We start from the raw sequence: 115,343 nt of genomic DNA on the forward strand, positions 1-115,343 counted from the left end.
ATTCCTTGTCAGGTAAATTCTGACCCGCACGAATGGCGTAACGACTTGGGCGCTGTCTCAACGAGAGATCCGGTGAAATTTTAATACCTGTGAAGATGCAGGTTACCCGCGACAAGACGGAAAGACCCCATGGAGCTTTACTGCAGCTTGATATTGAATTTGGGTACGATCTGTACAGGATAGGTGGGAGCCGTTGAACCTTGAGCGCCAGCTTGAGGGGAGGCATCCTTGGGATACCACCCTGATCGTATCTAGGTTCTAACTTGGTACCGTGATCCGGTACGAGGACAGTGTCAGGTGGGCAGTTTGACTGGGGCGGTCGCCTCCTAAAGAGTAACGGAGGCGCCCCAAGGTTCCCTCAGAATGGTTGGAAATCATTCGAAGAGTGCAAAGGCAGAAGGGAGCTTGACTGCGAGACCTACAAGTCGAGCAGGGACGAAAGTCGGGCTTAGTGATCCGGTGGTACCGCATGGAAGGGCCATCGCTCAACGGATAAAAGCTACCCTGGGGATAACAGGCTTATCTCCCCCAAGAGTCCACATCGACGGGGAGGTTTGGCACCTCGATGTCGGCTCATCGCATCCTGGGGCTGAAGTAGGTCCCAAGGGTTGGGCTGTTCGCCCATTAAAGCGGTACGCGAGCTGGGTTCAGAACGTCGTGAGACAGTTCGGTCCCTATCTGTCGTGGGCGTAGGAAATTTGAGAGGAGCTGTCCTTAGTACGAGAGGACCGGGATGGACGTACCGCTGGTGTACCAGTTGTTCCGCCAGGAGCACCGCTGGGTAGCTATGTACGGAAGGGATAAGCGCTGAAAGCATCTAAGCGTGAAGCCCCCCTCAAGATGAGATTTCCCAATTAGTAAGACCCCTTGAAGACGACGAGGTAGATAGGTTGGGGGTGGAAGTGCAGTAATGCATGGAGCTGACCAATACTAATCGGTCGAGGGCTTATCCTAAAAATAAGACGCAATGAAGTTTCGGATCCAGTTTTCAGGGTGTAAGCATTGCATCGTATAAGTTCGAGTAGCTTATATGAGGCAAGCGAACACACAGCATTTGGCGATGCTGATTCCTGAAAAAGAATTTGCGAGGCAAATTCATGTTTGGTGGCGATAGCGGAGGGGTTCCACACGTACCCATCCCGAACACGACCGTTAAGCCCTCCAGCGCCGATGGTACTTGGACCGCAGGGTCCTGGGAGAGTAGGACGTTGCCAAGCAACGAGTAAAAAGGACCATGATCTTTTTGAGATCATGGTCCTTTTTTGTGTTAAATATCAGTAGAATTTTTAATTAGTTTAAGTTAGTTATAAGTTCGACTGAATCTGTGGATATTAGCTAGTAAATAGATAGACATTTTTTAAAGAAAATTAGTACCAGGTATTAGTATCTGATGTTATAATATGAATAAGGATTATAAAGGAGAGTGATCGGATTGTTGAATTCAAAAGCAAAGTTAACGGCCCTTGGCACTTATGTACCTGAACGGATTTTGACGAACGCCGACTTGGAGAAGCTTGTGGAGACTAGTGACGAGTGGATTGTACAACGAACGGGTATGCGGGAACGACGAATCGCGGCCGAAGATCAGTATGTATCTGATTTATGTATACAAGCTATTAAACGTATGGTTAACCTTTATAACGTAAATGTGGACGATGTTGACATGATCATTGTAGCGACGAGTACACCTGATTACTATTTTCCAAGTACGGCTTCCCGTATTCAGGCTTATTTTAATATTCCCAATACAGGGTCAATGGATGTTAGTGCTGCATGCGCAGGCTTTGCCTATGGACTTCATTTGGCAAATGGTCTGATTACGGGTGGTCTACATCGCAAGGTTCTAGTGATTGGAGCCGAAACATTATCCAAAATTACAGATTATACGGACCGGACGACATGTGTTCTTTTTGGAGATGGAGCAGGGGTTGCACTTGTTGAATATGACGAGGATGAAGGGTCGTTTTTGACTTCAGATATAGGAACCTTTGGGCAAGGAGGAGCACATCTTTATCGCGCAGGATTATCTAACTATTTGGATGGAGAGAAGCTGCAAGATAATGGTTTTATCGCTCAAAATGGACGTGAGGTTTATAAATGGGCTGTACGTTCTGTCCCAGCAGGAATCGAGCGATTAATGGATAAGGCAAATATGGGGAAAGAGGATCTTGACTGGTTTGTACCTCATAGCGCTAATCTGAGAATGATTGAGTCCATATGTGAAAAGAGTGCAGTACCTTTAGAAAAGACGCTGACGAGTGTAGAGTTTTATGGCAACACTTCGGCGGCGTCCATTCCGTTGGCTTTACAGTGTGGATTGGATGATGGGCGTTTAAGATATGGACAACATGTGGTGTTATATGGATTCGGGGGAGGCCTGACGTATGCGGGTCTGTTATTAAAATGGAGTGTGCCTGATTTGTAAGCTGCTAACTAATGCATGAGCAATAGTAATAGTGTGTAAAGATCGTGTTAATAAAGAGACGTTGGTTGGCATTAGATTTATCGTAAGATGGCAGGATGGTATAATTAACATTATGAGAGAAAGGAGCGTAACATGAAGGTATTGGTATTGGCAGAAAAACCATCCGTGGCCAGAGAGATTGCACGTGTGATGGGCAGCCGTGAGAAGCATAAAAGTTATATAGAAGGACCTAAGTATGTAGTGACATGGGCTTTGGGTCATTTGGTCGGATTAGCAGAGCCTGAGGATTACGATTCTAAGTATGCGAATTGGAACTTGGAGGACTTGCCCATTCTTCCGAAGAACTCCAAGTTAAAGGTATTGCGGGAGAGCAATCATCAGTTCAAAGCTGTACAGCAGCTGATGAAACGACAGGACATTGGAGAACTTATCGTGGCAACAGATGCTGCTCGTGAAGGAGAATTGTTGGCGCGTTGGATTATACAAATGGCAAACTGGAGAAAGCCTTTCCGGCGTTTATGGATTTCCTCGCAGACGGATAAGGCAATTAAGGCAGGTTTCGCGAAATTATTGCCTGGCCAGCAGTTTGATCGTTTATATGAATCGGCTCGCTGTAGGGCTGAAGCAGACTGGATGATTGGTCTCAATGTAACCCGCGCGTTAACGGTTCGTTATAACGCCCAGCTTTCGGCTGGAAGAGTACAGACACCGACACTGGGGATGATTATGGAACGTGAGAAAGAGATCACCCAGTTTCGTTCTCAAGAATATGATACGTTGACGGCGGATTTTGGTCATTTTCAGGCAACATGGCGTGCAGAAAATGGGGATTCACGTATGTTTGACCGTACTCAGGCAGAGACTTTGCGCCGCAGGCTTGAGGGGGCCAAAGGTACAGTTGTGAGTGTTAAAAAAAGTGAAAAAAGCGAGCCTCACCCGCTCGCGTATGACCTAACTGAGCTGCAAAGAGATGCTAACCAGCGCTACGGCTTCTCGGCCAAGCAGACGTCTAATGTTCTTCAGCGTCTATATGAGCAGCATAAGCTGGTGACTTATCCACGTACAGACAGTCGTTATCTTACCTCCGATATGGTGGATTCCCTTAAGGAAAGGCTCAGTAGCGTAGCCGTGGGTCCGTATGCTTCTTTAGCACGTCCGCTATTGCGTAACAAATTGCCAATCACAAAACGAGTTGTAGATGACAGTAAAGTCACAGATCACCATGCGATTATTCCTACTGAGCAGACGTTATTGCTTAATCAGTTAAGCCCAGAGGAGCGTAAGCTGTATGATCTGATTGCACGCCGTTTTATCAGTCTGTTCTACCCACCTGCACGTTATGATGCTGTAGCTGTATCGGTCATGGTGGGGCAGGAAACATTTCAGGTAAAAGGTACAACCATAAAAGATAGCGGTTGGCGTGCTGTGTATGACGAAAGTCATTATGAATTGGACGAGGAAGAGACAGATGATCGTGAAAGTAATGGACGGGGCGTTATTTTGCCTGAAATGAGAAAAGGAGACTCCGTCCAATTGCAGCGTTGTATTGTACGTGCTGGAAGAACGATGCCACCGAAGCGCTATACAGAAGCAGCCCTGCTGGCTCAGATGGAAAAGCATGGCCTGGGTACTCCAGCCACCCGTGCAGATCTGATCGAGAAACTCGTCAGCTCGGATACGATAGAGCGCCAGGGGAACGTGATGCATCCAACTGGCAAAGGCAAGCAACTGATCGAGCTGGCGGCTCCACAGCTGCGAACGCCCGAATTGACGGCACAATGGGAAGCGGAGTTAGAACGGATCGCCCGTGGTCAAGGACAACCTGAGCCATTTTTGAATTCTATCCGTGCTATGGCGAAAGAATTGGTTTCTACTGTGAAAAATAGCAGCGCGGAGTACAAGCCACATAACATAACAAATAGCCATTGTCCGGATTGTGGTACAAAGTTGTTGGATAAAAAAGGTAAGAAAGGGAAGTTTCTTGTATGTCCAAGTGCGGATTGCGGTTACCGTCGTTCAGGCGAAAAACGCTTGTCCAATCGACGTTGTCCGCAGTGTCATAAGAAAATGGAAATGAAAGAGGGCAAGGCAGGTTTGTATGTAAGATGCTTATCCTGTGGCATTACGGAGACGCTGGATAAGGACAAGCAACGGGTAAACAAGCGGGAACAACAAAAGCTGGTAAAACAGTTTGAAAAGAAGGAATCTTTTGGCTCCAGCTTGGGTGATTTGCTAAAAGCAGCAATGGAGCAAAAGCAGGGCGAATAAAGATTGCCAGAGCGTGCTTCAAGCTACACAATTAACGGGCATATGATGGGTATAAAAAGGCTTTCTCCTTGGCATGGTAAACCGAGGAGGTGAGTACTTATGCCCAAACATAAGCCGCTTAAAATCAATAATCAGCAAAATAAATCAAGTATACTGGAGGAAGAAATTGCTGCTCATCCAGAGAAGCAAGCTAAATATCCTCCAAGCTTGAATGGGATTCCCAAACAGCAGTCTTGATGCCTGTATATAAGGGAAACAATTGGCCGTATACGACCAAGACGTTTGGATACCAGATGTAATCGTTATGGGTGCTCAGACATTGTCTTGCATAAAAGAAGCAGCAGTACGGCGATCAACCGTAACTGCTGCTTCTTTTTCATAATAAGGATGTTGTATTTGTATGATTTGGGATGACTGCGCTTAGTATTCATTAAAGAAAGATTGAATTTGGTTCACATCGTGCGTCTGGGTCAAAGCGAGCATGAGCAGAATCCGTGCTTTTTGCGGATTGAGCGAATCGGTGGACACAAAGTTCGATGCTGCGTCTTTTGTCGATGGGGACACAACTCCACTTCCTACGCGGCTAGAGCGGGCAATAATAACTCCTTTTTTGCCTGCGGCCTCTGCGCCTTCTGAGGAGGTCTTGGATAAGGAACCATTACCGGAACCAGCGACCACTATGCCCTTGGCGCCAGCTGCTACGGCAGCATCATACAGGTAGCGACCGTTGTTTTGATACTCGTATAGAATATCTACTTGCGGCAGCTGGGTGAGATTAGAGACGTCGAATACAGAAGAAGTCGTATGCTTATGAGTGGATTTGTTGTAGTAGTATACTTGATCGCCCACTACAGCTCCAAGGTAGCCCTGCTCCACAGACTTGAACGTATCGACTGCAGTTGTGTTCGTTTTTGTGATGTATCTTGCTGCACCGATGCGATCGTTCAGCAATACGAGTACACCTTGGCCTTTGGAGGCCGAAGCTCCGGCAACTTTTACAGCATTATAAAGGTTGAATGGACCATCGGCACTGATGGCAGTAGCTGGGCGCATAGAGCCAACAACAACTACAGGCTTATCGCTCTTAACGACAAGGTTAAGGAAGTATGCCGTTTCTTCCAATGTATCTGTACCATGAGTAATGACAATACCGTCTACATCGTCTCTGGCAAGCAGCTCGTTGGTGCGTTTGGCAAGTTTTAAGAGGATTTCATTATTAACATCGGGGCTACCCACGTTAACCACTTGCTCACCACTGACATTTGCAATACTTTTCATCTCAGGAACGGCATTGATTAAGGTTTCAACACCTAATGCGCCTGCTTTGTAGCCAGTTGTATCCGTGTTGACGGAAGATGACCCTGCAATGGTTCCTCCTGTGGCTAGTATTTTAATATTGGGTAAATGATTAGTTTGTGGATTTTCAGATTTGTCTGAAGTTGTAGTGTTAGAAGTAGATACCGTTGTGCTGGTTGTAGCTGCTGCCGCAGCGTTAGCAGTAAATCCACCACTCCATAAGGTACTTCCGAGAATAAAGCTGGCCAACAGGGGAATCATTGTCATTTTTTTCATGTTAGTCATATAAAGCTCCTCTCCAATCTAAAAACTCAAAGTATTGATGATAGATTAACTGACAAATATTTTGTCGAATTACGTTAATATCACGCATTATAGAGTGAAAAATCGCTTTTAGTCAATATATATGTTAGAAAATATAACTTTAAAACTCGTTTTTTATATATGTAATCGCTTTGAATGCAGCTAAATGGAAAATATTTATAAAAGAAAACAACAAGCAGAAATCTCATAAAGAGTCTGCTTGTTGCTTTTGATAAAAGGTGAACAACTGAGTGTACCTTTAATTTTATTTAATGAGAGTGACAAGGTGAAGTTGATGTTTTACGGTATTTACATGGTTCTACAGTTGAATACAGATTCCATGATCAGGGGTTTTTGCTATGCTGTTTTGTTGGCAAGCTAGCGCTGGGAGTTCCTTTTCCTTGTTTACGGTTACGTTCTGCCTTTTTTGCATTTTCTCGTAGCTTTTCAACGTATTCATGGGTGCTTTCCATCGTAGTTCCTCCTTTAAGACAAAATAAATGCACTCGGGAATTGCCCTCATACACCGTTACTATTTCCGCAAAAACGTTTTCCCAGTCAGAGAAGGCGTTGTTTCTATAAAAGGGGTGAGGTTATAATGAAGAAGAGAGCCCTATATAAGTCCTAATACCTGAAACTGGTACGGTGTGCAAAAGGAGGAGAGACATTGCAGACAGGCTTGTTGGTATGGCTACTGTTCATTAATGCAGTAGGCTATCTGGTAATGTCGGAAGATAAAAAGAGAGCACGTAAACACCGTGATCGTGTACCTGAACGGACGTTGTTTTTGCTGGCCCTGATCGGGGGCGCATTGGGTGTACTCATTGCGATGTACCGCAAACGCCATAAAACACGGCATATGACCTTCAGATTAGGTATTCCTGCGTTGCTATTCATTAACGCATTGCTCTATGGGTATTTTTTACGCTAAGGCTGGGAGTTTAGCTTCTCATAGGGAAGTTTAATGATGATTGAGAAGGCTATTCTCAGCCATTACATGATGTATGAAGTGAACAACCACAGGAATACATAATTTCAGGCTTTGATTTAACAAACTGAATTCGGAAGAGGTGCGTATTATGCTATTTTCAAAAGTATTGCTTGCTTATGACGGTTCGGATGCTTCCAACAAAGCTTTATTGAAGGCGGCTGAATTGGTGAAGGCATCACCCTCCTCGAAGCTTGAGGTAGTGACAGCATTCGATTTCCCGCGGATTTTTATGGGCGAAGGTTTGGCTCCAATTCCAGCTTCGGTGAATAAAGAGTATTATGATTTGGCTGAGCAAACTACGGATGAAGTTAAAAAGCGGCTTGCTGAGCAAGGTGTAGACGCCAAGGTAGAGCTGATTCAAGGCTCGCCGGCCGAAGTGATTTTGGATTATGCCAATGAGAATGGCTTCGATGTGATTGTGATTGGCAGTCGCGGATTGGGTGGTATTCGTGAATTTGTATTAGGTAGCGTAAGTCACAATGTGGTGCAGCATGCACGTATCCCCGTGCTGGTCGTAAAATAACGAAGTAAAAAAGCAAAAGTCGGATCACTACCTGTACAGGAAGTGCCGGCTTTTTATTTTTGTTGGAAAGATGTATTGCTGGCCGTTACCAGTGTAGGTAGAGTGATAGCTAAATGTAATACAATAGTCCTGAGGTATGCATATAAAGGGCTTGGTTTTTGTTAAACACGAACATTAAATTGTATCATTATGACAATGTTCGTTTTCAAGTTGACACAGGGTGTAGGGAATTGTTAAACTATGAAGTGTATTGTCGATAAAAAATGAACTTTAGGTACAATTTAATTAGGTACACATGTTGGAGCCGAAATCCATCACGATTATGCTGGGAAAGTATATCGTTGGGTATGGAGTAAGCACAATCCTGACTCGTATAATGCCGGGGATATGGCCCGGAAGTTTCTACCTGGAAACCTTAAATTTCCGGACTACGGGAGACATACGGCTGAAGCCGCATTGGATGCGGTGGAACAGGCTTGCTTTTGGCATGCCTTTAAGAGGCTCTGTCGTTTGTTTTTTCGTAGTCCGGTGTCTTGAAAATAACGTTATTTTCGAGTGCCGGATTTTTGGCGCTTATTGATAAACAGGGAGTGAAGGACATGTCAGTGCAGGTCGCTGTCATTATGGGCAGCACATCAGACTGGGACACCATGCAACATGCATGTGCTGTGCTGGACGAGCTTGAAATCGGATATGAGAAAAAAGTAGTATCAGCCCATCGTACACCGGATTTAATGTTTCGTTATGCAGAAGAGGCCGCCGGGCGCGGACTAAAGGTCATTATTGCTGGAGCGGGTGGGGCTGCACATCTGCCGGGAATGGTAGCTGCGAAGACCTCCTTGCCAGTGATTGGTGTGCCTGTCCAGTCGAAGGCTCTGAATGGTCTGGACTCCCTGCTCTCCATTGTGCAGATGCCGGGTGGTATTCCAGTCGCCACTGTGGCAATCGGTAAGGCAGGCTCTACCAACGCAGGGTTGCTGGCTGCACAAATATTAGGTGCTTTTGACGAAAAGATAAGTCAGCGGGTTGTGGCAAGACGCGACCGTATCCGTGACGAGGTACTGGAAGGCAGTGACTCGCTATGAATGAAGCATGTGAATCCGCAGGCCGTATTCGCCCTCCTGGCACAGTGATTGGAATTTTGGGAGGCGGACAATTAGGCAGAATGCTTGTACTAGCAGGAACAAACCTAGGCTATCGCTTCGTGACACTGGACCCTGCACCGGATAGTCCGTGTGGACAGGTGTCAGAACAAATCCGTGCTGCCTATGATGATGAGCACGCGGCCAGAGAACTGGCTGAACGGTGTGACGTGATCACGTATGAGTTTGAAAATGTGGATGCGGGTGTAGCCGCGCTTTTGGAACAGGAATCCAGTGTACCGCAGGGCAGCAGTCTTTTGTACACGACACAGCATCGTCTGCGGGAAAAACGTTCTATTGAAGCAGCTGGTGTTCCTGTCGCTCCATATCGTGAAATTAGCAGTCCTACTGATATGGTTCAATCGGTAGCCGAACTGGGTGTGCCGTGTGTGCTCAAAACAGCAGTCGGAGGTTATGATGGCAAGGGCCAAGTGGTCATTCGCCAATCGGAGGAAGCCACGAATGCCTACGAGCAACTGGCTGGAAGCGGTGCGGAACTGGTGTTGGAACAGTTCATCCGTTTTCGCTGCGAAATCTCGGTGATTGTAGCTCGCAGCACGAACGGTGAAGCCAAAGCCTTTCCGCCTGCGGAAAACATCCACGTGAACAACATTTTGCACACGTCGATTGTACCCGCACGCGTACCTGAAGCTGTCCAGGAGGAAGCACGCAAATTGGCGCTGGCTGTGGCGGAGTCATTGGATGCGGTGGGACTGCTAGCTGTGGAGATGTTTGTCACCGAAGACGGACAATTATACGTTAATGAGTTGGCACCACGACCCCATAACTCCGGCCATTACACGATGGAGGGTTGCGCCACCTCGCAATTTGAGCAACATATACGTGCGATTTGTGGTTTGCCACTGGGCAACACGAAGCTGCTGACTCCGGTGGTGATGGTCAATGTACTAGGTGAGCATTTGGAGGACGTAATTCGAAGATTCGGACAATCAGATGCTGAAGCTGAAGGATTGAGTGTTGTACCAAAGCTGCATTTGTATGGAAAAAGTGAAGCCAAGCCAGGCCGAAAGATGGGACATATTAATCTGTTGTGCCAGGATACGGAACAAGCGCTGGAATGGATTGATCAAACCAATATTTGGGGGAATAAATAGCCATGATCGAACGCTATAGCAGACCGGAAATGAGAGCGATTTGGACGGAAGAAAATAAATTTAAAGCTTGGCTGGAAGTAGAACTGTGTGCCTGTGAAGCATGGGCTGAGTTAGGGGTTATCCCAAAAGAAGATACCGTGGCTCTGCGTAAAAATGCAAGCTTTGATATTGAACGGATCTATGAGATTGAGCAGGAGACAAGACATGATGTCATTGCTTTTACCCGCACGGTATCCGAAAGTCTTGGCGACGAGCGCAAATGGGTACATTATGGCCTAACCTCTACAGACGTGGTTGATACGGCTCTGGGCTATCTGTTAAAGCAGGCGAATGAAATTCTGGAACGAGATATTCTGAATTTTATTGAAATTTTGAAGGAAAAAGCATTGGCTTACAAGCACACACCGATGATGGGACGTACACATGGAGTGCATGCTGAGCCGACCACATTTGGACTGAAAATGGGCCTGTGGTACGAGGAAATGAAGCGCAATCTGGAACGTTTCCGCTATGCTGCTGACCAAGTACAATACGGTAAAATGTCCGGTGCGGTCGGAACATACGCCAACATCGACCCGGCTGTGGAAGAATTCGTATGCCGCAAGCTCGGCACCAAGCCTGCCCCGATTTCTACACAAACGCTCCAGCGCGACCGTCATGCTGAATACATGGCCACGTTGGCGTTGATCGCCACATCGTTGGACAAGTTTGCTACAGAAGTCCGTGCATTGCAAAAGAGTGAATTCCGTGAGGTGGAAGAAGCTTTTGCCAAAGGTCAAAAAGGATCTTCCGCGATGCCACATAAACGCAATCCGATCGGAAGTGAAAACATCTCCGGTCTGGCACGTGTGATTCGTGGGCATATGGTATCGGCGTATGAGAACGTAACGTTGTGGCATGAACGCGACATTTCGCATTCTTCTGTAGAACGTATCATTCTGCCAGATGCAACGATGCTGTTGAACTATATGCTGAACCGTTTTGGCAATATCGTGAAAAATCTGACGGTCTTCCCTGAAAATATGAAGCGCAATATGGCGCGTACGTATGGTGTACCATTCTCCGGCCGCATTATGACGAAGCTGATCGACAAGGGCTTTAGTCGTGAAAAAGCTTACGATACCGTACAACCGCGTGCGATGCAGGCATGGGAAGAGCAACGCCAGTTCCGCGAAATCGTCGAGGCGACTCCGGAAATTACTGCCGTGCTCAGTCCGGATGAAATCGAGGATGCGTTCAACCCGGCTTGGCATTTGAAGAACGTGGATACGATCTTTAAAAAGCTGGGATTAGGGGAGTAGAGGGAAGGTTGGCGCTTGGAGAGGCCGCTGCGCGAACGGATCATTCTTACGATTGCTGTTGCCCCTGGTTTCCTGGAAAATCTGCAAAGGTTGGAATCCAGGGGCAAAGGCAAGCGCTAACGCTTCTCCAGAACGATTCCGTCCGCTCCGCTGCTTCCAGCACCAACCACGTATGGGAGCAGAACTAGGGAAGATGCGGCACATAAGATGCCGCACCTTCCCAAGAGCGATGGAAAAGCGTGTTCCACTGCTTTTCTATCACAGACCACTTGCTCGTGAGGGCTGCCGAATTTGCGCAGCAAACAGCCCGCAGTCCTCACGAGCACGCACAGGCTCAAGAAGCGAAGCCTTGAGCCAGCCGTTCGCACCAACGTAAAAGTGTTGCTGGATGAGGGCTTGTGCGAACAAGCCTTCATCCAGCGAAACGCGCTCACTTCACCATAGCTACAAAATACACGCCCTCACCTTGCCCATTAGCCAACCCTTGCGGGAGTCCCGAGGGCAGCAGCCCTGGGGGTCCTCCCTGAGGGGAGGATTTAGGAGGGGCAAAGGTTCGATTTAGGAGGGGCCATACTCTTTTGAAAGAGGTGTAATGAAATGTCATTGTCTACCGCCGAAGGTCTGATTCATGCGCCGCTTTTGTACAAAGGCAAAGTGCGTGAGTTGTATGATCTCGGAGAACATTTTCTGATTGTCGTAACGGACCGGATTTCAGCTTTTGATTATGTGCTGGAGCCGCCCGTGCCGGAAAAAGGAAATGTATTGAATAAGCTCAGTGCTTTCTGGTTTGAGCAGACGAAAGATCTGCTGGAAAACCATGTCGTGCATACCGATATAGACAAGCTCGGACATGTCATCGACGAACAGAATAAAGAGCTGCTAAAGGATCGGATCATGGTCACGCTGAAGGCTGAACGCATCGACATCGAGTGTGTGGTGCGCGGATATATTACCGGAGGCGGCTGGCGTCAATATGAACAGACCGGTGAGGTAAACGGTATTCCATTGCCTAAGGGGCTACGTAAGAATGAACGCTTTCCCAAGCCTTTATTTACACCGGCTGCCAAAAACGACGTCGGTCACGACGAGGACATTTCCCTTCATCAAATGAAGGAACTGGTCGGGGCCCAGCTAACAGGTGAACTTGAGGAAAAAAGCTTGGCATTGTACGAATTTGCGCGTGCTTTCTGCGAAAAGCGAGGAATCATTTTAGCGGATTGCAAGTTTGAGTTTGGTCTTGTTGATGGCAAAGTGATTTTGATTGATGAAATTTTCACCCCGGATTCATCCCGTTTTTGGGCGCAGGAAAAGTATGAACTAGATGTTGAGATTGACAGCATGGACAAGGAGCCGGTACGAAGCTATTTGGCATCCTCCGGTTGGGACAAGAATAGCAAGCCCGATCCGTTGCCTGCTGAGGTCGTAGAAGAAACAACTGCAAGATATACGGATATTTGGCGGCGTCTGACGGCACAGTAAATAGTAATCATAATTCAACCAATAGGATTCACTCATTCGGAGGAGGAACTGAAGGAACATGATGAAAGCAACAGTCTATGTCACGATAAAGCAAAGCGTTTTGGACCCGCAGGGGGTCGCGGTGCAAGGCGCACTGCATTCTATGGGTTTCGGAGAAGTGGACAGCGTCAGAATTGGTAAGTATATGGAACTGAATCTGGATACAACAGACCGCGAGAGTGCAGAGAAACGCGTCATCGAGATGTGTGAAAAGCTGTTGGCCAACACGGTCATTGAAGACTACCGCTACGAACTGGAGGGCTGATTCCATGAAATTTGCAGTTCTGGTTTTTCCGGGCTCCAACTGTGATATTGACTGCTATAAGGCGATAGAGGACACGGTCGGTGAACCTGTCGATTATGTTTGGCATACGGCAACGGATCTGTCACCTTACGATTGTATTCTTGTTCCGGGAGGCTTCTCCTACGGGGATTATCTGCGGTGTGGTGCGATTTCCAGGTTTGCTCCGGTGATGAAGGAAGTAGCCAAAGCGGCTGCCGAGGGCAAATATATTTTGGGGATTTGCAACGGTTTTCAAATTTTGACCGAAGCCGGGCTGTTGCCAGGAGCTTTGCGCCGTAATCTGTCGATGAAATTCCTTTGCCGTGATACGGTGTTGCAGGTTGCGAATAACCAAACGCCTTTTACAAGAGATTATGCTGCTGGTGAAGAGATCATTATTCCGATCGCACATGGTGAAGGCAACTATTACTGTGATGATGAGACGCTGGCTCGTTTGCAGGCGAACAATCAGATCGTATTTACGTATAAAGATAATCCCAATGGTTCCATGACGGATATTGCAGGGATTTGTAATGAACAAGGTAACGTGCTGGGCATGATGCCCCACCCGGAACGCGCAGTGGACGCATTGCTTGGAACGGATGACGGCAAACGTATGTTTACATCTATTTTGAATGCTTGGAGGGATCGTCATGGCGCAGCAAGTGTCCGCTAAGGAACCGACGGCAGAGCAGATTGCCGAACATAAACTGTATCAGCAGATGGGTGTGTCGGACAGTGAATATGCGCTGATCTGCGAATTCATGGGGCGTCAGCCGAATTATACGGAGATTGGCGTGTTCAGTGTTATGTGGTCAGAGCATTGTGCTTACAAAAACTCCAAGCCGTTGCTGAGACGTTTCCCGACGAGCGGACCGCGAGTTCTGATGGGACCCGGTGAAGGAGCAGGGATTGTTGATATTGGAGACAACCAAGCGGTTGTATTTAAAATCGAAAGTCATAACCATCCATCCGCTGTAGAGCCTTTCCAAGGGGCAGCAACTGGGGTAGGCGGCATCATCCGTGATATTTTTTCCATGGGCGCAAGACCTGTTGCCGTTTTGAACTCGCTGCGTTTTGGCAAGCTGGAGAGCGACCGTGTGAAATATTTGTTCGAGCATGTGGTATCGGGTATTGCGGGCTACGGGAACTGTATCGGTATTCCGACCGTGGGTGGAGAGGTTGTATTTGACGAAAGCTACGAAGGCAATCCGCTGGTTAATGCAATGTGTGTTGGACTGATTGACCATGATAAAATCCAACGTGGTGTGGCAAAAGGGGTTGGTAACCCGGTGTTCTACGTAGGCCCACCAACAGGACGTGACGGGATTCATGGAGCAACTTTCGCATCCGTTGAGCTGACAGAGGAATCCGAAGCGAATCGGACTGCGGTTCAAGTAGGCGACCCATTCATGGAAAAGCTGGTTATGGAATCATGTCTGGAACTGATCGACAGCGGTATTGTACTGGGTATTCAGGATATGGGCGCAGCGGGACTTACCTGCTCCAGTGCTGAAATGGCAAGCAAGGCGGGCAACGGGCTTGAGCTGTACCTGGATCAGGTACCGCAGCGTGAAGAGGGCATGACACCTTATGAAATGATGCTGTCAGAATCACAGGAGCGTATGTTGTTCGTTGTTGAGCCTAAGGATGAAGCACAGGCGCTTGAAATTTTCGAGCGTTGGGGCGTCATTTGTGCCAAGGTCGGTAAAGTGACGGATGACGGTCGTTTGCGTTTGTTCCATCACGGTGAAGTGGTGGGTGATATGCCAGTGACGGCGCTGGTTGACGAGTGTCCGATCTATGACAAACCTTCCGAAGTCCCTGCTTATTATGAGCAAAATGCTGCGATTGACACACTTCGGTATGCAGAAGTAACAGACTTGAACGGCGCGCTGAAAAAGGTGCTATCTTCACCAAGTGTAGCTAGCAAGAAATGGGTATACGAGCAATATGATTACATGGTTCGCACCAGTACGGCCGTTCGTCCGGGTTCGGATGCAGCTGTAGTGACCGTACGTGGCACCCGCAAGGGACTTGCAATGACTACGGACTGTAACGGACGTTATGTATATCTGGACCCTGAGGTAGGTGGACGGATTGCAGTCAGCGAAGCAGCTCGAAACATTGTATGCTCCGGCGGAGAGCCTTTAGCGATTACGGACAATCTGAACTTTGGTAACCCTGAAAAACCGGATATTTTCTGGCAAATGGAAAAAGCCGTAGATGGTATGGCAGAAGCTTGCCGTGTACTGGATACACCTGTTATCGGGGGCAACGTTAGCTTGTACAACGAAAATGCCAAAGGTTCGATCTATCCGACGCCTGTAGTCGGAATGGTCGGTCTGGTACATGATACAGATCATATTACGACACAAGGCTTCAAAGCCGAAGGCGATGTCATTTTCCTAGTGGGAGAGACGAAGGCTGAGCTAGGAGGCAGTGAGTTCCAGGCTATCGTGCACGGTGTATCCGAGGGACGTCCGCCTGAGCTCGATTTGAATGTAGAGAAAAAACTGCTGACTGCGGTACTAGGAGCGATTCAGGCCGGATGGGTACAATCCGCACATGATCTGGCAGAGGGCGGTTTGGCTGTAGCACTTGCCGAATCTGGAATTAGCGGCGGATTGGGAGCGCAGGTTAACGTAGAAACGTCTTTGCGCCCTGACCATGCTTTATTCAGCGAAAGTCAATCCCGCATTTTGTTATCTGCATCACCGGATAAAGCGTCTGCGCTGGAAGCACATCTGCGTGGACTGGAAGTACCAGTTACCGTATTGGGAAAAGTTGAAGGATCACAATTGACAGTTGAGGTGAACGGACAACCCGCTTTGAACGAGGCAGTCGCCAGTTTGAAGCAAATCTGGGAGGATGTCATTCCATGTCTGATGAAATAACAGCACGGACGTTGTGGACTGGAGATTATTATAATGAAGGCTCGGGTAAAGAGGGGCTGTTTGATAAATTAAAAGAGGAATGCGGCGTATTCGGGGTGTACAGACACTCCGATGCCGCTTCCCTAGCCTATTACGGCTTGCACGCGCTTCAGCATCGTGGTGAAGAAAGTGCAGGGATCTGTGTGAGCAGTGGAGACGAATTCCATTATCATCGTGGAATGGGACTTGTCAAAGAAGTATTTAATAAAGACTTAATGGCTTCGTTGACAGGCGATATTGCCATAGGACATGTGCGCTATTCGACAAGTGGAGACAGTAAGCTGACGAATGCACAGCCTTTGGTGTTCAAGTATCGTGATGGTGATTTGGCGGTAGCGACGAACGGAAATATCGTAAATGCTTTGCAAATTCGGCATGAACTGGAGCAGGGTGGGTCTATTTTTCAAACAACCAGCGATACCGAAGTAGTAGCACATTTGATCGCTCGGTCGTCCAAGGATTTAGTGGAGGCTGCCAAGGATGCATTAAAGCGTATTGTCGGTGGGTTTGCTTTCCTTATTATGACCAATGACAAGCTGCTTGTGGCTTCTGATCCCAATGGCTTGCGTCCATTGACGATGGGCAGATTGGGCGATGCTTATTTGTTTGCATCCGAGTCTTGTGCCTTGGAAACCATTGGTGCAGAACTGTTGCGCGATATCGAGCCAGGTGAACTGCTAGTTCTGGATAAAAACGGACTGCACGAAGACCGTTATACGGAAGATAAGCAGCGTAAAGCGCTGTGTGCGATGGAGTATATTTATTTTGCTCGTCCTGACAGTGACTTGAATGGTTCTAATCTTCATGCAGCACGCAAACGAATGGGCAGCCAGATGGCGCTAGAGGCTTTTGTCGATGCAGATTTGGTTACCGGTGTACCGGATTCCAGCATATCGGCTGCAATTGGTTATGCAGAGCAAACAGGTATTCCCTATGAGCTGGGCATGATTAAAAATAAATACACTGGACGTACCTTTATTCAACCGAGTCAAGAGCTGCGCGAGCAGGGTGTGAAAATGAAGCTGAGCGCTGTACGCCGTGTTGTTGAAGGTAAACGGGTCATTATGATCGACGACTCTATCGTTCGGGGCACCACATCTCGTCGAATCGTAAATATGCTGCGGGATGCGGGCGCGTTGGAAGTACATGTACGAATTACCTCACCGCCTTTCAAAAACCCGTGCTTCTACGGTATCGACACGCCGGACCGTCGGGAACTGATCGCTTCGTCCAAAACCGTGGAGGAAATTCGGCAAGAGATTAACGCCGATTCGCTCTATTTTATGAGCGCCGAGGGATTGATTGCCGCGGTAGGCGGACATAACGAACAGGATTACAAGGGCGGTTTGTGCCTGGCTTGTTTCGATAATGATTATCCGACACAGGTAGATTTTAAAGGCGAAGAAAAGTTCGGGTGTAGTTGTTAATATAGGGAACAAAAGAGGTACAGAGGTGCATGGAGGCATGGGATGGCGGTTCTGAGGGGACCACTCCGCGTGTGTAAGGTTCTTACGATCGCTGTTGCCGCTGGATTCTTGGAGTGGAATAACCCCTTACAGGGTTAGAATCCAGCAGCAAAGGCGAACGCTTTCGCTTCTCCAGAATCCTTCCACCCGCTGCGTTCCTCAGGTGTGCAGCATTTTGCAGTAGTGCCTGTACCTCTTCTGTTCCCACCGGGAAGAGGTTAGGTAAGGCCGTTAAAAACTCATGGCATAACTATTTCATGCCATGAGTTTTTAACAGGCGGCTTGTAAAGCCGCCTGTTAGCCAGCGAAGCGAGGCTCAGGCAGCAGGCAGGGCGGAAGCTGCCTGCCTCAAGGGCCAAAGAAGTAAGCCGCCCGTTGGCGCTGCTCACTTCTTTGGCCCGGCACGTCCCCGCCTTTGCGAAGCAAACAGTCCGGGACGTGCCCCCGCCGCCGTCACTACCAAAGGCGGCCACGCATCAAAGCGTGTCATTGTGAATTGCGGAAGACCCGCAATTCACAATGGAAAACACGCGACGCTCATTACGAACCACCACCAAGCAGCACCCAATCCTACGCATCTGACCGACTCTTGAGGGGTCCAGGGGGAGCATCCCCATGGAATCCTCCCTGCTAGGGAGGACTTAGGAGGGTCAATCATTTGAAGGAGTGTTCATGAATGTCCGAAGCATACAAAAACGCAGGGGTAGATATCGCTGCTGGTAATGAAGCAGTAGAACGGATGAAAAAGCACGTAAAACGTACCTTCCGTCCGGAAGTGCTCACGGACTTGGGCGGATTCGGTGCGTTGTTCGGCCTGAATAAAGATAAGTATGAAGAGCCTGTACTCGTTTCCGGTACCGATGGTGTCGGCACGAAGCTGAAGCTTGCCTTTGCAATGGATCGTCATGACACCATTGGCATTGATGCAGTTGCGATGTGCGTAAACGATATTGTCGTCGGAGGTGCAGAACCTCTCTTTTTTCTAGATTACCTTGCTTGTGACAAGGTTGTGCCCGAGAAGATTGAAGCTATAGTCGCTGGAATCGCAGAGGGCTGCCATCAGTCAGGGTGTGCGTTGGTCGGCGGCGAAACCGCAGAAATGCCGGGGATGTACAGTGAGGGCGAATATGATATTGCTGGATTCACCGTAGGGATTGTAGATAAGAGCAAAATCATTAACGGTAGTTCTATTGCTCCTGGAGATACCGTAATCGGGCTGGCTTCCAGCGGTGTTCACAGTAATGGCTTTTCACTGGTTCGCAAGCTGTTATTGGAACAGCAAGGCTATGATTTGCATGATGAAATTGAAGGCTTGAACGGCAAGCTGGGTGATGTACTGCTGGAGCCTACGAAAATTTATGTGAAATCTGTGCTGGCGTTGCTGGACAAGGTAAAAGTTAAAGGCATGGCGCATATCACGGGTGGCGGTTTTATTGAAAATATCCCTAGAGTATTACCGGATCACGTCAATGTAGATATACAATACGGCACATGGCCAATTCTGCCGATCTTCCAGCTCATGCAGGAAAAGGGCGAAATCTCTAACAAAGACATGTTCACTACCTTCAATATGGGGATTGGAATGGTGATCGTTGTTGAGGCAGAGCACGCACAGACTGCATTGGAAGTTCTGAAGGAACAGGGTGAAGCTGCGTATGTGATCGGAAAAGTAACGGAAGGCAGCTCGATCGTGACCTTTACGGGAGCCGAGGTATAATGGGCAATTACCGGATTGCTGTTTTTGCATCAGGCGAAGGGACGAACTTTCAGGCTTTGGTGGATGCGGCCGCACGGGGTGAACTGGGCGGCGCCTCGGTAGAACTACTTATCTGTGACAAGCCTGCGGCTCCGGCTGTAGCTAGAGCACAGAAAGCTGGAATTGCTTGTCATACTTTTCGCCCTAAGGAATATCCTGCCCGAGAAGACTATGAGCGTGAATTGGTGGCTTTGCTGGAGCAGAAATCGATTGACCTCATCGTGTTAGCAGGCTATATGCGTTTGCTATCCAGTGTCATGGTTGATGCCTACGCTGGGAAAATCATCAATATTCATCCGTCACTGCTTCCGGCATTTCCAGGGAAAGATGCTGTTGGACAGGCATTGGCCTATGGAGTCAAGGTAAGTGGAGTCACCGTCCATTTTGTGGACGGCGGGATGGACACTGGTGCGATTATTGCCCAACGTGTCGTAGAAGTTCACGATCATGATACAGCGGAATCCTTATCCGCAGCCATTCAATCCGTGGAACGTCAGCTATATCCAGAGGTAGTTGGTAGACTGGCTCAAGGCAAAATCCAATTGAATGGCCGCAAGGTGAGCTCACTTCTCTAAAGATAACTGTAATTTGTCATATCATTGTCATAACAAGGATACTGTACAGGCATTTTCCGATATTTCTCGGGAAATAAATTGATAGAAGAGAAATTTGCAAAATTCTGAAAGAGCTAAAGGAGGAGACAGGGTGAGTATTAAAAGAGCGCTCGTCAGCGTATCAGATAAACGGGGAATCGTGGAGTTTTGTCGCGAGTTGTCCAAATTGGGTGTGGAGATCGTTTCGACAGGGGGAACGAGCAGCTTGCTGTCGAAGGAGGGCATTCCTGTCATCGGTATTTCAGAGGTAACGGGATTTCCAGAAATTATGGATGGACGTGTTAAAACACTCCACCCTGCAGTACACAGCGGTTTGCTGGCTGTTCGGGATAATGAAGAGCATCAGCGCCAGATGAAGGAGCTTGGATTGGATTATATCGATCTGGTCGTTGTGAACCTGTATCCTTTTGCGGAAACGATCGCCAAACCCGGTGTAACCTATGAAGACGCGATTGAAAATATTGACATCGGCGGACCAACAATGCTTCGTTCTGCGGCAAAAAACCATGCTTTTGTCAGTGTAGTGGTCGATGCGGATGACTATAGCACTGTACTGGAGGAAATACGTAAGGATGGCGACACGGAGCTAAATACTCGTAAGCGTTTGGCTGCAAAAGTGTTCCGTCATACGGCGTCATACGACGCTTTGATTTCCGATTACTTGTCGAATGTGACAGGTGATCCTCTGCCTGAGCGTTACACTGTAACCTATGAAAAAATTCAGGATTTGCGTTATGGCGAAAACCCTCATCAACAGGCGGCATTTTATCGTGAGCCTTTGGCGGCCAAGGGTACACTAACAACAGCGAAGCAACTTCATGGTAAAGAGTTGTCTTATAATAATATCAATGATGCGAATGCAGCCCTGCAAATCGTCAAAGAATTCAGCGAGCCGACAGTAGTTGCAGTTAAGCATATGAATCCTTGCGGTGTGGGAATTGGCGGCAGTATTTATGAAGCGTACAGCAAAGCTTACGCAGCAGATCCAACCTCGATTTTTGGCGGCATTGTCGCGGCTAACCGGATTATTGACGGCGATACAGCAAATAAGCTGAGTGAAATCTTTTTGGAAATTGTATTGGCACCGGGCTTCACGAAAGAAGCATTGGAGATTTTAACGAAAAAGAAAAATATCCGTTTGCTTGATCTGGGTGAGCTTTCCCCATCTGAGGCGAAGAGCCGTTTCGTCGTGACTTCCATAGAAGGCGGCATGGTTGTTCAGCAAAATGACGTTCATGCTGTGGACCCGGATGCACTTACAGTTGTAACAGAGCGTACGCCATCCGAGGAGGAACTGAAACAACTTTTGTTTAGCTGGAAAGTGGTTAAACATGTGAAATCCAACGCTATCGTACTGGCGGCAGATAATATGACTATTGGCGTAGGCGCAGGACAAATGAACCGTGTCGGAGCAGCCAAGATTGCGATCGAGCAGGCCGGTGACAAAGCAAAAGGTGCCGTATTGGCATCGGATGCATTTTTCCCGATGGGCGATACGCTGGAGTTGGCAGCTAAAGCAGGCATTACAGCAGTCATTCAGCCGGGCGGTTCCATTAAAGATGAGGAATCTATCAAGGTTGCTAACGAATATGGCATTGCTATGGTCTTTACAGGCGTGCGTCATTTCAAGCACTAAGTTGTGTGAGTTGTGGATGCAGCACACCTGAACGATCATAATGGGGCGGGAGGAATCACCTGAATGGATATTTTGGTTATCGGAGGGGGCGGCCGCGAACATGCAATTGTGTGGGCGCTGAAGAAAAGCCCCAAGGCCGGACAAATCTATTGTGCGCCAGGTAATGCTGGCATCGGACAATTAGCGGAGTGTGTGCCGATTCCGGTGAGTGAGTTTGACGCGCTGACAGAACTGGCGGAATCCAAAAAAGTCGGACTTGTCGTAGTGGGCCCCGATGATCCACTGGCAGACGGCATTGTGGATGCATTTGAAGCGAAGGGCATTCCAGTATTCGGACCGCGTAAAAATGCAGCGGAAATTGAAGGCAGTAAAATCTTCATGAAGGATTTGCTGCACAAATATCAAATTCCGACAGCAACTTACCGCAAGTTTTATACCTATGAGGAAGCACATGCCTACTTGAAGGAACAGCCTATTCCGGTGGTCATTAAGGCCGACGGATTGGCAGCAGGCAAAGGCGTGACAGTTGCTTACTCGATGGAGGAAGCGGAAAAGGCGCTGTCCGATATTATGGTAGCGAAGGTTTTTGGAGAAGCGGGTGCACAGGTCGTGATTGAGGAGTTCCTTGCTGGACAGGAAATGTCGATTCTCTCCTTTGTGGATGGTGAAACGGTTCGTCCAATGGCAGCGGCCCAAGATCACAAGCCGGTTTTTGACGGTGACAAAGGACCGAACACAGGTGGCATGGGAACGTATTCCCCGTTGCCTCACATAGCCAATTCCATTATTGAGGAAGCCATTGAGACGATTATTAAGCCGACGGCCAAGGCTATGGTTGCTGAAGGACGCCCGTTCCGTGGTGTTTTATTTGCTGGACTGATGATTTCGCCGGACGGCAAGCCGAAGACCATTGAGTTTAATGCACGTTTTGGTGATCCAGAAACACAAGTCGTATTGCCTCGCCTAAAATCCGACTTGCTCGATATTTTTCTCGCTGCTGTGAACGGCACACTGGATCAGGTGGAGATCGAGTGGAAGGATGAAGCTGCGGTGTGTGTGGTGCTGGCATCCGGAGGTTATCCTGCAGCCTACGCCAAAGGGATACCTATCCAAGGATTGGATCAGGCAGATGAAGCCATCGTATTCCATGCCGGCACAGATATCAACGAACAGGGTGAGTGGGTAACGAACGGCGGACGCGTATTAGGCGTGGTTGGTTTGGGACGTGACATTGCCGAGGCACGGGACAAAGCTTACGAGCAGGCGGCTCGTATTACCTTTGAAGGCAAGCAAAACCGTACAGACATTGCGGCAAAAGCATTGCTATAACAGCAATATATAGGATAAGAGGACCTCTGCGGAGGTTCTCTTTTTTCGTTTGACAAAAGTATACTTATCCTATAGGATTAAAAATAAAAAACTGACTGACTGATCAATCGGGAGGAGGAAACCCATGCAGCCACGCAAGGCGAAGCAATCCAAAACCCTTTCGAATGACTCACCTGTTGATCACGGGGGAGAAGAAACAGACCGCAGGACTCAGCTTCTTCACATTGCGTTAAAGCGGTTTGCTGAGCAGGGTTACCACCAAACGAAGATTTCAGATATTGTGGTGGAGGCAGGAGTAGCTCAAGGCACATTTTATTGGCATTTTAAAAGTAAAGAGGCTCTGGCACTGGAGATTATCGCAACAGGCCGTGAACAACTTTTGTCAGCGATCGGGCAGGGGTATCGCCGTGATGCAGGAACGCTGGCTGATATGGTCAAGGCATCGGAAGCGCTGTTTGTTCGGCTATTTCATTTTGCATTGGAGAACCGTTATCTGATGGGTTTGCTGCTGATCGGCAGTGGTGTCGATGAACCCGTGCGGCAGAGTATCCGTGAGACCAGAACTGCGATGGAGCTTGCATTCCGGCGCAATATGGAGAGAGCAATCGAGCTGAACATGTTGCCTGCCGAATTAGATGTCGAATTAAGGGCAGCACTACTCATGAGCATGATCGAAGGGATCATTATACGCTGGTTATTCGGTTCAGAGGGAACACATGACCACATCAAGCAGGTATCCGCTACAAGATTGGCAGAAGAGGCTGCTAATTTTGAATTTTACGGACTATTAGGTCAAAGCTAGACGGTCAACATCGCATGAATGAGTAGTGGGCAACAAATAATATAGCCAAATTACACATACAAACTTAAACATTTACATCTAGACAGGAGAGAACGATACATGAAAACACGTAAAAAAGGATTCTTGGTGACCACACTCATGGCCCTGGCATTGTTCAGCCTTGTGCTGAGCGCTTGCGGTACCAAACAGGAAGCTTCCAATGCCGGAACTGGAACGGGCAGCAATAATGAAGCAGCCGCCAATCAGCTCGAAGCCATCAAGAAGGCCGGTGTAATGAAGGTAGGCATGATGGGCACTTACCCGCCGTACAATTTCTTGAACGACAACAAGGAGTTGGACGGGTTTGATGTGGATATTGCCAAAGAGTTGGCGAAACGGATTGGAGTAAAAGCGGAATTCACGGCCCAAGAATTTTCGGGATTGATTCCAAGTCTGCAAAAGAAAAAATTCGATGCAGTGGTTAGCCAGGTTGCGATTACAGAGGATCGCAAGAAGGCCATTGACTTCACAGATCCCTATATCACCAATAATGTGAATATTATCGTGAATAGCAAAACAAATGACATTACGAAGTTGGAAGACTTTAAAGGCAAAACCATTGGTGTCGGCTTGGGGACAAATGATGAATCTTATCTGCGCAACGAAGTGCTGCCAAAGGTAGGCGATTTTGAGATCAAAACCTATGATGATGTCATTACTTCATTGAAGGATCTAAACTCTGGTCGTATTGATGCAACCATTAACAATCTATATGCTCTTAAGCCCATTATCGACAAAAACGGGTTCCAAATTAAAGCCGTAGGCGAGCCGATTAAATCAGACCTAGCAGCTGTAGCCATTAACCAGAAAACTCCTGAGCTCAAGGAAGCCTTGAACAAGGCTCTGAAGGAAATGAAGGAAGACGGCACTTACAAAACAATTTTCAAAAAATGGTTTGGCGAGGAGCCAAAAGAATAACGTAAGCCTGTTACAGGCGTCTGGCTCCAGTCTTGGCTTTTATGCTGACATGGGGCCACTCGTCTGAAAGAAGGGAATATATAAACGATGCTAGAATTAATGTGGGAGAACGTCCCTTTTTTATTGAAGGGTGCTTACTATACGCTGTATATAACGATTGTTTCTATGTTGTTTGGTCTAATTATTGGTTTGATTGTTGCAGTAGCGCGCTTGAAGGGGAATCGACCTATTCGTTGGCTGGCTCGCATGTATGTATCGATCATCCGGGGAACGCCGGTTTTGGTGCAGATTGCGGTCATTTATTATGGTTTGGATGATTACGGAATATCTTTCGGATCGTTAACGGCTGCTTGTCTCGCGCTTAGTATTAATACAGGGGCGTACTTATCGGAGACGTTCCGTGGAGCTATTTTAGCCGTGCCACAGGGACAGACCGAGGCTGCTTATGCGACGGGAATGTCGCCTGGTCAAACGATGTGGCGTATCATTCTTCCACAGGCGTTGCGCATTGCAATTGCACCGATGGGGAACACGTTCGTGGGTATGCTTAAAGAAACGTCGCTTGTATCGGTTATCGGGGTTAGTGAATTGATGCGACAGGCACAGCTTTTACAGGCGCAATATTTGCGCTACATGCCGTTTCTGCTCGAAATTGCCCTGATGTACTGGATTATGAGCATTGGATTCTCCGCTATACTGGAGCGGGTGGAAAAGCGTCTGGCTCGAGCTTATTAAGGTGGAGATGATAGATGATGATAACAACAAACGGATTAGGTAAACGATTCGGACAGGTAGAGGTTCTGAAAAGCATTGATTTTCAGGTTGCCGCTCGTGAAATCGTCGTATTGCTCGGTCCCAGCGGCTCAGGTAAAAGTACCCTGCTGCGTTGCCTGAACGGACTGGAAGAGTTGTCTTCTGGCAAGTTTGAGGTGAACGGGATTGAGGTTAATGCTATGGCTCCTGTTCGTGCCCGCCAAGCAGCCATTCGTGATATTCGCAAGCAGACGGGGATGGTGTTCCAGCAATTCAATCTGTATCCGCACAAAACAGCTATCGGCAATGTCATTGAAGGACTGCTGACAGTTAAGAAAATGCCGCGCGACAAGGCTATGTCTATCGGACAACAGCTACTGAAGCGGGTGGGGTTACTGGATAAGCAGGATGTACATCCATCTCGTCTGTCTGGTGGACAGCAGCAACGGGTAGCTATTGCACGTGCACTGGCGATGGACCCGGCGATTATGCTGTTCGATGAGCCGACATCGGCGCTTGATCCCGAACTCGTGGGTGAGGTGCTGGGGGTTATGCGGGAGTTGGCTCAAGATGGAATGACGATGGTCGTCGTGACGCATGAGATGAAATTTGCCCGCGAGGTGGCAGACAAGGTTGTATTTATGGCGGACGGTATCATTGTAGAAGAGGCTGCACCACAGGCATTTTTTGATGCTCCCCAGCATGAGAGGACACAAAAGTTTTTGCGTCAAATTAGCGAGTTTTAAGTTAGAGGATGAATCATAGATTATTAAGATGGAAAGAAGGCAATTGATTATGAAAGTATCTACAACTTGGCACGGCAAACGCGCATTTACATCGGAAGGACCATCCGGTTATTCCGTAGGGATGGATGCTACGGCGGCTTATGGCGGCGATGGTAAAGGGATGACACCGATGGAACTGCTGCTTGCAGGTCTGGCGGGATGTATCGGTATTGATATTACGATGATTTTGGATCGTTTTTTGTCGGACATTACTCGAATTGATATTGATGCAGAAGGTACGCGCAAGGAGCAAATGCCAACAGGATTTACAGCGATTGATCTGACGTTCCACGTAGATGGAGATATTCCAGATTACCGCGTATGGAAAGCGATTCAGATGGGGAAGGAAAAATATTGTGCAGTATCCGATTCCTTAAAAGCGGAAATTCGGATGCACCTCATTTTGAATGGAACAGAAGTACCCTATCCAGCGTAAGCGTTGAGGGGTGAGGAGAGTCAGCCTGTGTTATATACAGGAGGGCTCTCTTTTTTTATGTTGTCTGACAATATGACGCATAATGAAATCTTGTGTGTGGAATGCATATCGAAGTTACTGTACGATGAATCGTTTAGAAAAGAAACCAATCAGCGGATCGGTCTACAGGTGGGGAGATAATGCAGCTAAACGCTACGTTATCGTGCAGCGTTTAGCTGTAATGGAGAACTTGTCCTTTATCCGCTGCTTTTTTGTTTGCGTTCCCGCAGCAAGAGATACAGGAAATAGGGCGCGCCAATTACGGCTGTCACGATGCCGGCGGGGATTTCGAGCGGCGGCTTCAGCCCCCGTCCGAGCGCATCGGCAAGGACGAGGATCAGGGCACCGATCATGGCTGCGCCGGGCAATAGATAGCGGTGGCGATTACCAAACAACCGCCGTGCCAGATGTGGTGCCAGCAGCCCTATAAAGCCGATGGAGCCGATGGCAGCGACACAGGAAGCAGCTAAGGCCACAGATACGGCCAGCAGTCCTGTGCGCATACGCTTCACGCTAAGTCCCAAACCAGCGGAGCTTTCCTCATCCAGACTCATAATATCCAGCTTGTGCTGTAGTGTATAGGCGAGAGGCAGCAATACAATTAACCATGGCAAAAGCCCATATACTTCATCCCAGCCTTTGCCCCACAAGCTTCCAGCTAGCCAAGTCAGCGTATCGCTGGCTTCGAGTGGATATTTGACCAGAATATAATCGGTCGCAGCCTGGAAGATAGCACCTACCGCCAGCCCGGTTAAGGCTAGCATATTAGGACGCATGCCTCCCCTCATCGAAAGCTGTACGAGCAGTAGTGCAGCTAACCCGGCACCGACAAAGGCAGCGACAGGCAGTAGCGCCACCGGGGATGAGGGGAGCAGCACGATGACGAGAACCGCAGCAAAGCCGGCTCCCTTGGATACACCCACCACATCCGGCGAAGCCAGTGGGTTGCGAATCATGCCTTGCAGTAGCACGCCGGCTACAGCAAGACCAGCACCGGCCATGATGGCCAGCAGGTCACGAGGCAGTCGATAATGGTGAACGATGAACCAGGAAGAGGCATTTCGGTTAGTCAGCGCCGTGATCAGCTCAGCGGGCGTAATGTAGGTGCTGCCCACGCCGATAGCTATAAAGGAAACACCCATCATTATCACGAGTAAAATCCACAGTTTTTTCATCGTGAAGCCCTCCCGTTCTTGTGCGCCAGGTATAAAAAGAAGGGCGCGCCCACCAGCGCAGTTACGATACCAACGGGCGATTCATAAGGAAAGGCAATAAATCGTCCAAGCACGTCCGCATATGTCAGCAGCAGAGCTCCGCAGATTGCAGACAGGGGGATGACCCGTTTGTAATTGTCGCCTGTAAATACCTTAATGATATTCGGCACCATCAGACCCACAAAGCCGATGGCCCCGGCTACCGCTACAGCAGAGCCTGCCAGCATAATAACTGAAACTGAGGCCAGCAAGCGGACAAGACGTACGTTTTGCCCCAGTCCCTGTGCGACCTCTGTACCGAGGCTAAGCACAGATAGCGAGGGGGCCAGCGCCAGTGCAAGGATCATACCGACGGCGAACCATGGCAGCACCAGACGCGTGTCGGCCCAAGTAGACCCGTCGATGGCTCCGGCGAGCCAATACAGTACATCGGATATTTGCTCGTTGAACACGAGCAGTCCCTGAGTGACAGAGGCCAGCAGCAGATGCACAGCCATCCCGGCAAGAGCCAGCTTGACTGGCGTCATGCCCGCCGTTCCGGCCAGCGCATATACGAAGGAGCCACCTGCGATCGCTCCGGCAAAAGCAAAATAAATGCTGCCGGACGACCCGATATTGGGCAGCAGCACGACCGACAGGACGACAGCCAGCGAAGCGCCAGAGCTGACCCCAAATACCTGTGGCGAAGCCAGCGGGTTGCGTGTGATGGCCTGCATCAGCGCTCCGGCCACGGCAAGCCCGGCGCCGACGATCAGACCAATGACGGCACGTGGCAGGCGTATCGTCAAGATAATGAGCTGATCCTTGGACGGATGCTCGGTGAATAGTGCAGTCAGCATGGTGGGGATGTCCATCCTGACTGGGCCAATCGCCACGCTCAGCAATAGTCCAGCCAGCAGCGCGAATAGAAGTGCAAAGAAGACCGGCTTATTTAGCCGGTCGCGTAAGGCTTGTCCGATCAACGGGAGCCGTCTCCTTTAGTTTGCGCGGGATACAGAAGCGAAATCGCTTGCTCCAGTATTTTCTCGGCAGAGCCGAGTCCACGGTACCGGGTCCACAGTGCCCGGTTTACTTCGTAAACTTCCCCTTTTTTCACGGCCGTAATGTTTTGCCATAACGGATTTTGCTTCCATTCTGCAAGCAGCTTCTCATCGGCTTCCACTAAGAAGATCACGTCCGGATCAGCTTGTGCAATCTGCTCCAGTGTCAGCTTGACTGTAGGCTCGCTTGTATTTTGAAGGGCATTGTGGATGCCTGCTTGCTCCAGCAGTTGTCCATCAAAAGATGAAGCGCCGTGAGCCGATAGTGAATCAGAACGAAATACCCCAAGCAATACGCTACGTGACTCACCAGCTTGGATGCCTTCTTTCAGCTTTGCCATTGTAGCTTTATGTGCTGCGAGAATTTGCTCACCCTTTTCCTTCTCACCCAACGCGTCAGCGATAACGCCGAAGGATGCCAGGTTTTGCTCATAAGAGGAATTGCGGCTCTTTAGAACAATGGTAGGAGCAATCTCACTTAGTTCTTTGTAAATGCTCTTATGACGGTTCAGATCAGCAATAATCAAATCGGGCTTCAAAGAGCTGATCGTTTCCAGGTTCGGCTGTTTGCGTGTGCCGACAGGTGTAAAGTCGATTCTTTTGCCAAGCAGCCCATCGATATCATCATCATTTTCCTGAGCTATGCCGACAGGCATCACGCCCAGTTGGGTAGCAGCATCGACAAAAGAGAATTCCAACGTCACGATTCTTTTGGGTTTGCCTGTAACTTTGGTTTCTCCCATCTCATGTTTGATCGTTCGAGTGTCGCCTGTGGTTTGAGGTGCTGCTGCGTTATTATTTTGTGACTGGCCTCCACATCCCGCCATAACGGCCGTCAGTAGTACCAGAATCGCTGCAAGCAGCACGCCTGTACGTAGTGGCTGTTTCGGTGTTGCCATATGTTGTCCCCCGTTCCAAATATGCTTACCAGAGAAACTGATAATCATTATCAATTAACTAACTGTTGACCATTCTAGCAACCGGGAAAGGGGACGTAAATAATGTGATCATTTAAACCGTTTTAGCCTATTATGAGAATTAAGTTCATTAAAATCACAAGCGAGATGAGAGGATGAAAGAGACCAGACGTATGAATTGGTGGTTTATGCATTTTCCTGCCGTCTGCGATAGATACGCTCCGGTCTGCCGACAGTTCCGTATACCTGATCGTGGTGAGCATCGCCACTTTCCACTAAATATTCCAGATACCTTCTGGCGGTAGATCGGCTCATACCTAGCTCAATTCCCACTGTACCCGTAGTTACCTCACCTCGTCGGTTCAGGAGATCAAGCACCTTTTCGCAAGTGACTTTATCAATGCCTTTGGCCCATAGCTCTCCTACTCCGTTACCCGTCATCCGACCCGTGCCCGCGCTTTGAAGCAGACGGTCAATTTCCGATTGCTCCACCGTAGAGTGTTCTTCTTGCCATGTTGTGACTTGGCGGCGAAAACGAGCATATTCCTCTAAGGTCGCCCGCAATCTCTCGAATACGAGCGGCTTTACGATAAAATCAAATACGCCTGCTCGAACCGCTTGTACCACAGTTTCAGCTTCTTTGGCGGCAGTCAGCATAATGACATCTGTAGCTGGATAGTGTTGCTTGATGAACGATAGTAGGGTTAGACCATTCGTATCGGGAAAATAAACATCCAGCACGGCTAAAGACGGTCGCAATACATCCAGTTGAAGCTTTGCCTCAAATTCGTTCGTTGCTATTGCACATACGGTGAACCCGTCCACCTTTTCAATAAATCGTCGGTTAATCTCCGCAATTCGCGGATCATCTTCAATAATAAGAACCTCAATGTCCGATAAAACCCGCTCATTCATGGCCGTGACCTCCTTTTACATCATGATTCGTATCTGTCTTAATTAAAGGAATGTATACTTCAAAAATGCTACCTCCACCAGGCCGTTCATGTACTTTTATGGAGCCACTCATTCGTTCGGTGTACTCCTGCACGAGAGCAAGGCCATATCCGTGTCCTTCCTCTGCTTTAGTTGATGCTCCCTTAACGAACAGTTTTTCCTGGATATCCTCCGAAATACCCGATCCATTATCCATAACTTCGACGACGATGGCTTCAGTCATTTCTTCAAGCCGGAACCAGACCTGTCCGTCAGGTATAGAACCTATTGCAACTGCTTCCATAGCATTGTCCAGCAGGTTTCCGGCAATGGTAGCAAGAAGCGACCACTCCAACGCAGGAGACGGGGTTGTAAATGCTCCTTTTATATATGAATGGAGTACAATCCCTTTTTCCAACGCCTGTTTTTTCTTGCTGATCAGCAGGCTGGCGATGATTGAATCGGGTGAAAGAGAAGACGAAACGGAACTATGTACACGATACTCTTCCGATTCCTGAGTAATAAAGTCCACTGCTTCGTCATAACACTCCAACTGAATCAGGCCGGATATGAGGTATAGCCGATTGGTATATTCATGTGTTTGTGATCGTAACACGTCCGCATAATCCTTGACCTCTGTCAACTGCCGCGTCATGCGAAGCAGCTCTGTTTTGTCACGCAGGCTGGCAACGGTGCCTAGCATTCGTCCGAATCGATCCTTGATCGGTACACGGCTGACGACTACGACTCGTTGTTGGATCTCAATTTCCTCATTGAATACGTTTTGTTCCTGATCCGGCTTCATGCTAGGATTCTTTTCGATAAAATCTGTAGCAAGTACATCTGCCAGCTGATATGCGGCGCCCGCCAAATGACGAAGCTCGCATCCATAGAGGCTAGTTTCCGGAGGAAGACCAAGCAAACGGACGGCTTGTGGATTGGCAAGTGTGACTTGTCCACTGCTATTAACCGCGATAATCCCTTCACCTATGGATTCGAGAATGGCTTGCTTTTCCTGATACAAACGTCCAATCTCCACTGGCTCCAGCCCATGCAGTTCGTGCCTTACCCGTCGTGCTATAACCAGACTTCCTAATATGCCGATCATTAGCGCGCCTACCATGAACCACAGCCATGTATATGTGTATGTACGAATATTTTGCGCCACATCTGTCATCAGGAAACCTACAGAAACGAGTCCGATAGCTCGGCCTTGTTCATCATAGACTGCGGTTTTGGCTCGCAGTGACGGTCCGAGAGAACCGGTGGATTCCGTAATAAAGGAATGTCCTTGTAGCACCTTATTATTCAGCGGGTCCATCATAGGCTGCCCGATGCGTTCCGGGTTAACATGCCATTGCCGAATGAGATGACGATCTGCAATCGTAATAAAATCAGCGCCGGTGCTGGCTTGGACAGGTTTCACTGCTTCGTTGATCCGAACACGTAATTGCGTCGTGTCGGTCTGTTCTAGAGCATCCCTGACCTGTGCATCTACCGCAAGCGTATTGGCCACAGTCAGTGCCCTTTTCCCAATCTCTTCGTACAAGGCGGAGGTAATCATATAACGCAAGGATAATCCCAACAGCCCGGTAACGACTAGCACTAAAAGGGATATGAATACCATTAATTTTGTCTGAAAACGCACATGCCTTCACCGCCATTAAACAAAATATAGGAGCAGTTGATCAGCGGATAAACACCCCAATATGAATCATTTTACTGTATTCCAGAAACGGCCGCACTTTTAATCTATCGAAAGAATGGTCTATAATAGAAATAGTTACATAATACGAGGAGGAAAATATTATGATTATTATTCATGCAGATATGAAAGTTTTACCAGAAAAGAGAGAGACCTTTTTGCAACAAACCCAAGGGTTGATCAGCGCATCACAAGCTGAAGAAGGCAATGTACGCTATACGTTAATGCAGGATTTGAATGATCCCAACGCATTTACGATGGTTGAAGAGTGGAAGGATGCTGCTGCTGTAGATTTCCATAACAAGTCTGCCCATTTCCAGGCATTTGTTGCTGCAGCTAAAGAATTGTTGGCTGCTCCGCTTGAAGTGAATGCTTTTCAGGATGCAACTAAACTGTAATCATCCCGTTGGATAATTTATAACTAGGAATAGGAGGAGATAGACATGGGGAACATTGCGGATACAGCTTTACTAAATAACGGAGTTCAGATGCCTTGGCTTGGTTTTGGTACGTACAAGGCGGAAGGCAATGAGGTCTACGAAGCAGTCAAAACAGCTATTGAGGTCGGTTATCGTCACATTGATACCGCGGCGATCTACGGCAATGAGGAACTGGTCGGACAAGCCATTCGTGACAGTGGAGCGGACAGAGACAATCTGTTTGTGACCACTAAGCTATGGAATCAAGATCAGGGCTACGATTCAACACTGCGTGCTTTCGAGGAAAGCCGCAAGCGGTTGGGCCTGGATATCATTGATCTGTACCTTATCCATTGGCCTGGCAAGGACAAGTACAAGGAAACTTGGAAGGCGTTCGAACGGCTGTATGAAGAAGGAAGCGTACGCGCGATTGGAGTAAGCAACTTCCAAATTCACCATCTCGAAGACCTCCTGAAAGACAGTAATATTGTACCTGTCATTAATCAGGTAGAGCTTCACCCGCGTCTGACTCAGCAGGAGCTGCATCAATACTGCCGGGAACACCAGATCCAGCTTGAATCGTGGAGTCCTCTGATGAAGGGGAAACTGACGGAGCAGCCAGATATCGTTGAGATTGCTGCCAAATACGGCAAAACGACTTCTCAGGTTATTTTGCGTTGGCATCTGGATCGGGGAATTGTGACGATTCCCAAATCGGTTACCGCGCATCGTATCCGTGAAAATGCCGATTTGTTCGATTTTGAACTGACAACTGAGGATATTAACCGAATTAATGGTCTTCATCTGGATGAGCGTGTGGGTACTCATCCCGATAAGCTGTTGTTCTAATTGAATATGTAGATGTACAAAGAACCTCCCATTCTGCGTTTATCGTGGTTTGGGAGGTTCCTTGTTTATCCCTACTGATGATTTATTTTGCGATGCAGTAGGAAGGAGTAGAGTACAGGAATGACGACGGATATAAACAGCCCGGTGAGAAAAATGGCGGTGCCCGCCACTCCATCGACCCATGCCGCTACCAAGCCCGAAGCACCACCGAACATCATCATAGGTCCGCCAAAACGGTGCGTTTTACGCCATACCTCCGGATTGGACAGAGTCCATGGCGTGCGGATACCGAAGGTATAGTTTGGCTGTACCTGAGTCATATAATTACCCAGCACCAGCAGCATCAGACCCAGCACTCCATAAAGGATCGTAAGCATCTGTAGCCGATAATTCAGGTTATACAGCAGCATTCCCCAACCGGCTATAGCGAGAATGAGCGAAGTGCCTACACGCGTAACCTCATAGGCTTTAGTAAATTTCTTGAAATTTGCTCTGTTGGGGTCCATGTAGCGGGATAGCCGAAGGAGCAAAGGCACCAGCCCCAATAGCACCAGCATGAGAATAGAACTGTTTTTACTCATATACCCGTCTGCGGTATTGTCCATGCTAAAATGAGAGGCCAGCACATCGGGAAGCCGGTTATACAGTAGTAAAGCGCCTATAGCAGGTGATAAGGCAAGCAAAGTCGTCAAAACATCCGTCAAGCTCCAACGTGTTCGGAACTTCATTCAGACCCCTCCGTATCCTTAATATCATTCGAAGTTGGTTTTACAGGGGCATCCGATTGGGCGATACTGAACATCCAGCCGATGACATCCGCCACAACTGTTGTATGCAAGGTGTAAATAATGCTTTGCCCCTGTCGCTCATCCAGCACAAGCCCCGCCTGCTTCAGCAAATTCAGATGGTGGGATATGCTGGGCTTGCTGATTTGAAAATGCTCAGCGACGTCGCCCGCGCTCATGCTTTTCTCTTTCAAAAGCTGCAATATTTTGCGCCGGGTCGGATCAGCCAAGGCTTTGAAGGCATCATTCAAAGTTTGCTCACTCCTTTAGATATTTAGATAATTCTCTAAATATCTAATCACATAGTAAAATAAAGCTATACTACATGTCAATGGAACAAGACATCATTTTAGAAAAAATTAACGAGGTCAATTATGTTTGTATAAAGCAGTGAAATGGGCTATAATCAAATTATACAAAAATAAGATTCTTAATTTAAAGTTAATTGGAGGAGGGAATAGATATGAAACACGTCTTTCGTAAAGGAAATGATCCGCAAGCTCCGGTTATTTTGCTGTTGCACGGTACCGGTGGGAATGAACAAGACTTGCTACCATTGGCTGATTTGGTTGCACCAGGCGCATCTGTGTTAGGTGTGAGAGGTAATGTGCTGGAAAATGGAATGCCGCGCTTCTTTCGCCGTTTGGCAGAAGGTGTGTTCGACATTGAGGATCTCGTATTTCGTACCAAAGAACTAAGCGAATTTGTTGATTCAGCTGCAGAGCAATATGATTTTGACCGTAACAACGTGGTGGCTCTGGGCTATTCCAATGGAGCCAACATAGCAGCCAGTATGCTCTTCCATGATGCAAAAGCGCTGCGTGGGGCCATTCTCCATCATGCTATGGTGCCATTGCGAGGGCTGGAACTGCCGGACTTGAACGGTGTCCCTGTATTTCTGTCTTCCGGTGAAAATGACCCGATTGTTCCAGCGGCGGAATCTCAGGAGCTGCAAGCCCTGCTGGAAGGGGCCGGAGCACAGGTAGAAGCCTACTTGGAACGCAATGGTCATCAATTGACTCGCACTGAAGCCGAAGCCGCAGGCCGATGGTTTGGAAAGCATTTTAATGTATAAAATAACTCGATAACGATCAAGCTACGGTTTAGCGCTCTAGTGAGCGATTCTATGATTAGGAGGCGTCAAACCGATGGCAAAACCGGATAATCGAGCAGATAATGTGGAGCATTTACAACAAAATATTCAGAATACATTGCAGAATCTTCATGAGGCTGAAGGATATCTAAACGAATTTTCCTCTGAAATCAGCAATGAGGAGCGTCAGCAGATCGAAGAAAAAAATAATCGTCGTAAACAAAGTATTAGATCATTTCGAGAAGAAGTGAAAGACGAAGCAGCACATTCGCAAGAGTAGTTAACATAGCGCGACCCAACTCCGAGTTTCAATTGGAGTTGGGTCGTTTTTTTATGCAGAAATCATCATATTCCCATCCAATTCATTTTCCCCCTATAATGCAATGAGATCTATTTTACACAAAAACGAATTTTTTTTGAATAATATTGTTGTAAACTAATTTGTATTGATGTTAAATAATAAAAGAAAGCGCAATCATTTACGAATTAGGATTTCATCATGCGAAGGGGGAAGGATATGCTGCTGCGAAGAAAAAGCATGGCTTTGATGCTTATGGCGGTGGTTTTGATGGCTGGACTGCTGCAAGGTTGTTCTTTCAAGACTGATGAAAAGGATGGGCCGGGAACAGAACTTGTATTATGGACATTCAATGAACTGCATGAGAAGTTTTTTCTGCAAATGGCTGACCAATGGAACCAACAGCACCCTGATGAATTGATTAATTTGAAAGCGAATACATTTCCTTATGACAACCACCACAGCAAGCTCTCGATTGCGTTGCAATCAGGGGTGGGAGCGCCGGATATCGCGGATATTGAGGTCAACAAAATTGGTAATTTCCTCAAAGGAATACCGCAATTGGTCCCGCTCAATCCGGTGATTGACCCTGAGATCAATAACATTGTGCCTTCCAGAGTACAGATTTACGGCAAAGACGGTAAGTATTACGGCATTGACTTTCACGTTGGAGCCGAAGTGATGTATTACAATAAAGAGATTATGGATCAGGCGGGGGTAGACCCGGATTCCATCGTTACCTGGGCAGACTACGCTGCTGCTGGCAAGCAAGTGCTGGCCAAAACGGGCAAGCCGATGGCGACCTTGGAGACCAATGACCTGTGGAGCTACTGGCCGATGATCTCCCAGCAAAATTCAGATTTTTTGGATGACAAGGGCGAATTGACACTGGATAACGAAACCAATATTAAAACACTTGAGTTTCTCCAACAGATGATAAAAGACAAAATCGCTATTCCCGCACCGGGCGGCGGGCATCATATGGAGGAATACTACGGGTTTATGAACAAAGGCGGGGCCGCTTCAGTGTGGATGCCGATGTGGTATATGGGACGTTTTACGGATTACATGCCTGACTTGAAAGGAAAAGTCATCATTAGACCGATGCCGGCGTGGGAAAAAGGCGGCTATCGCTCAGCAGGTATGGGCGGGACCGGAACGGTAGTCACGAACCAATCGAAGCACCAGGATTTGGCGATGCGTTTTCTAGCCTTTGCCAAGCTGTCCAAGCAAGGGAATGTGGAGATTTGGAAGCAACTAGGGTTTGATCCCATCCGCAGTGAAGTGTGGACTATGCCGGAAGCCAAAGCCAAAAATAAATTTACGGATTATTTCGGAACGAATATTTTTGATACGCTGATCGAAGTAAAAGATGAAATCAATGCGGTGCATATTGGACCGAAAACGCCTGACATCGCCAGTGCTGTACGTAATAAAATACTTTATCGGACACTACAGAGTGGCGAAGATCCAGCCACGGTGCTGCATGAGCTAGCAGATGAACTGAGATAGACCCCAACAGGAAAGGGAGTGAGATTCATGGCAACGCCCGTTCATACGAACGCTAATGTACCGACAGGTCAGCCGCCAAAAACTCAGCGTCCGACCAGAAGCCAATGGAGCCGCTTTATTCATTCCAGTCGTACGGCACCGTATGTATTTGTCCTTCCATTTTTACTGTCCTTTGCGCTGTTTTTTGCGTATCCGGTCATCTCGACGGTCATTATGAGCTTCCAGGAAGTCCTGCCAGGGATAACAACTTACGTTGGCCTGGAAAATTATAAGGATTTAATGAATCCTACATTTGGAAAAGCAATTTTGAACAGCGTCCTGTACACGCTGCTTACACTGGTCGTGTTGATTCCTCTGCCACTGGTACTGGCGGTATTGCTAAATTCGCCTAAAATGCCGGGTAGAGGGCTGTTTCGCTCCGTAATGTTTATACCCGCACTCACCTCAGTGGTGGTAGCAGGAACAATCTTCCGACTCATGTTCGGGGAATTGGACGGCTCGCTGATGAACTCCCTGTTGGGGATATTCGGTCTTGAGCCTTACAAATGGCTAATGAATGCGAACACCGGCTTTTTAGCGTTGATCGTGCTGGCCTTATGGAGATGGCTGGGGGTAAACATGCTGTACTACATGTCGGGGTTACAGAACATTCCTCCCGAGTTGTATGAAGCTGCTCAGATCGATGGGGCCAGCCGCTTTGATTCATTTTGGCGGATTACGATTCCTATGCTAAAACCCGTGACAATCTACGTATTTACGATCAGTATTTATGCCGGATTGTCCATGTTCACCGAGAGCTATATGCTGTGGAACGGAAACAACTCTCCGAATGATATTGGATTGACGATCGTTGGCTATCTCTATCGCCAAGGTCTGGAACAGAACAGCATGGGCTTTGGAGCAGCGGTGGGTATTGTATTGCTCGTATTCACATTAGTACTGAACCTGATCCAGCTCAAATTTTTTGGCATGTTTCGGAAGGAGGATTAAGCGATGGCTCAGAAACAAAAAGGCCCGTTATCTGCATTTCTCGTTGTCCTGTTCATTCTGTTTGCCGGGTTCGCCCTGTTTCCGCTATTTGCCGTGACGCTTGCCTCATTCAAGCCATCAACGGAGTTGCTGCGCTACGGCTTGAATCTCAAGCTGGAGTGGGCCATCATGTCCTTAAAAAACTATGCGTTCATCTTTCAGGGGACGACGGATTATTTTCAATGGTACTGGAATAGTCTTGTCATTACCGTCTTGTTTACGGTGTTATGTCTGATATTGTCCGCGATGGTCGGGTATGGCCTGGAGATGTATCGTTTTAGACTGAAAAATGTGATTTTTACACTGGTGTTGGTCGTGATGATGATCCCGGTAGAAATTATTATGCTGCCACTTTACAAACTCATGATCGGTATGAAGCTGATCAATACGGTATGGGGTGTGATTTTGCCATTTGTCGTCGCACCGATTCCGATCTTTTTCTTCCGTCAATATTTAAGCGGGGTACCCAAGGACTTTATGGATGCTGCACGGGTTGACGGCTGTTCAGAGTATGGTATTTTTGTGCGGATTATGATGCCTCTGATGGCACCTGCCTTTGCGGCAATGGCTATTTTACAAGCTATGAACAGTTGGAATAACTTCCTGTGGCCGATGATCGTATTGCGTACTAACGACATGCTGACACTGCCAATCGGTCTGTCCAGTCTGCTGACGCCATATGGCAACAATTATGATGTGCTGATTGCCGGTTCAGTCCTGGCTATTTTGCCGATTCTCGTCGTGTTTCTGTTCTTCCAGCGTTACTTTATTGAAGGGATGACTGCAGGCGGGGTGAAAGGATAATCATTGCGGTGCTGAATGAGTCGACTGAATACAAGAAATGTATAGAGTCAGGAAGGGCGGGCCGGGCATTGTCTCGGCCTGTTTTTTTATGAACTCAATGATTTTCATTCTCATTTTCATGACTATCAACTGCACAAGCTATAGGTAAACGTGGTATGATGTTTGAAAGATTTCAAATACAGCACTTTGCATAATTCGATTCCTAACGCTCAAAAGTTTAATATATAGACGAACTAAACCGATTCGATCTATATATTACTGATTTGAAATCGCTCTTGGGATTTATGCAAAATGCTCAATACAGAAATATTCAGGCGGAGCGTGGAGAACCTATGGAACCAACAGAAACCCAGAAAACTGAGCCGGCCACAGCGTCAACCGTTGGCATGGAGGATATTGTACGGGCGCATCATATGCTGCGTGAGGTGATTGTTCGTACACCTTTACAGAGGGATGCCGTCCTATCGGCCAAATATAACTGTAATGTGTATCTGAAACGAGAGGATCTCCAAGTTGTGCGGTCCTTTAAAATCCGTGGAGCTTACAACATGATCCGCAGCCTAACTCCTGAGCAAATGGAAAAAGGGATCGTGTGCGCGAGTGCGGGTAATCATGCGCAAGGTGTGGCTTTTTCATGTAATGCGCTTGGCATCCACGGTAAAATATTTATGCCGAGCACAACGCCCAATCAGAAGGTGAAGCAGGTACGTCGCTTTGGCGGAGACAGTGTAGAGGTCATTTTGACCGGAGATACGTTTGACGATGCTTATGACGAGGCCATGAAGGTATGCAACGAACAGGAAATGACCTTTATCCATCCGTTCGATCAACCGAAAATTATTGCGGGCAATGGCACGATTGCGATGGAAGTGATGGAGAGCCTGGATACACCTGCGGACTATATGTTCGTGACGATTGGCGGCGGCGGTTTGGCGGCAGGCGTAGGCACATATGTTAAAACTGTGAATCCGACCACCAAAGTAATCGGTGTAGAACCCCTGGGCGCAGCATCGATGACGGAAGCGATGCGTTTGAACAAGGTCGTTACACTGGAGCACATAGACAAGTTTGTTGACGGGGCTGCGGTGAAGCGAGTAGGTCAGTTAACATATGACATTTGTAAACATACCTTGGATGATATTGTGAAGGTACCGGAAGGCAAGGCATGTACAGCGATTCTGGCGCTGTATAATGAAAATGCGATTGTTGTGGAGCCCGCGGGTTCGCTGCCTGTAGCAGCACTTGATCTGTATCGTGAGCAGATTCAAGGCAAAACAGTAGTCTGTATCGTTAGTGGTGGCAATAACGACATTGATCGTATGCAGGAGATTAAGGAACGCTCCCTGATTTATGAAGGACTAAAACATTATTTCATGGTTAATTTCCCGCAAAGAGCAGGGGCACTGCGTGAGTTTCTTCAGGATGTGCTTGGACCGGACGATGACATCACAAGGTTTGAGTATACGAAAAAGAATGATAAGGAAAACGGCCCGGCGCTGGTCGGCATTGAGTTGTTCCACAAGGAGGACTATCTTCCTTTAATTGAACGAATGAATCGCAAGGGGATTCAATATACGGAATTGAACAAAAATGAGAATCTGTTTAATATGCTAATCTAAAAAGGAGCCTATGGGCTCTTTTTTTTGTATGTGCAATGTTATTGTAAAAAGAAAATAAACCATTAGACTGGGAACGGCATTAAGCTACCGGGCAGGATAGCTGGTTCGCGAAAAATAATAATGACTACTGTTAGGCGCAATAAGGTACGCCTATTTTTAATCTAGGGTAAGGAAAACTACTGTATTACATTTTTGCTTTTAAAATCATGGAATTTTCGTGAAAATAAAAGTATTTTCCTCTTAATTCACTTCATCCCCCTTTAATCATCCATGTAAAAAAGTGTTTTATTTATATAAGCTTATACGGAAGCGAAAGCTTTTTTAAGCGGCAAAAAATAAATAAAGGAGATTTTTTTCGTGAACTTAAACACTGCTCTTATAAGAAAAGGCGGTGCAAATGTGTCGTCTTCCAAACGTCTCCCATGGGTCGGGTTGCTGGCTTTAGCCATGGCGGGATTCATCTGCATTCTTACGGAAAGCTTGCCTGCTGGATTACTGCCGCAAATTGCACAGGATCTAGGGGTCACAGAAGCTCTTGCCGGACAATTGGTTACTCTCTATGCGGTTGGATCTCTTCTAGCCGCCATTCCTTTGACAACGGCTACCCGTGGGTGGAGGCGCCGACCGCTTCTGCTGCTGTGCATCATCGGCTTTCTTGTATTTAACACCATCACCGCGTTATCTTCCGTTTATGTGCTGACGCTTGTCGCGCGTTTCTTCGCAGGTATCTCAGCAGGTGTTCTGTGGGGGATGACGGCCGGTTATGCGCGGCGCATGGTGCCTGATTCGCTGAAAGGAAGAGCGATGGCCGTAGCCATGGTCGGCACCCCGCTGGCATTGGCGCTGGGCGTTCCACTTGGTACTTTTTTCGGAACATATACTGGGTGGCGTCTCATTTTCGGAGCTGTATCATTACTGACTGCAGCCCTTATTGGCTGGGTGCTCTGGAAGGTGCCGGATTATGCAGGTGAGCCTGCCGGTGATCAACTCCCTTTTCACAAGGTTTTCCTGATTCCCGGTGTACGGACGATTCTGTTTGTCGTTTTGGCATGGGTACTAGCTCATAATATTTTGTACACTTATATTGCACCGTATCTTGCGGAAACCGCGTTTGCTCAGCGAGTGGATTTGGTTCTTCTTATTTTCGGAATTACCTCGGTAGTCGGCATTTGGGTGATAGGCATGCTGATTGACCGTTTTCTAAGAATGCTGGTTTTAATCAGCATCACAGGATTTGCTGTGGCTTCTGCAGCCTTAGGAATAGGAATAAATCAACCTGAAATCATCATTCTTGGTGTTACAGCGTGGGGGCTTACGTTTGGCGGGGCAGCCACTTTACTACAAACAGCAATAGCACAAGCTGGGGGAAAAAGCGCAGATATAGCCCAATCGATGCTGGTTACTGCATGGAATGTGGCAATCGGCGGAGGAGGCATTATCGGCGGGCTTCTTCTCGAACTGCTTGGAGCCGGATTTCTTCCGGGCTCATTAATCATCCTGCTGCTTCCCTCTTTGCTTGCAGTTTGGCTAGCTAAAAAGCATGGCTTTCCTTCCTAAAGAAATCCATGAGTATGTGTAACATAAGCAAAAAAATGAATCCGCTGCATGGCGGATTCATTTTTTTGGGATTAGAGAATTACATCTTATGCAAGCAAATTCGTTTCTCCAATGAAATTTTTATAAGCGATCGGTGAAGACATTACGATCAGAGTCGTATAGGTTCCGTATTGATCGCACCGGTTTTCAAACTCTTCCAGCTCCTGGGTTGTTTCCGTAAGGACCTTCAATAAATAATTATGCTCTCCGCTTATCCGGTAACATTCCGTTACCTCCGGTGATGAACGACAAAAATCAAGGAAAGGATAGCAATTCCGGGTCCGAACAAGCATATAGGCTGTGCATTGCTTACCCACTTTTTGCGAAGAAATGACGGTTCGGTATTCCTCGATAACCCCCTTTTCTTCCATGCGTTTTACACGTTCCGTTACGGCTGGCTGAGACAGTCCCACCAGCTTTCCTAAATCTGTCATTGATAATCTCGCTTGGTTCTGCAAATGGAGCAGGATATTTTTATCGATTTCGTCCAAAAAAATCGACTCCTTTGTTTTAAAAGTTATTTCTTTCAAATACCTTTAGAATCATCGAAAATTTCTTTATTTAACTTGTTTGTTTTATGCAAGACGGAAGAAATTATTTATATAATAAACACACTTGCTATAAATAATCAAGTAAATTACAGCAGGAGAGGATGAGAAGCATGAGAAAAATAGATCTGGAATTGCTGCATAAAAGCGTCAATGAGGTAATTGACCACACACTTGAGGAAAAAAGGATTGTGGGTACCGTTGTCCAAATTGCATTAGGCGGAAACCTTGTTTACAACAGACCTGCTGGTTGGGCCAACCGTGAGCAGAAACGACCGATGCAGGAGAATGCTTTGTTTAGATATGCTTCGGTAACCAAGCCGATCGTGTCAACGGCAGCCTTAGTATTAATTTCGCAAGGGAGATTGCAGTTAAACGATCTGGTGGAAAAATGGTTGCCCGCCTTTCGTCCCAAACTGCCAAACGGAAAATATGCCTCCATGACCGTTCACCATCTGATGACCCATACCGCCGGCTTAACCTACCGTTTCTTCCAGGAAGAAAAGGGAACTTATGAGCTTGCCGGGGTATCGGACGGCATGGATCTGGCGGGAATTACACTTGAAGAGAATCTGCAAAGACTCGCTTCTGTCCCACTTCTATATGAGCCGGGGAAAATGTGGAGGTATTCCATAGCAACAGACGTGCTCGGAGCGGTCATCGAAAAGGTTACAGGAATGCCGCTAAGTGAAGCTGTACGGTTGCTTGTAACTCATCCGCTTTCCATGATGGACACGGATTTCAAGGCCGTGGATACGGACAGATTGACCACGGCTTACGCAGACAGCGCTGGAGAGCCCCGGCGCTTGCAGGATTTTGATACCGTTCCTTTCGTGGAGGGGACGGCAGGATTCCTCCTTTCGCCTAACAGATTTACCGATAAGACAGCTTATCCTTCCGGAGGAGCCGGCATGATTGGCAGCGCAGGAGACTTTCTTAAACTGCTGGAAGCTTTGCGGCAGGGAGGAAATCCGATTCTGCCTCAGGCTCTTGTCGCAGAAATGACAACCAATCAAATTGGTAACCTTGTGATGCCCTATTGGCCGGGGAGAGGCTTTGGACTTGGTTTCACGCTGCTTAAAGACCCAGCGGATGCCAATACACCGGAATCGCCGGGAACATGGCGGATGGGCGGTACCTATGGTCACTCCTGGTTTGTTGATCCGAGTGAGGAGCTTAGTGTTGTAGCGTTCACCAATACAGCACTTGAAGGAATGTCAGGCAGGTTTACAACGGAGCTGTGCGAATCTGTCTACAAGGGTATTCGAGGAGTTAAGTAAAGAGTAAAAACGTTATCTTGAACAAATATTCGGAATCAACAATTCCAGCTAGAACTATATTTTCTTCATACAGTTATGCGTAGTTTATGAATTTCTTTTTATTTGAAATAAAGCGTTTACAAAACTGAAGTTAATAGGTTAATATATGTGTAACTTCATAAGCGAAAACGCTAACGTAATAGACGTATCACCAGATTTCTCATTATAAGATACTTATTCGGAGGTGCGAAAGAATGTTGAAAGCATGGAAAAAATCAGTACAGGGTAAATTCGCCCGAACAGCGTTTGCTGCCGTAACTTCGGCTGCTTTGTTGCTGTCCGTGGTGCCGTCCACATCGGCCGAGCATTGGGCGTTAACAGGCGATGTGGCAGTACATGATCCGTCCATCACGAAGGAAGGCAATGCATGGTATATTTTCTCGACAGGGCAGGGGATACAGGTTCAAAGATCGGATGACGGACGCAATTTTTACAGATTGCCGCAAATCTTCTTGTCGCCGCCATCATGGTGGAAATCGTATGTACCTAAACAAACCCCAAATGATGTGTGGGCACCGGATGCTCAAAAGTACAATGGACGTGTGTGGGTGTACTATTCCATTTCTACTTTCGGGTCGCGCACTTCGGCCATTGGCTTGACTTCAGCAACAAGCATTGGTGCAGGAAGCTGGAGAGATGATGGACTAGTGCTGCGCACGACGGATTCTGACGATTATAATGCGATTGACCCGAATCTGATCATTGACGCTTCCGGTAACCCGTGGCTTTCCTTCGGTTCATGGAATACGGGCTTGAAAGTGACTCGACTGGATAAAAATACGATGAAGCCTACGGGTCAGATTTATTCTATTGCTAGACGTACAGCTGGTGGTTTGGAAGCACCGCATGTTACATACCGCAACGGCTATTATTATCTGTTTGCTTCCATTGATAACTGCTGCAAAGGCGTGAACAGTAATTACAAAATCGTTTATGGCCGCTCCACCAGTATTACCGGGCCGTATGTGGACAAGAGCGGAAAAAGCATGATGGACGGCGGGGGAACGATATTGGATGCGGGGAATGATCGCTGGAAGGGACCGGGCGGACAATCTGTCTATAACAACAGTGTGATTGCGCGTCATGCCTATGATGCCACCGATGGCGGAAATCCAAAGCTGCTGATTAGTGATTTGAAATGGGATTCAGCAGGCTGGCCTACGTATTAAATAGCGGATTACTTGAAATCATTCACAGCGATCTCACATAGGTATATCTAAAAACTGTTCCTCCTAATGGGGGAACAGTTTTTGGCTTGCAATGTCATAGAAACATGCTATTATGTATCAAGTTGATAATCATTATCATTGACGTTATCGTAATGAGAGCCATGGTGGCTTTCAGGTATGGAGGGAGTGACCTCACCGAATGCAGTCTAAAGACAGCATGGACAAACATACAGCTTCGACAGAGAGGACCGCACCTGAAGTAGCCTCTGTAGTCTGTCCGGTGCTCCGAGCGGGTAGGATTCGGCAGGCGTTGTTGTTCACAGCTTCTGCTGTATTATTGGCCTTGGCCATATTCGCTGCCATTTCTTTTGGAGCCAAAGACCTGACCGTAAGCACGGTATGGTCGGCAGTATTCCACTATGATCGTTCGCTGATGACACACAGGATCATTCATGAGCTGCGATTGCCGCGTGTACTCGGTGCAGCTATCATTGGGGCTGCCCTGGCGGTTGCAGGCTCCCTGATACAAGGCATTACACGCAATCCGTTGGGGGATACAGGTGTGCTGGGCATTAACGCAGGAGCGATGTTTGTAGTTGCAGTGAGTTTTGCTTTTTTCCCCGATCTACCTTATGGGACGTTAATTATATTGTCGTTCCTGGGGGCACTGATGAGTACCTTACTGGTATTCGGGCTGGGGGCATCCGCGCCGGGAGGACTGACACCCATGAGACTAACGGTGTCTGGAGCTGTGACAGCAGCCTTGTTAGGTTCCATGACTTCGGGAATTGCGATTTATTTTGATCTAAGTCAGGATCTAGCCTTCTGGTATGCGGGTGGTGTTGCCGGAATCAAATGGTCGCAGCTTAAGATTCTTGCGCCGATTTTGCTTATTGTGATCGCTTGGTCTATGGGGCTCGCACGCTCCATTTCATTGATTTCAATGGGCGATGAGGTAGCATTGAACCTGGGACTAAATCTCAGGCGTATCCGGCTGTTGGGGTTGCTGACTGTGGTGGTCCTGGCTGGGCTATCCGTATCGGCTGCCGGGGCCATCGGCTTTGTAGGCTTGGTCGTTCCACATATTGCTCGCAAGCTGATCGGTGTGGATTATCGCCAGATCGTACCATTGTCTGCATTATTGGGAGCCGTGCTGCTAGTGCTGGCTGATTTGGGAGCGAGAATGGCGAATCCACCGGAGGAGCTAGCTATTGGAATTATGGTGTCTTTTATCGGAGTACCTTTTTTCCTCTTTCTCGCTCGTAAGGAAAGGAGGGAATTATAGTGAGTCGCTCTCTAGGGACAGGGGATACAAGAACGATCAAGGCTTGGCTCGTTTGCTTCGTATTGGTGGGAATCAGCTTTGCTGTCCTTGTGCTGGGTTTGAATACCGGAACGATTCGTATTCCACCGCTACGCGTGCTAGATACACTGTTTGGCGGCGGGAGCGGACGTGATCATATGGTCCTGTTTGAATACCGTCTGCCGCGGATTGTTGTAACAGTGCTGGCTGGAGCGGGACTAGGTGCAGCCGGGGCAGTCATGCAGGGCTTATCGCGAAACGCACTCGCAGATCCGGGAGTGCTGGGCCTTCATGCGGGGGCTGCGTTGGGCCTGGTGATGTATGTTAGCTTTTTTCGCGATCTGGAAGGATCAGTAGCCTTGTTCATTCCCTTGTTTACCTTTGCAGGAGGTGTCGTTGCGGCGGTACTGATTGTTATGTTGTCCTATAGTGGCAGCAGAGGAATCGTGCCTGTGCGATTGATTCTGTCCGGTATCGGTGTAGCCTCAGGGCTCAGCGCCATAACGCTGTATTGGTCGTTGCGGCTGGATGAGGATACGTACGCATTTACCGCACGTTGGTTGGCTGGCAGCGTATGGGGACGGGACTGGATACATGCAGTGGCTTTACTACCGTGGATTGTCATTATGCTGCCCTACGTTCTATCTCAGACACGTAGCCTGAATAATCTGTCGCTGGGTGATGAGACCGCAGCTGGAATTGGTACAAGTGTGAAGCGCCAGCGCTTGATATTGCTTGGCGCAGCAGTGGCTCTATCGAGCGCCAGCGTATCCATGGCCGGAGGCATCGGTTTTATTGGGCTGATTGCGCCTCATCTGGCTCGCCGTCTGGTTGGACCGATGTATCAGCATTTGCTGCCAGTAGCCGCTTTGGTCGGGGTCGTTATTCTGGTCACAGCAGATACGATTGGTCGTTCGGTATTTCAGCCGAATGCGATTCCAGCAGGTGTAGTGGTTGCTGTGGTAGGAGCTCCGTATTTTTTATTCTTGTTGTCCCGAACCAAATGACAATAGGATTAGGTTACATATGAAATCTAAAGCTGCACATGATGCAGCGTGCGGAACAACAACGAAGTAGAAGTTTTGACGATTTAACATTATAAAATAGAGCTTCTATAGTATAGGAGAGAATATTCATGAGAAAAAATAGATTTGAGGGTTCAGGGCTTAAACGTTCATGGGTAGCCCTGTCTCTTGTGGCATGCATGATCATGCTGTCCGCTTGTGGACAAGCAGCAGACAAACAGGCTAGCGATACGAAAGCGGACGATAGTGCCCAAACCACCATTAGTACGGATTCGCGTATTGCCTCAATGTCTATTCATTTGACAAATAATCTTCTGGCATTGGGCATTACTCCAGCAGGTTCAGTTATTGGTGGAGATGTGAAGGATTTTCTGCCCCATGTAAAAGATCGTCTTCAAAATACTCGTAAGCTGGGAGTTGTCACAGACCCTGATATGGAAGCGGTACTGGAGCTTCAACCTGATCATATCTTCCTCGACAAAAAATATTCGGGAACTGATGTGGCCAAGTTTGAAAAAATTGCACCAACCGAGGTTTTTGATTTGGATGAAGGTACATGGAAAGATCAATTGAAAAAAATAGCTGCTATGGTTAAACATGAAGCACAGGCAGACACTTTTCTAAAAGATTATGATACACAGAGGGAACGGGTCAAAAAGCTCATTCATTCCAAAATCGGAGACGGGACTGTCATGGCTGTACGTGTCACAGCGAAAGAAGTTCGTGTCATGGGGATGAAGCGTCCAGTAGGACCGTTATTGTATCAGGACTTAGGCTTGAAGCCAGCCAAAGGTGTGGAAAAGATCAACAAGGCCTACCAGGTTGTATCCCAAGAGGTTTTGCCGGATTATAATGCCGATGCCATCCTGGTGATTATTAGTAAAGGTACGGATGCGCAAAAGGTATACAAGCAGCTGGAGGGGAATACAGTATGGCAAGGACTTAAGGCTGTGAAGCAAGGTCATGTCTACATGCTGGACGGACAGCCTTGGCTGGACTATTCCGCGATGGGGCACAAAATTGCATTGGATAATGCAGAACAACTATTTTCCAAATAAATGCTAAAGTACAGCAAGCCGTATTTCCCATGCATCTTCTTGCAGGTGGGGATACGGTTTTTCTGACGATCCCAAGCTTCAAGTGAGATAGCTGATTGCAAATAAAAAGGAGCTGCTACGATTCCGTTATGAGGCAGCTCCAGCACTGTGAGAATTGCGAGGTTATGAATGTTTTTTACGCAAAAAAATCGGTTTGAGTCCAATAAAGCCAATAGCCGCAAACACTAAATTCATCCATGGTGAGATTTTGAATACCGGCAGCACACTGCGCAGCGCAAGTCCGGCGACAAGAATGACAACAACCAGTACTACATACATCAAGATGGATTTGAAATTCATTTGGGGCTTCACGGGAGCATGGTCTGGTTGTTGTGTCTCCTCACCTTCTTCCGGACGATCCATGAAATTCATCAGTGCTTCAACCAGCAGAATGGCACCTGCGGCGATGATGATGAGGGTGGAAAGGCTAATTTTTTCAAAAGGTTTGATATCCCCGTCTGTAAATGTGATAAACCAACCGATAATCGCCTGTGTCAAGAAAAACATGGACAAGGCAACCCATGCAATAAGCGTATAATTTTTTGCTTTATTCATTGCTTCCTCCTGCTTTATGATCGTATTCCAAACTGATGGAATCGCCATTTTGTAACAAAGACAGTATACGTGAGGAAACGCCGGATGGCAAAAGGCTTATCCATTATGTATATTACCGCCGCATTCTCCTCAAACTGGATACAGGGTGAGCGCATGGAGCAACCTGAATATAAAACGTTGAGAGGATGTGGCATCATGGAACTGGAGAACCAGGCAGATTATTCGGTCCAAAAACGACTGACAGGTGCTCCGAACGGGAACAGTGGGGGAGCCTTGCTTGCAAACGTGAGTCACCGGAGCGTTCAAGGGACATCTCCAACGTACCGTATATTGGACGATACTGAATTGGCTGAGGACACAGAATTTGCAGGTGAACTGGGTGAACAGAGCTACCGCAGCCTGTGGCATGAGGATCAAAATAACGGCGCCTCTTGTAAACTGGAGTGGGAGGGACGAGTCGAAACCCACCAAATGTTCAGGCACAGCTACGAATAGCAAGTCGTCTACTTTAATGTAGAGATTGCACTCTAATAAGCGAGTAGTATGGCGTTCTCCGACAAGCATTGGGGAGCGCCATTTCTTTACTTCCATATCGGTATGAACTGACAGGTTGACAAGGAAGCAGGGCGATGATAGACTGACTTTACTATAAAACTTATTAAACTTATCGGAATTAAAGTGAATGAATATTCTGGATGGATATTCCACGTTACTATATGAGCTTGAATGATGAAATGCTGTAATGAAGCTTGAAACAGGGGGAATCAGGATGGAACGGCAAATTGGAATTCGTTTTGAAAATGAGGAACTGGCCGCTACAATTCATTATCCAAACCGTACAAATGAGGGAGAGCGTCAAAGACGTGTTCCACTCGTTGTCATTTGCCACGGTTTTGTGGGCAATCGAATCGGAGTCGATCGATTATTTGTCAAGACTGCGCGTGAACTGGCTGAAGGGGGGTATTTTGTACTGCGCTTTGATTTTGCCGGTTGTGGAGAAAGCACTGGTGAATACGGCAAGCAGGGGCTCGAATCCATGATCAATCAGACACGCACCGTGTTGGATTACGCCGTGAATTGCGCGGACATTGACCCGACCAAGGTGACGCTGATCGGTCACAGTCTGGGGGGCGCAGTTGCCCTTCTCACAGCCGTTCGGGACAAGAGAGTACAGAACCTGGTCCTTTGGTCAGCTGTCGGTTATCCGTTCAACGACATTGTCAAAATTACGGAGCGAAGCGTATACGACGAATCTGTTAAAACCGGTCATGCAGACTACCTGGGCTATAAGTTCACACCAGCTTATTTTGAGTCATTAGCTCAATTCCAACCGTTCCAGGAGGCCGTTAAATTTAACGGTGATGTGCTCGTTATTCATGGCACCTCGGATGATATTATTCCTGTGGATTATGCGTTTCTGTTTCAAAAGGTATTCTGGATGCGTCCAGAAGGACGCTGTGATAAGGAAATTATTTTTCAGGGAGATCACACTTTCTCATCAGGTAAAGAGCGGCAACAGCTGATTGACCGCACACTGGAATGGCTGGATGAACAAGAAAATATTCAACGGGATTGGCAGCACTGGATGATCTGATTTCAGGGTGTAACGGTTTGTATTGGAAATTGTGCCTCCGCCGGAGTAAAATGAAAGAGTAACACTATACTGGCGTGTGGAGGTTGGCAGCGATGACATTACCCTCAATTTTTGTTGCGCATGGTTCACCGACACTGGCTGTAGAAAATAACGCATATACCAGTTTTCTTGCAAAGCTGGGCGCGAGCCTGCCCCGACCCAAAGGAATTGTCATTTTTTCCGCGCATTGGGATAGCCCCGATCAATGTATCGGCGCGGATGATCAGCATGCAGCGTTGCACGATTTCTACGGCTTTCCTGAAGAAATGTACACTCTTGATTACCCTGCACCAGGCGATCCAAAGCTGTATGAGGAGATAGGGCATCTGTTCAGTCAGCATAACCTGTTCCACCAGCCGGTTCGGAACCGGGGACTGGATCATGGAGCATGGGTGGTTTTGCGGCATATATATCCTGATGCGGACATACCGGTCGTACCCTTATCCATTGATTCACGGCGCGATCCTCAGGAGCAATACGAGATTGGACGGATGCTGGCGCCACTGCGTGATCAAGGGATTTTGATCCTCGGTAGTGGAGGCTTGGTCCACAACTTGCGGACACTCAAGCAGACGAGTGAGCCAGCCGATTGGGCCGTTCAATATGATGACTGGATCGCACAGCAGCTTCAAGACTGGAATTTGCGTCATCTGTTCCAATATGACAAGAAGGCTCCGTATGCCAAGCAGGCGGTTCCTTCGTATGGAATAGAGCATTTTTCACCTTTGTTTTACGTGATGGGAGCTGCCGATCATGATCGCTCCGCGCGTAAGCTTTTTCAGTCGTATGTCCTTGGCTCATTGAGTCTCAATTGTTGGGCTTTTGGTCAAGAAAGTGATCTGTAAATGTAAGAATAAGAACTTCCGAAACCACATGATGTGTGGGGTTGGAAGTTCTTTTGGTCTGTTCCTCTTTGATTAATTAGCAGGCACGTTCTTTTTTAGCCAGGCGGATACTTGCGTAGTTCGCTTATCTTCATTTTGATCTAGTAGTGTCATAAATGCCTTTAGCTTTTGAATGTAGGGACTCTTCGAATCCCTGTTGCGCTGAACGACGAGCTGATATCCTTTTTTGGCATTGGGGCGAATCTTGTTGGTGTCATCATCGAATAATGGTGTATTGTTCGTACCATAAAAAGTATAGAAGAAATAGAGATCATGTAATGATTTGACTGCTTGTGTACGATTGGAATGTGGATATTGGGTTATAAACGACTCTTGCGCCAGCACTCTTCCGGCTAACTGTTGATAACCGATGTGTAATGCTGCATCCTTGGTAGTCGGCTGTCCAGATTCCGTCGCCATGATGTCAATATAGTCGCGGATATCTGCTGTAATGTTATTTCCGAATACTTTATATTTCTCATAATTGATGACTGGGTAAAACATGCCTTCTGCGGTTTCAAGTTTGTAGCCGGCATCTCTTGATTGAGTGAGTAGCTTTTTCAGCTTTGTATCACTTGTCCGACTGATTACATTAGTGAACGAATCACCAGGTTTATAGACTTGATTAATCATAGTTTGAATAGAGGTCGGATATAAGGCCTGTGCATATGAATCCAATTGCTGTTTTTGTGCATTTTCCAAGTGTAGCACTAGGATGGTAGCTTGAGAGGCCGGAATGGATTGGATATGCTTTTGTAAATAAGTGAATGCCTGAGGTAACTTGCCTGGTTGGCGTAGTAGCTGCTCGAAGGTTTTCGAAATATGTTGCACACCTTCTGCTTGAGATATTGTAGTAGATGTCGCTGCTTTGGCTGATGTCGTAGATCCCAATCCGATCGTCTGTACTGTGAAAGTTACTGCTGCGAGCATGAGGTAGGCTTTGGTGATTTTTTTCATGATATAACCCTCCATTGCGTTCTTTGATGTAACTGTAGTGTACAGGGTAAATGTATCGTGAACATTCCATGTTGTATCCAACTTGTAAACATTTGTGGGGGAAGATGAATCCTAAAAAGGAGTCTCCAAGTCAGAGTGGACTTGAGGACTCCTTTGTTCATTTAAATAGAGGAGGGGCAGCATGGTCACACATACAAGCAGCATAGCTGCGCAAAAACACCGAAGAGAAGGAGCGTAGCTGTACAAAAACACCGAAGAGAAGGAGCATAGCTGCACAAAAACACCAAAGAGAAGCAGCATAGCTGCACAAAAAAACAACCATTAGCCAGAGGATAACGGTTGTTTTTTGGGTAGTTAAGCTATTTTTCGATTGGGGTCCGTTTGATAAGTATCTTTATTTTTACCAAACAGTCCACGCAGGAAGGGCAGTACCCAACGGTCAAAGCCGATTCTTCCGGCATTTGCACCAGCAACGATAAGGAAGATTTCAACCAACAGGTAGATTGCATTGGTGCTTACTGTACCCGAGAACAGGAACGAGAAGTTCATAACCATAGCCATCAAAGTAGCCAGTGTAGTCAATGTACCAAGCAGTAGGCCAACCCCGACCAAGAACTCACCCAATGGGATCAGGACGTTGAACAAACCGACATTCGGCAGAGCAAAGGCTTCAAGGAACGATCCCCACCAGCCTTGTACAGCGGGATGATCTCCACCTGTTTTAGCAATGGCCCCCGAGATAAATCCACCTGCATCGAATCCGCCAGTCAGCTTCTCAAGTCCGTGGGTCATCCATTCATAACCTAGATAAACCCGTACTACAGTCAGCAGCCACATTGCTACTTTGTTCTCACGTAACCAGTTGTTAAACATTTAAACCACTCCTCTTTCTTAATCTATAATGATGGGTTGTATTTCATTTTGTTTGGGATGATCATCTTTGCTACACCTTTATTGTATTAGGTTCAGTTACAGTTATTTGTGATAAAAATCACAAAGTTTAAATATTTTTTTAAATTTTAATGTCTTCAGATAAGTATTCTATAGAGAGGTAATGCCTCAATCAAGACAAAAACAGGAAATAAAGCTTATAATGAGAAAAATAACTATGTGGAGGGATGAACTTGTCCGGGCCCATGTCTCAACGAAATCATTGGCTGCGTGTGATGACCTCAGCTCTGTTATGCATGACAATGATGTCTTGTTCTGCTTTGTCCAATACGGGTGAATCTGAATCCGTTCCCAAACCAACCCAGCAAGAAACAGAGAAAAAGGTGCTTGAACCACCTAAGGAGCCATCTGTTCCGGCATTTACAGCTCCGCTTACCGGGCTTCCGGTGGAGCAGTCTGTTATAGAGCGGCCGCTGGCTGTCATGATTAACAATGCTCCGGCTGCGCGTCCACAGGCGGGGCTTAGCCAGGCAGACATGGTATATGAGGTTCTTGCAGAAGGCGGAATTACCCGTTTGGTAGCTTTTTTCCAAAGTCATGGTGGTGATGTGAAGATCGGTCCGGTCCGCAGCATCCGACCGTATTTGATTGAACTGGGCGAAACCTATGGTGCGTTGCCGATACATGCAGGGGGAAGTACAGATGCCTATGCGATTTTACAGCAGCAGCGGAAGGAGCATCTGGACGAGATTTCAAATGGAGGGGTTTACTTCTGGCGAAGCAAAGACCGTCGTCCTCCCCATAATTTATACACAGATGTGAGCAGACTGCGTAAAGGAAGCGATAGCAAAGGGTATGCCAAGCAGACGGAGGTTCCAGTATATCGTTATCTTAAAACTGGCGAAACTCCAGTTATGGTGGACGAGAGTGGTGCCTCTTTGCACATCCGATTTTTGTTAAAAAGCTATCGCGTATCTTATACCTATGATCCAGCTGATCAACGATATAAGCGTTTTGTGAACGAAAAGTCACATCTAGATCAAAATAATAATCAACAGCTCTCAGCGGCCAATGTGATTGTGATGAGTACGAGGCATCGAACGTTGGATGATGTAGGTAGACTAAGTGTTGAGCTGGACGGTAGCGGAGAAGCCATGGTGTTTCAACAAGGAAAGCTAATACGTGCTGAATGGCAGCATATATCTGGCGATGCGATTCGGTTTATGAAAAATGGGGTTGAAATCCCGTTAACGCCAGGTACATCCTATATACATGTGGTACCTGCAGATACTTCACTAGCCGAACATGTAACAACAGAAGCAAATTAGAAAACGTAATACTCCTTTTTAGGGAAAAATTGTCGGATAATGACCTTCCATGTCGGGCATTGTATACGTATATCTAGAAATTTGCTTTTACAAACATTACAAAAACATTGATGAGTGTGATAAGATAGCAAAGGTTGTCTATTGCAGTCGAAACAGGTTGCGGATATTTTCGTAAAGGGGTAATCGTTATGAGATTGAAGAAAAAGGATATATTCTTCGAGACGTTGGAAAATATGGCAGATACGATCGTGCAAGCAGCCGATTATTTTGCCCAACATACTTCAAATCTTCAAGATGTGACTTTGTTTACCAATGAGATGAAGAAGTATGAAAATAAGTGTGATGATTACACACACACGATTATTACTGAGTTGAACAAGACCTTCATTACGCCACTCGAACGCGACGACATCATGGAACTGACAACGACCATGGATGATGTGCTGGACGGTCTTGAAGCGACAGCCTCTCGTTTTTATATGTACAACATTACAGAGCCGGACGAGTATATTGTGCAGTTCGCTGATATTTTGCGTCAATCAGCTTACGAAATTCAAAAGGCTGTACATTTGCTTTCACAGAAAAAATTGCTGGCTATTCGTGAATACACCATTCGCCTGAATGATTTGGAAAATCAGGGGGATGAATTACTGCGTATTTGCATCAAAAACTTGTTTGCAACTGTAACTGATCCTATTGAGCTGATTAAACGCAAAGAATTGTACGAACGCCTTGAAACGACAACGGATTCATGCGAGGATGTTGCAAATATGCTGGAATCCATCATTATGCGTAACTCGTAAGGGAGTCCTTTTACATGGATACAAGTTTACTGGTACTAGGTATTGTTATTTTTCTTGCTCTGGCATTTGATTTTATTAATGGATTTCATGATACGGCGAACGCAATTGCTACTTCGGTCTCGACCCGTGCATTGACGCCGCGACGTGCGATTATTATGGCTGCGGTTATGAACTTTCTCGGAGCGATCTTGTTTACCGGGGTTGCCAAGACCATTGGTGGAAGTGTCGCTGATCCAACCAAGCTTACGAACGGAATTGATATCGTCATTGCGACGTTGATCGCCGCCATTATCTGGAATCTCTTGACTTGGTGGTTCGGTATTCCTTCATCCTCTTCCCATGCATTGATTGGTGCGTTGGCCGGAGCGGTGTATGTAGGTGCAGGACAGGATAAATTAAATTGGAGCGGCTTCATCGGGATTGTTGAGGGCCTTATTTTCTCCCCGCTGATTGCTTTTGTTGTCGGTTACATTGTGATGATGATTTTGAAATACATCTTTGCTTATCGCAGTCCGCATACGGTGAACAAGGGTTTTCGTACCATGCAGGTGATTACGGCAGCTATTCAGTCGTTTACGCATGGTACGAATGATGCTCAGAAGGCGATGGGGATTATCACGTTTGCACTCGTCTCGGCAGGGTATCAAGACCATTTGGAAGTACCTATGTGGGTGAAAATCTCAGCTGCAACAGCCATGGCACTTGGTACGTCTATTGGGGGCTGGAAGATCATCAAGACGATGGGAACTAAGATTTTTAAAATTGACCCAATCAATGGATTTGCAGCCGACGTTTCGGGGGCTTCCGTTATATTCACAGCTACTTTGCTTCATTTGCCGGTAAGTACCACTCATGCTATTACTTCGGCGATTCTGGGTGTAGGGTCTGCGAAGCGTTTTAGTGCGGTTCGCTGGTCACTAGCTGGTCGTATTGTAATAACCTGGGTAATAACGATTCCAATTTCTGCGCTATTGTCAGGTTTGATATTCAAAATTCTTTTCTAGTTTTCTTCATGGTTTCTAGAAAAAGAACATACAATATAGGATACACAATAAGCTTCCGTCCGCTTTTTGCGGCAGGGGCTTATTGGCATTCTCAGGCAAAAATACATCTCTAAAGTTTACACATCCAGATAGTTCCATGAGATGTTTTTTAAAAAATACCTGACATCAAAGTAGTCAATTTTTAATAACTCCTGTAGAATAAACAGAAAACTTTGAACCGTTCAACTGACTGGAGGATCTTATGCAAAAACCAAGAAAACTAATAGCACTCATGATTTGTTTGTTTTCTGTGGTTGCCCTGGCCGGTAATTTCGGTGTAGTGGCCCACGCAGAAAATAAAACAAAGTATGATATCGGCACGGATACAACGTTCGCGCCTTTTGAGTTTGAAGATGTAAATGGTAAATTTGTCGGAATTGATATGGATTTACTGGCAGCTATTGCTAAGGACCAGAATTTTGAGTATACCGTTAAGCCACTTGGCTTTAACGCGGCAGTGCAGGCCCTTGAAACGAATCAAGTGGATGGTGTCATTGCCGGGATGAGTATTACAGATGAACGCAAGCAAAAATTTGATTTTTCTGAGCCCTATTTCGACTCAGGTGTTGTCATGGCGGTCCGTAAGGATAATGATACGATTAAACGCTATGAGGACTTGAAAGGACAGCGTGTCGCTGTCAAAACAGGGACACAAGGCTACACATTCGCGGAATCCATTAAGGAAAAATATGGCTTTACTACCGTTCCGTTCGACGATTCTTCTCAAATGTATGATGAAGTTAAAACAGGTAACTCGGTTGCCTGCTTTGATGATTATCCGGTACTGGCATACGGTGTGACTCAGAATAATGGTCTTAAGCTGGTGACTGATAAGGAAAAAGGTGGCTCTTACGGTTTCGCTGTCAACCAAGGCAAAAATGCGGAGCTGCTGGAAAAATTCAATGCAGGGCTTGTGAATCTTCGTAACAGCGGGGAATATGATAAAATTATGTCCAAATACCTTGGAGAATCCGGCAAAGGTGTGGCTCCTGTAGAACGCAGCCGCTGGGAACTCATTTCCGCTTCGCTGCCTGCGTTGATTAAAGGGATGGGAAATACGCTGTTGTATACCCTGGTATCCTTGCTCGTAGCCTTTTTGCTGGGATTGGTGTTTGGCTTTATGAAAGTGAGCCATAACAAGGTGTTCCGCGGTATTGCAACTGTTTTCGTTGATGTATTCCGTGGTATTCCACTGATCGTACTTGCATTCTTTATTTACTTCGGTATCCCACAGGCACTCGATTTTAAAATGCCGCTTTTTGTCGCGGCGGTGTTGACGTTATCCCTAAACGCTGGTGCTTATGTGACCGAAATTATTCGCGGGGGTATTCAGTCCATTGATCCGGGACAAATGGAAGCCGCTCGTTCGCTTGGTTTGCCGTATCGGACAGCCATGCTGAAGATCATTTTGCCACAAGCCGTGAAAATCATGATCCCGTCGTTTATCAATCAGTTGGTTATTACGTTGAAGGATACGTCCATTCTGTCGGTTATCGGTCTGGTTGAATTGACTCAATCGGGCAAAATCATTATTGCACGGACGTTCCAATCCTTTGATATTTGGCTGGTCGTTGCGGTGATGTATCTTATCGTCATTACAGTCCTGACCAAAATTTCCAACCGTCTTGAAGGGAGAGTTCGCCGTGGGTAAGATTATCGTTAAAAACCTGAAAAAAAGCTATGGCAGTAACCAGGTGCTGAAAGGCATTGACATGCAAGTGCGGGAAGGCGAAGTTGTATGCGTCATTGGCCCTTCTGGTTCAGGGAAAAGTACGTTTTTACGTTGTATGAATATGCTGGAGGAAATTACAGCTGGTGAGGTCATCGTCGATGATTACAAATTGGGTGACAAAAACGTGGACATTAACAAGGTCCGTGAAAATATAGGGATGGTGTTTCAGCATTTCAACCTGTTCCCGCATATGACGGTGCTCAAGAACATTATGTTCGCGCCGACTGAGCTGGGCAAACAGACGAAGACAGAGGCCCGCGAGACAGCTATGAAGTTGCTGGATCGCGTAGGTTTGGCCGATAAGGCAGATGCATTGCCAGGACAGCTTTCCGGCGGTCAGAAGCAGCGTGTGGCGATTGCACGCGCGCTGGCAATGAATCCAGACATTATGCTGTTCGACGAGCCAACCTCGGCGCTTGATCCTGAAATGGTGGGCGAAGTGCTCGGCGTAATGAAAGATCTGGCTCGCGAAGGCATGACGATGATGATCGTAACGCATGAGATGGGCTTTGCGCGTGAAGTAAGTGACCGTGTCGTATTTATGGACGGTGGTTACATCGTGGAAGAGGGAACACCGCAAGAGGTATTTGGTAATCCGAAAAACGAGCGGACTATAAGTTTCTTAGAAAAAGTATTGTAAGTGGGCTAGGGTTTACTTTGAGCGCAGATAGAGATGTGTGTGACGCTCCGCGTTCCATTTGATCTTCCGATCGCTGTTGCCTCTGAATTTTTTTGGATTATGTAACACATGAAAAGGTTAGAATTCAGGGGCAAAGGCGAGCGCTTCGCTTCTCCAGATTCAAATGGACCACTACGCTATTGCCCGCTGAATCTGCTCCTTTCTTGGCAAAAGCCGGCGCCACTTTTAAATGAGTGGGTATAGGCAGCGGAATTGGCGCAGCGCTCTGCTTGCTGCGCCGAGGGGGATATAGCGAGTAAGCATCATTCGATTTGAATGGTGGAACAGGGCATCCCACAACTGTATAAGAAATGAAAAAAGATTTAAGGGGTAACGAATGAATTATTTTAAGGATATCTTCGGGAGCGTGCTGGCCCGGAGATATCCTTTTCTTCATTAGAGCATATGAAACCTAGAACTTGAGATTTGTATAATGTTGAATGGCTTATATAAAATATAAATAACATATAAGACGGCAGTATAAGCGAGGGGGACGTACGGTGATACGTACATTGACTATAGGGCACGATCATCAGGTGACGGTGGGACAACCGTTAGAGCAGATTGTCATGGAAGATTACATATGGATCTGGGCTGACTTTAACGAGCCTACAGATCAAGAGTCAGAGCTGCTGACGAGTTATTTTCATTTTCACCCGCTGGCTGTAGAGGATTGTATGCATGTTCTGCAACGTCCCAAGCTGGATTATTACGAGAATGTACAGTTTCTGGTGGTACATGCGCTTGATGTAGATACATTAGAGGCGGAAGAGGTAGATATGTTTATTAGCAGCCGTTTTTTGGTTACATATCACCATCATGAACTAGAGGAGCTGGATCAGGCCTGGGAGCGGATTGTCGAGCATGCGAACGAACGCAAAATATGGTCTCGCGGACCGCTGGCTGCAGCTTATACGGTGATGGACAAGCTGGTAGACAACTATTTTCCAAGCCTTTTCATCATTGAGGATGAATTAGCCGAACTGGAAGGTTTGGGCGCACACGAATCGGTAGAGGAATTAATGAAGCAGGTATTTGACCTGCGTGGCAGGTTGCTCAAGCTGCGCCGTACGATCGTACCGATGCGTGATCTGATGTACCGAGTTTTGAATTCGCAGCATGTGCAGGGTCAGGGGGATCATATGGCTTATTTTACGGATATCTATGATCATTTATTGAAACTGACGGACATGCTGGAGGCCGACCGCGAGATGACAGCCGACCTGAGAGACAGTTACATATCGCTTAATTCCAATCGCATGAATTCAATTATGAAGACGCTGACCGTAATTACGACCGTTTTTATGCCCTTGACGCTGATTGCAGGAATTTATGGTATGAATTTTTCGAATATGCCCGAGTTGGGCTGGAAATATGGATATTTTGGCGTACTGTTCTTTATGTTCTTATTGAGTGTTGCGATGGTGGTGTGGTTTATGCGTCGAGGTTGGTTTAAATAAAATAGCCTACTTTCTTGTGCGTTTGCGCGGACGTCTGCTTGGGGTAGTGGTACTTTTGCGCTGTGTCTTTTTCCGGCGTCGGCGTGGTGGTGTATATTCATCCAGTTCCTCAGTAATTGGTGTTGTCGTTTTTTTGCTTGCGTTTTTGTTGAATGCTGGGAGCGAGCCCATAATCAGTTTTGCCATCGGAGCAAATTGCTGCACGCTAGACATGATCTTTTGTACCTTGCCGACCGTAGCAACAATCCCGTCAATACCGCCCATACGGTCAATAATACCTTTAATATCGTTGAGATTACCAAGACCGCCAAGCAGCCCTCCTTTGGCTGGGGCGGGGTCTGGCGTGACCACGGCGGCATCTGTTATGCTCGCTGGTGCCTCATAAGGCACCACGGCGGAGGAATCAACTTGCGGAACTTCGCTGTAGGGATCGAGTCCAGGGTAAGGAGTTGAACTATACGGATCGGAGATAGAACGCGTTTGCACCCTCCGATGATAGTAATGTCCAGGCATGAGATCACATTCCTTTGCAGATTGATACTCTACTGTATGTTACAAACGCACAGTGGGTTTAGGCGCGTGTCCTGAGATTAGGTATAAAAGCGGATTTGGGCATTTGTACAGGAAGTTTCTGTAGTCATATAATGTTGTTCTGTAATGCGTGAAACCGTTAATGCTTGAAAAACTAACTATTTGTCGAGTACAATGAGGAGAGATTGTAACCTTTGGGAGATGATAATCTATGCAGCTTAAAAAGCTTAATGATAAAAGTATTGATCAATTGTTCGAAGCTATTTTAACTCTTAAAAATTTGGAAGAGTGCTATGTATTTTTTGATGATCTGTGCACAATTAATGAAATTCAATCCCTCTCCCAACGTCTGGAGGTTGCCCGTATGCTTGGTAAAGGCAGCACATATAATCAGATTGAAGCTGAGACAGGCGCCAGTACAGCCACCATTTCACGTGTGAAACGTTGTCTGAACTATGGGAATGACGGGTATAAAATGACTCTGGAACGTCTGGGTCGCTAATGCAGAGCCCTGGGATACTGGTCATCAGTCATGGCTCTAGAGAGCCATATTGGGTGGAACAGGTGGATCAGGCAGTTGCAAAGCTTCAATTGCTGGAAGCAATGCCGGTAGAGGTTTCATTTTTGGAAACGGTTAAAGGAAGATTGATTCAAGATGGGATTGACCGTCTGGAAGCCTTGGGGGTAACAGATTTACTGGTTATTCCTTTGTTTGTGTCGTCAGGCAGTACGCATGTAGATGAAATTAGCTATGCGCTGGGAGTCAAAGCTGCGCCAGACAAAGAAACGGATTTGGAGCCGTTTCGATTGAAGGCACGTGTGCATTTGGGTAGTCCATTGGATGATGGCGAAGATGTTGCCCGCATGGTGTGGGACAAGGTTCGCCCGTTGTCGGTCGATCCTGCGAGAGAGGTCATTTTACTCGTAGGACACGGGAGCGCGCACAACGGCTTTCTTCAGCGCTGGGAGCAAGGAATTTCCTCGTTGGCCCGTACGGTGCAAAACGTGAGTGGTATCATCACGGATTACGCTTTGCTAAATCCTGAGGGTGTGCATGACAAGGCAGCGTATTGGAATCAGGAGCGGGGTCATGATGTTATTGTGGCACCGCTGTTTTTGAGTTCGGGTTATTTTACAAGTCATATGATTCCCAAACGCTTACAGGGGCTCGAATACCGTTATTCAGGAGATCCTTTATTGCCGCATCCTTTGCTTACAAGCTGGATGGACAGACAAATTTGTAAACTGTTACAGAGTATGCAGAAACAAGCAAGGACTGACAATAGATAAGATGGTCTGAATTCGGCGATAGTCTTTCTAACCTGAAATTCCCTTATTTGGATAGTGACTGGCTTCTTTTATTGTAAAAGAGGTCTTTTTCCAGTATGATGATATTTTGTACAGACTGAATGTGATGAACTGCGATGTGAATATAAATATCATTAAATATACGGGTGGCGTAACGGAATGAAAAGAGCTAGATTAATCTATAACCCGACCTCTGGGCGTGAGGAAATGAAACGTCGCCTTGCGGATGTCTTGCAGCGCCTGGATGAAGGTGGCATTGAGGCCTCTTGCCATGCAACTACAGGAGAAGGGGACGCAACGCGTGCCGCAACAGAGGCCGTTGAGCGTGGCTATGATATGATTATTGCCGCTGGTGGCGATGGTACATTGTATGAGGTCATCAACGGGATGGCTGAAAGGGAAAACCGCCCGCCTCTGGGTGTGTTTCCTCTGGGAACGACGAATGATTTTGCCAGAGCACTGGGCATTCCCAAGCACTGGGAGGATTATTGTGACCTCGTTATTCGTCAAAATCCGAAGCCACTGGATATCGGAAAAGCCAATGACCGCTACTTTATCAACATCGCAGGCGGCGGAACTTTAACCGAGCTTACGTATGAAGTTCCAAGCAAGCTCAAAACGATGATTGGCCAGTTGGCGTATTATTTTAAAGGTATGGAGAAAATGGTCAGCCTTGCTCCGCAGGAGCTGATCATCAAGGCAACGGGTCAGGAAGTGATCCACGACGAATTTATGCTTTTCCTGATCGCGAATACAAATTCGGTGGGCGGGTTTGAAAAGCTTGCTCCTGGGGCGACAATAGATGATGGACTGCTCGATGTCATCGCTGTGCGCAAATGCAATCTGGCGGAAATGATCCGCTTGGTTACACTTGCGCTGCGCGGAGAGCACTTGCAGGACAAAAAAATCGTTTATTTCAGAACCGATTACATGGAAGTGACCTCACCTGGCTATGTCCAGCTTAATCTGGATGGCGAATTAGGAGGCACTCTGCCAGCGACCTTCCGAAATCTTCCACATCATTTGAATGTGTTTCGGTAGGAAGAGGATCGGAAATGGTTTTGTTTCCGGTTGGTTGAGTAGTTCGATATAGACCGCAGAGTAGATAGTTGTTTTTTGTAGGGAACATATCGGTCCTTGCCGTTCTCCGTGGGGAGTAACGGCATTTTCGAGTTGATGTTGAAACATCGTCTAGATGACGATTTGAATGATATGGCTGAATGAAGATAAGCATGAAAAGAAGAACAGAAAGAAGTGACCATCATGACGAATAACCGTAGCGGACGTGGAAAAAGCCGCCGGAATACAGCAACAGCAACTCCAGTTCAAGGAAAGCAGCACCACAAGACCATACAGGCGAAAAAAGAGAGAGAACTGGAACAGTCACGAGTTGGAGCTGGGAATAGAATGCTTCGGGCTGGAACCGAAAGCAAAAGTGGAAATATGGATAATTCGGATCGAAAAATGCGGGGGGATGAACGGAAATCTCGTCATTTTTCCAAAGGTGAACGGAGTAACGATAGACGGAATCAGGAAGCTTCCAATCGTAGCAGGTCTAATGCAGAGCGTAGCGATCTGCCTGTGCAAAAGAATGATGAGGCCGTGATAGACATCATCGGCATGAACCATGATGGCGAGGGTGTAGGGCGTGTCGAGGGTTTTACGCTGTTCGTTCCGGGCGCGTTACCAGGTGAAAAAGTACGGGTCAAGGTGCTGAAAACAAAAAAGCAATATGGCTATGCCAAGCTTCTGGATATCGCGCAATCTAGCCCTGACCGGATCGCAGCTCCGTGCGCTATCTACGATCAATGTGGCGGTTGTCAGATCCAGCATATGAGCTACGAAGCGCAGCTAGGCTGGAAGCGACAGCATGTGGTGGATGTGCTGGAACGTATCGGAAAGCTGAGTGTGGCTACGGAGTCCAGTGAGCATATTGCAGAGGTTTTGGCTGACTCTGCGGATGGAAGTGCAGACCACATGTCGCGTGTACAAGGCGTAGTCGTGCATCCTACACTCGGTATGAGTGAGCCTTGGCGGTATCGCAACAAAGCCCAGGTGCCGATTGGTGTCACCGAAGGTGGGCTTGTCGGCGGCTTCTACGCACGCGGCAGCCATCGCATCGTGGATATGAACACTTGTCTCATTCAAGACGAGCGCAATGACGAAGTTGTCGCACGTGTGAAAGAGATTGGCCGAATGCTGGGCATCAGTGCATATAATGAAGAAACCGGACGCGGGCTGTTACGCCATGTCGTTGTGAAGACCGCTTTTCGCACAGGTGAAATGATGCTGGTCCTCGTCACAAATGGGCGAGATATTCCGCACGCAGATGCGTGGATCGGCAGTATTCGTGAGCACATCCCACACGTGGCAAGCATATGCCAGAACGTGAACACGAAGCGAACGAACGTTATTTTTGGCGACGAGACTCGTGTACTGTGGGGTCGTGACGTGATCTACGACTACATTGGAAACGTACAGTTTGCGATTTCCCCAAGATCCTTTTATCAGGTGAATCCCGTACAAACGGAAGTGCTGTATGGCAAAACCGTCGAATATGCCGGGCTCACAGGCAAAGAAACGGTGATTGATGCCTATTGCGGCATCGGTACGATTTCTCTGTTCCTCGCTCAGCATGCGGACCAGGTGTATGGGGTGGAGATCGTCAAAGAAGCCATCGACGATGCACGAAGTAATGCGCTATTGAACGAAATGCGTAATGTGAAGTTTGAGGTAGGCGCATCCGAAGATGTCATTCCTGCTTGGAAAGAACAAGGCATCACCGCCGACGTTATCGTCGTCGATCCACCCCGCAAGGGCTGCGATCCACGCCTGCTCGACACCATTCTGGAGATGAAGCCAGAACGCGTGGTGTATGTATCCTGTAACCCAAGCACACTGGCGCGGGATTTAAGGATATTGGAGGACGGCGGGTATAAAACAGTGGAAGTACAGCCTGTAGATATGTTCCCGCATACAGTGCATGTGGAGAGTGTTGCGCTGTTGGTCAGAAAAGACTAATTGTTGAGGTGCATTGGCGTTTGAAAAAGGTGAAAATCAAAACAAACTTACTGATAAAAACATCAATAAGATTATCGAAACGTACCGAAATCGTGTAGATGTTGATAAATATGCTCATGTGGCATGCAGCTGAAAATTTTGGGTATTCATGTGTAGAAATTGACGAAAAGGGTCAAGGATATTATTCCTCGGCTCTTTTTTTAAGCCATTCGCTTGGGAACGGCATAGGCTGGGGAAAGTTATGCCGTGCAGTTTTCTATGAACTGTGGCGCAGTACGTTTATAGAAGATGACAAGGAGGGGCGGCGCTCTTCCTTTTTTTGTGAGCTTTTGGGGAGTATGCTCCTCTATTGAGTATGATATACTCATTTAGATGTCTATGCTTAACATATACTGCCGTTTGAACTACGTTGCTTAAACATGTGATATGTGAAGAAGAAGCAAGGACATGAGCAGGTTAGCTTTATCATTTTGGGACCACAGATTTGTCCTGGTATTTATAGAGGAGTTTTTGATATGACGAATAATTTTTGGCGTGATTTGCCGCGACCTTTTTTTATACTGGCACCGATGGAAGATGTGACGGATGTTGTGTTTCGCCATGTCGTAAGTGAAGCAGCCAGACCGGATGTGTTTTTTACGGAGTTTGCGAATACAGAGAGTTATTGTCACCCGGAGGGGAACAAAAGTGTACGCGGGCGTTTGACTTTTACAGCGGATGAACAGCCCATGGTGGCCCATATCTGGGGAGATAAGCCGGAATATTTCCGTGAAATGAGCATTGGTATGGCGAAAGAAGGCTTCAAAGGCATCGATATTAATATGGGTTGTCCTGTAGCGAATGTAGCCGAGAATGGGAAGGGAAGCGGTCTGATCTGCCGTCCCGAAATCGCAGCGGATATCATTCAGGCCGCCAAAGCCGGGGGACTGCCCGTCAGTGTGAAAACAAGGCTTGGTTTCACTGCCGTAGACGAATGGCGCGACTGGTTGACCCATATTTTGAAACAAGACATTGTGAATTTGTCCATTCATCTGCGGACAAGAGAGGAAATGAGCAAAGTAGACGCCCACTGGGAGCTGATTCCGGAGATTAAGAAACTTCGTGATGAGGTGGCACCAGATACACTGCTGACCATTAACGGAGATATTCCGGACCGTCAGACCGGCTTGAAGCTCGCTGAGCAATATGGAGTGGATGGCATTATGATTGGGCGTGGTATTTTCCAGAATCCATTTGCGTTTGAGAAGGAGCCGAAGGAACACAGCAGTGAGGAATTGCTTGAACTGCTGCGGCTTCATCTAGATCTCCATGATCATTATTCAGTGCAGGAGCCACGTTCGTTCAGCCCTCTCGCCCGCTTCTTCAAAATATATGTTCGTGGATTCCGAGGGGCAAGTGAACTCAGAAACAGCTTGATGAACGCCAAATCAACAAGTGAAGTGCGTATATTGCTTGATGAGTTTGGAAGCAAGGATCATGATGAGGTAGAGGAACGTGGAAATTAAATTGCCAAGTTGGGGGACGGGCTGTTAGTAGACATTGAAAACATAGGAGGATATATGTCCTGGAGTAAATTGAAGCAACAACTGGAGAGCTTCCTCTATCCTGCGTTAGACGGAAGGGTTGAATACCGAGCGACCAGTTATCGTTATTTACCTGATAAATCTGGAATTTGTTATATAACTGTAGATAAGAAGAACATACTCAATATGAACGATTTCACTAGTCCAATCAAATGGTATCAGACGGAGTTGGAAATCAAGAATGATCCCAATATCCAAGTTCCTATCAGCAATGAAGAAATTGAAGCGGTCAGAAAAGATGCTAATGGGAACGTTCCGGAAGATCGTCTACAAGTAATTGCAAGAGGTAGAAAAATCTCAGAACAAGCAAAGGAGCTTTTGTCAGCACAGGCCTCATTAAGCAAGTCTAATTTTAATGTTGTAGCTAATAAATTTTTAACTACTTCTATAGAGGACAGCTTAGAGAGTAATGATATCTTATTAAATATTCTAGCTTTAGTGGACAGACGAGTAGGAAAAAAGCGAATTTTAAACATGTCTGAGAAGATGAAGTTAAAGCATCCGATTGTGCAGTATTTTTATGAGTTACGGCGCAGTACGTTATGAAAAAAATAACTTTCAATAATGGGGACACTTCGTGTCAGGGTTGTTCTCACTGAAAACATGAATGAAGACTTGAAAGAAATCGGGGAAAAGTGGAGTGGAAAACAGGGCAAACCGGCTTCCATTATCATGTCTTTACCCTGTTTTTTATATCGGGCTATACCGCCTTGATTCCTACTTTGCAGGCTGGGTATCCCGTTGCTAAATTGGACACAAGCCTAACGAAGGTGAATGAAACGGTTAAGGAAAATTCGCGGCTTGTGTACGACTCCATGCTAAAGGGGCTGCGTCAGGCTGTAGAACATGAGATCAAAATTGGGGTTGGAACGGATGCCGCAATGTCTTACGTCACTCACTATGATATGTGGCGGGAACTAGACCACTATATGAGACAAACGAAACTGAATGCGGGTCAGGTCATCGAACGGGCAACAAAGTCTAATGCGGAAATCCTAGGCATTGATCACCTTACAGGGAGCATTGATATCGGAAAACAGGCAGATTTAATCGTGCTGGAGCACAACCCTTTGGACAACATAAAAGCTTTGTCAAATGTAGCTATGGTTATGGTGAGGGGCAATCTTATACCAACACCATCAGTGACCCGAATTCAGGAAGTGGACGAGCTGCTGGATTCAGTTCGGCAAAATTAAATCCATCCCGTAAACTCCAGTATAGACGCTTTCGCGGATTGTGCTTCGGATTGCGCTCCTTTACGCCATTCTTTGGGGGGCTCTCCCATAAGCTTGGAGAAGCATCGGTTGAAGCTGGAAATGGAGCGATAACCGACTTGCTCGGAGATCGAAAGAATGGAGTCTTCTGTGCTTTTTAACTGCTTGCAGGCCTCTTCGATTCGGGTGCTGTTTAGGAAATCGAGGGGCGACGTTCCCATAATCTCATGAAATTTTCTGCGGAAATGGGTTGTACTTAAATGGCACAGATCAGCCAAAAAATCTATGGTAACGGGCTTCATGTAATGTTTAGTGATGTACTCCAAAGCCGGAGAAATGACAAATTCGCTTTTCAAGCTATGCTCTGTTTCTTGATTAGCCATTGGTTTATTCCTAGAATGAATTCTAAGGAGCTCTATATAAAGGGATAGCAATAAGCCGTAGGCGCTTTCCTGGTAGTAAGGGTTCTGTTGTTGTAATTCCTCTACGACCGAAGTCGCAAGTGTATACACCTTGGGATGCTGCTCCTTGTTTAATATACAGTTCGTTCCCTTCATCACCCACAAATTGGGCTCAAAGTTCCTGTAAGCGCTCTTAAAAGAATGTTGGAAAAGGTCCTCTGGCGAAAAAAAGATATAAGACCAAAGGCTGGCTGTATTTGGCGAACTGTACGTGGTGTGAGGAAGATACCTGGGAATGAAAGTTACATCCCCGGCTTTGAAGGGGACAGTTTCTCCTTTGATCTCCATGAAACCGCCATCCGAATAGCAAATACCAATCTCCAAATGGTTATGAAAATGGAGGTGCTCACTTTTAATATCTGAAATCTTCCAACGTTCACCACTTAATAGCAACACAGGAAAGTTGATGGGCAAGCTGTAGTGTCGGTATTCTATAATGGGCTTCTTTTTTCTGGGCATATTCGATACTCCCATAACTTGGATTTGAGTGGATTATAGGTGAACGCTATGTCAGGTTTAGCCAGCAGATATACATTAGCATTTTGCAAAATTCGATTCCAATCGCTCCAAGGTGCAATATATAGACGAACTAGACCATGTCGATCTATATATTGTTTATCGGAAGTCGCTTATTGGATTTTTGCAAAATCCTCACATAAATGATTGGAATTGCGCAGTTTTGTTGCGAATGTGCTTAGATTGAGACTATTTTACTGCGTACAATGGAATAAGTAAAGCGTTTCCAAAACAGTGACGAACCGCTCTCAAGCGCCTTTGGGGGCGTGTGCACTAAGAGAGGGGAATAACAATGCTTCAATTAACTTATGACAAGGAAGAGATATTAAGAGTTATTGATAAAGTCGTCAGAAAAACGATGGCGATGGATTTAACATGGGATTGGCCCTGCGGTGTGGCTTATTATGGTGTATCCAGAGCCTATACCCAAACAGGAAATAAAGATTATTTAAATATGCTTGTCCAGTGGGCAGATGAATACATCGAGCTGGGTTTGCCGCACTGGACGGTTAATACATGTGCCATGGGCCATATGCTGATCACATTGTATGAAGAAACAGGAGACCAGAAATATTGGGATATTGTGATGAGCAAGGTGGATTACATCCAAAATAATGCTCTCCGGTTCGGAGATCGTGTTCTGCAGCATACGGTATCCACTGCTAATGATTTTCCAGAACAGGCATGGGCAGATACGTTGTTTATGGCGGCATTTTTTCTGCTTCGAGTAGGAACCAAATTAAAGGACGAGAAAATGATCCAGGATGCCTTAAATCAATATTACTGGCATATCAAATACCTGCAAGACCCTAGCAGTGGTCTCTGGTACCATGGCTACAACAATGTCAAACAGGATCATATGTCCGGATTTTTCTGGGGAAGAGCGAATGCTTGGGGAGCATATACCATGTCGCAAGTCAAAATTCATTTGAAAGACTGGTATTTGTATCCGCCGTGTATGGACGTGGAATGTTCCCTTCGGGATCAACTGGCGGCACTGAAAGGTGTCCAAACAGAGAACGGCTTATGGCGGACGGTACTGGATGACGAGGAGTCCTATGAAGAAGTATCTGCATCTTGCGGTATTGCGGCGGCCATGATCAATAACGGCAATCCGCTGCATACCAAATACGTGCAAAAGGCACTGAAGGGCATCTTGAACCATATTAGCGAAGACGGACGGGTACTGGGTGTATCGGGCGGCACAGCGGTTATGAAAGATCGGGAAGGGTATCGCAATATTCCAAAAGACTGGATTCAGGGCTGGGGACAAGGCTTGGCGTTGGCTTTTCTATCCGATATGTTGAATTAGGAGGGATCGAAGTTGTCTAAACAAGCAACGGGGGCCTTTACACTACCGGGGGAATCTGGTTATGAGGCGCTGACCCTGAAATTAGCTGAACGATGGGGTGCCGATGTCATCCGTGACAGTGATGGCACGCAATTGTCCGATGAGATTATAAACGCTGGATACGGCATTTATTCTACAATCTGTATCATCAGAGATCATAACGAGTGGGCGTCCCGCAATCTGGATAAGCTGCAGCAGTGTTTTTTAATTACGAATCCGAAGGTAGCTGTACAGGATTATGTATCCATCTATCTGATGGAGGATTTTTTTGCAGAACAATTCAAAGTGAATGATTCCAAAGAGGCGCTTAACTACTGGCAGGTTTTTGACAGAACGACCGGGGAAGAAGTTCCAAGAGAACAATGGAATTATGAAAGGGAATCCGGAAATGTGGTCATTACCGGAATTGCTCCTTGGCATAAATACACGGTAAGCTTCATGGTCTACCGGATCTGGGAAGAGATTTCCATGTACAATCACACCACGAATCATTGGGACAAAGAGCATTTGATGCAGATTGATCCTATTTATACAGAAACGCAACAGTATCTGCTGGATTGGATGGAAGATTGGTGTCTTCATCATAAGGAAACCACGGTTGTCCGGTTTACCTCCTTATTTTATAACTTCGCCTGGATTTGGGGCAGCAATGAGCGCAATCGCCATCTGTTCTCTGATTGGGGGTCATACGATTTTACGGTAAGCTCAAGAGCGCTTAATCTATTTGCCAAGAGATATGGGTATTCGATGACTGCCGAGGATTTTGTGAATGGTGGAAAGTATCGCGTCACACATATCCCGGCTGAGCAGCGCAAGCTGGACTGGATGGCATTTATCAATGATTTTGTAATCGAATTTGGCAAGAAATTAATTGATATTGTGCATCAGCACGGCAAGCTGGCCTATGTGTTTTATGATGACAGTTGGGTTGGCATGGAGCCTTATAATGAACGTTTTCAAGAGTTTGGATTTGACGGATTGATCAAATGTGTGTTCTCAGGTTATGAGGCGAGGCTGTGTTCAGGTGTAAAAGTGAATACGCATGAGATTCGGCTGCATCCCTACTTATTTCCGGTTGGCTTAGGCGGGCTTCCTACCTTTATGGAAGGGGGCGACCCCACGCTGGATGCCAAAAAGTATTGGATTAATATCCGGCGCGCCCTGTTGAGGGAGCCTATTGACCGGATTGGACTGGGTGGATATTTGCATCTTGTAGAGCCTTACCCGGATTTTTGTGATTACATCGAAAAGATTGCCAACGAGTTCAGAGAAATCAAAGAACTGCATCATGAAGGCAAACCCTATCACATGAAGACGAAGGTAGCTATTCTGCACAGCTGGGGAAAATTGAGATCGTGGACCTTGTCTGGTCATTTCCACGAAACATATATGCATGATTTGATTCATATCAATGAGGCTTTATCCGGATTGCCGGTTGAAGTTCAGTTCATTGATTTTGACGATATCCGTCAGGGAATACTACAGGATTGTGATGTAGTGATTAATGCGGGCTCTGCTGGTACAGCATGGAGTGGCGGAAAGTACTGGGATGACAACAAATGTGTAGACTTACTGACCCAATGGGTTTATGAGGGCGGCACCTTTATTGGCATCAATCAGCCTTCAGCGGTTGAAGGTCACGACAGCTTTTTCAGAATGGCACATGTCCTCGGTCTGGATGAGGATACAGGCTCCAGAGTAGCTCATGGAAGATGGACATATGAGGTTAGGGATGAGCATGGTTTGGTGCCTGAAGGGGCAAGTATAACGCCGAAGAATAGGATTTATCTTACGGATGGGGCAGCTGCGATAGCGGGTGAAACGAATGGAATGATAGCACTATCCACTCATGCCTTTGGTAAAGGAAAGGGAATTTACCTTCCTTCTTTCGAATTCAGCTGGGAAAATACAAGATTGCTACTGAATATAATCCGCTTTGCGGGCAATGAGCTCAATGAAACGAAGTATATTACAGATAACTTATATACAGAGTGTGCTTATTATCCAGAAAGTAAAATGTTGGTTGTTATTAACAATAGCGATCAACTGCAAAAAACGACGATTGAAACGGACTATGGCAAACAAACCATAGAGTTAGAGCCCTATGACACCATGATCACCCATATCGGCTTAACAAAATCGGTATAGGACATAAGAAGTAGCGGTATCAAGCCCTCCTTTATTTTAAGGAAGGGCTCTTTGTTTCAGTACCTCCAGAAAATCCAGCCAATTTACCGGGGATTTTGTCCATTCAAAAGCATTTAGTCCTTCATTAACTATAAGTATAACAATGAAGGAGATGATTTCTTTGCGAAAGGCAACTTTAGTGAAAATTAGAAAAGCGGAAGCAAAATTGGGGAAAAAACTGAAAAAAAGAAGCCATGTGGTTATGAATGTTAAAAAAGCCATTCGTGTAACTCAACTTGGAGATGGGTTTGCACGCTTCACTTTCGCTCCGGTCACTATTTCTCCTAATAGCTTTAGAAGCACTACGATTAACGGTAACGACTACAATCTGATTAGCGGTTCATGGATTTTCTCGGGAAATCAGCAAGGGTTTCTGCTCGATAACTATTCTGCGGCGGAAGACAGATGGTTCTTTACTGCATGGAATCCAACGGGAACCACAAGAACAGTATCTTATGCTGTTATCGCCAAACGGAAGCCATAATACCAATGTCATCGTTAGCAGGGAAAAGGAGCTTGAGGCTTCTTTTCCCTGCTAAAATGTAGAGAGCATTTTGAACAAACCTTCGATGATCTTATAATTTTTGATAGTGGTTTAAGAGGTGCTCAACCCTTTCTTTAATAATCTGTTTTAAAGATTCAGGCTTCACGGATCGTACATAATGACCATATCTCATAAAGTAATTAGCGATAAACTCTTCTTCTCCAGGATTATAGAATCCTTTTATGACTGTTTTATGCCCCTGTTCTATTTTCATAGAGGGATAATGTTCTTTATAAAAGATATCCTTGGCTTGTTCTACAATTTCTACTTCAAAATCAATGCTCTTCTCAGATTGATACATTTCTAATGAACGAATAAGGAGTTCATCTATAGAAAAGTGAGAATTGATTTCCTCTTCTTCTATTGAGGTGATTCGATCACATCTGAAAACCCTATATTTGTTCGTATTTAACTCTATTCCAGTAGCGTACCATTGGCCAAACTTAGCGGAAATCTTGAAAAATTGAACATGATAACTTTTGTTCTGGTTATTTTTTGAATATTGAATCTTACAGTACGTCTCATTAAGAACGCTGGTTAGAATTTTATCTAAATAACGACTAACATGATTATGCTGATATATTTCAAATTGTAGAACCTTTTTCATTTTATGAATCTGGTTTATTTGTATTTTAGAAAGACAGTGTTCAAACTTTTCATTGAGTTTATTAACACTTAAATGAAAGGGTGTAGATTGATAAGCTTCTAAGGTCAACATTGCAAAGTATAGAGCATACACTTCATCCATCGTAAAAATAATAGGGGATAACAGTCTGTTTTTTAAGATACCATATCGTCCATGTCGGCCATGTTCCGAATAAATAGGCATACCTAATTGTTCTAATGAACTAATATCACGTAGGGCTGTACTTTTTGAAATGTGGTATTTATCCATGAGATCATTTAAATTAAAGTACTCTCGACTGTTTAAGTATCTAATCATGTCATTTAATCTTTCGGGTTTCTTCATACATAAATCTCCTTATAAAAGGTGTCATGTTTTGATACCTTTACAAATGATAATAGGTTCAAGGGGATATATCAAATCTATAAGATATCTACCTAAAAGCATGATAAAAAAGGAGATTGAACCCATGAGTACAACACTGGAAGTAGCTATTTTCTTATCCATGAACGGAAAAGCAAAGGAAGCTATAGCTTTTTACAAAAAACATTTTAACGCAGAGGAACGATTTCTCGTTACTTATCAGGACATGGCCCAACGTGACAGCTCAATACAGCTTACTGATGAAAATAAAGATTATATTTCTCATTCTGTCTTATTGATCGGAAGAACAAAGGTTATGATAGCAGAAGAACCAATGAATCCCAATGAGGAATATACCGTAGGGAATAACATTTCATTATGTATTCAAAGTGCTGACAGAGAAGAAATTGAACATTTTTATCATAGTCTAATAACAGATGAGCGAGTGAAAATCATTGTTCCTTTATCTAGTAATGTGTTTAGCCAAGCCTATGGTATTATTGAAGACCCGTTCGGTATCCAAATACAATTCATGTATGATCATCGGTTACAATAAAAAAGTAGGTTAAAAAAAGCACAACAGCATGGTGAAAAGTGGATAATAAATGGATAGAAGTAAAAACTAAAATGGGCAAATCCAAGATACCACAGCAGAAAAGGAGACACTATGACGGAGAAAAAAGAAATAGCTGATAAAATAGGGTGGAACTTCGACAACAGTTATTCTCGTCTGCCGGAATCCATGTTTACGAAGCTCAATCCAAATCCTGTTCGCTCACCAAAGCTGATCATTTTAAATCATCCGTTGGCAGTCTCACTGGGTTTGAACGAAAATGCGCTGCAAAAAGATGATGCCGTAGCGATATTGGCCGGCAATCAGGTTCCCGAGGGTGCTACGCCTCTTGCTCAAGCTTACGCAGGACATCAATTTGGGCATTTTAACATGCTAGGAGACGGCCGTGCTCTACTGCTCGGCGAACAGATCACTCCCTCGGGCAAACGAGTTGATATTCAGCTCAAGGGCTCAGGCAGAACGCCGTACTCCCGTCGTGGTGATGGCCGTGCGGCACTTGGGCCGATGCTCCGCGAATACATCATCAGCGAAGCGATGCATGCGCTAGGTATCGCTACCACCCGCAGCTTGGCGGTGGTAATCACGGGTGAGGCGATCTTCCGGGAAACAGAGCAGCCCGGTGCCATTCTGACTCGTGTGGCTGCCAGTCATCTTCGCGTCGGCACCTTTCAATATGTCTCAGCATGGGGCACTTCCCAAGATCTGCGTACTCTGGCTGATTACACATTGGAACGACACTATCCGGAAGTTGCCAATGACGAAAACCGTTACCTTTCACTGCTTCAGGAAGTGATTAAGCGTCAGGCGAAGCTGATCGCCCAATGGCAGCTGGTGGGTTTTATTCACGGAGTGATGAACACTGACAATATGACTCTTAGCGGAGAAACTATTGATTATGGTCCTTGCGCCTTTATGGATACCTATAATCCTGAGACGGTGTTCAGTTCCATCGACATGCAGGGCCGCTATGCTTATGTCAATCAGCCGCATATCGCTGCGTGGAATCTCGCGCGATTGGCAGAGACCCTCTTGCCACTGCTGCATGACAACAGAGAGCAGGCTGTCAAAATGGCCGAGGATGCAATTTCAGATTTTGCAAACATGTTTCGCCATCATTGGCTTGCGGGAATGCGGGCCAAATTGGGGATCTTTAACGAAGAGCCGCAGGATGAGTCCCTTATTGAGGATCTTCTTAAAATCATGCAGAAGCATCGCGCGGACTACACCAATACCTTCCGTGCCCTCACTTTAAACAAGCTGGAGGATGCGGTTTTGTTCAGCACGGCGGATTTTACCCAGTGGCACGAGCAGTGGCAGGCGAGGCTGGACAGACAGCAGGAATCCGAAGCCACCTCGTATCAGCTGATGCGCAGCAGCAATCCCGCAATTATCCCGCGCAACCATCGGGTAGAAGAAGCACTGGAGGCTGCGGTGGAACGAGAAGATTACCGAGTGATGGAGCAGCTTCTTGAAGTTCTTTCGAACCCTTATGCTTATTCTACCGAACAGGAAATTTACTCTACATTGCCTGAGGAATCCACTTGTCCTTACCGAACATTTTGCGGTACCTGATCTGTAGTAGTCATGCTGAACAATTGGCTGATAACGTATTTCATGCGTTGGTGGAGAAGAACAACTTTCTCTCACCAACGCATTTTGTTTTTATTTTGAATCTGTTCATTTACAGATGAGATCCACCACTTGCATCAATCAATTGACCCGTTATCCAGCGGCTATCCGTTGAGGCAAGAAAGGCAGCTATATCTGCAACATCTTCAGGCTCTCCCCAGCGTTTAAAGGTTGATAGGCCAGCGGCAAATTTCTGTCCGTCAGGATCTTGTAAGGTTCCGCTATTCATCTCTGTATTGATAATGCCTGGTTGGATGGCGTTGACGGTAATATGACGGCTCCCAAGTTGATGAGCCAAAACATGCGTTAGTGTGTCGATGGCCCCCTTTGACATGCTATATGCAAAAACACCAGGGGAGGCCACGCGTGTAACAAACGATGAGAGATTGATAATGCGGCCTCCATCTTTTAGACGCGGCAAAGCTTGCTGGGTAACAAAAAGAGGTGCTTTGACATTCATGTTCATGACTTCGTCAAAAGATTCTTCTGTTGTCTCTTCCAGAGGGACAATTTGACCTATTCCAGCGTTATTGACGAGAATATCAAACCGATTATCGCCTGTACATTCCCGAAGCGCTTCATCCAATTTCGCATATAAATCATGAATGCCGTTCAGGGCACTGAAGTCAGCACCAATCGTAAATGCAGCCCCTCCAAGTTGCTCAATTTGATGAACCACCTCATCTGCTTCTTTATGCCTTTTTCCGTAGTGTACTGCGACAATGGCCCCCTCCCGAGCCAGACGTAATGCAATGCCACGACCGATTCCTCGACTTGCACCAGTTACTAAAGCGATTTGACCTTTTAACTTACTCATGTCTTCATCTCCTTGTTTGGAATTCATGCATAGTTATATCACAAGGGTATGTTTGAAATGTTGCTCTTTCATTCGGAGCTTATGTTTTACACTGTATGGATATAGGCTTTAAACAAGCTTAATATCGTGATATTTATCATTGAAAAAACACGTATCTTCAACGCTCTAATGCATTACATTGAATTGACCAATGTTCAGTAAAATGAATCTCCTTCCTTTCCATTTCATGTCTAAAAATGTCTGCTAATTAGCAGTTGTATTTAGACGTTTTTTGTCATACAATGCATCTAATGCTACGGACTCGGTCTTAGAAACAGTAAGGTTTGGACGGCAAATAGGACGTGGTTGACTTTGTATATTTATGAATCGTGGAGCTACTGTGTAGTCGTTCGATCAACCACGTCAGTCTGAAAATTAATAATGTTTGGGGGCAGTTTTCCGGATCATTAGCATTTGATGACGAACATATACGAAGGGGAGCGTTCTTTTGGAATCGAAACAATTAACGAGAGGGCTGAAGCCACGACACGTTGAGTTGATTGCGCTTGGGGGCACGATTGGCGTTGGCTTGTTTATGGGATCGGCAAGTACGATAAAATGGGCAGGTCCTTCGGTGCTGTTGGCTTATCTCTTAGCTGGGATTATTATGTTTTTTGTCATGCGGATCATGGGGGAAATGCTGATTCTTGAACCGGTGACGGGCTCATTTGCTACCTTTGCTCATAAATACATCAGCCCTTTGGCCGGTTTCTTGACCGCTTGGAGCTATTGGTTCTTATGGGTTACTGTGGGAATGGCGGAGGTCACTGCGATTGGGGTATATGTGGGCTACTGGTTCCCGGATATCCCGCAATGGTTGCCGGCTTTGGCAGGTGTAATTATTATTGCGCTGGCCAATTTAGCGGCTGTGAAATTCTATGGAGAATTTGAGTTTTGGTTTGCGATGATTAAGATTATCGCTATTATCTTCATGCTAGTAGTTGGTACGGGGATGATCTTCTTTGGCCTCGGTAACGGCGGACAACCGATAGGTCTATCCAATCTAGTCAGCCATGGTGGTTTTTTTGCAGGAGGGTTAAAAGGGTTCCTATTTGCACTATGTATTGTAACGGCGGCTTACCAGGGGATTGAGATGGTAGGCATTACAGCGGGTGAAGCAGAAAATCCGAAAATGACCCTGCGAAAAGCTATTAAAAACATCATCTGGCGTATTCTGATTTTTTACGTAGGGGCAATCTTTGTCATTGTTACGATTTATCCTTGGAACCAAATTGGCGAGATTGGCAGCCCGTTTGTTCTGACTTTTGCCAAAGTAGGAATTGTAGCTGCTGCGGGTATTATTAACTTTGTTGTACTTACAGCTGCGATGTCAGGTTGCAACAGTGGTATTTATAGTGCGGGCAGAATGTTATATACATTGGCTAAGAACGGACAAGCTCCTAAGTTCTTCGGGAAGGTTTCCGCAAGCGGTGTCCCTAGAAATAGTATAATAACGACCATTTCATTGCTACTGGTAGGCGTGTTATTTAACTACCTAATGCCTGATTCCAAACTGTTTTTGTATATTTACAGCGCTAGTGTTCTCCCGGGTATGGTACCGTGGTTTGCATTAGCCATCAGTCAATTTAAATTCCGGAAAAAGTGGAAAAACGAAATGGAAGATCATAATTTTAAGTCTCGTTTTTTCCCGATCAGTAATTACATCACTATTATCTTTTTGTTGCTGGTGATCGTTGGAATGTGGTTTAACCCGGACACACGCTTGTCGTTGATTGTCGGGGCAACCTTCATGGCGATCGTCGTTGTTGGATATTTTGTCTTTGGTATAGGAAAGCGGCAGAGAATTGAAGAATTAGAGAAACACGAATAGGCTGCTCAAGATGTACTATTTGCCGAGCGTAATTCAGATGTCCTGAGTTGCGCTCGGCTTTTCTTTTTATATGAAGAGGAATAGAGCAATGGAAAGGCTGTGAGTGAGGTGAAAAAGTGTGTGGTTAACCTGTTCGCACTACAAGTGTAAATATAAATACAAAGAAAGTGAGAATTGAAACGGAGAAGTTCATTATTGCCGTACTCTTACGAAGAGCCTTAAATTCTGAGATGCCGGACAATAAAAATACAAGTCCTAGAAAAAATTGTGCGATGGTGTATGCGTGCTTGTAAGTATCGGGATATGCGAGGGATAACAGGGACGAGATCATAGCAACTACAGCAAATATTAGAGTGAGAATTCGATAGATATCCATTTTCTTGAACATAGATAAGTGCACCCTTCCTTATATACCTATTATTCTAAGGGGTAAATCTTTAGATTTCAAATAAAAGGAAGTGGACGTTGACAGCTTTTTGTTTTGCAAAAGGAATGCGAAGATGCCCCAAGCCATGCTTGAGACACCTTCAAATTAAAACTGCTTTTACAACTTATTGATTTACCTAGCTTACATTGTGCTAATGTCAATCACGAATCTGTACTTCACATCAGATGCTAATACTCGTTTGTAAGCTTCGTCAATCTGGTCAGCTGATACCACTTCAATTTTAGGAACAATATTGTGTTTCGCACAGAAATCCAGCATTTCCTGTGTCTCGCGGATACCTCCTATCATTGATCCTGCAAATGAACGGCGATGTCCGATAAGGGACATCACATTGAGTGACATCGGCTCCCCGGGGGCACCGACGTTCACCAAAGTTCCGTCAAGAGTGAGTAGTGCAAAATAAGCGTTCAGATCTATGTTGGCACTTACCGTATTAATAATCAAGTCAAAGCGTCCAGCCAGTTTTTCAAATGTTTCTGGCTCGCTTGTGGCATAATAGTGATCCGCGCCAAATTGCAAGCCATCTTCTTTTTTCTTTAATGTTTGTGATAGAACGGTTACCTCAGCACCCATAGCATGTGCGATCTTGATAGCCATATGACCAAGGCCTCCCATGCCCACAACTGCCACTTTCTTATCTGGGCCAGCTCCCCAGTGGTTTAACGGCGAATAAGTCGTAATACCTGCGCAAAGTAATGGAGCAGCCACGTCAAGCTCAATATTATCTGGAATTCTTACTACAAAATCCTCAGTTACGACAATGTGGGTGGAATACCCGCCTTGTGTAGGCTCGCCGTATTTGTCAACACCAGCGTAGGTAGGGACATTTCCTTTAAGGCAGTATTGTTCCTCTCCTTTACGACAGTTCTCGCATTCGCCACAGGAATCAACCATACAGCCAACTCCTACCCGGTCACCAACTGTGTACTTTGTAACTTTAGCTCCTACATCCGTAACAATCCCTGCAATTTCATGTCCAGGTACAAGTGGGTAGTTCACGGGTCCCCATTCGCCGTGAGCAGTGTGGATGTCAGAATGGCATATGCCAGCATATTTAATTTCAATCAATACATCATGTGAATCAAGATCCCGTCGTTTAATTTCAGCCGCTCGAAACGGTTTGTCTGGGCCGTCGACAGCTCGTGCTTTAGCAGTAATCATAAATAGCCTCCTAATTACTTATATTTTTCAAGAGAAAGTAATTGTATTGAATACAAAGTGAAAACTAAGTGAAGTCGATTGAAGTTTTCCTCTTGCAGATCAATGTTAATCCTTATAGTTAACTCTAAGTCAAGCAACTACCTATATTCCTTTTAAAAAATTATGCTAGGAGACTTTGACACTCAACCAATAGCTTGATAGAATCCCTTTATACCTAGAGTTAACTCGAAGTCTATATCATTAAGGATAGGAGATACATGATGAAGACATATTCGATCAGCGAAGTTGCTAAAGAATTGAATCTTACAGCATATGCCTTGCGTTACTACGACAAGGAGGGACTTATGCCTTTTGTAGAACGGACATCTAGCGGAACAAGATTATTTAAAGAATCCGATATTGACGCTTTAAAAATAATTGAATGTCTAAAATCCACCGGAATGCCGATCAAAGAAATTAAAAATTTCATTGATTGGTGTTCTGGGGGAGATTCCACACTACAACAAAGATATGACATGTTTATCGAACGAAAAGCGACTGTAGAAGCACAAATGGAGGAACTAAAAAAAACAATGGAGGTTATTGAACATAAATGCTTATATTACAAAACTGCATTGGATGCCGGAACGGAAAATATTCATAAAAACAATAATATAGGGAGTCACATGACTAACTAACAGAAAAGACATAATTTATCCACACTTCCTTCTAATATTTAACTGTTAGTAGAATTATTGAAAAGCTATAATTCTAATGATGATTTGAGTGTACATGAAGAAAAGAGGTTGTGGGTATGATGTTGAAAAAATGGCCAGTAGTATTCATGCTAGGTATTATCATGCTGGTATCTGTAGGCTGGAACAGTGGAATATCTTATGCAAAATATTATTACGAATACACTTGGGATCAGTACAAGGGGACTGAAATCAAGACCTACAGGCTGACACCAGTAGCTGGTAGAGCCGGATCTATGGATCAGGAAAAGGCCCTTGCTGCTATTGGCAAAACTCCAAATGTGTATGGAAAGTTCAGTGGCTATCAAACAGATAAAATAACTGAATTTGCAACCAAGAGTGTAACGGATGAGGTTTATCATTATGCGATTGTTGATTTTAATACCGATAAGGAGCCAGCAATTGTAGAATACGTGAATCCAAAAGGCGGAATTCCTCATACATGGAACGGAACTGATGAGATTCGAATTTTTATGAGAGGATCTGAGGCTGCTTCTTTGGCTGAGCTGTTTTATGAGGGAACTCCAAGTGAAGGACGCTATCATTTTAATGCTAACGATGTCTACTTAGTTACATTCTGGTCCAGCACAGCACAATCAATCACGGGAATGTCTGCTGAAGAACTAGTTGAGGAAGGACCCTCTACGCTTATAAATCGAGAGTGGGTAAGTCAAATAAAAGACAAAGATCCTGCTGCTTATCCGCAAAACGGAACTCTAAAGGGCTACTTTTATATTTATAAGGGTTCTGAGTTGAAAAAGGATTAACGAGCAGCCAGGACTTAATAAGTGTATCTTACACAAAAAATGAGATAACATTTTGTATTCAGACGAATGCGGATACAGATGTCATCTCTTTTTTTATTTATGTGTACATGATTAAAATGATAGGCCCAAAAGGTGATAAGTATTTAATTGCCAATGAAAACCATTGTTTAGTGATAGGGAATTAAGGCTTAAAAAAATATGGTGAAAGAGCAGGACAGCAGATTGCTCAAACCACTTTTTTTGCTGGCTTTATTCAATCCTAGGGAGATTATTCCGATAATTCAAGTATATACAGTTTGGTGTTAACAGTAATGAAAAACCGTTTGAAAACAAAAGAGGATGATTTTCAAAATTGATATGAAGGTACAGGTGAAAGTGGCCCAGTGCTATCTCGTAAAGGAGGTGTAATGATCTCAAATAATGAATTATGAAAAAAAGTTAAAACAAATTAGGCATTACATGGCTGGTTTACTGGCTGTCTGGTTGTTCTGTATACATAGTGCGCCTGTTTTTGCGGACAGAGCCTTTAACGATATCGAACATTCCTATGCAGCTGATGCGATTGAGGCCATGGCTGCTCAAGGTTATGTTACGGGTTATCAGGATGGGAGCTTTCGACCTTTACATTTTATCTCGCGTCAGGAATGGGCAAGCATTTTCGCTAAAACCTTAAAGCGAACATCGAATAACAGAGGCGTAACTTCTTTTCGGGATGTGTCACCATGGGCTTTACCTTATGTACAGGCCTTGCAGGAAGAAAGCATTACGAAAGGGATTAGTGATCAATTATTCGGTGCCAAGCACAATATGACTCGTCAGGATATGGCCGTTTGGTATGCCCGGTATTTTGGTGTTACTGATGATACCCGATCTGCTGGTATATCCAGTTTTGTGGATCAACCTAATATATCAAATTATGCACAAACGAGTGTATGGCTGATGGAACGGTTGGAACTGATTGAGGGGGATACAAATCATTATTTCCACCCTAAAGAGTCTGTGAGTCGGCAGGACGCCACGTTGGTTGCTTATCGGTTATGGTTAGGCGGTGACGTTCTGAAAGAACGTGCCAAGCGTTTGCTGGAGTCATTAGAAAATGGAGCTGCAACGATGCCTCAGGCGACCAGCCAACAAGAATCGCACAAGATTGCGGTCGATTTGACACCGGAAATTAGGCAACAACCTGTGAATTCGGAAATTGATGAGCCTAAAAGGCATCGCCCAAGACCTGATTCACCAGTCTCCCCGGTGACACCACCGGAGCCGAAACCGGAACCGCCAATCACACCACCGGTGCCTAATCCCAAACCACCAATAATTCCGGTTGACCCATCGGTGATTCCACCGGACCACTCTTCGGATTTTTTGGTCGATGAAGTCGTAATCAAGGCGCAGGAGCTAGTAAATCAGCCGGAAACGTACCCTTCGTATCAGCTATCCTTTCAGCTATACAATGAAGGACGACCAGTAAGCATTCCTGCTGCCAGTGTCACAAGTGTTACGTACACATTTAGTGATGGGTTAGGTGTCTTTGATGTACAAGGGAAAATCGCACATCCCGAAAATATACCGGCTGCGGACAGCTTCATTCCGGTAGAAATGAAGGTCACCATTGCCAAACCTTATCGGGTTCTTACAGCTCAGACCAAGCTGATCGTGAAAGGGAAGACTCCGCCGGCAGAGCCACCGAACGTAATCAGGTCTGTATACTTGGCCACGTATACCATTTCAGAGGCGGCAGCTTTAGATCCGGCTGCTTGGAAAATGTCCTACGTATTTCGTAATGCTAAAGGAGAGATTATAGCTCCTGAAATGCTGCCATCAGACTTGATACTTCGGATAAAGGATTCCAGAGGAATATTTGAAGAGGATGGAAAGATTGCCAACCTGCATTTGATTCCAGCAGTGAACTCGGTTATTCCATTAAAAATCACAGTTGAGTCTCCATCCCAAGGGATTCTCTTCACATCCGATGCGGAATTAACGGTAGAACCCGGGGGACGTAAAAAACAATACTTTGCTGTCTCCATCATGCTGCAGGGAAGCGCGACTACCGTAGATCAAATCAAGCAATCTCGTCAATTGCTGATGGATCACTTTGGTCCCAACATTAAAGTGACATGGGCGATGCAAAACGGATTTGTTTTTGTAGAAGCGAATCGGCCGCAGCTTGAACAGGTTCTGGCATTTGTCGATCAGTATGGAGATGAAGTTGGGATTCTGGCGGGGTACCCGAACCAGTCCGAGCCCGGGCTTCCTGTTTGGGAAGCAAAGATGGATGAGTGGCTGTATATGTATCGTTATAATGCATTTAATGAGCTGCACCAATCTGGTTCGATGGGATCACCATCCGTGTTTGAAAGCATGGATACAGACCAATATCGGAAGTATCTGCCGAAATCATTGACCAGCTTTACGGTGAATCCCGAACAGACTCAATGGCTTAAGGATCACTATAGAATTACATCGGCGATGGGATGGTCGGCTACACAATATAATGTCAACGGTATGTATGGTGAGGGCTCACCTTTGATGCCTTACTGGTCCCATAAGGACAATCCGATTGTTCCCGCACAAGGAATTGCTGATAATAGCGGTACCGTATTCATGAACTCGGTTACGATTGATCCAATTGGATCACGCTATACGAAAGATTCCTCACGCTGGACTCTTCATCCGGGTGATCCCTATGTGACGGAGACGGATGCGGCACCACAACTGTATATAGTACAGCAATATTTGGATAACCCTTATCAACGTATAAATACGGTAAACTACTTGTCCATTATTTTGGACATCAACGCACTTGCCAACACCCATAACATGGCTCCAATATGGGAGAACTTTGTGAATCATTTCCCGCTTGATCGCAAGGTCGAGATTGTGGGTGTAGACGGGCTGAAACAGATTTATGAATCGGTAGCAGGAGCCAATAATGATCATACCGAGTTTACGCTCATGTTTAGAGGTTCAGGAATAAAGACAGCTATGGATTCCAATAATTCACCGGCAAATCTGCGCTATTTGTGGACTGAAAATGCCTCACAGCGGATTATTTTATCCAAAGAGGATGGAGATGCGGCATGGTCCATTATTGACTTTACCGATTATACCCCAAAACCGGTTCCGAAGATGGCTTACAGCCCGGAAAATAGTCACACGGACGTAAGCTATGTCACTGGAAGGAACTTCAAGCTATGTCCAACAGCTCCTTTAACAGCAGATGAAATTCAACGCGTGAAAACTCGTTTGAAGGAAATCTATTTCGTGGAAGAAGTGAACTATCAGTAGGCGTTATTATGAAGTGACCATATTTTTAGGAGCTATAGTTTTATGTAAAGAGGGCGTCCCAAGCCATGGAAATGGCTTGAGAGCGCCCTTTGCCTTTAATAAGGATATTCCGCGCTTTATACCCACTCCACAATCTGATCTACAGGTCGCCGAGTTTTGTCGCGCGGCTCGTTCAGGCGGTATCCAAAAGCCACCATACAAGAAATACCGAAATGCTCGGCATCCATAATGCCTTCTTCGGAGAGGATGCGTTCAATTTCTTGTTTATTAAAACCTTCGATAGGGCAGGAATCAATGCCGATTTGAGCTGCGGCAGTCATCATATTGCCCAGTGCGATATAGGTTTGTCGGCATGCCCACTCGAACATAGCTCTTTCATTTTCCTCAAGCGCAAAATCTGATTTTAGGAAGGCGTCATATACCTTCTCTTTGCCTTGCATCACTTCAGCAGGTAATTGCTGCACGTTTACCATCATATTCTTGATATAATCGGATGAAGCTACCATATCTTTAGGCAATCTAGAGAGAATAAGTACGAAATGGCTTGCTGTTGGCAACTGTTTTGTGGCCCCCCAAGAATAGGGCAGCAGCTTCTCACGCATATCTTTACTTTGGACGACAACAAATTTCCAGGGTTCAAAGCCAAACGAGCTTGGGGATAAACGACCGGTTTCAAGAATAAACTCAAAATCGGAATCGCTAATTTTCTTATGACTATCAAATTCTTTTGTAGCATGTCTGAACTTGTATGCAGCCAAGATTTGATCTTTAGTGGTTGTTAAGGTTTCCATCGTGATTCCACTCCTTATGGTTGTGATTGAAATTGACGCTTACTAAGTGCATGACTAATATTAGAATATACATGACCATTTTTGAAGTACGCACATTAATGTGCTGTAGTATATAAAATGATACCAAGGAGGAGAAGGGCCAATGCGCAATCGGAAAGGCGGTTTTGGTGAATGTACCGCTGGGAATGATCAGGCGTGTCCTGTTGAGTACACGTTGGATGTGATTGGGGGCAAGTGGAAAGGGATTATTTTATACCATCTCATGCATGGGACTAAGCGATTTAGTGATTTTCGGCGGATCTGCCCGGGAATTACCCAGCGTATGCTGACACTCCAATTGCGCGAGCTGGAAGAGGACGGTGTCGTTCATCGTGAAGTCTACCAGCAGGTTCCGCCTAAGGTTGAATACTCTCTCACCGAGTTTGGAGAAACACTCATCCCGATTATTAATCTGATGAAGGATTGGGGAGAAGAATATAAAACAAAACAGCGATCACCGGAAAGCAGCCCTTCAGCAACCTAGCCCCAATTTGTAGGTTTAAGAAGCAGCCGCATCCAAAAGACCTGACCATCATTTTGGCAGGTCTTTTTATTTTAAAAGTGAAATAATAAAAAGTTCGCTTTGCAGTTGACAGCAAGGATGACGCTTGATATATTTCTTACGATATTGATAATCATTATCATAATGGTATAAGGCTATTACCATATTACATAGGGGGCTAATAGGTTGAGGAAAAAATCGATATTTATGCTGGCTACTTTGATGCTTGTATTGGCTGTATTTATCAGCGCATGCGGCGGAAATAACACTGAAGGTAATACCGCTTCAACTTCAGGAGATAAGCAAGAATCGGCTTCTACTGGAGAGACGAGAAGCTTTAAATCGGTTAAAGGGGATATTGAGATTCCCGCTAAGCCACAGCGTATTGTAACGGATTTTTACGGCGGAGAACTGCTGTCTGTTGGTGCTAACGTGGTGGGTGTGGAGCCGACTGCGTTTCAAAATCCTTTTCTGACTGATTTGCTAAAGGAAAAAGGAACCAAAGAGGTGGGTGATCCTACCAATTTGGAAAAGACGCTGGAACTCAAACCCGATCTGATCGTGGTTATGAAGGATACGAATTATGAAGCTTTGTCTAAAATTGCACCTACCCTGTACATTCCGTACGGCACCACGACTAATATCTATGATACGGTCAAGCTGTTCGGCGATATCACTGGGGAAAAGGAGAAGGCTGAGCAATTTATTGCCACCTTTGACAAAAAGGCTGCTGAAGGCCGCGCTCGTCTGAAAGGTGTTATTGACGAAAAGGCAACTTTCGGGTTGTATGAGCTGACGGACAAAAACGCACTTTGGATTTTTGGCGACAATGCAGGACGAGGCGGACAAGCCGTATACAATGCGCTCAAACTGAACATGCCGAAGAAGACAGCTAATTCCAAGGAACAAACCGTACAGCTTTCAATGGAGGTACTGCCGCAGTATGACGCAGATTACATGTTCCTGACAACCTATGATCCAGACAAAAAGGGAACCGCGCTTAAGCAACTGAAATCGTCCGCTGTGTGGGGCAATCTGCCTGCGGTGAAGAATAATAGAGTGTTCTTTAATGATTTTGATACGTACTATCGCTATGATCCGATTGCTATTACCGGACAGATTGATATGATTGTGGATATGCTGGTTGAAAGAGAGAAAGAAAATAAAGCTAAAAAATAGGTGAGTTTTGTGTTGTAACAAAATGTCGAAGGCAGATAGGAAGCTGCATACTACACGCAGTATATAGCAATAAAAGACCAGTCCAACATAAATCATGTTTGGACTGGTCTTTTATATATTATTTCGTCGTAATTACGATAGTATCTTCTTTTTGTAGCCAATCTACCTTGGCTCCCAGTGTCTCGCTGATGAGCCTCAGTGGAAGATAACCAATACCGTTCACCATGAAGGGCGGATTGGTGAGTTCTACAGATTTACCGTTCACTTTTGTTTGGCTGGTTTTAAAATTAATTTCTAGAGAGACGGGAGGGTCTCCCGCCTTGGACTGATTCATTTTCGCTATTTTGCTGTTGAAATCATAAGTGATGTCGGCCCCCAGTTGATCAAAAACAGAACGCAGGGGAATAAACGCCTGCCCATTGCGGGTAATCACACCGTTGCTTAGAGGGACAGGTGTACTGTTGAGACGGACGAGAATCGGCTTTTGTACAGGAACTGGCGTGCTATAAAGAAATTCATAATCGCCTATGCCGAGTTGCGCGTGTTTGTTAACACCCCAGCCCCACAGTGCGCCGTTTGCCTTTTGCATGATGACGTGCCGTGGGCCTGCCTTGATGCTTTGAATATTTTGAGCAAGTAATGTAAAAGGGACATTGGAGGATAATTTTTCGCCATCTAGAGATGCAACATATACATTACCAGCAGTGGTTAGAGCAAGAAGGGAGCGCTCAACGAAAAAGGCGTCTTTAACGTCCTTTACTCCTGTTAGCAGTACAGGGGGATTCGTGTTGTGATAGGTTGTATTGTCTAAGGCACCTGTAACTGTAGCCCCCCAGAACCATAGCCGACCTTGCTGATCGATGGCGAGATTGGAATACCTATTGGCCTTGATGGTCTTGATGTCCGATAAGGCATGAATTTGCGTTACGGATAGCGTTTCGGACGGAGTTACATTTTTATCAAATTCTTTGGCCCACGTCCACACGGTACCATCTTTTTTTAAGGCTATGTTTTTAGCGATTGCCGTAATGTCTTTTAATGATGAAACAGGTTCGAAGCCCTGTAAGGCTGTTGTGTTTTTCCATACACTGCCGTCTTTTCTTAGGAATATCCAGCGTTCCTCATAATCCGGTCTTTCCTCATAATAACTATCGATATGGGCAACCTCGTCGATGCCAGATAGGGTATGAAAAGGACTGGAGATGTTTCTATTGTCGAGTTGATCAGCGAGAAATATGCTGCCTTCGTTGGTCAGAGCGAGTACATGATCATTCAAACTACTTACAGCAGCGAGGTTCTGTAGTCCTTCCAGAGGAACAAACTTCACAGATTCAGAAATGTTGTTTCTAGGCACATACCAAGCAGAGTGGTCTTGCAAGGTAAATACCAGATCACCCTCGTTGATGATATTAGAGAATGTTTTTATTACGTTTGGCTTACCCTCTACACGAGTCGGTACGGATTGATTATAGCCCCACAGCCACAAGCTTCCATCGGATTGGATCAGACTTCCGGAATCATAGGAGCGAATATGCGATGTAGAATCATTTCCGGCCGCCCACACCCTGGGACTGATCAGTAATAACGTAATTATACTGAGTAATAGACCACGTCTTTTCATACGATTTTCCTCATTTCTTGATCAATGTGTATAAGAGAAAAAGTAATCTTAAAGAATATCCCTAATCCATAGACGAAGAAAGTATAGAAAAGTTTTCCAAATATAATGAATCAAAATAAAATAACCTCCAAATCCAACAAATAAGGATGGATTTGGAGGTTATTTCTGTTAGCAAGTAGGTAGAATATATGGGTTAGCACAGCTAGAGCGCAGTATGAGCTAACTACTCGCTATTCGACTGCGTATGGTCAACAAGGTTTGCTCTTTAATTTGTCCGATTTCACGGAGGATTGTGGCTGTTTTGGCTTCGTAGGATTGTTTGACATCCAAGTCTTTTAGCGAGGCAAGGTTAATATCAATGGTGAGCAGGGCGGATTGAGCGGCTGCTTCAAACAAAATCGCACCGATGCCCAGATCAGAGATCACATTTTTATTGGATATTTCCACAATATTGTAGGCTTGTGATAGTCCGTCCCGGCATACTTCCAGCAGGCGCATAGGTACTTCAATGGCAGCAATCACAGCTGTTTGTAAGGAATGGGTACGATAGCGCTTTTCTTCGTCTGTTTCTTTGGGCAAACGCAGCGCGGTCATGTACTGTTCAAAGGATTGGATGTCTGCGGCCATCAGTTCCTCACAATGCGTAGACAATCTTTCCATACTGCTAATGACTTGCACCATTTGTTCACGGAATTGCGTGTATTTTTCTCCTTGTGAAAGGTTGGCGGTCATGGAGGTCATCGCTGCGCCTAGTGCCGCAGCCAGCGCGGATACACTTCCTCCACCAGGGGTAGGCGCTGCACTTGCAGCTTCTTTCAGAAAATGTCCGATGGACTGGTTCCACGACAGTTCACTCATGAATAAACCACCTCTCTGGAGTAATGTTGCAGATGTATCGCTTTGAGCAAGTTTTTGTACAAAATTGCGGTCGTTAAGGTGCCTACACCGCCGGGAACGGGAGAAATGGCATGTACCTTTTCTACAACGTCCTGAGCAGCGTCCCCCACAATTTTACCCTCCAGCGTCTCATTAATTCCTGCATCCACGAGAATCAGACCTGGATGAACCATATCCTGCGTAATCACATCAGGACATCCGACTGCGACGAAGGCAATGTCTGCATGGCTCAGATGCTCTGCAATATCACGCGTACCTGCATGACAGGCGGTGACGGTGGCATTTTCTCTTTGCAGCATGTGGAAAAGGGGAAGTCCCACTGTTTGCCCGATGCCCACGAGCGTGACATTTTTGCCTGCCAAGGAGTGGCCGTAATGCTTGAGCAGTTCAATACAGGCTTGAGGTGTAGCGGGGTATAGCCCTGCGTCACCCGTAACGGTAGCCAGCTTGTTATCAGGCGTAATTCCATCAATATCCTTGTAGGGGGCGATGGATTGTTTAATAACGGAGGCAGAAAGATGTTGCGGAAGCGGGAGTTCCAGCATAATGCCATGTACATGGGATGCATCATTTAAGGTGCCGATCAGATGCAGAAGCTCGGCTTCGCTTACATGACGATTAAAAGTATGGAGATGAAATGAGATGCCCAGCTTCTCTGCTATTTTTTGCTTGGTCCGTGCATAGTATGCAGATGCCGGATCACCCTCTACCAACAGGGTTGCCAGATGGGGACGGTGTCCTTGCTGTTTCATTTGCTCTACTTGGGAACGGATCGTTGCATACACTTGCTCAGCTGCTTCTTTGGATTTCATGATAATAGCCATAGTCCGAGCCTCCTCTGAATTTATCGCATAATGGAATCAACAGGGTGTCATGGTCTTAGAAAACGAAAAAAAGTATTTGCACAAGGTCGTCAAGACAGACGAATCCTCTGCAAATACTTCTCCCAGGCGAACGGTACGCTTGATTGTATGCTCCCTCGTGGTTCATTCCACTGACTTCGCCAGTCACATACAGCGTTATATACCTTATATTTTAACAAAATAACAGCAGAAAAGAAACCCGTGAACATTTGCCAAACAGGTTTGGTTAGTTGTCTATATGACAAATGTCATATATCCGAACTGACGTTTATGACTACAGCAGATACAGCGGTCTCCTTATACTGAGCTTAGATCAACATGTACGCCTGACAGGATTAAGGTATGGGCTGCATTTTAAAGGAGGATCATAATGGGTATGACACAACTCCCGTTAGCTCAATTGAAAAAAAATATGGCTCCCTACGAGAAAATAAACACGAAATCCAGCGTTCTGCAACTGTTCAATACCTTGGGACCGCTGATCCTATTGTGGTATGCCGCTTATCTTAGCCTAGCGGTTTCTTACTGGCTGACGCTTCCCATTACCATTATTGCGGCAGGGTTTGTGGTACGGACGTTTATTATTTTTCACGATTGTGGTCATCAATCTTTTTTCAAAAGTCGCAAGCTGAACGATTTTGTGGGAACGATTACAGGTATTATTACGCTCTGCCCTTATCACCAATGGAAAAATAGTCACGCGATCCACCATGCAACCAGCAGCAATCTGGATAAAAGAGGTACAGGTGATATGTGGGTGCTCACGGTAGAAGAGTACACAGCAGCTACCACATGGACACGGCTGGCCTATCGTATATATCGAAATCCTTGGGTTATGTTCGGTCTAGGTCCAATCTATACTTTTTTGATTTCCTATCGGTTTAATGTCAAGACAGCCAAACGTAAGGAAAAGATAAACACCTATGTGACGAATATATCCATTGTTGCATTGTATGCACTGTTGTGCTGGGCTATTGGTTGGCAGGCATTCCTTCTGGTACAGACGCCTATCTTTTTTGTCTCTGGTATGTTGGGAATCTGGCTGTTCTATGTGCAACACCAGTTTGAGGATTCGTATTTTGAGCATGATGAAGAGTGGAGTTATATTAATGCGGCCGTCGAGGGCAGTTCTTACTACAAGCTTCCTAAAGTATTGCAATGGATTACAGGTAATATTGGTTTTCATCATGTTCACCACTTGAGCCCGAAAGTACCAAATTACAATTTGGAGAAAGCGCATGAAGCGACACCGTTGCTGCAAAAGGCGACCACGATTACGGTGAGTAGCAGTCTGGAATCTTTGAAGTTCCGACTATGGGATGAAAGTACCAAAACCTTTCTGACCTTTAAACAAGTAAAGCCGCTGCTTAGCAAACGTGTTGGCACTTCAAAACCCATCCCTACGCCTGTTGTAGGCACGGAACGAAAATAACGTTGTATGGAATTTGGTATGATAAAATAAGGGGTATCTAAAGTAGAAAAGGGTGGCAGGATGCAAAAGTGGTATCAGATTTTCCAAAGAAATACGGGACTTAGCCCTTATGTGTGGGTTGTCTTTTATATCCTGCCCTTTTATTATTTTAGCTCTTCATCTACAAGTCATATTATTCTGGGAACTGCTATTATTTTGGTGTTTTTTGCTTGTTATGTACTGGCTTTTGTCTCTCAAGGCTGGCTCATATACTTTTGGACCAGTGTGCAGATTGCTATATCGATTACGATGACGCTGCTATTTAGCTATATGTACTTTTCCATATTTATCGCTTATCTGATTGGTAATATGAAAAGTAAGGCTGCATTTACGACGCTGTATATTATTTTAATGGTGATTACGATTGGATTAATTAATTACGGGTTTGTTTCACAGAATCCCGTTTTTATTAAGCAGATTCCTTTTATCCTGCTCAATCTGATTGGTGTGATTCTCCTGCCGATTACGAACTTTAATCGCAACAAAAGTGATCGGCTTCAGGTCCAATTGGAGGATGCCAATAAAAAAATATCGGAATTGATTAAGTTGGAGGAACGGCAAAGAATCGCGCGTGACCTGCACGATACCTTGGGTCAGAAGCTGTCACTCATTGGATTGAAGAGCGATTTGGCGGGCAAGCTGCTGGACCAGTACCCGGAACGGGCTCATGCCGAAATTAACGATGTTCGTCTTACGGCGAGAAGTGCGTTAAAAGAAGTACGAGAAATGGTTACTCAAATGCGCGGCATGAGACTAGAGGATGAACTGCTGCGTATTCGGCAAATTTTAAAGGCTGCTCACATCGAACTGACCTTGGAGGGCGACCCGAAGCTGGAGCATACGTCATTAATGAATGAAAATGTGCTGAGTATGTGTATGAAGGAAGCCGTAACCAATGTAGTGAAACACAGTGGAGCTACCGCTTGCTCCATCACCATTGAGCCGTCTCGTAAGGAATTGACCCTGCGGATTCAGGATAATGGAGTCGGCATTACTGGAGAATATGGGGCTCTTCGGGGAAATGGTCTGCAAGGCATGAAGGAAAGGCTCGAATTCGTGAACGGATGTATGGAACTGCGTTCAGATCAGGGAACGACCCTGGTCATTAAAGTGCCTAACATCACTGAAAAGCCGAATGAGGAGGTGGGGCCATGATTCGAATCGTCATCGCAGAAGACCAGCGTATGCTGCTGGGTGCTCTAGCCTCCCTGTTGGACTTGGAAGAAGACATGAAAGTAGTCGGAAAAGCAAGCAACGGGGAAGAAGCTATAGAACTGGTGAAGCTGCATCAGCCAGACATATGCATTATGGACATCGAAATGCCGATCAAGAGCGGATTGGATGCGGCAGAGGAACTCAAAGGCTTGAATTGCAAGGTGCTTATTTTAACAACGTTTGCTCGCCCCGGGTATTTTGAACGAGCGATTAAGGCGGGCACACACGGTTATTTACTCAAGGATAGTCCCAGTGAAGAACTGGCTTCCTCCATTCGCAGTATTATGGCAGGTCGGCGTATTTACGCTCCAGAACTGGTTGATGATGCTTATGCCGAGGTCAACCCGCTGACTGAGCGTGAAAAGACCGTTCTGGCGCTTATTGCTGACGGAAAGAACACCAAAGAAATTGCTGGTGAACTGTATTTAACAACAGGGACAGTGCGGAATTATATTTCAGTCATTCTCGATAAGCTGGGTGTCAGCAACCGGATTGAGGCCATTACACGTTTTAATGAAAAAGGTTGGTTTAAATGAGAGACAGACAAAATATTAAGCAGGACAGGGCGCTATGAATCCAAACATAGCTGCTCTGTTTTTTTGTTTTATCCATAGATTTGCTATGCCTCTAGCGTACTTCCTTGTGATACAATAGGATAGTTGTCCATAGGATGGACCCGGAGTACAAGGAGGAGCAGAACCGCATGAAACAAGCCCCGTTTATAGCCGTTGAAGGGCCGATTGGAGCCGGCAAGACGACGTTGGCTTCGATGCTTTCAACCGAGCTACATTTGCCGATGATCAAAGAGATTGTCGAGGAAAACCCGTTTCTCGATAAATTCTATCAAAATATAGATGAGTGGAGCTTTCAGCTGGAAATGTTCTTTCTCTGCAATCGGTATAAGCAGCTAGAGGATACTGGCCTGCAATATATCGAGAAAGCTCAGCCTGTGATTTCAGATTACCATATCTATAAAAATCTGATTTTTGCTGAACGTACACTTAAAGGTATAAAACTCGAAAAATATCGCCAAATCTATCATTTGCTCACCGATGATATGCCTAAGCCGGACATTATCGTTTATATTAGAGCAGATTTGGATACGTTGCTGAGCAGAATCCGTAAGCGCGGACGCTCCTTTGAACAGGAGATGGACCCTGCCTATCTGGAGCAATTGATTACGGATTATGATAAAGGCATTCAGTTTCTCGCCGAACAGTCACCTGCCCCGCGTATATTGACCGTGAACGGGAATGAAATTGATTTTGTAGAAAACCAGGCACAATTTGAACAAATTGTTTCCGATGTAAAGGAGCTTATATAGTGAATAATTACAACATTCCTGCAAATGCCCTGATTACGGTAGCGGGTACGGTAGGTGTAGGTAAATCCACGTTAACAGGTGCTTTGGCCAGTCGTCTTGGTTTTAAAACCTCGTTAGAGCAAGTCGATCATAATCCGTATCTGGAGAAGTTTTATCACGACTTCGAACGATGGAGCTTTCATCTGCAAATCTATTTTCTCGCGGAACGCTTCAAGGAGCAAAAGAACATTTTCTTGTCTGGTGGAGGTTTTGTGCAGGATCGTTCCATTTATGAGGATACGGGTATTTTTGCGAAAATGCATGCTGATCAGGGAACAATGAACCCTACCGATTACGAAACATATACTAGCCTGTTTGAGGCGATGGTCATGACCCCGTTCTTTCCGCACCCTGATGTGCTGATCTATCTGGAAGGCAGCTTGCCCTCCATACTGAGTCGGATCGAAGAACGCGGCCGCGAAATGGAAATCCAGACCGAGCGATCCTATTGGGAGCAAATGCATCGCAGATATTCCAATTGGATCAACGAATTTGATGCCTGTCCTGTACTGCGTCTAAACATTGATGAGTACGATGTACACGACCCTGCCTCCATGGATGCCATTTTGACAGAAGTGGGCAAGGTAATCTCCACAAAGTAGAGATATAACCCCAAAAAGCATACAAGGACTGTGGTACAATCAGTATAAATTAAGCTGATAGACCGCAGTCTTTTTTAATATGTGGAAGTATGAGGGATGACAGGCAGTATAGTGGACAAGTCTTGGCTGGAATGCGAGAATAGGAACATATATTAATTGTAATGACTCACGGGAAAGGATGGGATACTGTGATGCGTTTTGGTATCGTTGGAACGAACTGGATAACGGAAAGATTTATTCAAGCTGCGATAGAGACAGACGAATTTTCCCTGACCGCGGTGTACTCACGAACAGAGGAGAAAGGCCAAGCCTTTGCTGATAAATATAGCAGCCAGCCGGAGGTTTTTACAGATCTGGCGCAAATGGCTGCAAGTGATCAGGTGGATGCCGTATACATTGCCAGTCCTAATTCCTTACATGCAGAGCAAGCGATCTTATGTATGAACCATGGAAAGCATGTGCTGTGTGAGAAGCCTTTTGCTTCTAATGCAGCAGAGGTGCAGAGCATGATCGAAGCCGCGCGCAACAACGATGTTCTGTTGATGGAGGCTGTTAAATCCACGCTTATGCCCAACTTTAAAATTATAAAGGATCATATGTATAAAATAGGCCGGGTTCGGCGTTATTTTGCAAGCTACTGTCAATACTCTTCACGCTTTGATGCTTTTAAGCAGGGTAAGGTGCTGAATGCCTTTAATCCGGCTTTTTCAAATGGTTCCTTGATGGATCTGGGAGTGTATTGTTTGTATCCGATGGTGGCATTGTTCGGCAAACCGGATGAGATCCGAGCGGTGGGTGTGCTGTTATCCTCTGGTGTGGACGGCGAGGGCAGCATCGTGATGAAGTATCCGGATATGGATGCGATCGTCATGCATTCCAAAATTACAGATTCCTATTTGCCTGCCGAAATTCAGGGTGAGTATGGAACGATGGTAATCGACAAAATCAGCCAGCCCTATGAGGTGAAAATTCATTATCGGGACGGCACGATTGAGGATTTGACCAAGGCTCAGACGCGTGAGCCCATGTATTATGAAATTCAGGAATTTATGGATCTGATCAAGAGTGGGGAACGCAACAGTTCTATTAACTCTTTGGAGTGTTCACTGGCAGTCGCTGAAGTGATGGAGGAGGCAAGACAACAATTTGGCCTTCGTTATGAAGCGGATTTGAAAAATACTTCTGCACATTAGTCTGTGGCGCATAATCAAGATTAACAATGCACAAAAGGCTACCGATTTTGCATAACTTTGCAAATATACGGTTAGCCTTATTTGGCTTTGTAGGTCTAAAAAGGTAATCCATGGTGATGACGAGAGTAAGCAGATTGTATTCTTTTTTTATTGACAGATTCTCTTTCATGTCTTAAGGTGTTAACAATACATGATCAATATCAGTTAAATTATCCCATTTTTGTCCACGAAGATTAGGGAGTTTTTTTTAAGTTTTAAATCCGATTAAATCAACCGGATTACTAAATAAAATGGAGGAATACATCAATTGTAGGCGCAAGGGGGAAGCGGTTTGATAAAGTTTGAGCAAGTTAGCAAAATATTTTCCTTACCCAATCGCAAGGTAAATGCACTGGAAGAGGTATCGCTATCGGTTGGAAAGGGAGAAATTTTCGGCGTGATTGGCTTTAGTGGTGCGGGCAAAAGTACGCTGCTGAGGCTTGTCAATTTACTGGAGCGTCCCTCAGAGGGACGGATTGTCGTTAATGATCAGGATATTACCCAGATACGTCCCAAGGAGCTGAGGAATTTAAGAAGGCGGATCGGGATGGTATTCCAAACCTTTAATCTGTTTAACTCTCGTACTGTGTACGGGAATTTGGCTTATCCGCTAAAACTGGCTAAACTTCCTAAGGCTCAGATCGATGCCCGTGTTAAGGAATTGCTACAATTTGTTGGATTGGAGGACAAAGCGGATTCCTATCCAGAGCAGCTATCTGGTGGGCAAAAGCAGCGGGTCGGCATTGCCAGAGCACTGGCGAATTCGCCTGATATTCTGATCTGTGATGAAGCGACCTCAGCACTCGATCCGGAAACGACAGAAGACATATTGAAGCTGCTGAAAAAAGTAAATGAGGATTATCAGATTACCATTTTGCTCATTACCCATGAAATGAATGTGATTCGTAGTATTTGTGATCGTGTGGCAGTAATGGAGAATGGTAGGGTGATTGAGCAAGGGAGTGTATTCGATGTATTTGCCAATCCACAGACGAAGACGACGAAAAATTTTATTCGTTCTGTACTGAATGACCAACTCTCACCCAAGCTGCTGGACAAGATTCGGGAGCATCACGTCGGCCGATTGTACAGACTTGTTTTTCGAGATGGGGCGACAAGTGAACCAGTGCTCTCAAGAGCGACACGTAAGTATAATCTGGATTACAACATTGTATATGGAAGCATTAATGAGCTGCAGGGGGCGCTGTTTGGAAGTTTAATTGTTGAATTAATCGGTGCAGAGGATGAAGTTAACAAGGTCGTGGAGGAACTGCGAACGACGGTGGAAGTCAGGGAGGTGGTCGATCATGAGAGTTAATTGGGATACGTTTTGGCTCAAAATCGTGGAGGCTACAGGGGAAACGCTTTTGATGGTTGTTGTCACGCTGATTTTTGCTAGTATTCTGGGACTTATGATTGGTTTAGTGCTGTATGTGACACGAAAAGGGAGCTTGTTTGAAAACAAATTTGTGTTTATGTCTCTAAACCTGCTGATTAATATCATTCGCCCGATTCCGTTTATTATTTTTTTAGTGGCGATTAGTCCGGTTACACGGTTAGTTATAGGAACTACGATTGGCACCTCGGCAGCTATTTTTCCAATGACTATTGTAGCAGCCTTTGCAGTTGCAAGAATTGTAGAAAACAATCTGGTCTCCATTGATCCAGGGATGATCGAAGCAGCCAAGGCGCTGGGGGCAACCCCCTTTCAGATCATCACGGGTGTGCTGATTCGGGAAGCACTGGGACCTTTAATTCTTGGTTTGACGTTTATTACGGTGGCCTTGATCGATTTCTCTGCTATGGCTGGCACTGTGGGCGGAGGGGGTCTCGGGAATCTGGCCATGACCTATGGTTATCAACGATTCGATACTTCGGTTATGATCGTCACGATTGTTTTGCTGATCGTCTTTGTACAGGTCGCCCAATATGCGGGGAACTACTTGTCTCGTAAATTCCTACGTCGTTAATTGGAAAACAAGGATTATACATAATGATAAAGGAGAAATGAAAATGAAAAAAATATTTCGCTTAGGTTTGCTGGCTATTCTTAGTGTCTCGGTTCTTTCTGCTTGCTCAGCTAATGGTTCAGGCTCCAATGGTAATGAAAAAGTACATGTTAAAATTGGGGTTTCAGGATCAGAGGATACGTATTGGGATGTGCTTAAGAAGAAAGCAGAAGCCAAAAACATTGAAATTGAGCTGATCAGCTTTTCGGATTATACCTTACCCAATAAGGCACTTGCGAATAAAGAGGTAGATTTGAATTCCTTTCAGCATTTGGCCTTTCTCAGCCAATTTAATGTAGAAAATGATGTGAATCTCGTCCCTATTGGTGCAACGATTATCGCTCCCATGGCGCTGTACTCCGAAAAATTCAAAAACGTATCGGATATTCCTGCTGGCTCCAAAATTGCTATACCGGATGACCCCTCCAACCAGGGACGGGCTTTGAAATTGCTCCAGTCTGCCGGATTGATTACATTGAAGCAAGGCTCAGGCCTGTATCCGACCCCAGATGAGATCGAAGGGAATCCCAAAAAGCTAGAGATTGTTCCTGTTGTCGCCCAACAGACGCCGCGCGTCTTGTCTGATGTAGCTGCCTCAGCCGTGAACAGCGGTGTTGCTACGGATGCCGGGCTCAAGCTGGATGGAGCCATTTACAAGGATGATGCAAGCAGTGAAGAAGCGAAGCCATATGTGAACGTGTTTGCTGCCCGTGCAGAGGATAAAGATAATGCGACCTACAAGACGATCGTGGATTTGTACCATGACGCTGATGTAGCCGAGGCTGTAAAGCAGGATTCCAAAGGAGCTAATGTCGTAGTAGACCAGTCTGCCGAGGAGCTGCAGGCTACATTGGATAAGCTGGTGGCGGATGTTAAAGCGCAAAAGAAATAAGGATATCTGATAGAAGTTAACTTGGAAGCATATAAAAACTACTATTATTGAAATGAGGAGAGATTGCGATGAGTACAGCGAATACGGTGGATACCCAAAGACAGAGGATTATTGAGAAAATTGAGGAGTCTCGTCAGCTCTACACGGAGACGAGCCGGTTTATTCACGCTAATCCCGAAATCGGCAATCAGGAATTTCAAGCTTCCAAGGCACTGACGGGTATTTTGGAGCAAGCGGGATTTGAGGTAACCCGTAATGTAGCGGGACACGAAACCGGATTTGTTGCTCGCAAGACTTCGGCTAGACCAGGTCCGAAAATTGGATATCTGGCTGAATATGATGCACTGCCCGGTCTGGGCCATGCTTGCGGCCACAATATTATCGGGACCGCAAGTACGGCAGCAGCTATCGCTTTGGCACAGGTGATTGATGAGACGGGGGGCGAGGTGTATGTGTTCGGTACTCCTGCGGAAGAAGGCGGTCCTAATGGAAGTGCAAAAGGCAGCTTCGTGAAGCACGGGCTGTTCGAAGGAATTGATGCTGCGCTGATGGTTCATCCATCAGGTGTGACCCGGCTGACCTCACCGAGCCTGGCAGTTGACCCGCTAGACTTTCATTTTTACGGCAAAGCGGCTCATGCCGCAGGATCACCAGAGCAGGGAATCAATGCGCTCGATGCGGTGCTGCAATTGTTCAGCGGGATCAATGCTTTGCGCCAGCAACTGCCGACCGATGTGCGTATTCATGGCATCATTACGCATGGAGGTGACGCACCCAATATCATTCCGGATTATGCGTCGGCGCGCTTTTTCATTCGGGCAAGCACTTGGCAGCGCACAGAGGAGGTTTCCACGAAAGTTCGCCACATAGCTGACGCTGCTGCTTTGGCAACGGGAGCCACTGTGAAAATCGAACGTTTTCAAAATGAAGTGCGCGACTTCATACTGAACGATACGCTGGACGAGGTCGTCGGTCGTGAACTGGAAGCGCTGGGAGAACAGGTGGATCGTGGCCCTCGTGCCGGGCTGGGTTCGACAGATGCGGGAAATGTGAGTCATGTTGTCCCAACTGCACATGCTTACATTAAAATCGGCCCGGATGATCTCATCGCTCATACGGTAGAGTTCCGGGAAGCAGCGGGTTCTGTCAAGGGAGAGGAAGCCTTGGTGACTGGAGCCAAAGCGTTAGCCTTGTCAGGCTTGGAGCTACTGGTGAATGAAACCCTGCTGGTTGCGGTGAAGGAGGATTTTAAGCGTACGCATCCAGCGGCGCAGTAAGCATCAGCGCTTTAATAACTTCTATCCTAATAGCATAAAGAGGATATCTTACTGTCTTGTTGACTGTAAAGATATCCTTTTTTATTTTTACAAAGCACTGCATCTCAGCAAATAACGTATTAACAATTGATTGTTATGATCATGTTTATAACTTTTACATATTAACTGCACAGAGGAGTGTACACATGTTTAAGAAGTTTCAAAAATGGTCAGCAACATCTATGTCTGTTGCTCTTGCACTAGGTTTGATTACTGGCATGTCAGCTTTGCCTGTTCATGCTGAGTCATCAGGGAACACAGATCAAGGTATTAGTAAAGTTACAGTTACATTTTATGGAGACACCAAAGCCTCCAAAGGATTTACCTGGTATACCTCAAAACTTTTCACGAAGAGCACGGTTCAAGTAACCAAGAAAACCGCTTCTGAAGCTGATTTTACGAGTGCTCTTACATTCGAAGGTACTTCCTCTCCATCAACCAATTCACCAGAAGAGCTTGTCCATAAAGCCGTAGCAACAGGTCTTCAAGCGGACACAGCTTATTATTATCGTGTGGGTGATGCAGCGCGTGGGATATGGAGCGAAACAGGTACGTTCCAAACAGCTCCTAAGAGTGGTGAATTTACCTTCATTGATCTAGCTGATACACAAGCAAAAAGCGAAGATGAAGCCATATTGTCTTCACAGACGCTCGAAAAAGCACTTCAAACCGTAGGTAATGCTCAGTTTGTAGTTCACAACGGGGATATCGTAGATACCGGTACCAAAGAAGAGCAGTGGAACTGGTTGTTGGGGCATTCACAAAAAAGCCTTTTGAATACAACCATTGTTCCCTCAGCAGGTAATCATGAGGATGAGAACTACGCTTTTTATGATCACTTTAATATTAACCAACCAGCTGGTTCAGCTACTAAAACAGGAGCGTACTACTCCTTTGATTACAGCAATGCTCACTTTATCGTACTGAACTCCAATGAGGACTCAGAGAAATATGCCAATTTTTCTGAAGACCAAGTCGAATGGTTAAAGAAAGATGCTGCGGCAGCCAAAAAGGCAGGTGCAAAGTGGATCATTGTGAATATTCATAAAGGTCCTTACACTACCTCTAACCATGCAACAGATGCTGACATCATGGATAACAATGGAGTTCGTAACCAAATCGCTCCACTCATGGACAAACTTGATATCGACTTTGTCGTGCAGGGGCATGATCATATTTATGCTCGGACGAAACCAATCAACCAAGAGGGTAAAGCAACAACGCCAACCAAATTAAAAGATAGATTAAATGAAAAGACGATTGAATATAGTGTGAATCCGGATGGAAGTATCTATGTCATCCCGGCAACCGCTGGCCCCAAGGTCTACTACAAAAACCCAAGTGAAAAACTTGGAGATAAGTACTATAATCTCTTTGAACTAGCTGAAGAGAATCATGCGGCAGTTTATGGCCCAGATCCGAGTGACAATCGTAGACCTGTACGAGGACAGGTACAAAATTTTGTGGGCATCACCGTAGACGAAAATAAACTTACAGCCGTAACGTATGAAATTGATCAAAACAAAAATGATGCCAAACCTTTTATTGTGGATCAGTTCGGAATCATCAAAAAATATTAGTATATATTGATTTAATGGTCTCTAAATGATCATACAAGGATATCCTACAGTCTGTTTGGCTGCAAGGATATCCTTTTTCATTTCCTTATAGGGCCGGGACTTTCTTATAGAGAGACGTCTGAAGTGGTGCTTGTAATACTTACGCCCTGTTCGGAAGCGGGTACATCGTACATAATGCTATTAACAGTCCAAAGTTTAAAAGTAGAGTATTCAATTTTACATAGATAATTTTTTTGCAAAATAAGGGAGGATACAACGATGGCTTATCAAGAAATGAATGGAGTACGCGTATGGGGAGCACCTGATCCGGGGGCACTATCTCAAGCCCGCACATGTGCCGAAAATGGCAATGTGATTCAGGCGCTGCTGATGGCAGATCATCATAAAGGCTACAGTCAGCCGATTGGTGGTGTGGTGGTATATGACGGACAAATTTCACCTTCAGGTGTGGGGTATGATATCGGCTGTGGAAATAAGGCGGTAAGAACCAAGCTGTCTGCAGCAGATATTATGCCGCGTATTTCAACCGTGATGAATGAGATTTCACGTCAGATTTCGTTTGGCGTAGGTCGTGTGAATGAGGTTCAGGTAGACCATGAGCTGTTCGATGACCCGGATTGGGCGGTATATGCAGCGATTGGGAAGCAAGAGCATGACAAACTGAAGTCCTTGGCGAGAGAACAGCTGGGTACAGTAGGAAGTGGTAATCATTTTGTTGATGTATTTGTGGAGGAAGCGACAGGACAGGTCTGGATTGCCAATCATTTCGGCAGCCGGGGCTTTGGTCACAAAACAGCAAGCGGGTTTCTAAATTTGGCCGCAGGACGGGAGTTCCTCGGAAAGGCGCCAGGAGAACATATGGATCAGCCGCCTGTGCTGCTGGATATGAACAGTGAGCTGGGGGATATGTACTACCGTGCGATGCGCCTTGCCGGACGTTATGCTTATGCCGGACGCGACTATGTGATAGAACAAGTGCTTGGTATTATGGGGACTGAAGCGGACTTTACGGTGCATAACCACCATAATTACGCGTGGAAAGAACAGCATGATGGACGCGACACCATTGTGGTCCGCAAAGGTGCAACCCCCTCGGCCCCTGGTCAAATGGGCTTTATTGGAGGAAGCATGGGCGATATCTCGGTGATTGTACGTGGAAAAGATTCGGTAGAAAATCGGGATTCCTACTATAGTACAGTTCATGGTGCAGGGCGTATTATGAGTCGTACCCAGGCAGCTGGTAAAATGAATTGGAAAACCCGTACGCGTAGCGGTGGGCAGATTACGGACCTACAGATGAAGGAGGCCGTTCGAAACTACGGTGTCGAGCTGCGCGGAGCAGGTACTGATGAGAGTCCGTTCGTCTACCGCAAACTGCGTGAGGTGTTGGACGCTCATTCCGAGACCGTGGAAGTTATGCATGTGCTGAAGCCGATCGGGGTATGCATGGCTGGGGCCAATGAGTTTGACCCTTATAAGGATTAATGAAATGATTTAACAATAAAAAGGGACTATACCCGACAGGAATGATCATTCGTCGGGCATAGTCCTTCTGAGTTATGTAGTGCCTCTCAATCTTACAGTTGATCAGCAAAAAGCTGTTCTTTAATATAAGCGACAGGCATTTCTTGTCCTGTCCATAATTCGAAGGCAAGTGCGCCCTGCCACAGCATCATGCCCAGACCGTTAATGGCGGTTGCACCTACAGACTCAGCTTGTTCAATCAGCTTGGATTTGGCTGGGCTGTATACAACATCGGTCACGATCAGATCGGAACGAAGCATGGACACATCTTCAATGACACTTTTACCTTCCAGCGGTTTCATACCGACACCTGTACCGTTAGCGAAAATATGACTTGTAAGAATCTCTTCACGCAGCTTCTCTTGATTCTCTAATGCATAGATATTCGCCTTGACTTGGGCATGTTTCATCTCTTCATTAATAATACGAACATTCTCTTCCGCCCGGGCAAAGAACTGGTCATTACGAGCGAAAATTGAAATTTCAGCGAGACCAGCCCGAGCGGCTTCAATAGCAATCGGCGTTGCAGCACCGCCTGAGCCGACGAGTGTCATTTTCTTACCTTTCAGATCAATGCCGTGCTCCTGCAAGTTACGAACATAACCAGATCCATCTGTACTGTAGCCTTTCAGCTTACCATCCGTATTCACGACGGTATTGACAGCACCTGTAAATTTAGCGCTGTCGTCCAGCTCGTCAAGGTACTGTAAGATCGCTGTTTTGTTAGGCATGGACACGTTGTAGCCGCGTATGTTTAGAGCGCGCATTCCCCGTACTACTTCTTCGAGTTGTTCATTGCCTACTTCAAAGGCCATATATGCGTTGTTCAGCCCCAGTTTTTCAAACGCAAGATTATGCATAGCCGGGGACAAAGAATGTCCGATCGGTGTAGCAAGCAGTCCAATTAATTGTGTTCTTCCGTCAATACGTCCAGCATTTTTCATAATAAGCCTCCAAGTGATCTGTGTAGTTTAATGAAACACTTTTTTATATCGATAAGCAACAAACACGGCCAGCAAAATGCTGACTACAGCAATCGCAATATCCAGAATGAATACCGAGGTAATTCCCAGACTTTTGGACATGCTCCCGGTAGCCAAAGGCATCAGGATGAACGATAGGCTGGCTGCTATGTTCACGAGAGAAGTCGTAGTTCCTTTGTTCTTGCGGAAAAATTCCGTCATAACCGTGAGGGCAATTTGGAATATGCCTGCGGTGGACAAGCCGATTAAGAATGAACTGATCAAAGTAGCGACAGGATTGTGCCATACAATTAAAGCCAGCAAAGAAAGCAGGGCAATAAGCGGGTACACAATCATGACGGTAATGGGCTTAATGAATCTACCAAGTACCACAGCTAACAAAATAACGGAAACTAGTGAACCTATACTATAGTAGCTAAGCAGCTTAATGGCGCTGGCTTTGTCCATGCCCAGAGCCTCTTGTCCAAAGGTAGGAAGCCATAGCTGCACGATCATGAACAATACAGTGGAAGTAAAACCGATAATAATCAGAGACAAACCTTCTTGCCAAAACTTGGGCTCGCTGTGGAACGAATCCGTTGATTGACCAGTCTCGGTTGGAGCCTTTTGTTCCTCTGCTTTGTGGTTGGGGAAACCGGTCATCGACAAGAAGATCCCGTTCAGCAGATAAATTCCTGCAGGAATAAAGAAGGAATATCCATAGAACATATCGTGGTTAATAAAAAATGCAATCATGAACGGAATAACAATGGCACCGATCGAGATGGATGCTTTGACCAGGACGGTTGCAGACCCGGCTTTTTTTCCGAACCCTTCAATGAGTGCTGGATAAGTCCCCGCATCCATCATAGAGTTGCAGAGCCCTGCGATAATGGCAAACACGAATGCCAACGTGTAGTTAGGTGCAAGCGGAATGCCGATCAGGAAGATTAAATAAGCAAATGATGCAATAACAATGAGTGGTTTCCTTCCGTATTTATCTGACATTTTTCCGGCTACTCCGAGAGCAAGCAGTTTACCGATTCCAATCGCTGACACCAGATAGCCGATGGCTGCTTTATCCGTGTTCAATTGCACGGTCAGAAAGCTCATATTCGACGAGAGAATAACATTAATCATACCCAGAAGAAAATAGTTGATATAAAGCCCTGTTGCCATTCTGATATAAGGATTTTTCATAAGTGTAACTCCCAACTTAAATTTTAGATCAATGGCCTAGATAGGCATCGTCCAGGTCTATTAAAGTGCGCCCACAAACAAGTGAAAATATTCACATAATGTCTATGTCTTAATTATATAAGGGGTGTTATTATAAATCCAATGCATATTTTTATCGTTTTTCATAGTTTGAATCTATAATTTAAAATATGAATTAAAGAGGGAGCGTACATCCTTATGAATCTGAAGCACTTACAATATTTTCGTGTACTTGCAGAGATGGAGCATTTTACCCAGGCAGCTGCGCGGCTATGTATCACTCAACCCAGTTTAAGTCATGCGATTTCAGAATTAGAAAAGGATTTGGGCGTTCATCTGTTTGAAAAGCAGGGGAGGAATATTCGGCTAAACAAATACGGGCGATTTTTTCTGAAGTATGTGGAGCACGCGATGGATGAATTGGAAAAGGGGGAGTATAACTTACGGGAATTAGTGAGTCCAAGCCATGGGAATATAGATTTGGCGTTCATTTACACGTTAGGTTCACACTTCATTCCAGCGATAATCCAAGCCTTTTCAGCTCTGGATGCCCGTAAAGACATTTCCTTTTCGTTTCACCAAGGGAATACGAACGATATTATTCAAGGCCTGAAGCAGGAACACTATGACGTGGCGTTCTGCTCTCACGTGGAAAATGAACCAGATGTAGAGTTTATTCCGCTGGCTCAGCAGGAATTGGTGGTCATTGTTTCTCCTGATCATCCGCTGGCTTCTCTGGATCAAATTGACCTCAAAGATACAGCGGATTACCCGGTGATCTTCTTCAACAAAAAGAGTGGGGTTCGGCCCATTATTGAAAATTTGTTCGCCAAGGCAGGCGTTACGCCACAGATTATTTGTGAGATTGAAGAAGATACGGCAATGGCTGGGCTGGTGTCTATTAATTACGGGATCGGAGTTATGCCCCGCATTTCATCGTTAGATTATTTTAACGTCAAAACATTGCCTATTGTAAATCCAGAATACGAACGTTTTATCTACCTAGCCAGCATTAAAAATAGATATTTATCCCCGGCAGTAGTAGAGTTTCGGAACTTTGCCCTAAGTTATGGCAAGGAGTTTTATCTGAAAACGCATCAGCGTGTCTAAGCTGGAGTCTCGCAATATTTAAACTTGATAAATTTTAAATTGTGTTCTATACTTCATCATCGACACAAGCAATGTGAAATGATTCACGTTTTGATACTACAAGACTTACTTACAAAAGCAGGTGATTTCATGATGAAACGTTCTTCTACTCCCGTGGCGACAGGTCTGTATGTGAACTATCTTTTGTTCGGCATGTTTAATATTATACTGGCGTCGCACATGTCCTTTTTAACAGAGCATTTGCATACAGATCAGGCGGGCATTAGCCTTTTGGTTTCCGCGATGGGATTTGGCAGACTGTTTACGCTGTACATATCCGGCGTGCTCTCCGACCGCTATGGTCGCAAACCGTTCATTGTGGCCGCAGGGCTGCTGATGGCCGTATTTTTGGTCGGTATACCACTGAGTCCCACCTTTGAGATGGCGATGGTACTGGCTGTGCTGGCAGGTGTAGCGAATTCTTTTCTTGATTCAGGTACTTATCCGGCTCTGATCGAGGCTTTCCCCCAATCCTCTGGTTCGGCTACAGTGTTGGTGAGAGGTTTTATATCCATTGGGGCGGCATTTTTACCGCTAATGATTATCTTTTTTATGAATCACGATATTTTTTACGGGTTCTCTTTCTTTATACCAGCATTGATATTTGCATTAAATGCGGTCTACTTGTTCAGAATGAAGTTTCCAGACATGCGGGTACAGCCCACCAAGGAGCAAAGTGGCGGTACTACTGTATCTAGTGCCGAGCAGACAGGAAATTTAAAGGCAGATGATGCGAGTAAACCGCGGTTTTGGCAGGAAGGTGTATGTCTTATTCTGCTTGGATTTACGGGGCCTACTTTGCTGTATATTGTGCAGTTATGGCTGCCTACGTTTGGACAACAGTTTATCGGCATGACGGAATCAGAGTCTCTCAGACTATTAGTTTATTACAATATGGGTTCGCTGGTTTCCGTGTTTGTATTGGTCATTGTGTTGAGAAAATGGGTTAAACCTGTTCATATCATCCTTATTTATCCTTGTATTTCCTTGTTGGCTTTTGGAGCGCTTCTTCTTTTCAAATCAGGGGCTGCCGCCATTATCTGTGCGAGTGTCATCGGGTTTTCCATATCGGGTGTACTTCAGCTGACGTTAACCGTAATGAGTGAATTTTTTAGTCAACGAAAAGGACAGATTACCGGGTTTATTTATACCGCAACTTCGCTATCCTATACGCTCATCCCCGTGTTTACAGGCTTTCTTTTGAAGCATTCTCAGATTTCCAGTGTGTTTATGCTGGCTATTATCGTGAATGTGCTCGGGATCGGACTGGCGGTGTTTGTTAACTTTCGTTACAGTGTCGTTTTTCCTGCAAAACGAGAATTGTCTCCTCAAATTGTACTGGATACGAAATAACTAGCGACTGAACCTAATCATCTGCATGCTTATTCAGAATGCGTTATACTATGAATTATTGTGAATGTTCGACTTGAAACTGTAATTGGGGAGTGAGATAGATATGGCAAAAATCGTAAAGGTAAAAGATGTACGGATCGGTGAAGGAGCGCCTAAAATATGTGTCCCCATGGTGGGAGAAACGTTGGAGCAGTTGAAGGAAGAGGCTGCCCATTTACGTACACTCGACCTGGATATCGTAGAGTGGAGAGTCGATTTTTTCGAGCATGTGGAGGAGCTGGAAAAGGTAAAGGCTGCCTTACATGAGATTCGGTCTATTTTAGCCAATATTCCACTCGTATTTACGTTCCGTAGCGCCCGAGAAGGTGGAGAAAAGGAAATCAGTGCGGCAAGCTATGTAGAATTGAATCGTACAATAGCCGAAACGGGACAAGTAGATATGATTGATGTAGAGCTTTTTAATGAGGAAGCTGATGTGAAGATGCTGATAGAAGCGGCACATAAGCATAATGTGTATGTGATTATTTCTAACCACGATTTTCAAAAGACGCCGTCGAAGGAGGAAATTGTGTCCCGGTTGCGTAAGGCACAGGAATTAGGCGGCGATCTGCCTAAAATAGCGGTGATGCCAACCAATACAGCCGACGTCCTAACCTTGTTGGACGCCACACGCACCATGGCAGAAGAGTATGCGGATCGGCCGATTATCACGATGTCGATGGCGGGAAAAGGTGTCGTGAGCCGTCTGACCGGAGAGCTATTTGGTTCAGCGTTGACTTTTGGTGCTGCCAAGAAGGCTTCTGCACCAGGACAGATTCCTGTCACTGAACTGAGAGAAATATTGCAGGTGCTGCATAGCCACTCTTAAGAGATGCAATTACTACCCACTAGCGAGCAAGGAATTCATAGTGAACACAAAAGGAGGACCCCATGCGATAAGCATGCTGGGGTCCTCCTTTTTGTAATGCTTAATTCAATCCCCGAGTAGGTTCATACAATTCCCAACCCAGATTCAGTGTTTGAATAATATAGTCTGCGACTTCTTCCGCATCCAACTGATCGGTATCGATCTTGGAGTGATTCACCGCGTAAATGTCCTGTCTGGAACGGAAAAGATCTTCAATTTCCTCTAACGTCTTGTTTTGCAGATTAGGGCGGGTGTCAATCAGCATCTTGAGCCGATCTTTCCAGGAATCCCAATTTAAATCCAAGAAGAACACAATGGAGGAAGCCAAACAAGCCTGCTTCACCTCTTCCTGTAGAAACGCGCCACCGCCAACAGAAATGATTTTAAGACGCGTATTGCTGCACAACTTCAAAATATGCTCTTTTTCAATCTCACGGAAACGCTTCTCTCCGTAAGTTTTGAAAATTTCTGTTGTAGGCATGTTGTACTCTTGTTCAATCTCCTGATCAATATCCACGAAATCGCGATACAGCTTGCGCGCTAGATGGGAACCGATCGTTGTTTTGCCCACGCCCATAAAGCCGATGAGCACAATATTTTGTTCTTTTAATGGAATCTCACTATTGTTTTGCACATAACCACTCTTTTCTCACCAGTAATGTTGAGATGTAACGCTTCAAAGCACTAAATACATTATACGTTCATCAACCGTGTCATTCAATAGTATAGAGCACATCAGCAATGAGGTATACGATAAAAGAGACTCTGATTACCAATGGAGTGATAGAACAGCAGGTAAAAAACTAGGTATTCAAGTGTTATGTAATGCGTAAATGGAAGAAAAACAAACTTGTACAAGTATAAAAGAGGCAATATTGTGTACTTAATTGAAAAAAAGGACATATTTTGCCGAAAAACGTATTGAAATTATTGGAAGTAGGAATATAATAGAGTTATGCAAATTGTAAATGTAATCGCTCTATTTACAATTTGTGATTGATTTAATTTATAAAAAAGAAGCTACTTTGAACCAAAAACCAAGTATACATATGCAAATAATTAAATATCACTTTACGGACATGTATCGGTCAATGGGTTCATTGTACGAAGGTGGTGATACGGTCTACGCGCTTACGCTCTAGTCAACGAAGAATTGGAGATAAGAATAAAAAACGATCTAGGAGAGGGATGAATTGAAATGAAAACAAACACAGCTAAAGTATTGAAAAAGGGCATGAGTATCGCTTTATCCGGTATGTTAATCGCGTTATTTGTCGGCAATTACTCTGCCCATGCAGCTCCAGAGGTCGTTCACAAGACCATACTTGTTAAAGCTGGAGAAGTATACGATGGTAAAGGCAAGACCGTAGTGGCTGACCCCGACACCTTGGGAGATGGAAGCCAGAAAGAGGCTCAAAAGCCTATCTTTAAGCTAGAAAATAATGCAACGCTGAAAAATGTGATCATCGCTGCACCTGCTGCGGATGGTGTGCATGTATATGGCAATGGCACCATTTCCAACGTAACGTGGGAGGATGTCGGTGAAGATGCATTGACGCTTAAAGAACCAGGCACGGTGAACATTACAGGTGGTGGAGCGTTCCATGCATATGATAAAGTATTCCAAATCAATGCCGAAGGCACGATTAACATTAAAAACTTTAGAGCCGATGATATCGGTAAGCTAGTTCGCCAACTTGGGGGCTCTACTTTTAGAGTGAATATGACTTTGGATAACTCGGATATTTCCAACGTTAAGGATTCGATCCTCAGATCGGACGGTCCTAACAGCAAAGCTAAAATTACGAATACTCGTTATCATAATGTAAAACAATTGTTCAAAGGTTTTAAATCTGGCAATACGAGCGAGTCCGGCAATACTAAATACTAATCGTTAGCGTAGGATAGGAGTACGGATAGGAAAGGGGCTGTCCAACAGGTCGTATGATCTGATAGGACATGCCCCTTTTTTGGTATGTTAAGTTAACCCTAAGATGATCTGGGCTTCGTTCAGAACGAGGACTATGTTATGATCGTGCTATTACATTTTATACAAAAAAGTTGGGTGGCTATGAATCTATTTCATCAATATGTGAATCATGACGGTACTTTAAATAATACGCTGGTGCACAGTCGTGAAATTTTATATACAGGTACGAATGGCCGACATGTGGAACGTTTTTACGTGTCCTCCTCTGAAAGTTATATATTTAAACCCCTGACCAATGATGATCAGAAGGGACGGGAGAGATGGGTGTATGAGCATGTGCTTCCAGCATTATCACCCATCTATCCCCAATTGCTAGCTTGTTCCGATACAGACGCAGATGGCGGAGGAGAATGGATGGTGTTTGAGGATCTTGGTCCGTTACATCATCTACATGCAGATGAAACCCTATTGCAAGCTGTTGGATTTGTCGCAAGGTGGCATGCTTTGCCGCCGGGTCGTTTTACCGGGATGCCATTGCGTGGACCGAAGCCGCTCATCCAGGAGATGGTTTCCGAGCTGCACACACGCAAGCCAGATATGTTAGAGCTTTGCAGCTCACTCGGTTTTTCGAAGCAGCAGATGCAGCGTATTTATGCACAACTGGAGCATCTATCTTTTTCACACCAGCTTGTACTGTCTCATGGTGATCTTCATCCGGGTAACTATGCGTTGAGTGGGGAGCGGCTAAGGGTGCTGGATTGGGAGCATGCACATCTCAACACACCGCTGTGGGATGTATATCACCTAATCGACATGTCGCATCCGTTGTTCCCTCGACGAATGACGTCTGAATTGCGTATTCGTATGCTGGACACCTATCTGGAACAGCTGGAGCTGTTGGGGATAAAGGGTGATCGAACGGCATTTATACAGGAGTATGGTATGTTTGCTGTGGTATTTTCGCTCTGGATGTTATTGCTAATCACAAGTGATCTGCAAAGGATTGGAACGGAACTGCATAGAAATAGTGACAAATGGTCAAAAGAGCAATTAGAGTCCCAATTGGATGCAACGTTAGCTTGTTTAAACCAATGTACAGCGATGATGGATGGGGTACAAGTCCAACCATGCAAGTAGTGGCTTAAGGCACAGATTCTATATAGTCAGCCAAAGAAGGTAGGGAAATAAATCCATGAAAAAAGTCGGTTTGGTCATGAGAAAAATACAATTTGCTGAAGCGCAAGGGCCTCGTATTTTTGCAGAACGTCTGAAGCAGATCGGATTGGAACTGGGGGTAGATATCGTATTTGTATCGCCGGAGCGCCACGTAAGTAGCCATGACTGGCTTCCAGGCTATGAGCATGAAAAGAGTGACCTGGTCAATTATGACATTGTACTGGATCAACTGCATGAGCAGCAGATTGAGCACGTTATTTATACGGTATCTGGCTTTACTTATTTGAACATGTTTTTTAAAAACAGCGTACTCTTTCCACATAGTTTTCCAGATCCGGCACTGACAGGCTATGAGATGATGAAGCCTTTTTATCAGATTGTGGACAAGGCTATCGTACAGACTGCCTTTCTCAAGCAGGAGATGGCCTCGAAGTTTGGCGTAACCGATGTGACAGTCATCCCGATCGGATTTAATGAGCGGCTGGTGGAAAAGCATTTTGATCCCTCACAAGTGGTGGAGAACCGGGTGATGTGGATTGGTAGAGATGAGGAGAATCGGCGTCCGGATCTGGTACTGGAGTACGCACGGCATAATCCCGACAAGGATGTCTATATGGTGTTTGGCGGTGAACGCTATAAGGAAAGCATGAAGAAGTACGACATCCCGGACAATGTAAAACTTCAATTTGCATTGACGCAAGACGAGGTGTTCGCACTGATGAACACGGCGAAGGTGTATTGGAGCTGCTCCAAATTCGATACGTTCGCCATGCCGCTGACCGAAGCGCTCGCGATGGGGAAGATCGTGGTGAAGCCCGAGCATCCTTGCTATGGGCACATCAGCTCTACGCATTCCTTTTCAGGGAATGAGAAAAATTGGTTTGAGCTAGTCAATATGGCTGCCGCCTCACCTCGCCGGGTTTCTATGGAGAATCAGGTATACGCCATGGAACAGTTTTCGAGTCAGGTGATGAAGCAGGGATACCGAGACTTTTTTGATGATTGGTTAAGCTGAACGACGAGGCAGGATGCGTGGATGTAGACCATAAAAAAGGGACTTTCGCTCTAATGGACGAAAGTCCTTTTTCTTATGACTGTATCTCTGCTATCGCTTCAGTATGAGCCGTCTTGCGATCCATCATGTAGCTGACCAGCATCAGCAGCAGACCGCCGACAGTAATGAGTGATGCAACCCATGGAATGGCGGGTAGCCCCATTTGGTTAATCACGACTCCTCCGATAAAAGCACCGCCTGCGTTGCCCAGATTCAATGCGGAATGGCTGGAGGTAGAGGCTAGCAAAGGAGCCTCATAGGCCAGATTCATGATACGAACCTGAATCCCCGGCATGATGCCGAATGCGGCAATCCCCCAGATAAAGACAGTGATCACGGCCAGTACCTTGTTTTGAAGCGTAAACGTCAGAATGGCCAGAATAATGGCCAGTACAGCATAGTTTGCAACCAAGGACGGAAGCAGCTTCCAATCTGCGAGCTTGCCGCCAACGATGTTGCCAATCGTGACGCCTAGGCCGAACAGGACGAGAATCCAGGTAATGCTGTGTTCGGCAAAGCCACTAATATCCGTAAGCATGGGCGTAATGTACGTAAAGACAGTGAACAAGCTACCACAGCCAACTGCACCT

108 protein-coding genes, 2 rRNA genes, 2 pseudogenes and 2 riboswitches (2 of these 114 running past the window's edge) are annotated in these 115,343 nt (G+C 45.8%); of the genes and pseudogenes, 84 read left to right on the top strand and 28 right to left on the bottom strand.

Going from position 1 to position 115,343, the window contains the following annotated elements; translation table 11 throughout:
• The 5 genes from ACUC6J_RS04160 to ACUC6J_RS04180 form a co-directional block, all read left to right on the top strand.
• Positions 1-954, top strand: a 23S ribosomal RNA gene (locus ACUC6J_RS04160); it begins 1,971 nt to the left of the window's first position.
• 146 nt (positions 955-1,100) lie between these two features.
• Positions 1,101-1,217, top strand: a 5S ribosomal RNA gene (gene rrf, locus ACUC6J_RS04165).
• A 215-nt stretch (positions 1,218-1,432) separates the two neighbouring features.
• Positions 1,433-2,425, top strand: coding sequence for a ketoacyl-ACP synthase III (locus ACUC6J_RS04170; RefSeq protein WP_019686165.1), 993 nt, complete (start codon positions 1,433-1,435; stop codon positions 2,423-2,425).
• Between the two features lie 132 nt (positions 2,426-2,557).
• Positions 2,558-4,693 carry a DNA topoisomerase III gene (locus tag ACUC6J_RS04175; protein ID WP_447249796.1) on the top strand — a complete coding sequence of 712 codons (2,136 nt, stop codon included), beginning with the start codon at positions 2,558-2,560 and terminating at the stop codon, positions 4,691-4,693.
• A 99-nt stretch (positions 4,694-4,792) separates the two neighbouring features.
• Complete coding sequence (locus tag ACUC6J_RS04180; RefSeq protein WP_016819760.1) at positions 4,793-4,930, top strand: hypothetical protein; 138 nt, start codon at positions 4,793-4,795, stop codon at positions 4,928-4,930.
• Positions 4,931-5,113: 183 nt separating this feature from the next.
• On the opposite strand, the gene ACUC6J_RS04185 is transcribed toward ACUC6J_RS04180, so the two are convergent.
• Both ACUC6J_RS04185 and ACUC6J_RS04190 read right to left on the bottom strand, forming a co-directional pair.
• Positions 5,114-6,274 carry a type II asparaginase gene (locus ACUC6J_RS04185; protein WP_017426165.1) on the bottom strand — a complete coding sequence of 387 codons (1,161 nt, stop codon included), beginning with the start codon at positions 6,272-6,274 and terminating at the stop codon, positions 5,114-5,116.
• 362 nt (positions 6,275-6,636) lie between these two features.
• Positions 6,637-6,765, bottom strand: coding sequence for a DUF4023 family protein (locus ACUC6J_RS04190; protein ID WP_013369463.1), 129 nt, complete (start codon positions 6,763-6,765; stop codon positions 6,637-6,639).
• 194 nt (positions 6,766-6,959) lie between these two features.
• Between ACUC6J_RS04190 and ACUC6J_RS04195 the strand changes: the two genes are divergently transcribed.
• From ACUC6J_RS04195 to purB, 5 genes are all read left to right on the top strand, one after another.
• On the top strand, positions 6,960-7,223 hold the full coding sequence (locus ACUC6J_RS04195; RefSeq protein ID WP_013369464.1) for a DUF1294 domain-containing protein: 264 nt from the start codon (positions 6,960-6,962) through the stop codon (positions 7,221-7,223).
• Between the two features lie 148 nt (positions 7,224-7,371).
• Positions 7,372-7,806, top strand: a complete 435-nt coding sequence (locus tag ACUC6J_RS04200) for a universal stress protein (RefSeq protein WP_013369465.1) — start codon at positions 7,372-7,374, stop codon at positions 7,804-7,806.
• Positions 7,807-8,155: 349 nt separating this feature from the next.
• Positions 8,156-8,257: riboswitch (purine riboswitch) on the top strand.
• Positions 8,258-8,405: 148 nt separating this feature from the next.
• Positions 8,406-8,891, top strand: a complete 486-nt coding sequence (purE, locus tag ACUC6J_RS04205) for a 5-(carboxyamino)imidazole ribonucleotide mutase (RefSeq protein ID WP_447249797.1) — start codon at positions 8,406-8,408, stop codon at positions 8,889-8,891.
• Complete coding sequence (purK, locus tag ACUC6J_RS04210; protein WP_447249798.1) at positions 8,888-10,063, top strand: 5-(carboxyamino)imidazole ribonucleotide synthase; 1,176 nt, start codon at positions 8,888-8,890, stop codon at positions 10,061-10,063. The genes purE and purK overlap by 4 nt, the downstream gene beginning before the upstream one ends.
• 2 nt (positions 10,064-10,065) lie before the next feature.
• Positions 10,066-11,364, top strand: a complete 1,299-nt coding sequence (purB, locus tag ACUC6J_RS04215) for an adenylosuccinate lyase (protein WP_031462891.1) — start codon at positions 10,066-10,068, stop codon at positions 11,362-11,364.
• A gap of 258 nt (positions 11,365-11,622) precedes the next feature.
• On the opposite strand, the gene ACUC6J_RS04220 is transcribed toward purB, so the two are convergent.
• A complete protein-coding gene (locus tag ACUC6J_RS04220) occupies positions 11,623-11,772 on the bottom strand; it encodes a hypothetical protein (RefSeq protein WP_447249799.1) in 150 nt (49 codons plus the stop codon).
• A gap of 189 nt (positions 11,773-11,961) precedes the next feature.
• Here ACUC6J_RS04220 and ACUC6J_RS04225 point away from each other — a divergent pair, with 189 nt between their 5' ends.
• From ACUC6J_RS04225 to ACUC6J_RS04290, 14 genes are all read left to right on the top strand, one after another.
• On the top strand, positions 11,962-12,843 hold the full coding sequence (locus ACUC6J_RS04225; protein WP_447249800.1) for a phosphoribosylaminoimidazolesuccinocarboxamide synthase: 882 nt from the start codon (positions 11,962-11,964) through the stop codon (positions 12,841-12,843).
• Between the two features lie 58 nt (positions 12,844-12,901).
• On the top strand, positions 12,902-13,147 hold the full coding sequence (gene purS, locus ACUC6J_RS04230; RefSeq protein ID WP_007428837.1) for a phosphoribosylformylglycinamidine synthase subunit PurS: 246 nt from the start codon (positions 12,902-12,904) through the stop codon (positions 13,145-13,147).
• A gap of 4 nt (positions 13,148-13,151) precedes the next feature.
• The gene (gene purQ, locus ACUC6J_RS04235) at positions 13,152-13,841 is read left to right on the top strand and encodes a phosphoribosylformylglycinamidine synthase subunit PurQ (RefSeq protein WP_016819768.1); all 690 of its coding nucleotides are present in this window, start codon (positions 13,152-13,154) and stop codon (positions 13,839-13,841) included.
• The gene (gene purL, locus ACUC6J_RS04240; RefSeq protein ID WP_447249801.1) at positions 13,819-16,062 is read left to right on the top strand and encodes a phosphoribosylformylglycinamidine synthase subunit PurL; all 2,244 of its coding nucleotides are present in this window, start codon (positions 13,819-13,821) and stop codon (positions 16,060-16,062) included. Before purQ ends, purL begins: the two co-directional genes overlap by 23 nt.
• Positions 16,047-17,528, top strand: a complete 1,482-nt coding sequence (gene purF, locus ACUC6J_RS04245) for an amidophosphoribosyltransferase (protein WP_017426172.1) — start codon at positions 16,047-16,049, stop codon at positions 17,526-17,528. Before purL ends, purF begins: the two co-directional genes overlap by 16 nt.
• Before the next feature lie 715 nt (positions 17,529-18,243).
• Entirely contained in the window at positions 18,244-19,284 is a 1,041-nt protein-coding gene (gene purM / locus ACUC6J_RS04250; protein ID WP_019686171.1) for a phosphoribosylformylglycinamidine cyclo-ligase, read from the top strand.
• Positions 19,284-19,898 carry a phosphoribosylglycinamide formyltransferase gene (purN, locus tag ACUC6J_RS04255; RefSeq protein WP_017426174.1) on the top strand — a complete coding sequence of 205 codons (615 nt, stop codon included), beginning with the start codon at positions 19,284-19,286 and terminating at the stop codon, positions 19,896-19,898. Before purM ends, purN begins: the two co-directional genes overlap by 1 nt.
• A gap of 130 nt (positions 19,899-20,028) precedes the next feature.
• Positions 20,029-21,573 (top strand): bifunctional phosphoribosylaminoimidazolecarboxamide formyltransferase/IMP cyclohydrolase, encoded by a 1,545-nt coding sequence (gene purH / locus ACUC6J_RS04260; RefSeq protein WP_016819773.1) that lies wholly within the window; start codon positions 20,029-20,031, stop codon positions 21,571-21,573.
• Between the two features lie 63 nt (positions 21,574-21,636).
• Positions 21,637-22,902 (top strand): phosphoribosylamine--glycine ligase, encoded by a 1,266-nt coding sequence (purD, locus tag ACUC6J_RS04265; protein ID WP_045244214.1) that lies wholly within the window; start codon positions 21,637-21,639, stop codon positions 22,900-22,902.
• A 124-nt stretch (positions 22,903-23,026) separates the two neighbouring features.
• Entirely contained in the window at positions 23,027-23,704 is a 678-nt protein-coding gene (locus ACUC6J_RS04270; protein ID WP_016819775.1) for a TetR/AcrR family transcriptional regulator, read from the top strand.
• A gap of 99 nt (positions 23,705-23,803) precedes the next feature.
• Entirely contained in the window at positions 23,804-24,661 is an 858-nt protein-coding gene (locus tag ACUC6J_RS04275; RefSeq protein ID WP_044787194.1) for a transporter substrate-binding domain-containing protein, read from the top strand.
• 87 nt (positions 24,662-24,748) lie between these two features.
• On the top strand, positions 24,749-25,396 hold the full coding sequence (locus tag ACUC6J_RS04280; RefSeq protein WP_430099292.1) for an amino acid ABC transporter permease: 648 nt from the start codon (positions 24,749-24,751) through the stop codon (positions 25,394-25,396).
• Between the two features lie 14 nt (positions 25,397-25,410).
• Complete coding sequence (locus ACUC6J_RS04285; protein ID WP_016819780.1) at positions 25,411-26,160, top strand: amino acid ABC transporter ATP-binding protein; 750 nt, start codon at positions 25,411-25,413, stop codon at positions 26,158-26,160.
• A gap of 49 nt (positions 26,161-26,209) precedes the next feature.
• The gene (locus ACUC6J_RS04290; protein WP_044787193.1) at positions 26,210-26,635 is read left to right on the top strand and encodes an OsmC family protein; all 426 of its coding nucleotides are present in this window, start codon (positions 26,210-26,212) and stop codon (positions 26,633-26,635) included.
• Positions 26,636-26,871: 236 nt separating this feature from the next.
• On the opposite strand, the gene ACUC6J_RS04295 is transcribed toward ACUC6J_RS04290, so the two are convergent.
• The 5 genes from ACUC6J_RS04295 to ACUC6J_RS04315 all read right to left on the bottom strand — a co-directional run bounded on the left by ACUC6J_RS04295 (position 26,872) and on the right by ACUC6J_RS04315 (position 32,426).
• Complete coding sequence (locus ACUC6J_RS04295) at positions 26,872-27,849, bottom strand: FecCD family ABC transporter permease (protein WP_447249802.1); 978 nt, start codon at positions 27,847-27,849, stop codon at positions 26,872-26,874.
• A complete protein-coding gene (locus ACUC6J_RS04300; protein ID WP_017426180.1) occupies positions 27,846-28,850 on the bottom strand; it encodes a FecCD family ABC transporter permease in 1,005 nt (334 codons plus the stop codon). Before ACUC6J_RS04300 ends, ACUC6J_RS04295 begins: the two co-directional genes overlap by 4 nt.
• Positions 28,847-29,827, bottom strand: coding sequence for an ABC transporter substrate-binding protein (locus ACUC6J_RS04305; protein WP_016819783.1), 981 nt, complete (start codon positions 29,825-29,827; stop codon positions 28,847-28,849). Before ACUC6J_RS04305 ends, ACUC6J_RS04300 begins: the two co-directional genes overlap by 4 nt.
• Before the next feature lie 204 nt (positions 29,828-30,031).
• Entirely contained in the window at positions 30,032-30,760 is a 729-nt protein-coding gene (locus ACUC6J_RS04310) for a response regulator (protein WP_031462898.1), read from the bottom strand.
• Complete coding sequence (locus ACUC6J_RS04315; protein WP_447249803.1) at positions 30,753-32,426, bottom strand: ATP-binding protein; 1,674 nt, start codon at positions 32,424-32,426, stop codon at positions 30,753-30,755. The genes ACUC6J_RS04310 and ACUC6J_RS04315 overlap by 8 nt, the downstream gene beginning before the upstream one ends.
• Positions 32,427-32,587: 161 nt before the next feature.
• Between ACUC6J_RS04315 and ACUC6J_RS04320 the strand changes: the two genes are divergently transcribed.
• Both ACUC6J_RS04320 and ACUC6J_RS04325 read left to right on the top strand, forming a co-directional pair.
• Positions 32,588-32,881 carry a putative quinol monooxygenase gene (locus tag ACUC6J_RS04320; protein WP_017426184.1) on the top strand — a complete coding sequence of 98 codons (294 nt, stop codon included), beginning with the start codon at positions 32,588-32,590 and terminating at the stop codon, positions 32,879-32,881.
• 45 nt (positions 32,882-32,926) lie between these two features.
• Positions 32,927-33,751, top strand: a complete 825-nt coding sequence (locus tag ACUC6J_RS04325; RefSeq protein WP_107735072.1) for an aldo/keto reductase — start codon at positions 32,927-32,929, stop codon at positions 33,749-33,751.
• 71 nt (positions 33,752-33,822) lie between these two features.
• On the opposite strand, the gene ACUC6J_RS04330 is transcribed toward ACUC6J_RS04325, so the two are convergent.
• Entirely contained in the window at positions 33,823-34,479 is a 657-nt protein-coding gene (locus ACUC6J_RS04330) for an SdpI family protein (RefSeq protein ID WP_113050611.1), read from the bottom strand.
• Complete coding sequence (locus ACUC6J_RS04335) at positions 34,476-34,787, bottom strand: autorepressor SdpR family transcription factor (RefSeq protein WP_016819789.1); 312 nt, start codon at positions 34,785-34,787, stop codon at positions 34,476-34,478. Before ACUC6J_RS04335 ends, ACUC6J_RS04330 begins: the two co-directional genes overlap by 4 nt.
• Positions 34,788-34,999: 212 nt before the next feature.
• Between ACUC6J_RS04335 and ACUC6J_RS04340 the strand changes: the two genes are divergently transcribed.
• The 7 genes from ACUC6J_RS04340 to ACUC6J_RS04370 all read left to right on the top strand — a co-directional run bounded on the left by ACUC6J_RS04340 (position 35,000) and on the right by ACUC6J_RS04370 (position 42,448).
• Positions 35,000-35,611 (top strand): alpha/beta hydrolase, encoded by a 612-nt coding sequence (locus ACUC6J_RS04340; RefSeq protein ID WP_017426187.1) that lies wholly within the window; start codon positions 35,000-35,002, stop codon positions 35,609-35,611.
• A gap of 73 nt (positions 35,612-35,684) precedes the next feature.
• On the top strand, positions 35,685-35,909 hold the full coding sequence (tlp, locus tag ACUC6J_RS04345) for a small acid-soluble spore protein Tlp (protein ID WP_016819791.1): 225 nt from the start codon (positions 35,685-35,687) through the stop codon (positions 35,907-35,909).
• 237 nt (positions 35,910-36,146) lie between these two features.
• Complete coding sequence (locus ACUC6J_RS04350) at positions 36,147-37,439, top strand: ABC transporter substrate-binding protein (protein WP_016819792.1); 1,293 nt, start codon at positions 36,147-36,149, stop codon at positions 37,437-37,439.
• Positions 37,440-37,466: 27 nt separating this feature from the next.
• Positions 37,467-38,429, top strand: coding sequence for a carbohydrate ABC transporter permease (locus ACUC6J_RS04355; protein ID WP_016819793.1), 963 nt, complete (start codon positions 37,467-37,469; stop codon positions 38,427-38,429).
• Between the two features lie 3 nt (positions 38,430-38,432).
• The gene (locus ACUC6J_RS04360) at positions 38,433-39,272 is read left to right on the top strand and encodes a carbohydrate ABC transporter permease (RefSeq protein WP_013369500.1); all 840 of its coding nucleotides are present in this window, start codon (positions 38,433-38,435) and stop codon (positions 39,270-39,272) included.
• Between the two features lie 332 nt (positions 39,273-39,604).
• A complete protein-coding gene (ilvA, locus tag ACUC6J_RS04365) occupies positions 39,605-40,891 on the top strand; it encodes a threonine ammonia-lyase IlvA (RefSeq protein ID WP_103042191.1) in 1,287 nt (428 codons plus the stop codon).
• Positions 40,892-41,248: 357 nt separating this feature from the next.
• Complete coding sequence (locus ACUC6J_RS04370; protein ID WP_031462903.1) at positions 41,249-42,448, top strand: MFS transporter; 1,200 nt, start codon at positions 41,249-41,251, stop codon at positions 42,446-42,448.
• Positions 42,449-42,534: 86 nt separating this feature from the next.
• Here the strand turns inward: ACUC6J_RS04370 and ACUC6J_RS04375 are convergent, their stop codons facing one another.
• Positions 42,535-42,978, bottom strand: a complete 444-nt coding sequence (locus ACUC6J_RS04375; RefSeq protein WP_017426192.1) for an Lrp/AsnC family transcriptional regulator — start codon at positions 42,976-42,978, stop codon at positions 42,535-42,537.
• A gap of 170 nt (positions 42,979-43,148) precedes the next feature.
• On the opposite strand from ACUC6J_RS04375, the gene ACUC6J_RS04380 reads away from it, so the two are divergent.
• The 5 genes from ACUC6J_RS04380 to ACUC6J_RS04400 all read left to right on the top strand — a co-directional run bounded on the left by ACUC6J_RS04380 (position 43,149) and on the right by ACUC6J_RS04400 (position 48,909).
• Complete coding sequence (locus ACUC6J_RS04380) at positions 43,149-44,315, top strand: serine hydrolase domain-containing protein (RefSeq protein ID WP_103042192.1); 1,167 nt, start codon at positions 43,149-43,151, stop codon at positions 44,313-44,315.
• Positions 44,316-44,548: 233 nt separating this feature from the next.
• Positions 44,549-45,523 carry a glycoside hydrolase family 43 protein gene (locus tag ACUC6J_RS04385; protein WP_045244207.1) on the top strand — a complete coding sequence of 325 codons (975 nt, stop codon included), beginning with the start codon at positions 44,549-44,551 and terminating at the stop codon, positions 45,521-45,523.
• A 217-nt stretch (positions 45,524-45,740) separates the two neighbouring features.
• Positions 45,741-46,808, top strand: a complete 1,068-nt coding sequence (locus tag ACUC6J_RS04390) for a FecCD family ABC transporter permease (protein WP_447250283.1) — start codon at positions 45,741-45,743, stop codon at positions 46,806-46,808.
• Positions 46,808-47,833, top strand: a complete 1,026-nt coding sequence (locus ACUC6J_RS04395; RefSeq protein WP_447249804.1) for a FecCD family ABC transporter permease — start codon at positions 46,808-46,810, stop codon at positions 47,831-47,833. The genes ACUC6J_RS04390 and ACUC6J_RS04395 overlap by 1 nt, the downstream gene beginning before the upstream one ends.
• A 128-nt stretch (positions 47,834-47,961) precedes the next feature.
• Complete coding sequence (locus tag ACUC6J_RS04400) at positions 47,962-48,909, top strand: ABC transporter substrate-binding protein (RefSeq protein ID WP_165082800.1); 948 nt, start codon at positions 47,962-47,964, stop codon at positions 48,907-48,909.
• 162 nt (positions 48,910-49,071) lie between these two features.
• Here ACUC6J_RS04400 and ACUC6J_RS04405 read toward each other — a convergent pair whose 3' ends face one another.
• Positions 49,072-49,503 (bottom strand): hypothetical protein, encoded by a 432-nt coding sequence (locus tag ACUC6J_RS04405; RefSeq protein WP_447249805.1) that lies wholly within the window; start codon positions 49,501-49,503, stop codon positions 49,072-49,074.
• 195 nt (positions 49,504-49,698) lie between these two features.
• Between ACUC6J_RS04405 and ACUC6J_RS04410 the strand changes: the two genes are divergently transcribed.
• The 3 genes from ACUC6J_RS04410 to ACUC6J_RS04420 all read left to right on the top strand — a co-directional run bounded on the left by ACUC6J_RS04410 (position 49,699) and on the right by ACUC6J_RS04420 (position 51,981).
• Positions 49,699-49,998 (top strand): hypothetical protein, encoded by a 300-nt coding sequence (locus tag ACUC6J_RS04410; protein ID WP_025364061.1) that lies wholly within the window; start codon positions 49,699-49,701, stop codon positions 49,996-49,998.
• A gap of 274 nt (positions 49,999-50,272) precedes the next feature.
• On the top strand, positions 50,273-51,097 hold the full coding sequence (locus tag ACUC6J_RS04415; RefSeq protein ID WP_016819801.1) for an alpha/beta hydrolase: 825 nt from the start codon (positions 50,273-50,275) through the stop codon (positions 51,095-51,097).
• 92 nt (positions 51,098-51,189) lie between these two features.
• The gene (locus ACUC6J_RS04420) at positions 51,190-51,981 is read left to right on the top strand and encodes a dioxygenase family protein (protein ID WP_045244204.1); all 792 of its coding nucleotides are present in this window, start codon (positions 51,190-51,192) and stop codon (positions 51,979-51,981) included.
• Positions 51,982-52,053: 72 nt separating this feature from the next.
• On the opposite strand, the gene ACUC6J_RS04425 is transcribed toward ACUC6J_RS04420, so the two are convergent.
• Positions 52,054-52,977 (bottom strand): hypothetical protein, encoded by a 924-nt coding sequence (locus ACUC6J_RS04425; protein WP_031462908.1) that lies wholly within the window; start codon positions 52,975-52,977, stop codon positions 52,054-52,056.
• A 354-nt stretch (positions 52,978-53,331) separates the two neighbouring features.
• Entirely contained in the window at positions 53,332-53,850 is a 519-nt protein-coding gene (locus tag ACUC6J_RS04430) for a DoxX family membrane protein (protein WP_013369513.1), read from the bottom strand.
• 251 nt (positions 53,851-54,101) lie between these two features.
• Between ACUC6J_RS04430 and ACUC6J_RS04435 the strand changes: the two genes are divergently transcribed.
• The 6 genes from ACUC6J_RS04435 to corA all read left to right on the top strand — a co-directional run bounded on the left by ACUC6J_RS04435 (position 54,102) and on the right by corA (position 60,913).
• Positions 54,102-55,196 carry a DUF3048 domain-containing protein gene (locus ACUC6J_RS04435; protein ID WP_447249806.1) on the top strand — a complete coding sequence of 365 codons (1,095 nt, stop codon included), beginning with the start codon at positions 54,102-54,104 and terminating at the stop codon, positions 55,194-55,196.
• Between the two features lie 188 nt (positions 55,197-55,384).
• Complete coding sequence (locus tag ACUC6J_RS04440) at positions 55,385-55,999, top strand: DUF47 domain-containing protein (RefSeq protein ID WP_007428879.1); 615 nt, start codon at positions 55,385-55,387, stop codon at positions 55,997-55,999.
• A gap of 14 nt (positions 56,000-56,013) precedes the next feature.
• Complete coding sequence (locus ACUC6J_RS04445) at positions 56,014-57,003, top strand: inorganic phosphate transporter (protein ID WP_016819805.1); 990 nt, start codon at positions 56,014-56,016, stop codon at positions 57,001-57,003.
• A 241-nt stretch (positions 57,004-57,244) separates the two neighbouring features.
• Positions 57,245-58,693, top strand: coding sequence for an amino acid ABC transporter substrate-binding protein/permease (locus tag ACUC6J_RS04450; RefSeq protein ID WP_045244202.1), 1,449 nt, complete (start codon positions 57,245-57,247; stop codon positions 58,691-58,693).
• Complete coding sequence (locus ACUC6J_RS04455) at positions 58,686-59,414, top strand: amino acid ABC transporter ATP-binding protein (RefSeq protein WP_013369518.1); 729 nt, start codon at positions 58,686-58,688, stop codon at positions 59,412-59,414. The genes ACUC6J_RS04450 and ACUC6J_RS04455 overlap by 8 nt, the downstream gene beginning before the upstream one ends.
• Before the next feature lie 539 nt (positions 59,415-59,953).
• Positions 59,954-60,913 (top strand): magnesium/cobalt transporter CorA, encoded by a 960-nt coding sequence (gene corA, locus ACUC6J_RS04460; RefSeq protein ID WP_025364065.1) that lies wholly within the window; start codon positions 59,954-59,956, stop codon positions 60,911-60,913.
• Between the two features lie 6 nt (positions 60,914-60,919).
• Here corA and ACUC6J_RS04465 read toward each other — a convergent pair whose 3' ends face one another.
• The gene (locus ACUC6J_RS04465) at positions 60,920-61,426 is read right to left on the bottom strand and encodes a tyrosine protein kinase (RefSeq protein ID WP_447249807.1); all 507 of its coding nucleotides are present in this window, start codon (positions 61,424-61,426) and stop codon (positions 60,920-60,922) included.
• Positions 61,427-61,655: 229 nt separating this feature from the next.
• Here ACUC6J_RS04465 and ACUC6J_RS04470 point away from each other — a divergent pair, with 229 nt between their 5' ends.
• From ACUC6J_RS04470 to ACUC6J_RS04505, 8 genes and pseudogenes are all read left to right on the top strand, one after another.
• Positions 61,656-61,946, top strand: a complete 291-nt coding sequence (locus ACUC6J_RS04470; protein ID WP_007428885.1) for a YerC/YecD family TrpR-related protein — start codon at positions 61,656-61,658, stop codon at positions 61,944-61,946.
• Positions 61,946-62,734: a sirohydrochlorin chelatase gene (locus ACUC6J_RS04475; protein WP_447249808.1), complete on the top strand. Its 789-nt coding sequence runs from the start codon at positions 61,946-61,948 to the stop codon at positions 62,732-62,734. Before ACUC6J_RS04470 ends, ACUC6J_RS04475 begins: the two co-directional genes overlap by 1 nt.
• 177 nt (positions 62,735-62,911) lie before the next feature.
• On the top strand, positions 62,912-63,793 hold the full coding sequence (locus tag ACUC6J_RS04480; protein WP_019686192.1) for a diacylglycerol kinase: 882 nt from the start codon (positions 62,912-62,914) through the stop codon (positions 63,791-63,793).
• Positions 63,794-64,015: 222 nt separating this feature from the next.
• Positions 64,016-65,773 (top strand): 23S rRNA (uracil(1939)-C(5))-methyltransferase RlmD, encoded by a 1,758-nt coding sequence (gene rlmD, locus ACUC6J_RS04485; RefSeq protein WP_447249809.1) that lies wholly within the window; start codon positions 64,016-64,018, stop codon positions 65,771-65,773.
• 19 nt (positions 65,774-65,792) lie between these two features.
• Positions 65,793-65,897: pseudogene (locus ACUC6J_RS04490) on the top strand (N-6 DNA methylase); the annotation flags it as partial.
• A gap of 391 nt (positions 65,898-66,288) precedes the next feature.
• Entirely contained in the window at positions 66,289-67,278 is a 990-nt protein-coding gene (locus tag ACUC6J_RS04495) for a tRNA dihydrouridine synthase (protein WP_447249810.1), read from the top strand.
• A gap of 54 nt (positions 67,279-67,332) precedes the next feature.
• Complete coding sequence (locus tag ACUC6J_RS04500) at positions 67,333-67,902, top strand: SF0329 family protein (RefSeq protein WP_447249811.1); 570 nt, start codon at positions 67,333-67,335, stop codon at positions 67,900-67,902.
• Between the two features lie 89 nt (positions 67,903-67,991).
• Positions 67,992-68,552, top strand: a complete 561-nt coding sequence (locus tag ACUC6J_RS04505) for an amidohydrolase family protein (RefSeq protein ID WP_447249812.1) — start codon at positions 67,992-67,994, stop codon at positions 68,550-68,552.
• On the opposite strand, the gene ACUC6J_RS04510 is transcribed toward ACUC6J_RS04505, so the two are convergent.
• Both ACUC6J_RS04510 and ACUC6J_RS04515 read right to left on the bottom strand, forming a co-directional pair.
• Positions 68,549-68,953, bottom strand: a complete 405-nt coding sequence (locus ACUC6J_RS04510) for a helix-turn-helix domain-containing protein (RefSeq protein ID WP_447250284.1) — start codon at positions 68,951-68,953, stop codon at positions 68,549-68,551. The genes ACUC6J_RS04505 and ACUC6J_RS04510 overlap by 4 nt on opposite strands.
• 51 nt (positions 68,954-69,004) lie before the next feature.
• Positions 69,005-69,505 (bottom strand): annotated as a pseudogene (locus ACUC6J_RS04515) (AraC family ligand binding domain-containing protein); the annotation flags it as partial.
• A 334-nt stretch (positions 69,506-69,839) separates the two neighbouring features.
• Here ACUC6J_RS04515 and ACUC6J_RS04520 point away from each other — a divergent pair.
• The 3 genes from ACUC6J_RS04520 to ACUC6J_RS04530 all read left to right on the top strand — a co-directional run bounded on the left by ACUC6J_RS04520 (position 69,840) and on the right by ACUC6J_RS04530 (position 73,569).
• Positions 69,840-70,859: a glycoside hydrolase family 88/105 protein gene (locus tag ACUC6J_RS04520; protein ID WP_045244189.1), complete on the top strand. Its 1,020-nt coding sequence runs from the start codon at positions 69,840-69,842 to the stop codon at positions 70,857-70,859.
• A 12-nt stretch (positions 70,860-70,871) separates the two neighbouring features.
• A complete protein-coding gene (gnpA, locus tag ACUC6J_RS04525; protein ID WP_447249813.1) occupies positions 70,872-73,046 on the top strand; it encodes a 1,3-beta-galactosyl-N-acetylhexosamine phosphorylase in 2,175 nt (724 codons plus the stop codon).
• A 151-nt stretch (positions 73,047-73,197) separates the two neighbouring features.
• Positions 73,198-73,569, top strand: a complete 372-nt coding sequence (locus ACUC6J_RS04530; RefSeq protein WP_225164894.1) for a hypothetical protein — start codon at positions 73,198-73,200, stop codon at positions 73,567-73,569.
• Between the two features lie 91 nt (positions 73,570-73,660).
• Here the strand turns inward: ACUC6J_RS04530 and ACUC6J_RS04535 are convergent, their stop codons facing one another.
• Positions 73,661-74,599 (bottom strand): helix-turn-helix transcriptional regulator, encoded by a 939-nt coding sequence (locus ACUC6J_RS04535; protein ID WP_107735004.1) that lies wholly within the window; start codon positions 74,597-74,599, stop codon positions 73,661-73,663.
• Between the two features lie 124 nt (positions 74,600-74,723).
• On the opposite strand from ACUC6J_RS04535, the gene ACUC6J_RS04540 reads away from it, so the two are divergent.
• The gene (locus ACUC6J_RS04540; protein WP_447249814.1) at positions 74,724-75,173 is read left to right on the top strand and encodes a VOC family protein; all 450 of its coding nucleotides are present in this window, start codon (positions 74,724-74,726) and stop codon (positions 75,171-75,173) included.
• A 111-nt stretch (positions 75,174-75,284) separates the two neighbouring features.
• The gene (locus ACUC6J_RS04545) at positions 75,285-76,763 is read left to right on the top strand and encodes a protein adenylyltransferase SelO (RefSeq protein WP_447249815.1); all 1,479 of its coding nucleotides are present in this window, start codon (positions 75,285-75,287) and stop codon (positions 76,761-76,763) included.
• A 109-nt stretch (positions 76,764-76,872) separates the two neighbouring features.
• Here the strand turns inward: ACUC6J_RS04545 and ACUC6J_RS04550 are convergent, their stop codons facing one another.
• Positions 76,873-77,637 (bottom strand): SDR family oxidoreductase, encoded by a 765-nt coding sequence (locus tag ACUC6J_RS04550; RefSeq protein WP_447249816.1) that lies wholly within the window; start codon positions 77,635-77,637, stop codon positions 76,873-76,875.
• 487 nt (positions 77,638-78,124) lie between these two features.
• Between ACUC6J_RS04550 and ACUC6J_RS04555 the strand changes: the two genes are divergently transcribed.
• Complete coding sequence (locus ACUC6J_RS04555; protein ID WP_019686214.1) at positions 78,125-79,507, top strand: amino acid permease; 1,383 nt, start codon at positions 78,125-78,127, stop codon at positions 79,505-79,507.
• 568 nt (positions 79,508-80,075) lie between these two features.
• On the opposite strand, the gene ACUC6J_RS04560 is transcribed toward ACUC6J_RS04555, so the two are convergent.
• Positions 80,076-81,116, bottom strand: a complete 1,041-nt coding sequence (locus tag ACUC6J_RS04560) for an NAD(P)-dependent alcohol dehydrogenase (RefSeq protein ID WP_025364086.1) — start codon at positions 81,114-81,116, stop codon at positions 80,076-80,078.
• Positions 81,117-81,376: 260 nt separating this feature from the next.
• Here ACUC6J_RS04560 and ACUC6J_RS04565 point away from each other — a divergent pair, with 260 nt between their 5' ends.
• The 3 genes from ACUC6J_RS04565 (at position 81,377) to ACUC6J_RS04575 (ending at position 85,908) form a co-directional block, all read left to right on the top strand.
• A complete protein-coding gene (locus ACUC6J_RS04565) occupies positions 81,377-81,793 on the top strand; it encodes a MerR family transcriptional regulator (protein ID WP_031462928.1) in 417 nt (138 codons plus the stop codon).
• A gap of 116 nt (positions 81,794-81,909) precedes the next feature.
• Entirely contained in the window at positions 81,910-82,617 is a 708-nt protein-coding gene (locus ACUC6J_RS04570) for a hypothetical protein (protein WP_447249817.1), read from the top strand.
• A 420-nt stretch (positions 82,618-83,037) separates the two neighbouring features.
• The gene (locus tag ACUC6J_RS04575; RefSeq protein WP_447249818.1) at positions 83,038-85,908 is read left to right on the top strand and encodes an S-layer homology domain-containing protein; all 2,871 of its coding nucleotides are present in this window, start codon (positions 83,038-83,040) and stop codon (positions 85,906-85,908) included.
• A gap of 116 nt (positions 85,909-86,024) precedes the next feature.
• Here the strand turns inward: ACUC6J_RS04575 and ACUC6J_RS04580 are convergent, their stop codons facing one another.
• Positions 86,025-86,699: an NAD(P)H-dependent oxidoreductase gene (locus ACUC6J_RS04580; RefSeq protein ID WP_016819845.1), complete on the bottom strand. Its 675-nt coding sequence runs from the start codon at positions 86,697-86,699 to the stop codon at positions 86,025-86,027.
• 142 nt (positions 86,700-86,841) lie between these two features.
• Here ACUC6J_RS04580 and ACUC6J_RS04585 point away from each other — a divergent pair, with 142 nt between their 5' ends.
• On the top strand, positions 86,842-87,222 hold the full coding sequence (locus ACUC6J_RS04585; RefSeq protein ID WP_447249819.1) for a winged helix-turn-helix transcriptional regulator: 381 nt from the start codon (positions 86,842-86,844) through the stop codon (positions 87,220-87,222).
• Between the two features lie 204 nt (positions 87,223-87,426).
• Positions 87,427-88,419, top strand: a complete 993-nt coding sequence (locus ACUC6J_RS04590) for an ABC transporter substrate-binding protein (RefSeq protein ID WP_447249820.1) — start codon at positions 87,427-87,429, stop codon at positions 88,417-88,419.
• Between the two features lie 118 nt (positions 88,420-88,537).
• Here ACUC6J_RS04590 and ACUC6J_RS04595 read toward each other — a convergent pair whose 3' ends face one another.
• The 3 genes from ACUC6J_RS04595 to ACUC6J_RS04605 all read right to left on the bottom strand — a co-directional run bounded on the left by ACUC6J_RS04595 (position 88,538) and on the right by ACUC6J_RS04605 (position 91,761).
• The gene (locus ACUC6J_RS04595) at positions 88,538-90,040 is read right to left on the bottom strand and encodes a stalk domain-containing protein (RefSeq protein WP_447249821.1); all 1,503 of its coding nucleotides are present in this window, start codon (positions 90,038-90,040) and stop codon (positions 88,538-88,540) included.
• Between the two features lie 219 nt (positions 90,041-90,259).
• Complete coding sequence (locus ACUC6J_RS04600; RefSeq protein ID WP_044787148.1) at positions 90,260-90,898, bottom strand: cyclodeaminase/cyclohydrolase family protein; 639 nt, start codon at positions 90,896-90,898, stop codon at positions 90,260-90,262.
• Positions 90,895-91,761 (bottom strand): bifunctional 5,10-methylenetetrahydrofolate dehydrogenase/5,10-methenyltetrahydrofolate cyclohydrolase, encoded by an 867-nt coding sequence (locus tag ACUC6J_RS04605; protein WP_019686224.1) that lies wholly within the window; start codon positions 91,759-91,761, stop codon positions 90,895-90,897. Before ACUC6J_RS04605 ends, ACUC6J_RS04600 begins: the two co-directional genes overlap by 4 nt.
• A 113-nt stretch (positions 91,762-91,874) precedes the next feature.
• Positions 91,875-91,958, bottom strand: a riboswitch (ZMP/ZTP riboswitch).
• Positions 91,959-92,170: 212 nt separating this feature from the next.
• Between ACUC6J_RS04605 and ACUC6J_RS04610 the strand changes: the two genes are divergently transcribed.
• The 12 genes from ACUC6J_RS04610 (at position 92,171) to ACUC6J_RS04665 (ending at position 104,965) form a co-directional block, all read left to right on the top strand.
• The gene (locus ACUC6J_RS04610; RefSeq protein WP_447249822.1) at positions 92,171-93,232 is read left to right on the top strand and encodes a fatty acid desaturase; all 1,062 of its coding nucleotides are present in this window, start codon (positions 92,171-92,173) and stop codon (positions 93,230-93,232) included.
• A gap of 60 nt (positions 93,233-93,292) precedes the next feature.
• Positions 93,293-94,426 (top strand): sensor histidine kinase, encoded by a 1,134-nt coding sequence (locus ACUC6J_RS04615; protein ID WP_019686225.1) that lies wholly within the window; start codon positions 93,293-93,295, stop codon positions 94,424-94,426.
• The gene (locus ACUC6J_RS04620; protein WP_017426246.1) at positions 94,423-95,022 is read left to right on the top strand and encodes a response regulator transcription factor; all 600 of its coding nucleotides are present in this window, start codon (positions 94,423-94,425) and stop codon (positions 95,020-95,022) included. Before ACUC6J_RS04615 ends, ACUC6J_RS04620 begins: the two co-directional genes overlap by 4 nt.
• Positions 95,023-95,189: 167 nt before the next feature.
• Positions 95,190-95,810 carry a deoxynucleoside kinase gene (locus ACUC6J_RS04625; RefSeq protein WP_025364095.1) on the top strand — a complete coding sequence of 207 codons (621 nt, stop codon included), beginning with the start codon at positions 95,190-95,192 and terminating at the stop codon, positions 95,808-95,810.
• Positions 95,810-96,451: a deoxynucleoside kinase gene (locus ACUC6J_RS04630; RefSeq protein WP_017426248.1), complete on the top strand. Its 642-nt coding sequence runs from the start codon at positions 95,810-95,812 to the stop codon at positions 96,449-96,451. Before ACUC6J_RS04625 ends, ACUC6J_RS04630 begins: the two co-directional genes overlap by 1 nt.
• A 191-nt stretch (positions 96,452-96,642) precedes the next feature.
• Positions 96,643-97,644 carry a Gfo/Idh/MocA family protein gene (locus ACUC6J_RS04635; protein ID WP_016819855.1) on the top strand — a complete coding sequence of 334 codons (1,002 nt, stop codon included), beginning with the start codon at positions 96,643-96,645 and terminating at the stop codon, positions 97,642-97,644.
• A 331-nt stretch (positions 97,645-97,975) separates the two neighbouring features.
• Entirely contained in the window at positions 97,976-99,001 is a 1,026-nt protein-coding gene (locus ACUC6J_RS04640) for a methionine ABC transporter ATP-binding protein (RefSeq protein WP_117288390.1), read from the top strand.
• Positions 98,991-99,653 carry a methionine ABC transporter permease gene (locus tag ACUC6J_RS04645; protein ID WP_016819857.1) on the top strand — a complete coding sequence of 221 codons (663 nt, stop codon included), beginning with the start codon at positions 98,991-98,993 and terminating at the stop codon, positions 99,651-99,653. The genes ACUC6J_RS04640 and ACUC6J_RS04645 overlap by 11 nt, the downstream gene beginning before the upstream one ends.
• Before the next feature lie 43 nt (positions 99,654-99,696).
• Positions 99,697-100,584, top strand: coding sequence for a MetQ/NlpA family ABC transporter substrate-binding protein (locus ACUC6J_RS04650; RefSeq protein WP_016819858.1), 888 nt, complete (start codon positions 99,697-99,699; stop codon positions 100,582-100,584).
• A 68-nt stretch (positions 100,585-100,652) separates the two neighbouring features.
• Positions 100,653-101,861: a M20 family metallopeptidase gene (locus tag ACUC6J_RS04655; protein WP_017426251.1), complete on the top strand. Its 1,209-nt coding sequence runs from the start codon at positions 100,653-100,655 to the stop codon at positions 101,859-101,861.
• A 185-nt stretch (positions 101,862-102,046) separates the two neighbouring features.
• A complete protein-coding gene (locus ACUC6J_RS04660; RefSeq protein WP_447249823.1) occupies positions 102,047-103,480 on the top strand; it encodes a metallophosphoesterase in 1,434 nt (477 codons plus the stop codon).
• A 258-nt stretch (positions 103,481-103,738) separates the two neighbouring features.
• Positions 103,739-104,965, top strand: a complete 1,227-nt coding sequence (locus ACUC6J_RS04665; protein WP_263559911.1) for an RtcB family protein — start codon at positions 103,739-103,741, stop codon at positions 104,963-104,965.
• A 92-nt stretch (positions 104,966-105,057) separates the two neighbouring features.
• Here ACUC6J_RS04665 and ACUC6J_RS04670 read toward each other — a convergent pair whose 3' ends face one another.
• Together ACUC6J_RS04670 and ACUC6J_RS04675 are read right to left on the bottom strand one after the other, a co-directional pair.
• Complete coding sequence (locus tag ACUC6J_RS04670) at positions 105,058-105,948, bottom strand: shikimate dehydrogenase (RefSeq protein ID WP_016819862.1); 891 nt, start codon at positions 105,946-105,948, stop codon at positions 105,058-105,060.
• 27 nt (positions 105,949-105,975) lie between these two features.
• Complete coding sequence (locus tag ACUC6J_RS04675; protein ID WP_016819863.1) at positions 105,976-107,166, bottom strand: MFS transporter; 1,191 nt, start codon at positions 107,164-107,166, stop codon at positions 105,976-105,978.
• Positions 107,167-107,382: 216 nt separating this feature from the next.
• Here ACUC6J_RS04675 and ACUC6J_RS04680 point away from each other — a divergent pair, with 216 nt between their 5' ends.
• From ACUC6J_RS04680 to aroD, 3 genes are all read left to right on the top strand, one after another.
• Positions 107,383-108,294 (top strand): LysR family transcriptional regulator, encoded by a 912-nt coding sequence (locus tag ACUC6J_RS04680; RefSeq protein WP_016819864.1) that lies wholly within the window; start codon positions 107,383-107,385, stop codon positions 108,292-108,294.
• Positions 108,295-108,423: 129 nt separating this feature from the next.
• Positions 108,424-109,686 (top strand): MFS transporter, encoded by a 1,263-nt coding sequence (locus ACUC6J_RS04685; protein WP_113050981.1) that lies wholly within the window; start codon positions 108,424-108,426, stop codon positions 109,684-109,686.
• 103 nt (positions 109,687-109,789) lie between these two features.
• Positions 109,790-110,554: a type I 3-dehydroquinate dehydratase gene (aroD, locus tag ACUC6J_RS04690; RefSeq protein WP_017426256.1), complete on the top strand. Its 765-nt coding sequence runs from the start codon at positions 109,790-109,792 to the stop codon at positions 110,552-110,554.
• Positions 110,555-110,654: 100 nt separating this feature from the next.
• Here the strand turns inward: aroD and ACUC6J_RS04695 are convergent, their stop codons facing one another.
• Positions 110,655-111,227 carry a shikimate kinase gene (locus ACUC6J_RS04695; protein WP_016819867.1) on the bottom strand — a complete coding sequence of 191 codons (573 nt, stop codon included), beginning with the start codon at positions 111,225-111,227 and terminating at the stop codon, positions 110,655-110,657.
• A 564-nt stretch (positions 111,228-111,791) separates the two neighbouring features.
• On the opposite strand from ACUC6J_RS04695, the gene ACUC6J_RS04700 reads away from it, so the two are divergent.
• The 3 genes from ACUC6J_RS04700 to ACUC6J_RS04710 all read left to right on the top strand — a co-directional run bounded on the left by ACUC6J_RS04700 (position 111,792) and on the right by ACUC6J_RS04710 (position 114,714).
• On the top strand, positions 111,792-112,484 hold the full coding sequence (locus tag ACUC6J_RS04700) for a pectate lyase (RefSeq protein WP_016819868.1): 693 nt from the start codon (positions 111,792-111,794) through the stop codon (positions 112,482-112,484).
• 138 nt (positions 112,485-112,622) lie between these two features.
• Positions 112,623-113,660: a phosphotransferase family protein gene (locus tag ACUC6J_RS04705; RefSeq protein WP_447249824.1), complete on the top strand. Its 1,038-nt coding sequence runs from the start codon at positions 112,623-112,625 to the stop codon at positions 113,658-113,660.
• A 55-nt stretch (positions 113,661-113,715) separates the two neighbouring features.
• Complete coding sequence (locus ACUC6J_RS04710; RefSeq protein WP_031462942.1) at positions 113,716-114,714, top strand: glycosyltransferase; 999 nt, start codon at positions 113,716-113,718, stop codon at positions 114,712-114,714.
• Between the two features lie 73 nt (positions 114,715-114,787).
• Here ACUC6J_RS04710 and ACUC6J_RS04715 read toward each other — a convergent pair whose 3' ends face one another.
• Positions 114,788-115,343, bottom strand: the 3' end of a protein-coding gene (locus ACUC6J_RS04715) for an MFS transporter (protein ID WP_016819870.1). Its footprint extends 653 nt past the window's final position; the window shows 556 of its 1,209 coding nt (coding positions 654-1,209); the start codon falls outside the window, past its right edge; it ends in the stop codon at positions 114,788-114,790.

The organism is Paenibacillus sp. JJ1683 (genome assembly GCF_053006485.1).

What these genes read in the sequence shown, in the direction of transcription:
- ACUC6J_RS04175 (WP_447249796.1), top strand. Translation starts at nt 2,558, where the DNA reads ATGAAGGTATTGGTATTGGCAGAAAAACCATCCGTGGCCAGAGAGATT.
- ACUC6J_RS04180 (WP_016819760.1), top strand. Translation starts at nt 4,793, where the DNA reads ATGCCCAAACATAAGCCGCTTAAAATCAATAATCAGCAAAATAAATCA.
- ACUC6J_RS04185 (WP_017426165.1), bottom strand. Translation starts at nt 6,274, where the DNA reads ATGACTAACATGAAAAAAATGACAATGATTCCCCTGTTGGCCAGCTTT.
- ACUC6J_RS04190 (WP_013369463.1), bottom strand. Translation starts at nt 6,765, where the DNA reads ATGGAAAGCACCCATGAATACGTTGAAAAGCTACGAGAAAATGCAAAA.
- ACUC6J_RS04200 (WP_013369465.1), top strand. Translation starts at nt 7,372, where the DNA reads ATGCTATTTTCAAAAGTATTGCTTGCTTATGACGGTTCGGATGCTTCC.
- purE (WP_447249797.1), top strand. Translation starts at nt 8,406, where the DNA reads ATGTCAGTGCAGGTCGCTGTCATTATGGGCAGCACATCAGACTGGGAC.
- purK (WP_447249798.1), top strand. Translation starts at nt 8,888, where the DNA reads ATGAATGAAGCATGTGAATCCGCAGGCCGTATTCGCCCTCCTGGCACA.
- purB (WP_031462891.1), top strand. Translation starts at nt 10,066, where the DNA reads ATGATCGAACGCTATAGCAGACCGGAAATGAGAGCGATTTGGACGGAA.
- ACUC6J_RS04225 (WP_447249800.1), top strand. Translation starts at nt 11,962, where the DNA reads ATGTCATTGTCTACCGCCGAAGGTCTGATTCATGCGCCGCTTTTGTAC.
- purS (WP_007428837.1), top strand. Translation starts at nt 12,902, where the DNA reads ATGATGAAAGCAACAGTCTATGTCACGATAAAGCAAAGCGTTTTGGAC.
- purQ (WP_016819768.1), top strand. Translation starts at nt 13,152, where the DNA reads ATGAAATTTGCAGTTCTGGTTTTTCCGGGCTCCAACTGTGATATTGAC.
- purL (WP_447249801.1), top strand. Translation starts at nt 13,819, where the DNA reads ATGGCGCAGCAAGTGTCCGCTAAGGAACCGACGGCAGAGCAGATTGCC.
- purF (WP_017426172.1), top strand. Translation starts at nt 16,047, where the DNA reads ATGTCTGATGAAATAACAGCACGGACGTTGTGGACTGGAGATTATTAT.
- purM (WP_019686171.1), top strand. Translation starts at nt 18,244, where the DNA reads ATGTCCGAAGCATACAAAAACGCAGGGGTAGATATCGCTGCTGGTAAT.
- purN (WP_017426174.1), top strand. Translation starts at nt 19,284, where the DNA reads ATGGGCAATTACCGGATTGCTGTTTTTGCATCAGGCGAAGGGACGAAC.
- purD (WP_045244214.1), top strand. Translation starts at nt 21,637, where the DNA reads ATGGATATTTTGGTTATCGGAGGGGGCGGCCGCGAACATGCAATTGTG.
- ACUC6J_RS04270 (WP_016819775.1), top strand. Translation starts at nt 23,027, where the DNA reads ATGCAGCCACGCAAGGCGAAGCAATCCAAAACCCTTTCGAATGACTCA.
- ACUC6J_RS04275 (WP_044787194.1), top strand. Translation starts at nt 23,804, where the DNA reads ATGAAAACACGTAAAAAAGGATTCTTGGTGACCACACTCATGGCCCTG.
- ACUC6J_RS04280 (WP_430099292.1), top strand. Translation starts at nt 24,749, where the DNA reads ATGCTAGAATTAATGTGGGAGAACGTCCCTTTTTTATTGAAGGGTGCT.
- ACUC6J_RS04285 (WP_016819780.1), top strand. Translation starts at nt 25,411, where the DNA reads ATGATGATAACAACAAACGGATTAGGTAAACGATTCGGACAGGTAGAG.
- ACUC6J_RS04290 (WP_044787193.1), top strand. Translation starts at nt 26,210, where the DNA reads ATGAAAGTATCTACAACTTGGCACGGCAAACGCGCATTTACATCGGAA.
- ACUC6J_RS04295 (WP_447249802.1), bottom strand. Translation starts at nt 27,849, where the DNA reads ATGAAAAAACTGTGGATTTTACTCGTGATAATGATGGGTGTTTCCTTT.
- ACUC6J_RS04305 (WP_016819783.1), bottom strand. Translation starts at nt 29,827, where the DNA reads ATGGCAACACCGAAACAGCCACTACGTACAGGCGTGCTGCTTGCAGCG.
- ACUC6J_RS04310 (WP_031462898.1), bottom strand. Translation starts at nt 30,760, where the DNA reads ATGAATGAGCGGGTTTTATCGGACATTGAGGTTCTTATTATTGAAGAT.
- ACUC6J_RS04320 (WP_017426184.1), top strand. Translation starts at nt 32,588, where the DNA reads ATGATTATTATTCATGCAGATATGAAAGTTTTACCAGAAAAGAGAGAG.
- ACUC6J_RS04325 (WP_107735072.1), top strand. Translation starts at nt 32,927, where the DNA reads ATGGGGAACATTGCGGATACAGCTTTACTAAATAACGGAGTTCAGATG.
- ACUC6J_RS04330 (WP_113050611.1), bottom strand. Translation starts at nt 34,479, where the DNA reads ATGAAGTTCCGAACACGTTGGAGCTTGACGGATGTTTTGACGACTTTG.
- ACUC6J_RS04340 (WP_017426187.1), top strand. Translation starts at nt 35,000, where the DNA reads ATGAAACACGTCTTTCGTAAAGGAAATGATCCGCAAGCTCCGGTTATT.
- tlp (WP_016819791.1), top strand. Translation starts at nt 35,685, where the DNA reads ATGGCAAAACCGGATAATCGAGCAGATAATGTGGAGCATTTACAACAA.
- ACUC6J_RS04350 (WP_016819792.1), top strand. Translation starts at nt 36,147, where the DNA reads ATGCTGCTGCGAAGAAAAAGCATGGCTTTGATGCTTATGGCGGTGGTT.
- ACUC6J_RS04355 (WP_016819793.1), top strand. Translation starts at nt 37,467, where the DNA reads ATGGCAACGCCCGTTCATACGAACGCTAATGTACCGACAGGTCAGCCG.
- ACUC6J_RS04360 (WP_013369500.1), top strand. Translation starts at nt 38,433, where the DNA reads ATGGCTCAGAAACAAAAAGGCCCGTTATCTGCATTTCTCGTTGTCCTG.
- ilvA (WP_103042191.1), top strand. Translation starts at nt 39,605, where the DNA reads ATGGAACCAACAGAAACCCAGAAAACTGAGCCGGCCACAGCGTCAACC.
- ACUC6J_RS04380 (WP_103042192.1), top strand. Translation starts at nt 43,149, where the DNA reads ATGAGAAAAATAGATCTGGAATTGCTGCATAAAAGCGTCAATGAGGTA.
- ACUC6J_RS04385 (WP_045244207.1), top strand. Translation starts at nt 44,549, where the DNA reads ATGTTGAAAGCATGGAAAAAATCAGTACAGGGTAAATTCGCCCGAACA.
- ACUC6J_RS04390 (WP_447250283.1), top strand. Translation starts at nt 45,741, where the DNA reads ATGGACAAACATACAGCTTCGACAGAGAGGACCGCACCTGAAGTAGCC.
- ACUC6J_RS04400 (WP_165082800.1), top strand. Translation starts at nt 47,962, where the DNA reads ATGAGAAAAAATAGATTTGAGGGTTCAGGGCTTAAACGTTCATGGGTA.
- ACUC6J_RS04405 (WP_447249805.1), bottom strand. Translation starts at nt 49,503, where the DNA reads ATGAATAAAGCAAAAAATTATACGCTTATTGCATGGGTTGCCTTGTCC.
- ACUC6J_RS04410 (WP_025364061.1), top strand. Translation starts at nt 49,699, where the DNA reads ATGGAACTGGAGAACCAGGCAGATTATTCGGTCCAAAAACGACTGACA.
- ACUC6J_RS04415 (WP_016819801.1), top strand. Translation starts at nt 50,273, where the DNA reads ATGGAACGGCAAATTGGAATTCGTTTTGAAAATGAGGAACTGGCCGCT.
- ACUC6J_RS04420 (WP_045244204.1), top strand. Translation starts at nt 51,190, where the DNA reads ATGACATTACCCTCAATTTTTGTTGCGCATGGTTCACCGACACTGGCT.
- ACUC6J_RS04425 (WP_031462908.1), bottom strand. Translation starts at nt 52,977, where the DNA reads ATGAAAAAAATCACCAAAGCCTACCTCATGCTCGCAGCAGTAACTTTC.
- ACUC6J_RS04430 (WP_013369513.1), bottom strand. Translation starts at nt 53,850, where the DNA reads ATGTTTAACAACTGGTTACGTGAGAACAAAGTAGCAATGTGGCTGCTG.
- ACUC6J_RS04440 (WP_007428879.1), top strand. Translation starts at nt 55,385, where the DNA reads ATGAGATTGAAGAAAAAGGATATATTCTTCGAGACGTTGGAAAATATG.
- ACUC6J_RS04445 (WP_016819805.1), top strand. Translation starts at nt 56,014, where the DNA reads ATGGATACAAGTTTACTGGTACTAGGTATTGTTATTTTTCTTGCTCTG.
- ACUC6J_RS04450 (WP_045244202.1), top strand. Translation starts at nt 57,245, where the DNA reads ATGCAAAAACCAAGAAAACTAATAGCACTCATGATTTGTTTGTTTTCT.
- ACUC6J_RS04465 (WP_447249807.1), bottom strand. Translation starts at nt 61,426, where the DNA reads ATGCCTGGACATTACTATCATCGGAGGGTGCAAACGCGTTCTATCTCC.
- ACUC6J_RS04470 (WP_007428885.1), top strand. Translation starts at nt 61,656, where the DNA reads ATGCAGCTTAAAAAGCTTAATGATAAAAGTATTGATCAATTGTTCGAA.
- ACUC6J_RS04475 (WP_447249808.1), top strand. Translation starts at nt 61,946, where the DNA reads ATGCAGAGCCCTGGGATACTGGTCATCAGTCATGGCTCTAGAGAGCCA.
- ACUC6J_RS04480 (WP_019686192.1), top strand. Translation starts at nt 62,912, where the DNA reads ATGAAAAGAGCTAGATTAATCTATAACCCGACCTCTGGGCGTGAGGAA.
- rlmD (WP_447249809.1), top strand. Translation starts at nt 64,016, where the DNA reads ATGACGAATAACCGTAGCGGACGTGGAAAAAGCCGCCGGAATACAGCA.
- ACUC6J_RS04495 (WP_447249810.1), top strand. Translation starts at nt 66,289, where the DNA reads ATGACGAATAATTTTTGGCGTGATTTGCCGCGACCTTTTTTTATACTG.
- ACUC6J_RS04500 (WP_447249811.1), top strand. Translation starts at nt 67,333, where the DNA reads ATGTCCTGGAGTAAATTGAAGCAACAACTGGAGAGCTTCCTCTATCCT.
- ACUC6J_RS04510 (WP_447250284.1), bottom strand. Translation starts at nt 68,953, where the DNA reads ATGGCTAATCAAGAAACAGAGCATAGCTTGAAAAGCGAATTTGTCATT.
- ACUC6J_RS04520 (WP_045244189.1), top strand. Translation starts at nt 69,840, where the DNA reads ATGCTTCAATTAACTTATGACAAGGAAGAGATATTAAGAGTTATTGAT.
- ACUC6J_RS04530 (WP_225164894.1), top strand. Translation starts at nt 73,198, where the DNA reads ATGATTTCTTTGCGAAAGGCAACTTTAGTGAAAATTAGAAAAGCGGAA.
- ACUC6J_RS04535 (WP_107735004.1), bottom strand. Translation starts at nt 74,599, where the DNA reads ATGAAGAAACCCGAAAGATTAAATGACATGATTAGATACTTAAACAGT.
- ACUC6J_RS04540 (WP_447249814.1), top strand. Translation starts at nt 74,724, where the DNA reads ATGAGTACAACACTGGAAGTAGCTATTTTCTTATCCATGAACGGAAAA.
- ACUC6J_RS04545 (WP_447249815.1), top strand. Translation starts at nt 75,285, where the DNA reads ATGACGGAGAAAAAAGAAATAGCTGATAAAATAGGGTGGAACTTCGAC.
- ACUC6J_RS04550 (WP_447249816.1), bottom strand. Translation starts at nt 77,637, where the DNA reads ATGAGTAAGTTAAAAGGTCAAATCGCTTTAGTAACTGGTGCAAGTCGA.
- ACUC6J_RS04560 (WP_025364086.1), bottom strand. Translation starts at nt 81,116, where the DNA reads ATGATTACTGCTAAAGCACGAGCTGTCGACGGCCCAGACAAACCGTTT.
- ACUC6J_RS04565 (WP_031462928.1), top strand. Translation starts at nt 81,377, where the DNA reads ATGAAGACATATTCGATCAGCGAAGTTGCTAAAGAATTGAATCTTACA.
- ACUC6J_RS04570 (WP_447249817.1), top strand. Translation starts at nt 81,910, where the DNA reads ATGATGTTGAAAAAATGGCCAGTAGTATTCATGCTAGGTATTATCATG.
- ACUC6J_RS04575 (WP_447249818.1), top strand. Translation starts at nt 83,038, where the DNA reads ATGAATTATGAAAAAAAGTTAAAACAAATTAGGCATTACATGGCTGGT.
- ACUC6J_RS04580 (WP_016819845.1), bottom strand. Translation starts at nt 86,699, where the DNA reads ATGGAAACCTTAACAACCACTAAAGATCAAATCTTGGCTGCATACAAG.
- ACUC6J_RS04585 (WP_447249819.1), top strand. Translation starts at nt 86,842, where the DNA reads ATGCGCAATCGGAAAGGCGGTTTTGGTGAATGTACCGCTGGGAATGAT.
- ACUC6J_RS04595 (WP_447249821.1), bottom strand. Translation starts at nt 90,040, where the DNA reads ATGAAAAGACGTGGTCTATTACTCAGTATAATTACGTTATTACTGATC.
- ACUC6J_RS04600 (WP_044787148.1), bottom strand. Translation starts at nt 90,898, where the DNA reads ATGAGTGAACTGTCGTGGAACCAGTCCATCGGACATTTTCTGAAAGAA.
- ACUC6J_RS04605 (WP_019686224.1), bottom strand. Translation starts at nt 91,761, where the DNA reads ATGGCTATTATCATGAAATCCAAAGAAGCAGCTGAGCAAGTGTATGCA.
- ACUC6J_RS04610 (WP_447249822.1), top strand. Translation starts at nt 92,171, where the DNA reads ATGGGTATGACACAACTCCCGTTAGCTCAATTGAAAAAAAATATGGCT.
- ACUC6J_RS04615 (WP_019686225.1), top strand. Translation starts at nt 93,293, where the DNA reads ATGCAAAAGTGGTATCAGATTTTCCAAAGAAATACGGGACTTAGCCCT.
- ACUC6J_RS04620 (WP_017426246.1), top strand. Translation starts at nt 94,423, where the DNA reads ATGATTCGAATCGTCATCGCAGAAGACCAGCGTATGCTGCTGGGTGCT.
- ACUC6J_RS04625 (WP_025364095.1), top strand. Translation starts at nt 95,190, where the DNA reads ATGAAACAAGCCCCGTTTATAGCCGTTGAAGGGCCGATTGGAGCCGGC.
- ACUC6J_RS04635 (WP_016819855.1), top strand. Translation starts at nt 96,643, where the DNA reads ATGCGTTTTGGTATCGTTGGAACGAACTGGATAACGGAAAGATTTATT.
- ACUC6J_RS04645 (WP_016819857.1), top strand. Translation starts at nt 98,991, where the DNA reads ATGAGAGTTAATTGGGATACGTTTTGGCTCAAAATCGTGGAGGCTACA.
- ACUC6J_RS04650 (WP_016819858.1), top strand. Translation starts at nt 99,697, where the DNA reads ATGAAAAAAATATTTCGCTTAGGTTTGCTGGCTATTCTTAGTGTCTCG.
- ACUC6J_RS04655 (WP_017426251.1), top strand. Translation starts at nt 100,653, where the DNA reads ATGAGTACAGCGAATACGGTGGATACCCAAAGACAGAGGATTATTGAG.
- ACUC6J_RS04660 (WP_447249823.1), top strand. Translation starts at nt 102,047, where the DNA reads ATGTTTAAGAAGTTTCAAAAATGGTCAGCAACATCTATGTCTGTTGCT.
- ACUC6J_RS04665 (WP_263559911.1), top strand. Translation starts at nt 103,739, where the DNA reads ATGGCTTATCAAGAAATGAATGGAGTACGCGTATGGGGAGCACCTGAT.
- ACUC6J_RS04670 (WP_016819862.1), bottom strand. Translation starts at nt 105,948, where the DNA reads ATGAAAAATGCTGGACGTATTGACGGAAGAACACAATTAATTGGACTG.
- ACUC6J_RS04675 (WP_016819863.1), bottom strand. Translation starts at nt 107,166, where the DNA reads ATGAAAAATCCTTATATCAGAATGGCAACAGGGCTTTATATCAACTAT.
- ACUC6J_RS04680 (WP_016819864.1), top strand. Translation starts at nt 107,383, where the DNA reads ATGAATCTGAAGCACTTACAATATTTTCGTGTACTTGCAGAGATGGAG.
- ACUC6J_RS04685 (WP_113050981.1), top strand. Translation starts at nt 108,424, where the DNA reads ATGATGAAACGTTCTTCTACTCCCGTGGCGACAGGTCTGTATGTGAAC.
- aroD (WP_017426256.1), top strand. Translation starts at nt 109,790, where the DNA reads ATGGCAAAAATCGTAAAGGTAAAAGATGTACGGATCGGTGAAGGAGCG.
- ACUC6J_RS04700 (WP_016819868.1), top strand. Translation starts at nt 111,792, where the DNA reads ATGAAAACAAACACAGCTAAAGTATTGAAAAAGGGCATGAGTATCGCT.
- ACUC6J_RS04705 (WP_447249824.1), top strand. Translation starts at nt 112,623, where the DNA reads ATGATCGTGCTATTACATTTTATACAAAAAAGTTGGGTGGCTATGAAT.
- ACUC6J_RS04710 (WP_031462942.1), top strand. Translation starts at nt 113,716, where the DNA reads ATGAAAAAAGTCGGTTTGGTCATGAGAAAAATACAATTTGCTGAAGCG.